Below are 115,343 nucleotides of genomic sequence, written 5' to 3' on the forward strand. Positions count from 1 at the left end.
GACTTTAATCTTTGCCTTCGTCTCCGAAGATCAAATCCACCTTCAAATAAAGCGTCATCACCGGGGCAAAGTCATCCTTGCGCCCCCAGGAAATTTCCGGCGTGGTTTTCAGATAAATCCAGTCGATGCCGGTTCTTTGCGTGTAGGTTGATGACAGCACCAGGCTGTCACCGTAAAGAGAGTACCCTTCCATTTTGGTGTTAAAACGAAAATCATACGACAGGGCCGAATCCGCCGTGAACGTCTGAATCAACGAAGGGCCGTGGTGAGTTCCAAATCGCTCATTGGTCATTGCCCAGTTGGCTTCATTGATAAACCGGAAAAGCAAATCACGATTAAAGGCATAGTCCGTGGTTAAAGACGTGGTTTCTTCCCACTCGTCTTTCTTGGACCAGCGAAATTCCTGATAGAACGAGTTTTCAAAAATTCCCATCAAGAAATTGCGACGCAGACGAAGCTTCACAAAATAGTTCACCGGAATCGTCACCACCAAGCCGGCCTCGGTATTCAGATCCCAGTAACGCTGAGCCTGTTGCTCGGTATTCAGAGCTCCCTCGGCCCCAGAGTCGCTTCGTGAAAAGTATTTATCGCGAATGCTTTTTTCCCACTTCTGAAAATTGGGCAGGTAAAGATTCAGGGACGTGGAAACATCCTCGGCTCCCAGGTCTCCGTCACGGACATAATAGGTCTGTGACACACGCAAGGTGCTGGTGTTACGGGCATCGTCGGCCCGGGTGTTTCCAAACAGGGCATCGACACTTTCAGAAAGACGGATCACTCGATTGGACAAACTGGCACGAGTGTCTTCCAGATACCCCCGGCCGGTGCTTAGGACCTCTCCGGAAAGGGGCTCTGCGGGCGGATTCTGAGGGTCTTCGGCATGAACCGGAATCGCAAGAAATAAACAAAAAAGAACCGAAAACAACCTCATGGACTCAGGTTAAGGGGCTCACTCACAAATGTCATTACTGGAATCAGCCACTTAACGTGGATCGCCATGGGTCGCTATTACGCCCCGATTATGATTATTTAAGAGGGTGAGAAAAGTATCCTTGGATGTCCGACAATTTGCCCTGCCCTGCCCTCGACGCGGAAGCATCGAGCTGCATTCCGGCTATGGCGCCCCTCCGATGAGCGGGCAGGAAATCCACGTGGCCATTCAGCGCCGCCGTCAGCGTGAATTTGATGACTATACTCCGGAAAAGAAAATGAGCTGGGTCTTTGAGGCCGGGCCTTATGAATTCCATGTTTCCGGACGTGCCGACGGCATCACTGAAAATCCGGTGCAGATCGAAGAAATCAAAACGGCTTTTGATGTCGAAGAACTTTGGCGCAAGCTGCGTTCGGATGACAACCATCCTTACATCTGGCAACTGCGCACCTATGGATACTTCCACTACAAGGAAACCGGGCGCATTCCGTTTTTGAATCTGCATCTGGTTTCATCCCGCAATTTCAAATCCATGGACCTGCGTGTAGAGCTGGACATCGCCCATTATGAATTGTGGCTGGCTTTGCGCCTGGAGGAACTGGTTGAAGAAACCAAGGTCAAAGAAAAGCTTTTCAAAGCCCGCCAGAAAATGGCGGAGGAAATGTCTTTCCCCTTTGCGACCCCGCGTCCGGGCCAGCGGGAGCTGATTGAAAGCATCGAAGCCCAAGTGGCTGATGAACATCCTTTGCTGGTCCAGGCCCCGACGGGCTTGGGAAAAACCGTGGGTGTGCTTTATCCGAATCTGAAGGACTCTTTGTCCCGCGGGCAAAAAACCGTGTACGTGACACCCAAGAACTCGCAGCATATTGTCGCAGAAGAAGCGGTTGAAAAGCTGCAGGAACAAGGCAGCAAGATCCGTTCTTTGACCCTGACAGCAAAAAGCAAAATGTGCCTTAAGGCCGAAACCCTGTGCAATCCGGGTTACTGTGAATTTGCGCGTGAATACTACACCAAACTTGCCGAGCATGATCTGGTAAACAAACTTTCCAAGAAGCGCAAACTGACTCAGGAAAAACTTGTCGAAATGGGCAAAGAATTCGAGGTCTGCCCGTTTGAACTTTCTGTCGAAGCCATCGAGCGCGCCGACGTGGTGATTGGTGATTACAACTATGCCTTTGCCCCACGAAGTCTGCTGGGCCGTCTTTCTGAGCCCTTACTTGAAGCGGGTGAAAAACCGAATCTGGTGATTGATGAAGCCCACAATCTTCCAAGCCGGGCGCAGGACTATTTCTCGCCGTCATTGAGTGTGCAGGAACTGGATATTCTGGAAGGTGACTTCACCAAGCTTCCCGCGACCTTTTCATTGCAGGCCGGATCTTTGATCCGCAAAGCCAAGTCGCTTATCCAGGAATATGGCGAAGAGGGCGGTTCCCGCAAAGTGGATATCGATATTGAACCTTTCCTGGATCATGAACGCGCGATTCGCGCCCTGACCACAGAATACCTTGAAAGCGAAACCGAAATCATCACCCGTGACCCGATGCTGCGCCTGATGAATCTGTGGAGTGACTTTATCGCGGCCCTTGAATACAGCGGTCCGGAGTTTTTCACGACTTATCAAAACAGCCGCTTCACGGAAATGTTGAAGGTCACCTGCTGTGATGCCTCGGAGCAACTGAAAATTGCCTATAAGCAGTTCAAGAATGTCGTGGCATTTTCTGCCACCCTGAAGCCTTTCACCTACTATCAGGAGCTTTTGGGGTTTGATCTGGAAAAATCCAAGACCTTGGAATTCCAGTCGCCTTTTAAACCCGAGAACCGTCAGTTGATGATCATCCCGCAGATTTCCACCAAGCTCAGCGACCGCGTGGTCAGCTCGGGCAAAGTGGCCGAGGTTATTTCCCGGGTCACCCGCGTGAAAGCAGGCAATTACATTGCCCTGTTCCCAAGTTTTGAGTTTCTGGCGCAAGTGGAAAAACAGCTTCAAGTCCCGCACCTGCGTGTGCTTCGCCAAGAGCGCGACATGAAACAACTGGATGTGCAGATTTATCTGGAAGAAATGAAAGCCGCCAACGAGCCTATCTTGTTGTTAGGTGTGCAAGGCGGTGTGTTTTCAGAAGGCGTTGATTTCCCGGGTGACATGCTGATCGGAGCCTTTGTCATTGGCCCGGCGTTACCAAGCTTTGATTTTGAGCGCGAACAGATTCGCACCTACTTTGACGGACGCTATGGCAAAGAAAACGGCTTTAACTACACTTATGTGTATCCGGCCATGGCCAAAGCCATTCAGTCGGCAGGCCGGGTGATCAGGTCTGAAACCGACAAGGGTGTGATCATTCTGATGGATTCGCGTTTCTTGAATCCGGTTTACGCCGAAGCCATGCCACAAGGATGGTTCAAGGAAAGTCCGCGCGAGCTGGTATCACAAAAGATCCTTTCTGATCTTGAAACTTTCTGGAAGAACAGTGAAGCGCCATGCTCTTAAAAGATCTTCCGGTTTTCTTTTTGGATTTACAAACCACGGGGGCTAAACCCGGCGCTGCTGATATTCTGGAAGTGGCTTGGTCATTGTCCGACAAAGACGAAGTTCACAGCGTGCTTTCGGCACAAGCCGAAGACCGCCCGGTGCCTCGTCGCATTTTGTCCCTGACCGGGATCGCTGCTGAAGAACTTGAAAGTGCGACACCACTGTCTGAAATTTTTGAGCGTCTGTACGTGGATATTCAAGATCGACCGGCGGTGATTCACTTTGCCCAGTTTGAAAGACCTTTTCTGAAGGCTGCTTTTGAAACCTTCGAGCGCAGCGAATTCCCCATCATCTGCACCCATGAAATCGCCAAACGACTTTTTCCCAACCTGCCCGCACGCGGGATCAAGGGACTGGCAGGATATTTCGGTCATGCATCCGGGGAATTTAAGCGGGGGGCAAGCCATGTGGAAGCCACGAGAATAATCTGGCAGCACTTGGTGAAAGAACTGGAAGGCAAAGGAATATTGACCTTCGTGGATATGCAGACCTGGCTATCCACGGAGGCTCCCAAAAAGCGCACCAAATATGAATACCCAATGGCCAAGGAAAAACGCCTGAACCTTCCCAAGGTGCCGGGAGTTTACCGCTATGTTTCGCAATGGGGTGAAATCCTTTACGTCGGCAAAGCCACGTCCCTGCATGACCGGGTGAACAGTTACTTCCGCGGGCAAAAGGGCCGTGACTCTTTCAAACTTGAGATGCTGACACAGGCCTATGATCTGATCGTGACAGAGTGCCGGACGCCGCTGGAATCCGCTTTGCTTGAGACCGACGAAATCAAAAAATACAACCCTCGCTACAACATCAGCCTAAAAGCTGGCGAGCGTGGTTTGGTATTCTTTAGCCGTGACTTTACATCAATGAGTCCGGAACAAGATGACGAACACAGCATCGGGCCTTTCTCGAATGCTTTGGTCTTTGATTCGATTCTGAAGCTGAACGAATCCCTGAAATCGGAAGACCAGACATTTAATCCCGAAATGTTCTTTGAACCTTTGGATGCAGAACTTCTGAAATCCGGTTTTGCTCTTTTCTGCGAACGTCTGGGAAAAAGCCCGGATGTGTTTAAGTCCTTAAGGTCTATTTTCGCACAAGGCTTGATCTTTGTGAAAAATGCTCCGGACGAAGAAGAACTCGATGAAGCCGAAATCGAGGCCGAAGCTGCGGACTGCGATGACGATACCGGCGAAGAAATCGAAATTGAACTGACTGCCGAAGACATTGCCGACAAATTTGAACGTCACTTTAAACGTGCGGCGCACGCTTACCTGCGCGCCCGTCGCATGACCAAACTTTTAAACTGCGACATTGAATATTCCCTCAGCGCCAAAGGCAAAAAATTCCAACTGCATTTGCGTGGCGGACACCCCACCCCAGAGCCCACACCCCAAACACGCAGCACCTGGAGCGGGCATTCGGTGGACACCTACGACCGCATGGCCGTTCTGCTGACCGAACTCGAACGCGTGCGCAGCAAAAATGGCCAAGTGTCAGTCCAGCGGAAATATTGAACTTCGAGTCCGATTCTGTTGCAAAATAGGACATGATTTCAAAGACGAGCTATAAACAGGTCGGAATTTCTCCTCACAAAAGGGGACTTTTGCCCCGAAATTTGCCGCCATTTCCCTCAGAACGAAATTAAGCTGTGCTCACGGTTGGAGCCGATCCTGCATTAGTCATTCAACAGAAACCAAGGGGTTGAAGAATGATGAACAAACAAATCTCAAAAGAAAATTGGAAGAGTTTGAAAGCCGAGCTGCGTGCAGCTTGGAATGAACTGACCGCTGAAGAAATCGAAAGCACACGCGGAAGCATCAAAGCCATCTATGGTTTGGTTCAGCAGAAATGCGAACTGCATGAAGTAGAAGTAAAAGAAAAACTGACTTCGCTGCTTAAAAAATACGAGCATCCACCGACTCGTTTCCACAAAGTTTCTTAACAAACGGCTTGTGTCACCTCCATGACGCATCCTAGGGGTCCCTCTGTTTCCTGCATTCTTTCAGAGGGGCCCCGACTCCTCTCCCGTAAACTCACAATCAGAAATCACAACAAGGAGAAGCACCATGAAACATCTGATGATTCTATTCACCGGTCTATTGATCGCCACAGGTATTTCCACTCTGGCGCAGGCCCAGACGGCTGAAGATATAAAAAACGGAACAAATAACGTAAAGCTCTTGATGGGCTCCACTCAAGCCGCGGTAAACTTTGGCGTTGAGTACGAGCGCCGTACTGGCACTTTCGGGTTGGGCGCTATGCTCATGCATTCCACGAAAAACTCGGATGCGAACAAACCCGAAAGCACCACGCTGGGCGCCTTTGTGGCGTCTCACCTGTACGACCAGAATGACCTGGATCTTTACATCTCTCCAGGGGTGGCGGTGACCAATATGGATCAGATCCAGAGTTCCGGAGACGATGAAACACTGTTTGGACCAACACTTAATTTAGGAGCGACCTACACTATCAACGCAAATTGGGGTGTGGGTTTCGAGTACCTGACGATCTATAACTGGTTCAGCGACAAAACCGCAGACCACTATAACTTTGCGAATGCCGTGCTTTCATACAACTTCTAGTTGATGATTCAGAACCTGACTTATTGATTGCCAAAGCTCGACTTGAAAGGGCTCTGGGGCCACGACCCAGAGCCCTTTTCGTTTATAAAGCCCCTAAACCGACTATGTCCGAAAATGGCTATAGTCAGTCTGAAAACCGCGCTATACTGACTTCATGAAAAAGGACGATGTATTTTATAATGCCATGCTGGCCCGGGATCCCCGTTTTGACGGCAAGTTTTTTGTCGGAGTCAAAACCACGGGTATCTATTGCCGTCCGATCTGTCCTGCGAAACCCAAACGTGAAAACGTCGAGTTCTTTTCGAATCACTTGGCCGCTGAAAAGGCGGGCTATCGTCCCTGCCTGCGCTGCCGTCCAGAAAGTGCGCCTCAGTCCCCGGCCTGGATCGGGAAATCAGCCTTGGTTCGCCGTGCGATCAAGATGATTGATAAAATTGAAACCCTGGAATTCAACGAAGATGAATTTGCAGAACTGTTTGGGGTCAGCGCCCGTCATTTGCGCCGGCTTTTTATCGAAGACGTCGGAAAAACCCCGAAGCAATTGTCTTTCGAAAATCGCCTGAATCTGGCAAGACAACTGATCACCGAAACCGCGCTGCCTATCACTGACGTCGCCTTTGCGGCCGGCTTTAATTCGATTCGCAGATTCAACGATGCGTTTAAAGAGCGCTTCAAAAAAAGCCCTTCAGAAATCCGTCGAAAACCTGTGAAAGATGATTCCACTTTGACCATTCGTCTTTCCTATCGCCCGCCTTTTGATTTTAACGGTTTGCTGCACTTTTATCGATCCCACGCCGTGGGACAGCTAGAGTGGTTTGAAGAAGGCGTCATGCACAGAATCGTTGAGGTGAACGGCAAAGTGGGACAGATCACCTTGAGCGATCTGCCTGATGAATCGTGCATAAAGCTGCAGATCAACTTCCCCGACACAACGGCCTTGCATGCCATCATATCCCGCGTGCGCAGCCTGATGGATCTGGATTCAGACCCGGTTGTTGTTGCCAATACGCTAGAGACCGACAAAGACATGAAGGCCTTGCTGAAAAAACATCCGGGCATCCGGCTGCCTTCGTCCTGGGATCCGTTTGAAGTGGTCGTCGCCGCCATTTTGGGTCAGGTCGTGAGTGTGGAGCGGGGCCGGGCGCTGGTGAATGATTTGATCGAACTTGCCGGCAGCGACTCAGGATTTTTGCGCGATGGAAAATCGGTGCGGCTGTTCCCGACTCCTGCGCAGGTGATTAAAGCTGATCTGAAAAATTTAAAAACCACCACCCGCCGAAAAGAGACTCTGGTGGCCCTTTCCAAGGCCCTGGTCAAAGGTGAACTTTCGCTGGAGCCTACCCAAGATGTGGATAGTTTCGTGGAAAAGATCCTGGGCATTCCCGGGATTGGTCCGTGGACAGCCAGCTACATGGCACTGAAGGCTCTTCGTCACACCGATGCCTTCCCTGCCACCGATTTGATTATTGCTCGTGCGATGGCTGAACACCCCAAGACCAAGTTTGAAAATTTCAGCCCGTGGCGCGGCTATGTCGCCGCCTTGTTGTGGCGGGAGTATTCCCACGTCTTGAAGAAAACCCGGAGGAAAAAATGAATCTGCTTCAATGGAAAATGAGTTCCCCGTTAGGGGATCTGTACATGGTCGCCTCTGAAAAAGGCCTGCAGTCCCTGTATTGGGAAAAGACCACGGGGATTCCGTTGGCCCCTTCCCTTACCGGGAAAGACGGTGCCGTTAAAATTCTTAAGCAAACTGAAACCGAACTTACCGAATATTTTAAAGGCCAGCGCCAGGATTTCGATGTCCCGCTGGATGTTGTCGGGACAGAGTTTCAAGAGTCGGTCTGGCGGCAGCTTAAAAAAATTCCTTATGGCAAGACCGTGTCTTACACCGACATCGCCCGCCGGATAAAAAAAGAAAAAGCGGTTCGCGCGGTGGGAACAGCCAATGGAAAGAATCCGATTTGCATCATTGTGCCCTGCCATCGAGTGATTGCCGCAGGCGGGGGCCTGGGCGGGTATTCTGGGGCCTGGGCGGGTATTCTGGGGGCTTGGAACGCAAAGAAGCTTTGCTAAGATTGGAATCTGAATAGTTCTAAAACAAGAGGACCCAGGAAGGTCCTCTTGTACAACAACGGGAGGGCTTACTTGGTTACAGCTCCTTCTGCCTGATCTTCAGTTTTCTTGTCTTTTTCCTTGCCGTGCTTTTTGCCTTTCTTTTCTACCTTCGCGACCGTTTTTTGGATGCCTTGATGTTCGTTGGTGGAAGAGGCCGCTGGCACACCTTCAGCGAAAGCAAAGGAACCGGACAAGATCATAGACATTGCGATAACTGCGAATCTCATTGTGAACCTCCATTTGGTTACTGAGTTCTTGAAAACAAGAATACCAAGAGGTTCTTAAGTCCCAATTAAAACAGGATTAATTCTTTTTTAGAGCGGAATTCCCCCGCAGTTCCATAGGGTTGCACTCCAAAATAAAGACCTTTTTATTTTCAAAATCGCGTTTTCGGGGGCAAATGGACACCTCAGAAACGGACCAACGGATTGTTTTGCAAGCTTGGAACAAGACTATTGGCGACAACCACCAGCCCCGCCCCCTAAAATGAAGGGACGGAGAACATCAATGAGCAAATCAGGTGCAACTTCAAAAGCGTCCCGTAAAAACCAAACCACAATCCCGGCGCGTGTTCGTCAGGCTTTAGGCATCGCCAAAGGCGACACCCTGTTGTGGACTGTGAATGGTGACGAAGTGAATATCCGTATCATCAACCGCAAACAAGTTGATTGGACAAAAACATCCGAACTGTCTTTGCTGGAGTGGACTGCTGAAGCCGAAAAACCAAAAGATCCCGAGGTCAGCGTTTAGCCGCTGACACCAAGAGCATCATGGGCCGCTCCAGCTCTTCCAAAAGTGCTGGAGTCTTTGCAATCTGCTCTGCTGAAGGAGCAAACTCTTTCACCTGAAGAATCTCAAACCCGCAGGAAATAAGCGTGTTGATCGTGGTGGCCATCGTGCGGTGATACTTGATCACGCCATCAATAAACCAATCCGTTTTGCGCTCCCCTTCGACAGAATACCCATTCACCGGCCAGGTCTTGCGCCCCTCTTCATCCATGATCCAGTGAGGGTGAGCCGCCGCCATATACACCGGATGCTCGATACTGAAAACAAACTGACCACCCTTGCTGAGCGAATGATGAATCGTTTTTACCAAACGTTCAAAATCCCGGACGTAGTGAAAGGTCAAAGAGCTAAATGCAATATCAAAAGACTCTGGGGGAAGCGTCAACTGATCCAGATCGGCAATACGATATTCAATCAGTGTGTCTTTTGTGTCTTTACGAGCACGTTCAATCATCTTTTCAGATAAATCCAAACCCAAAACGGACTTAGCACCATTATCTCGCATCCAGCGCGACACCCAGCCAAAACCGCACCCCAGATCGACAACACGTTTATCAGAAACCGGAATAAGCATCGACTGCAAAGCCGGCCATTCAGGCGCCCCTTCCAAACCGTGAATCTGTCTTGGCAACTGGGTGTAGCCTTCAAAGAATTTGGGATTGTCATAAATATTCTGAGCCATGCTATTTCACCTCAAGTGGGTACTGCTGCCAGTTGGTTTCAAACGGTGCAAACGCATACAGCCAGCGCACCGACTGAAGCTGATCCGCTGACAAAAGATTCTTGTCGCGCAAGGCCCGGGCGCGGTACTTCGCCCCCAGCGCGTGAATCTCTTCCACCAGCTCGGTGATGCTGGTTTTGGATAACTCCACTTCTGCCGAATGCATGCACACGTCTTTGTTCTTTAGAACCACATCAACGTGATCCAAAAACTGCATAATCTGCGGGCGCAAAATCGCACGGGCCAGGGGGCCTTTGTGTTGAAAGCGAATATTGCCAACAGCCTTGATGCGAACCTGATTTTCAGGAAGAACTTCCAACAATCCAAATTGTTCGATTTTACGAAGGACTTTGAACATCTTCTGACTTGAAAGCTTCCAGACTTCGGCCAGCTTATCGGGACTGACTCCGCGATGAAGTGATCTGAAGATTCCAAACATCGCCGGATTCGCGGCAAAAAACTTTTCCTGATCTTCCGAAAGAACATAGTCGACTTCTTTGTCCTGATTCGCGAGTGCCGCCAGATCAAAGAATGAAATCCCCACAAGGTCACAAATCCTAAAGACCGTTTGCAGGTTGCAGTTCTGGGTTGAGAAAAGTCTTTTCACGGTGACTTCAGACACTTCCATCCGAAGCGCCAGATCCGCATAAGTGATCTTCTTGGACTTTAAAACCTGTTGAAGGCTTTTAAGCAGCTTTTTGGCATCAGTGTGTTGGTTGATTTGATCCATAATTACTGCTTTCGTATCACTAAAAGATACTGATTTAAACATATTTGATAAAGGTATCTTACTTTGACATTTCTAATTCCAACAAGGAGTTATCAAGTGATCAAAGTACTTATTCAAACAACAATCATGATCCTTTTCAGTGTCGCCGCTTCAGCAGCCTATCTTCCTCCTGCAGAGAACGTTTCTTACTGGTGCTATCAGGGTTGCATCGACGACTATTACAGCAACCACAACGAGTGTGTGGCGAAATGCTATGGCGGCAGAACCAACCCACGTCCAAAAGCCAATCCATACCCGCAGCAGAAACAAAACTGCCAAAACAACAGCCAAGCCGAAACCATCAAAGGCTGCATGCCCGGCTGCTAAAAAAGTGGGGCCCAAAGTGAGTGGGCCCCGTAATTACCTGCATTTTCTGGTCATCGGGGCCGACTTCGTTGGCTCTGATAAAAAAGTCGTTCTTTCGCACTGTTTTATTATAGACATCACTTTGCCGCTAATTAAGCTCATGGATGAAAGTAACCTTGTCGACAGGGAGTCTTCATGAAGCTTCTTTCAGTACTGATTTTTTTGATGCCCCTCTTTTCCTTTGCCGGAGAAATTCCCGGCGGCACCTACAGACTGCAGGGAGTGACCTTTACAAACTGGACACAGTGGACTTGTGAAGGCACTCGCTGGAAGATGAAATCCACCAAACAACAAATCCAAAAGCAAACGCGGGATCTGAATGTTCGGGATTTAGGCTGGGCACTGACTGCTTCCGGCATTGATATTTTAAAACCGGCGACCACCGCCACAGGCTGCGCTTATCTGCACGGCACAGGCAAGTACGGCAATAGAAACTCTCACGTCATCATTCCTTACAATGACAGCAATCCATCCGCATGCATGAAAGACAACGGACAGATACTAACCCTGACGATGGGCCAAGAGATCAAATTGCCACTGGGGCCCTGCACACCTGCAAGCCTTATTCAGACAGGCACACTCAAATTTCGTTATGGCTATGACCTGGATTCCGAAGGAAACGTTATCTGGAACCCGCAGCCTATTGAGTTCGTAGCGCAATAAAAGTTCTGCGGGTCTTGAGTTGCTGCGACACCCTTATTGGGAGACTTTGCAATCCACAGGAGCCATCCCAGGGTGGCCATCGACGACAAGCTTAAAGTTGCTTTTGGACGTCACGTCCACCTTGCCCAGACAGATGGGTTTATTGTCGGTGGAGATGATTTCGTATCTTAGGACAAGCTCATTGGTGTCCAACACTCCGTAGTTTTTCTCGAAGGCCTCACCCGGTGCAAGGATCTTGTCATCCACAACACTCAGCGGGGCTCCGCCACTTGCACGAGTCAGAATCAAGTCCGCCATAAAACGCACATCCGTTGAATTCACAACCTTTGCCGTCATCGCCTGCGCAGCGCCGCCAAGAATCAATACAGAAAACATAGTTAGGAATTTCATCAGTACCCCCATTTACATTTTTAACACTGGCAACCCGGCAGAGATATTGGAAATTGGAGATTAGAGGATTTTTGCTTCGCAAAAATGGTAGGGGGCGAGGGACTTGAACCCCCGATCCCAGTGTTATGAGCACCGTGCTTTAACCAACTAAGCTAGCCCCCCACGATCTGGAATGAAGAGAGCCTATCAAACTAAAAAAGGCTTGGCAAAACCACAGTGCATTAGGGGTCTTAAATAACTTCATCCAGCTTCAGCTCGGGAAACGCTGATTTTAATTTTGCCAAGGTCTTCAGCTCCGGATTGGCACGCTCCGGGTCTTCAAGACGCTGATAAGCTGACAAGTGCGTAATTCCAAGCGCATCACACATCTGACGCTGGGTCAGATTTCTCTTTAGCCGGATCGAGCGGATTTTGCACGCCACAGCCACGGTCGGGGAAACCACCACGGCAACAAAATCTTTACCATTAAGGTTCTTCTGCGGCTCAGGGAAAAGCATCTGCGAATCCTCCGGCTCAGACAGATAAAGATCCAAAGCCTCCTGCAAATTGCAATAAAGCTCCTCTAGGGTATCCCCCTGCGACTGACAACCTTGAAGCTCAACCCCCTCAGCCCAGAAGCCTTTTTTTGAACTGCCGTGAATTCGGAAATGATATTTCATTACTTCGCCACCCTTTTAAGAAGCTTTTGCTCAAGACCCCGCTTGAGCTCCTTATGCATTGGAATCGTTTCCCGCTCGGAACCCTTTCCGACGACAACATGACTGCCTCGTTGGCGCAAAACAGTCCATCCGTCCTTTTCAAAAAGCTTGAGCATATCTTTTCCACTCAGAGGCATAACCGCCCCCGTGGACTCCATAATACCACTTTTAAGTGGTCAAATAAACAGCAAAGATCTTGTCTCATATAGAGCCAGGACCAATGCAAGAACAGGCCTCATTTCTGCTATAATGAAGGGAAAAGCCGGGAAATACGTCGTCCGACTCTCAAACATGGATAACTTCGGAGTAATAAAAAATAAGGTCCTAGAAAAAAAAGGGCCATCTAGGATTCTTTCGCAGCGACCTTCGGCCCCGCCTGGATGGCGGTATTCCAAGCCGATAGAGCCCGGATGGCGTGTCGCGGAGAAAGGAGCCTAGATGGCCCTTTTGTTTTCCCGCTTAAAGACCGTCAACAGCCTAGCTGTCGACGAAGGCCTTAAGTTTGTTGCTGCGAGAAGGATGACGAAGCTTTCTTAGAGCTTTCGCCTCGATCTGACGGATACGCTCACGGGTTACGTTGAAGTCCTGACCCACTTCTTCCAAAGTATGATCTGACTCTTCCCCGATACCGAAACGCATACGCAGGACTTTTTCTTCTCTTGGAGTCAAAGTCGACAGCACACGGCGGGTTTGTTCAGCAAGGTTCAGGTTCACAATCGCTTCTGCAGGATTGATAACCTTTTTGTCCTCGATAAAGTCGCCCAGGTGTGAATCTTCCTCTTCACCCACTGGAGTTTCCAAAGAGATAGGTTCTTTCGCGATTTTCAGAACTTTACGAACCTTATCAACTGGCATGTCCATTTTATCCGCGATCTCTTCCGGGGTCGGCTCACGGCCAAGTTCCTGGATCAGGTAACGGGATGTACGAACAAGTTTGTTGATGGTTTCGATCATGTGCACAGGGATACGGATCGTGCGCGCCTGATCGGCAATAGCACGAGTGATCGCCTGACGGATCCACCAAGTCGCATAAGTCGAGAATTTGTAACCACGACGGTATTCGAACTTATCAACGGCTTTCATCAAACCGATGTTACCTTCCTGGATCAGATCCAGGAATTGCAGACCACGGTTGGTGTACTTCTTCGCGATGGATACAACCAGACGAAGATTGGCTTCAACCAACTCGGATTTAGCGGCATCAGCTTCACGCTCACCTTTCCAGATGGCCGTGTAGGTTTCTTTCACCCAGTTGTGATTCATTTCAGTTTCTGAATCCAAACGGCTGATACGCTTTTCCGCTTCCTGAGCCTGCAATACGTAGGATTTGAACTTTTGATAGTTCAAACCAGTATCGCGGGTCATGCGGGTCAGTTCTTTTTCGTTCGCATCAATCAGTTTCATACGTTCAGCCATAGCTGCAACGTCTTTGGAGAATGTACGCTCCACACCGTCTTTGATACGACGACGAAGAGTTCCGATACGGTTCACCAGGTTTTTGAACTTGATCACAACGCGGTTGATGGTCTTACGGTTGAAGTTCACAGACTCGAAGTTCGCCATCAGCTTGTCATTCATGACAACAAGCTCTTTCATGGCAGCCTGACGAGCCGGAGTGTTTGTCTCTTCTTTACGAAGGGTCGCAAACAGCTTTTCCGCCGCTTTCTGATATTCAGTGACCTTGCCGATCAACTCGTGAATTTTATCGATGTATTCCTTTTCATCGTACTGAGTGTCCTCGTCCTCAAGGCCACGGAAGATCGATTTAACTTTGATACGGCCTTCATCAAGGCGCTTACCAAGCTGGATGATCTCGTAGGTACCCAGAGGGGACAAAAGGATCGCACGAACGATCTCGCGCTCCCCTTTTTCAATACGACGGGCAATTTCCACTTCCCCTTCACGGGTCAGCAGGGAAACACTTCCCATTTTGCGCAGGTAAAGGCGAACAGGGTCGTTACCCTTGACGTCTTCACTTTCGGCCAATTCTTCTTCATCAACTTCTTCGTCTTCAGAATCGACGTTTTCAAGGAAGGAGCCTTCGCCTTCCTCAGCTTTCGAACTTTCAGACAAGTCTGAAATTACTACACCACCGGCCTCAAGGCCCTGCATGAACGAGTCCAGCACGGATGGAGCGATAATTTCAGGGGGAAGGAGCTCATTGATCTCTTCGATCGTGAGTGCACCCTTCTCCTTTGCAAGCTTCAGGAATCTCTGGATTTCTTCTTTAATCAGAGCTTCCTGTTCCTGCAAAGAAAGAACCTTCACAGGCTCTTTCTCTTGTTTGTTTGGTAGGTTCGGTTTCATCAATACCCCGCCTTTTACCCTTTATTCAGAGAGATTCGGTTTCTCTGAATATTCATAATCTGTTCCAACTTATCCGAACTAGGTTCGTTTTTAAGATCACGTGCTAAGCGCTTTGCTTGTTCGCGCAGGAAATTTTCTTTTACGCGCTTAAAGCAATCGCGCAGGAGTTTCATTTCTGCCTCTTCGTCGTACCCTGGGTCGCCCTCATTCGCTGGGCTCACTTGGAATAAATATTCAGGCTGATCGACGTAAGAGACAAGCAGACTGGTCAATTTATCAAATTTACTGAGATCTTGTCTATACACATCCGTGGCTTTTTCGAGGATCTTTTTCACTCCCTCATGGGCCACGCTCTCGAGCAGATTTTCATTCACAAATTGATCGAAATTGGCACGACTTTTGAGTACCAATCCCAACAGCATCAGCTCTGCTTTAGAGGCACCCTGCAGACTGATTTTGCCTCCCTCTACACCAGAGGACACGTCTTGCGGGGGTTTCTGGTTAGCCGAGCCCATATTCGGGTTTGGCTGCACCGTCCTAGTCATTGCCGGGCGATTTTGTGAATTTACAGGGCCGCTGCCCTGTATTCCCACAGCCTGACGCAACCAAGGAAGCCCTACGTTCATTTTCTGGGCCGCCTCTGCTAAATACAGGTCTCTTAAACGCAGATCCGGGATGGACTCAAACAGAGGTTTTAACTTATCCGCCAGCTTCACCTTTTCCGAGGCGTCACCGCGATAACCTTCCATCCAACGGGCCAAAATCATCACAAACAGGTCCGGAGCGCGATCCAGCTCGATTTTCAGAGCTTCCGATCCGTATTTCTTCACATAATCATCCGGGTCCATACCGTTTGGCAGCGTCAGCCCCTTCGGATACAGATCCGCCGCCAACAGGATCGGCAAACTGCGTTCAGCAGCTTCCATCCCGGCATTGTCCCCGTCAAACAGGGCCACCACGTTTTTGGTCATGCGCTTAAGCATTTTCCCGTGGTCCGGCGTCAGCGCGGTCCCCATCGTCGCCACGACATTGCGAATGCCGGCCTGGTACAGGGACACCAGATCCATATACCCCTCTACTATAAGGGCCAGATCGTCGCTGCGGATGTAACGGGCTGTCTGGGACAATCCGTACAACACCTTCCCCTTCACAAAGACCGGGGTCTCTGGAGAGTTCAGGTACTTGGGCTCATTTTCTTTTTTCTCTAAATAACGGCCCCCGAAGGCAATGGGCTCTCCCATCGCGGAAAGAATCGGGAACATCAAACGGTCACGGAAAATATCAAAGTGTCCGGACTTGTTGTTGCGGGCCTTCACCAGACGGGCTTCTTCCGCCAGCGCCATCGGCACATTTTTGCTAAGCAGGTATCGTTCCAGACCGTCCCATTCAGGCACGGCATAACCCACTCCGAAAGCTTCAATCACTTCCTGGGACAGGCCCCGGCTGGCGATGTATTTCTTCACCGGGTGGTCGTGTGGAACACGCTTAAGTTGCTCTGAAAAATAATCAGCCGCGAGCTTGTTTACTTTTAACAACAACTTCTTTTTGTCACTGGCCTGATCGCGCTGGGCATCTTCCTTATCCGGAGCCGGCATCGGGATGCTGGCACGTCCGGCAAGATATTCCACCGCCTCAGGGAAACTCATCCCCTGATAGTCGCGCAAAAACGAAAACAGGTTGCCACTCTTGTGACAACCGAAACAGTGATAGACCTGTTTGGTTTCGGAAACGGAGAAAGACGCCGTTTTTTCAGCGTGATCAGGAAACGGACAGCGGCCCATAAGGCCGCTACCACTAGGTTTCAACTGAGTGTACTGAGAGATGATGTCAACGAGGTTGTTGGCCTCTTGCACCTTCTCGATAAAGTCTTGTGAAAATCGCATGTATCTCCAACAAATTAGGAAAGCTTGGATTTAATAACTTCGCTCACTACTTTGTTGTCTGCGGCGCCGCCGGATTTCGCGATGACTTCTTTCATCACAGGACCCATGTCCTTCACGGATTTAGCACCCAATGCTGCAATTACTTCGGTAACAAGAGCTTCGATTTGTTCACGGCTCATCTGTGCTGGCAGATAAACTTCCAGTACTTTCAGTTCCGCGGTTTCCTGATCAACAAGATCTGTACGACCTGCTGTCTGGAATTGTTCGATGGATTCTTTGCGCTGCTTAACCAGCTTTTTGATCACGTTCATCACTTCATCAGAAGTGATTGGATCCGGTCTCATGTCGATTTCACGGTTTTTGATCGCAGCCTGGAGCATGCGAAGAGCTCCCAATTTTGCGGATTCTTTTGCGATCATGGCAGCTTTAACGTCAGCGGAGATTTTGTCTCTGATTTCCATAGTGCCTCCAAAAGGACTTACGAGAGGATTCGGTCATAAAACAGAGGCGACCAGTGGTCGCCTCTTGAAAAAACAATCTTTCAAAAAGGGAACTAGTCGTTCCAACCTTTTCTGGATTTTTTCACTGCGCGTTTACGAGCAGAGATAGACTTCTTTTTAAGTCTTACAGAAGGTTTTTCAAAGTGTTCGCGTTTTTTAACTTCAGAAAGAATACCCGCTTTTTCGCAGGACTTTTTGAATTTTCTGAACGCAGATTCAAAAGACTCACCGTCTTTGATCTTTACCATTGCCACGACAATCACCTTCCTTTCGATGTGGAATAAGAATTTGAGAGAAAGAGTGTATAACAAAGCAGCACAAAAGGGGCAAGTTCTGGGGTCCTGACGCGGTATATTATTCTCAAGTCGGTGCTTTTTTATTGAACAGGCCAAAATCGGATGGGACAAATGCAACAGAGGGGACCCTATGAAAGCACTTATCTATCTGATATCACTGTTGTTCGTCGGAACCAACCAAGCCTATGCCTGGGAAGCGTTCTATGTCCTTAAGCCCGATGAACTGCGCTTTTCCAAGGCAAAGAGCTCTTGGTCACAGGAAGCAACACCCACAGACTGCCGCGCGCGCCTGAAAGAAATCGCCTGCATTGTGAATCCGATTCAGGATCCAAAAGAATCCCGTCGCTGCCAACCCGGCAGTGAAGCCATGGCTCCGGCGTTGGAACGTATCTATGATGTGATCCCCGCAAAGCTTCAACAGACCTTTTGCACTATGAAGGTGATCTTTATCGAAAACGACACCGAGGTTTTGGGCTATGCCGGCGTTCTTGCCTGGGACTCCAACAGCCAGCCGCAGGGTTCTTTCATGGGACTTCGCAGAGCTTTGCTTGAGCAAAACTACGACGCCACTTCCGTGATCGGGTGGAAGGAACAAAAGGCTTTTGGACTGACACCGCCGCCGTTTGTGCATCTGCCGGAAGGCCCACGATCCAGCATTGTACTGCCGAATTCCCTGTCGGCTTTGCACTATGTGATCGTTCATGAAATCGGACACATTCTGGATTTTTCCAACAAAGCCAATGACTTTATCTGTCCGGCCGGGGAAGCCTGCGCTCCGGTCAACAACCCGGATGATTTTTTAAAAATGATCCCCGCGCCAAATTCCTGGACCGCTCTTAGCTGGCAGTCGCCCATGAAACCCAAGGACCTCCAGACGTTTCCACTGTGGTCAAAGCTCTGCTTTTATGACTGCAAAGAACAGCTGAGTGTGGCCGACATGGAAGACTTCTATCGCCAGCTGGCGCCCACAGACTTTATCAGCACCTATGCGGCGGTCAGCCCCTGGGAAGACTTTGCCGAAAGCCTGACCTTCCATGTGATGGCCCAGCATGAGGATTTTGAATATCAGATTCAAACTCCGTTTGCGTCCTATGACCTTAAGAAGAAGTGGGACGGCCTGGGAATCAAAAAAATCTGGATGCAGGATTTCCTGAACCGCGATCTGAAATACCCAACACCTTTGAAATAGTCTAAATTGGGGGAACAACAACAGGAGTTCCCCTTTATGATGGAAATGCTAGCGAATCCGCAAATCTGGATCGCCTTCTTTACTTTGTTTGCCCTTGAACTGGTTCTGGGCATCGACAACGTTATCTTTATCTCAATCCTTGCCGGTAAACTTCCGAAGGAACAACAGGACAAAGCCCGCATCGCCGGTCTAAGCCTTGCCGTGATCACACGCGTGATTCTGCTGTTCTCTTTGTCCTGGATCATCGGTCTGACGGCACCGCTGTTTACAGTCTTCGGCCAGGAAATCTCCGGCCGTGATTTGATTCTGCTTCTGGGGGGTCTGTTCCTGATTGTGAAATCCACCATGGAGATCAATCACAAACTTGAGGGCGTGGAAGGCTCCCAGTCCAACCCGGTGGCGCATTCCTTTAATGCAGTGATCGTGCAAATCCTGCTTTTGGACATCGTTTTCTCTCTGGATTCCGTTATCACCGCAGTTGGTATGGTGAATGAGATTTCCGTGATGATCGCGGCGGTAGTACTGTCAGCGGCCGTGATGATCGTGTCGGCAAAATCCATCAGCAACTTTGTGGATTCTCATCCATCCCTGAAAATTCTGGCGTTGAGTTTCCTGCTGATGATCGGCTTCACTTTGATCGTGGAAGCTTTGGAAGTTCACATTCCAAAAGGTTATGTTTACTTCGCAATGGCGTTCTCGGTCGGCGTTGAAATGCTGAACATCCGCATGCGCAGAAAGAAACCGGCAGAGCCTGTGAAACTGCGTGAAAGAATCGCCGAGGAAACAAAATAGTGAGCCACCCTTCCCACGACGAAAAATGGATGCGCAAAGCCCTGGCGCTGGCCCGAAAAGCGGCCGAGCGTGAAGAAGTGCCTGTGGCCGCCATCGTTGTGGGACCGGAAGGGATGATCTCTTATGCGATCAACACCCGCGAACGTCAGCAGTCCCCCTTGGGACACGCCGAGCTTTTGGCTTTACACAAAGCCTCGCAAAAGCGCGGCAGTTGGCGTTTAAGTGATTGTACGTTGTATGTGACCCTGGAACCTTGTGTGATGTGTGCCGGCGCCATTCAGCAATCGCGCATCTCCCGCGTGGTTTATGGCGCCAAAGACGCCAAAGCCGGCGCGGTGGAAAGCCTTTATCATGTCCTGAAAGACCCGCGCCTGAATCATCAGGTCGAAGTCAGCTCTGGCATTCTTGAACACCAATGCAGCGAGCTTTTGCAGGATTTTTTCAAAGGCCGCCGCGACGAAAAGAAATCCGAAAAAGCCCAGAAGGTATTCCGCGATCGCGCCAGCGTCGTGGTTTTGCACGAAGGTAAAGTCCTGGGTTTCCATGCAGTGGATCCCACAGCCCAAATTCCTTATTTCTTCCTTCCCGGTGGAGCGGTTGAAGCAGGCGAAACGGCTGCTGCCACTGCGGCACGCGAGTGTCTGGAAGAAACCGGCTACAAGATCCGCATCCTGGAAGATTCCGCCTTTGAACGCGTCTATGACTTTCCTTGGGACGGCAAAGTACACGCCTGCCGGACGGTGTTTTACGTCGGAGTTTTGGATCAAGAATGGGTCCCGCCAGGCAAAATTGAAGATGCCTCTTATCACAAGGGTGTGGACTGGCTGCCAGCCAAAGACGCCGCCAAAGTGTTTGGCTACAGCAAAGACATCCTCTGGGCCGTGCAAAAACTACTCAAAACCGCCCAAAAGCAAGCAGCCAGAACTGCCAAAAAACCTTAGGAAAGATAGAGGTTTACAGACCTCTCCCTGACCTGTAGAAGTTCCGTCACATGACGACGACTAAATTTACTGACCTTCCTTTGATTGCCCCTCTTCAATTTTCACTTAAAGAAGCAGGATACGAAACTCCAACCCCAATTCAGTTGGCAGCGATCCCTGTTATTCTTGAAGGGCACGATCTGCTGGGCATCGCCCAGACCGGCACCGGAAAAACCGCAGCGTTTTCTTTGCCGATTCTGCAGAACCTTTCCAAACACACGCGCAAGATCGAACCAAAATCCCCGCGCTGTCTGATTCTGACTCCGACCCGCGAGCTGGCCATTCAGATTCACGAAAACATCGAGGCTTACAGCAAACACCTGAACATGAAACACGCCGTGATCTTCGGCGGTGTGGGACAAAACCCGCAGGTGCGCGCCCTTCAGGGTGGCGTGGACATTCTGGTGGCAACGCCGGGTCGTCTGATGGATCTGCACGGACAAAAGCATCTGAAACTGGATCGCGTGGAAATCTTCGTGCTGGACGAAGCCGACCGCATGCTGGACATGGGTTTCATGCAGGACATTAAAAAAATCCTGCCTCTGCTTCCGCAAAAACGTCACAACCTGTTCTTCTCGGCGACTATGCCGCACGAAATTCAAACTCTGGCCAACCGTATTCTGGTGAATCCGAAGAAAGTGGAAGTGACTCCGGTGTCTTCAACTGCTGAGAAAGTTGAGCAGCATGTGATGTACGTCGACAAGCCTCAGAAGCTTGATTTGCTGTTGCATGTCCTGAAAGATGAAGCGCTCTCCAAGGTGCTGGTGTTCGTGCAGATGAAGTACGGCGCCAATCGCGTCGTGGACCGCCTGACAAAAGCAGGCATCCCTGCTGCCGGAATTCACGGTGACAAATCCCAGAACCAGCGTCAGCGTGCGCTGGAGGAATTCAAGAACGGTGATGTGCGTGTGCTGGTGGCAACCGACATCGCAGCCCGTGGCATTGACATCGACGGTATCACTCACGTGATCAACCTGGAACTTCCGCACATTCCAGAATCTTATGTTCACCGCATCGGCAGAACGGCACGCGCAGGCGCTACCGGTGTTTCGATTTCTTTCTGCACGGCTGAAGAAAGATCCTTCCTTTATGCGATTGAAAAAACCACTCGCACCAAGGTTAACGTCATCGAAGATCATCCGTTCCATTCCACTGAAATTGCCAATGCTCCGGTGATGACTGTTGGTAAAGCCAAAGCCATCCTAGAAGGCCAGCGCCTGCAGAATAAGGCTAAAAACCGTGGCGGCGGCCAACGTCGTCAAGGTGGTGGTGCGCCTCAAGGCGGCCAGGGTGGCGGAAAGAAAGCCGGTGGTGGGAAACCTGCTCATGGCGGCAACAAGCCAGCTCACGGCGGCGGCAAACCGCACGCGAAGTCCGAGCACAAATCTGAAGGAGCAGCTTCTCACAAAGCTCACTCAAAACCTGCGCACGCAAAACCGGCTCACAAACCCGCTCACAAAAGTGAAGGCAAGTCTGCTGGTAAAAGCGAGCACGCACCAAAGAAGCGCAGCTTCTGGAGCCGTCTGCGCAACAAAGACTAAGTTTTAGTTTTTAAGTCAAAGACCCAGAATATTTTCCGAAGGTTTCACCAGGGGGCCCTTACAGGCCTCCAGAAACTTCTTCACCAAAGGCTCTGACGACAGGAATCTTTCTTCCTCGTCGATATGAAACTCCGGGTGCCACTGAACACCCACAAAGAAGCCGTCTTGAGTGGAACTAAACGCCTCCACCAGACCGTCTTCAGAGGTCGCTTCGACTCGCAGCCCATTCCCCAGTTTTTTCACGCCCTGATGATGGATCGAAACAATCTCTCCGCCCGCCGTGTACATCTGCTGAAGCATTCCGCCCGGAGTGATTTCCACCCGGTGCGTGAGCTTTTCATAAAGCTCAGACTTAAAGTGCGCCAGATTGCTGGGAAGCTGGGTTGGCAGATCCTGGAATAAGGTTCCGCCCTTAAAGACATTCATCAACTGAAAGCCACGACAGATGCCTAACACCGGCTTATTGCGGGTGGCGAAGGCCTTCAGCAATTTCAGTTCATAGCGATCACGAATCGGATCGGTCTTGTGATTGGCCATGACTTCAATGGGTTCTTCACCATACAGGATCGGACAGATATCAACCCCGCCCTGAAGGACCAAACCATCCAGAATTTCTGCGTACTGGTGAACATTCAGATCGTCTTTTTCCAGCAGGCCGGATGATTCTAAAGACGGAACCATAAAGACCAGGCCGCCGTGTTTGGCGATCAGGTGTGCCAGATTCTGCTCAAGGTACTGGATTGATTTGCTTTTGATCTCAAAGCCGTCCGGCGTTTTATAAAGCAGACGAGGAGAAAGACCAATCAGCAAGGGTTTTGCTGCGTCCATACATTAAGTGTGGACCCATAAAACCCCTGGTGCAAGCCTCTTTGTGAAATTTCGGGGAACTATTCCTGAGCTTCCAGGCGATAGCCCAACGAAGGAACCGCCACGATGCGGCCGTTGAATTTATGAATTTTACGTTTCAGATAGTTGATCTGTGAATCCACATTTCGGGACGTCACTTCGGTGTCGCCCCAAATTTCTGAAAGACATTTTTCACGCGTGACCAGGTTGTTTTTCCCCGCCACCAGAAGCTTCAGAATATCAAACTGCTTTGGTGTCAGATTCACTTCTTCACCATCGACAAACACCTGACGGGAAAGAAGGTTCATCTTCAAATTCGCCGCATTCAGTTCTGAAGCCGCTTCCGGCTCTTTTTCAGAAAGGCGAGCTTTGATTCGCAAAATCAGCTCTTTCACATGGAAAGGCTTGGAAATGAAATCATCCGCGCCGGTTTCAAACGCCTTGATTCTTTCATCAATCGTCGCCGCACCGGACACGAAGATGATCGGTGTATTTTTCGTGGAATCGCTTTCACGAACCATACGACACACATCCACACCCATCACACCCGGCATTTTATAATCCAAAAGGATCAGATCCGGACGCTTTTCATTGATCAGGCGAAACGCCGAGGTGCTGTCTGAAGTGTAAGAACACTCATACGTGGAGCTGAGAATCTCTGCCAGGAGCTTACAGCTTTCTTCATAGTCATCTACAATCACGATTTTTTTTGCAGCCAAGTCCGTTCCCCTTAAAGGAGTGGAAGTCGTAAACATATTCATATTTAAAAGCATGAGCCCAACAAATGTAAAGTGCAAGCTGCACAGGGTCCAGTTTTACATGCCTTTAAACTTGATCTTCTTCGCTTCCAGAATCTTCTTCAATTGGTCTCTTTTGTCACCCTGGATTTCGATCATCCCGGCTTTGTCGCCCAGGATGTGGGTTCCACCGACGCCACATTTGGCTTTGAATTCTTTGGCCAAAGTCTTTAAGTACTCTTCATTACGAGGGAATCCATCAAGAACCGTGACCGTCTTTCCACCCCGTCCCCCTTTTTCCAGGCGGAACACAACGGTGAACTGGCCCTCCTGCACCGTGTCCTCAGGACGACAGCGGCATTCGGATTTTAATTCCTTACAATTCGGACATGTTACGTTGTCACGGGGATCAGTACTAAAAACTAAGCGAGTATTTTTCACGAACCTGAGCTCTCTTGATTGGATGGATTAGGGCTGGGCTCTTCACCCAACTTGTGCTGAGTATACTCTTTTCCATCGAATCTAAAAAGCTGCGGAGTTTCATCCATCACGGTCGCGATATTCACCGGGCGTTTCCAAAGCTTGAAAACGTTTTTCAGGGTTTCGCTCATGAAATCCGGCTGCATGTCGATGCCTTCATGCAGATGGGTCAAAAGCAGCTCCCCGCGGTTTTCAAAGTTTGCGTCCTCAATGCGAATGATCGGCTGACCGAAGTTCGTCATATGGAACAGCAATTGGGCTTTGATCGCCTTGAAGTCCTTGGTGTCGACCTCGAACTTCTGGGTTTTCTTATTGAACTTGTACACAAACATTTTGTTGCGCACACAGAAGTCTTCCGTCAGGAACTGATCAATGAACGTCACGTCATTGCAGACTTTTCTGACCTCGAAGATCTTGTCGCGACCCAGGCCCAACTTCCTGTCCCAGTGCTTGCGCTCACGCACGTCATCGCATTCTTCCCATTCACGACCGAACTGACCCTTGTTCCAGCGCTCCTCAATATCGCGCATCAGTTCGATGCCGACCTTGTACGGATTATACCCGTTTGGAGCCATCGCCATCGTGCCGGCATGGTGATCGGCAAAGTCGATGATTTCAGAGTCATTCAGAATCTTGGTCGTCATCAGTTTCGAGTGCCAGTAAGACGCCCAGCCTTCATTCATGGTTTTCGTCATACCCTGAGGCGAGAAGTAATAAGCCTCATCCCGGATGATCGAAAGCACATCCTGCTGCCAGTCCGTCAGCGGCGCATAGTGAATGAAGAAATTAAGAACGTCTTTTTCAGGTTCCGCCGGGAAGCGCTGAGCTTTGGCCTGCGCCTCGGCTTCCGCTTTCTGTCGCTGCTCTTCAACAAAAGAAGGCGGATTGATATAGTCCCGCATGTAGGAACGATCCACGCGCAGCAGATAGTTTGGTTCCTGCGCCGGTGGCGGATTCTGCGGCTTTACCACAGACTTTTCCACATAAGGGCTGTAACGGTCGATCAGGTTTTCCAGAGACAAACACACGTCGATGAAGTTTTCCACCACATCCTGACCATGACGGTCCATGTAGCGGCGGATGCGCGTGGCATGATTCGCCATCTGATCCATCATTTTGCGGTTGGTCTTGGAAAACCAGATGTTGTTCTTAAAGAAATCACAGTGACCGTACACGTGCGCCATCACCAGTTTCTGGTCCATCATGGCGTTACCTTCCATCAGGTACGCATAGCACGGGTCGGTGTTGATCACCATTTCATAGATTTTGGAAAGGCCGTATTCATAGCTCTTGGAAAGGTGCTCATACTCCATCCCGAACTTCCAGTGCGGATAGCGCACCGGGAATCCACCGTAAGCGGCGAACTGGTTGATTTGATCATAGGTGATCAGCTCAAAGATCGTCTCAAAGAAATCAAGGCCTGCGTCTTTCGCGATCTGGCAGATTCTTTTTCTTTCGGCTTCAAGTTCGGGTGTCAGATTAGCCATAATCACTCCGTGCTACTTCAGTTACGCGACTGACGTCGCTGCACTCTGTCCGCCTAGCGGCCTTTACCAAGGAAGTCTTTGATTGAATCCAGGATCTTGTCGCGGTTTTCGATCTGACTCAAAGTCAGTCGTTCGTCCTCGCCAAATTCCTTTTGCAGATCCTTCAGGAACTGCCCGCTGCCGTATTTACTTTCCACCTGGCCATAACTGAACACGTTACAGTTCGGCAGGAAGAATTCCTGCAGCATCTTAACACATAGACGCGTATCCTCGCCCGACCAATTATCGCCATCAGAAAAATGGAACGGATAAATGTTCCACTCATTCGTGGGATAGTCTGTCTGGATGATTTCCTGGCACAGCTTATAGGCCGAGCTGATCAGGGTTCCGCCCGATTCACTGGTGCGGAAGAACGTGTCTTCATCCACCTCTTTGGCAGAGGCGTCGTGAATAATGAATCTGGTTTCCAGGCCCTTATAGTGTTTGCGCAGCCACGTGTTGATCCAGAAACTTTCCAGACGGACAATTTCCTTCTGCTCATCACCCATGGAACCCGACACGTCCATCATATAGATGACCACGGCCTGGGTTTGCGGCTGCTGCACTTTTTTAAAGGACTTGTACTGCATATCCCGGCGGATCGGCAGCACCAGCGGATCTTCAGAATTGTAAGTTCCCGATCCCACCATGCGCTTCAAAGCGCGTTTGTAAGAGGATTTAAAGTGGCGCAAGCCTTCCGGTCCGACCGGAGCCAGGCCCGTGAACTTCGTCTTCAGGGATTCGATGTTCTTAGCACCCTTGGGTTGAATCAGCGGCAGTTCCAGTTTTTCACCCAGAATGTCCGCCAGTTCGTCCATCGACATTTCGACTTCAACCAGATGTTCACCCGGAGCTTCTCCGGCCTGACCCTGTCCGCCTTCACCCGGATCGCCAACGTCCTGACCCGGCTGCCCTTCGCCCTGACCGACCCCGCCCTGTTGTTTGGGACCGTACCGGAAGTTGGGAATATCGATGCGCGGAAGCGGAATCTTCACGAATTCATCTTCGCGCTTCCCGATCATTTCGCCCTGAGAGACGTACTTGCGCAGATCCTCTTTGACCTTGCCTTTAACGATCTCTCTGAATCTGTTATGGTCTTCGCGTATCGACATTATTTATTCTTTACGTCCCCTCGGGCGAAGATACTTGCCACGTAATGCAACACATCCGTAGCAGAGATTTCATCGTACCCGAAGTCCTTGATGAGACGGGTTTTAACAATATCAATCTTCTCTTGAGTGTCCTTGTCAGCAACATTGCTTACCAAAGTGGTCAGCTTGATGCTGTCTTTCTGATCCTCGAAGAGCTTCAACTCGATGGCTTTGTGCAGGCGTTCGTTCATTTTGTAATTGAACTTCTTGCCTTCCAAAGCCAGGGCCCCGATGTAGTTCATGATCTCGCGGCGGAAATCATCCTTACGGGACTCCGGAATTTCGATCTTCTCTTCGATAGATCGCATCAGACGCTCATCCGGTTCCTCGTCGTTACCGGTGAACTGATTGCGAACTCGCTCTCTTTGCGTATAGGCTTTGACGTTATCTATATAGTTGGCACACAGGCGCTGCATCGCACTTTCATCAGCACTGATTGCTCTTTGCACTTCAGCTTTGATGATTTCTTCGTATTCCTGCATGACCACACCCAGAAGTTCCTTAAACTCAGTCTTCAGCTCTTCGTTGGCGATCAACGAGTGGCTTTTCAGTCCCGATTCAAGCTCTTTAAACACCATGAACGGATTCACAGATCCTTTGTTGGACTGCTGAGCCGCCACCAGGGCGTTGGAAAGTTTGTCCTGGATGTAACGAGCAGAAATCCCCTCAAGACCCTCGCGCAAAGTTTCTTTACGAAGCTCGCGCACGTTGTCTTCGGTATAGTTCGGCAGGGTTTTACCGTTGTACAGCTTCAGCTTCTGTAAACGGGTCAGGTTGGCTTTCTTCGGCTTTTCCAGACGGGTCAGAATTGCCCACATTGCGGCCATTTCAACCGTGTGCGGAGCAATACTGATTCCACGCACTTTCTGGGAATTGAAGTCGCGTTTATAGATGTTGATTTCATCTCTCCAGCGCGTGATGTACGGAATGTCGATCTTCACGGTACGGTCACGAAGAGCTTCCATGAATTCATTGTCCTGCAGACGACGGTATTCCGGCTCATTCGTGTGCCCGATGATCACTTCATCGATATGGGTCTGGGCAAATTTCTTAGGTTTCACCCGGTGCTCTTGCGAAGCCCCCAACAAATCGTACAAGAAAGCCACATCCAGCTTCAGAACCTCGACGAATTCAATCATCCCGCGATTGGCGACGTTGAACTCCCCGTCAAAGTTAAAGGCGCGCGGATCAGAATCAGATCCGTATTCGGCAATCTTACGATAGTTGATGTCCCCCGTCAGCTCGGTAGAGTCCTGATTCTTTTCATCTTTCGGCTGGAAGGTACCAATACCCACACGGTCCGCTTCAGAGATAAATAATCTTTTCACGCGCACGTGCGACAGAACCTGCATCAGGTTGCCGTCGTATCTTTCCATCAAAGCTTTAAAGATAAAGCGTGAAGGCGGGCTCAGTTCACCATCTACATGCACACGGAAGCTGCCTTCCTGGCCTTTGTTGATGGAATCATAAACCGTCGAACGAAGTTCTTCCGGAATCAGCAGCAAAGGTTCTTCATTCATTGGGGAATGGAAGACCTTCACACCTTTACCCAGCAGACCGTCAAGTTCCAACTTTTCATCGATCCACTCAAAGGTGTACACCGCACCCTGCTTGGTGTGGGAGTAGCGCTCCAATCCTTTTTTCAGCATACGACAGATCGTGGATTTCGCACTTCCGACCGGGCCGTGCAGCAGAATCACACGTTTCTCAGTTCCGTAACCCAGGGCCGCTGCTTTCAGGACATTCACCAATTTCATCAACTGCACATCAAGGCCGAAGACCGCGTCTTTGCCGTTGTTGTGAACGTCGTCGAAGAACTTGTAGCGAATGACTTCTTTTTTGAAATCGATATACGTTTCAGTGCCTTCCTCAACGATCATGTCATACATGCGCTGATAGGCGTTTCGCGTGATTTTGGGATTTTGTTTTACCAGGTCGAGATATTCCTCGAAGGTGCCACTCCAATGCTCTTTGGCATGAGTGCTTGAGTTTTGCCAGTTGGCGACCAGTGAATGCAGATCAAACTTAGAGGCCATATTCTCTCCCCAAGGTGATTGGTGACACACCTACTCTGTTAGAGTATGCCTCATTACTAGACGGTTAACGAGTTTTTTAATTTAGTTGTATTGCTTTGAACCCTTGCGGTTGTCTCAAGGTGAAAAGCTCTGGTTTAAACTGGACCTCAGTCTTGGGTGCTTCGAAGAGCCACTGCATTTCAAATTGCGGGGCCGTAATTACGACTTTCTTTTGCCCTTCTTTTCGATCCAGCCATTCGACGCGTGTTTGTTTGGCAATATTCTCACATTGATAAATCAACCCTGCGGGATCCAATCCACATTTCCAGCCGGGGCCCCGGACCGGTTCATCAAAGGCGATATTGGCCAGATTCATCGGATGCAGTGGCATGCCAATCACATTGGCGAACGCCCGTTCGGTGTTGCGCCCATAGAAAAACGTCTTCTGAGGATAAACCGCATAAGAGATCTGTGTCGGGCTCATCACAACACTCGCCACTTGAAACCCCAGCAAAGCCGTGATTTCAAAACGGGCTCTTTCATTTTTGATCGCAAAGATATCTATATTTAATGACTGGGTCTTATTTTCCTTCTGATTTTTGATCAGGGCCTTGGTTTCCCACTGCGCTTTCTGAAACGCACCCTCTTTCACTGTCTTGGTGACACAGCCGGAAAGGAAAAGGGTTAGTACGAACATGAAAAAATAATTGAACCTGTTCATCATTGCCTTAGCATAGAGAAATGAATTCCCTTAAACAAGCCTTGATTCAATTAAAAGCGGACTGGAAAAACAGCCTCTTTTTGGGCTGTACAGCCACCCTGTTCGTTCTGGCGGTGCGCTTTACTCCTTATATTAGTGCATTGCTGATTTCCTTTGGACTGCTATTTTTGCAGGAAGTGACCAATCGTTACCTGACATTGAAGTCCTGGCCGCGGGATCTGGGTTTTCTGAAGGAAAATACTTTGTCCTTTGTTATCTGTTCTTTGATTCTGCTGCCGACAAGCACGCTTCTGGGCTCCGCCATCGGAGTTCTGGAAAGCCCGCAGGATTTCCTGCACACCATTCCGATGTCCTGGGGTCTTTTGATTCTGGCGGTGTATTTCTATCTGGTGCTGACCCATGCCCTGCGCATGACCATCGAAGACGGAACCGCTCTTGCAAAAGCGGTGGATATTGCCGCCCTGGCCTCGCTGAAAAACTTCCGCGAGTATTTCATCATCGCTTTTTATATGGCGCTGGCGGTTTTGATTTCAGGAATTTTGTGGGGCGCAGGCTTCATCGTGACTTTGCCAGTGATCTTCTTTGCCGCCCACTATTCTTTCCTGGCGACGAAAGAACGCGGACTGCTGCAGGAAAAGAAAACCGAACCGGCTTCTTAACCCGGAAAAAGAAAAAGCCCGCAGTTTGCGGGCTTTTTTATTTTAATTCTAAATCCAGGATCTATTTTTCAGAAGCGTGTTCCGCCACCGGCTTTTCAACGGAAGCTGGCAGACGAGGCGTGCCGTTCAGTTCCTGCTTTTCGATCGCCGTGATCTTGCTGCGGATTTCCTGAACTTTTTTAGGCTCAGTTTCAAGGTCCGCGGCTTTCTTATACATCTTCTTGGCTTTATCCACCATCGAGTGCTTATAGTAGGCATCACCCAGGTGCTCAGCAATAATGCTCACCGTGGACTGATGTTTGTAAGCCGCTTCCAGGAACTTGATGGATTCAGCGAACTTGTTTTGTTTGTACAAAATCCAGCCCAGAGTATCCAGCACATAACCATCCGTCGGCTCAAGCTCCAGCGCACGACGCGCCAGTTTTTCCGCCTCCGGAAGTTTCACTCCCATTTCAGCCCAGGTGAAGGCCAGATAGTTCAGGCCTTGCACGTGGTTTGGATCCAGCTCCAGAACTTTTTGCATTTCCGTCACAACCACATCTTTGTTGCCCATACGGTCGTTGATCGTGCCGTAATAGAAACGAAGCTGAGCGTTTTCCGGGAACTTTTTCAAACCCTGCTCCAAAGTGGCAGAGGCATTTTTGTAATCACCTTTTTCATCCAGCAAGGAAGCATACATCGCGAAGATCTGAGGCTGATCCTGGCGTGCTTTCAAACCAGCGGCCGCCACTTCCAAACCTTCATTCAGTCGGCCCAAACCTTTCAACAGGTAAGCGGCATGAACCACGGCCTCACCATAGTAAGTGCTGGTCGCCGGGATCTTCGTGTATTCTTTCACGGCTTTTTCATGCTGACGGGTTTCTTCGTAAACCGCGGCCAGATAGAAGCGAACCTTGTCTGACTCTGGCGCATCTTTCAGAATTTCTTCCAGCTTTGCCACCGCCGTGTCGTAACGTTTCTGCTCAATCAGAATCAACGCCATTTTCATGCGAACATTCAGTGGCTCGTCGGAGTCCTGCTCCATCACTTCCAGTTGTTCATAGGCGTTTTCATAGTCACCGCGCTCTATATAGATCTGCGCCAGGACTTCAGCCACACGCGGGCTTGGGGAATTTTCTTTCTGGAAAGCGCGATACAAAGACACGGCTTTGTCTTCAGATTTCTGCTTGGAATAAAGCACACCCAAAGAAAGTACGGCATCGGCAAAATCAGGTTTCAGATCCAAAGCCTTCTTGAAGGAAGTCTCTGCCGCCTTTTGGAATTTGGTTTCAGACTGTTCCAGACGCACGCGTCCGATATAGTAGTGAGCCAGGTAAGGCGTGTTGTATTCAGGATTCTTCAGCAAAGACTCAAAGTACTTCACGGCTTTGTCGGACTGTTTCTGCTCGGAATACAAAGCACCGATGTAAAGCGGAGCCTCGGTATTGTCCGGCTGAAGCTTCATCACGGTGTTGTATTGTTCCATCGCCTTTGGATAAAGCTTCAAAGAAGAATACAAACCACCCAGCAACAGGTGACCGTCCACGTTCTTTGGATCTTTCGCCACCGCTTCTTCAGCCTGGGCCAAAGATTCAGTGATCATGCCCTGCTTCAGAAACTCTGCCGCCAGACGCATGTTCACGGCCGGGGAATTGGTATCATAAATAAGAACCATCTTGAAGGCTTCAACCGCTTTCTGGGAATTGCCTTCCAAAGCGTACGCCTCACCCATCGCGAAGTAATAATCGGCCTGAGTGCGCATATAAAGTGGATCCAAGGAGGCCGCACCGTTGTCTTCCGGAGAGACCACCGCCGGAGCAAAGGACGCAGGAGCGCGATTTCTATCGTTGAATGATGCCTCGTAGTAAGGGGCTTTGTCGTCAGACTCATTTGACGTGAAGGTCGCGCAAGCCGTGAGGGTCATCAGGAAAGGAACGATGATTGCGGTCCTAGTGTATGGAAACATGAAATCTCCTTAGTCACTAGGCTGATCGGCTTCTTATGAGAATTGCTTGATGCGGCTTGAGCACCCTTTCAGCAAACGCGACCAAGGGCGCGGCTGATAAAGTGCCTAGTTATGAGACACGCTCAGAAGGACACCCAGATCGTCTCCCTCATAAAGAGGCTGGGCTTCCAGAGGTCGGTCCTCGTCATCGAGCGAAGCTGTTTCGATTTTCTGATTTGGACCGGACGACCACACCAGGATCTTGATCTTGCCAGCGGCATCCGCTGCAGAAAGGATGCGATAACGATAAGGCTGACCCCAAGGGTCTGTGCCCATGGTCCCCGTGCTGCGCAGGTTTTCAGCACTCAAAGCGGACTTATCCTCTGAAACCGAAGCTGGCAGCCTGCCTCCGGCCTTGTCTTCCGACACTGTATTTTTTGATGCTTCGCGGTAAATTTGTACAACTTGGTACCCAACGACCTCTGCTTTTTGGCGGGCTGTCTCACTTCTAGAGTCCTGAATCTGACGATTCCAGGGGGTCGCAATGATGGCTGTAGAGAAGCCTACGAGGCCCAGCAGGGCCAACACACCAGAGGACTTAAACTCTTGTTTTTGCTCATTTTTCATTAATTATCCGCCCAAGATTGAAGGTCGTCCTTAAACATTTCGGCGGGCTTTGGAAAAAACTTTAGACAAAGGTCTGTAAAATTCGAAAAAACGAATGGCTATTTGCAGAAAAAATAACGCCTAGAGTCTTTTCTTTTGATTTTAGGACCCCTTGACAAGGGGTGGCGGCAGGGATAGGTTGCGCCCATCTGCAAGGGGACGCCGAATCATAAGGCACCGTTAACCCCTTGGGACTTTGGGGAAATTTCAAATTGGGAGGCACTTTTGATCAACCAAAACGAAACAATGACATCGAAGCCAAATTCTAAAGTTAAAATCATCAAGCGCTATCAGAACCGCAAACTCTACGACACTCAACAAAGCTGCTATGTGACTTTGGACGATATCGCTAAGATGATCCGCACTAACGAAGAAGTGATGGTTATCGACAACAAGTCTAAAAATGACATCACTGCTGCGACTCTGACTCAGATCATCTTCGAAGCTGAAAAGAAAGCATCTCAGTACGCTCCTCTTTTCACACTGCGTGAGATCATCCAGAACGGTAACGGCAGCATCTCTGGTTACTTGGCTAAACTTGGCGCGTTCCCTCAGGACTACATGACCAAGCAACAAGTGAACACAGTTGTTGAAAACGCTTCTACTGACAGCGTTAAACAAAACTTGGAAAACCGCGTTGCAACTGCAGCGACTCGCTACAACACAGACACTACTGCTAAAGTAGCTGCTGAAAAAGCGACTGTACTTCCAGGTCTTCAACAAGACGACGAAACTCCAAACCTGCCAGGCACTTCTTTGTTGAACAACTAAGAAGACCTTTCAGCAAGGGTTTCTAAAGAAGGCTCCGCAATGCGGGGCCTTTTTTTTATTCAATTTCCGCTATTTCAAGGATCTCCAGATCACGAACTTCTTTTGACCGGCTTTGATTTCCACGTCGCGAGAATCAAGACCCTCCCCGGTGGATGTATTGCTGTAGTCCACACCTTCCAAGCGGAACTTGTAGGTGCCCGCGCGCAACGGCACACGGATAATTTGAATTGTCTGAGGCAGGAATGACCACTGACGCACATCCGCGCGATCCGCCATCAACAATGCGATGTAAGCCAAATCCCCCAAAGCCTGATTCTGCTGACGAATTTGATCGGACAAAACCGCCTTGGTCGCAACCCCCGCCACCCTTTTCGCAAAAAGAATTCCATAATCCTCTTCCAGAGTTTTGATGGCGGCGGCCTGCACATCATAAACTTCACGGCTCAGGAATGGCTCTGAATCAGAAGACAAATACAACCGCGCCCGCTGAGTTTCACTGCGCACCGGCACCAGCGTCGGCAAAGTATGACCATTGTTTTTACCCGCAGACTTTCGCGGCCCCCAACCCTGCTGATAAATAATCACCAGTTCCCCGTTTGCGCGGTCATACCAGCGGTCGGATTCCACAACGTCAGGGAATTTCTTTTTCCAATCCTTGTAACTGTCCATGCGACGGGCCAGCTTCGCTGAACGAATCAGGTCCTCGCGGATCGTGGAAATGGAGGGGTCAATTTTGTAGGCCTCCGCATAGGCGATGTAAGCATCGTCGTAACTGCGGCTGGCTTCCCAGATCACGGCCGAAAGATATTTACTGAAAGAATTCAGTTCAAACGCCTGCTTTTCGTCCGCGCGGTATTTCAGATATTTTTCATTGATACGACGGGCTTCAACCAGAGCATCATCCAGTTGATCCATCTCCAGGAAGTTCATCGCCAGATAGGCATTGATAAAAATCTTTTCGAAAGTGTCGCCCTTGTACTGAACCATTTCCTCGTTCAGCGCCAGGGATCCGGCAATGCGCGACACCGACTGATAGTCGACCAGTTCGGACAGACGATCAGCCTTCATCAGAATCTGATTGCTCTCTTTCAGTTGTCCGGCGACCTGCAGAGCCACGCCGTAGTCCATCAGATACGCCAGTTGGTCGTCATTTTCCTTGTCGGCCAGGGGCTTTAAATCCGCCAGGGCCTTGGTGAAATCATGACGAGCCAATGCCTCGCGGGCCGGCTGCACCTTGCTTTGGTAAGTGGCGCAACCAATCAGGGGCAAAACTAAAAAAAGACCCACGGCATGCGTGAGTCTTTGAGCAATAAGATTCATCAATTACAGACCGATGGATTTCTTTTTGAATGTTTTACGGATCTGTTTTTGGTCAGACCAGGTGATCATGCTGGATTTCAGATTGGTCAGATTCAAAGTCAGTTTGTAGTAAACGGACTTGTCTTTGCCCACTTCCTGAACGATGGAATCCAGACGGCCGTTGATGATGAAGTCTGCGCCAATCTGGCCACCTGGGCCTTTTTTGGTGCCTTCTTCAACCATGCCGGAATTCTGATAGTTGTATTCATCAGCGATATCCTGACGGGCTTCCTTGTCGATGAAACCAACCTTGCCGGATTTCATAAGCTCCACACGAACCATGTCCATGATGCTTTGAGTGTCGATGTGTTCGCTGGTTTTATTCTGCAGGCCAGTCACCATAACCACTGGCATTTTTTTAGCGCCGTTGATGGACGGAGAAGTCATCAAACTTGCCACCAGATCCTGAACTGCTTTCTGCATGTCTGTTTCAGACCACTGATCATTCAGAAGATTTTCACGGTTCACGTCGTCGTACTGGCCTTTCACGAAAGCTTTCGGACCACAACTGGTCATTGCCAAGAAAGAAAGAGCCACGGCTGCAAAAGTCAGATTCTTTTTCATAATACCTTCCTGTCCATTTCGGACACTTCCAAAGTCTATGCTGGGGTATTTCAGGGCGCAAGTCATGCCCCTCCGTTTCAGGACGGCTGTCCTAAATCCGTCCGCTAAATAAGGCCTGTTTTCCATTAAAAACCCCGTAATTTTGCAACGAGGGACAAATATGAGAGAAGTGTCCACAAGCCTGCAAGCCTATGAAATCCTGCGCAACGATATAAACCCCTTTGCTGAAGAGCTTTGGGTTCTTGCCCTGGACTCGCAAATGAATCTGGTGCGCAAAGAAATGCTGTTTCGGGGAACGGTGGATTTCTGTCTGATTCATCCGCGCGACATCTTCCGCTGTCTGGTGCAAGCCAACGCCAGTTCCTTTATTCTGGCGCACAATCACCCCAGTCAGAACGTGATGCCTTCCGAACAAGACCTGATCCTGACCCGAAAAATCCATCAACTAGCGCAGATGTTTGAAATTCCGCTGAACGATCATCTGGTCGTCTGTGAAAACAACTATTTCAGTATGGCTGATCATGGATATTTTAAGAAATGGCGAAAGACCCGCGCGACACGCAGTCTTACTGTATAGCTTCCGAACTGTAGTCAAACACATTCATGCTGCCGCCACTTGGATTGCGGATCGGAGTCACCGACAGAACGCGGGACAGATCTTCACTTAAGATCACACGGTATCCACCACGACGGGCGTTTTCAACAAACTGCCGAGCGTACTCTTCTTTGTATGCTTGCGAATACTCGGCCTGTTGTTCAGCGTTGAACAGTTCCTTCTGAACAATGTCATGCGGGGAAAGAGTTTCCTCTTTGCGCGTGCCACGCCCCAGCTCTTCCGCCAGCTCTTGTGCGCGCGTGTCCGATGTCAGATCCAGACGGTTTTCATTGTGATAAGCGCTTTGTGCAGTGGTGGAATTAAAGTCGGTGTTCATCAGCCGCGCGTTTTCAACCTGCATGCGCTGGCGGGCCATCTCCATCTTTTCGTTGGTCAACATCAGATGGCGGTTCACGGACTTTTCAAACTTTTCGGATTTCGCTGCCGCCGGAGCCGAAGCCACTTTTTTCGGCGGATCTTCAGAGCCCAGATAGACAAAGATCATCACCGCCGCCCCTACAAAGAGCAGCAAAGCCAAAAGCATAGAGTTTTCCTTTTGTGGCTTCTGTGAAGTCATAGCCCCCTTATCGGTCAATGTGGTCCACTTCTCAAGTTTGAGACTGTCTCAAGATGAGACACTTCGGGGGTATTGATCCACGTGTTTACTGCCTCATGTTTCAAGTTAAAGGTCGTTTAAAATCAGAGGCTTCCAAACATTTCCTTGATCAAAGCCGCGGCTTTTTCAGGCTACGCCGAACGGGTGAGCTAAAATTTTGTCTCATTTGTCAAAAATCTGCGCATTAATCACGAGTCATTAACCACTTTAGGGCATTTTCGGTGTCGGCACAGAAAGTGAAGTTAAGAAGCTGTCAAATTACCCCCCGAACCCCCTTTTGAAAGGATCCCCCCATGAAAATGATTAAAACTCTTGCCGCTGTCAGTGCCCTGGCTTTCTCGGTTAACACCTTCGCCGCTTCCCAAGGCGCTTTGACGATCACAGGTGTTGTTGCCAACAACACTTATCTTTCCCTGACCAGCATGGGCGGCAATGATGCCAATGTGGATCAGACTCTGAACGTGGATCAGATCGTAAACGGAGCTGTGACTTCCAAGACTTTCGCAAGTATCTTCCACGAAGTTTCAAACTCCACCGGGGGTTACAAAATCACGGTTTCCTCTGCTCAGGCGGGTGAACTGCGCGGCCCAGGCACTGCGAAAGTAAAATACTCTTTGGATTATTCTTCCGCAAAGATCTCTATTGCCAACTGCGCTTTGACGGCAGCATGTGAAGCTTCTTCCGGTGCTTTGACCGCTAAAACAAGCTCTGCAGTTTCTGTGGTTGTTAAGGCCACTTCCACAGCGGCTGAAATTGCGGCTCTTCCATCCGGCACATACTCTGACGTTGTGACCGTGACGATCGCAGCTCAGTAATTTAAAACTGCAAAACAAAATAAAAAGCCGGTCCCTGCGACCGGCTTTTTTTATTGGCTGGATTGAATGGTCAGATTGATCGTGTCGCTGTAGGACCCTTGCGCTTTGCCGCTGGTATTCCCGATGATGATTGTCACCGGATTCACCAGCCCGCTGGCCGGCGAAGTCCCCGTCTGCGTGGCAATCTGGGTCCACCATGGGATCGCGTAAGTGGTTCCATTGATCTTAAAGGTGTAATCGATCGTATCCGTGCCGTTGACCTGCTTTAGCTTTCCACCGTTGTCAGACCAAGCATACAGATTATAGCCCGAATTGTATTTCACAATCACATCAGCGGTGCCTTGGGCCCCGGTTGTCAGGTTGTTACCAAAGTTGATCGTGTGCGTGGTTTTGGAAAGATCAAAGGCCCCACCGGAAGACACCACCGACAGATCGGCTTTCTTGGGCGATCCGAATGTCAGCAGAAAAGCCTGTGAAGCCACCAGCGTGTAGTTTGAGATGTTTCCCTGATACAGGCGCACCGTCACGGTATCAAGATAAGTTCCCGCAGAGCGCCAGTCATTCGCGGTGTCAAAGGCCACGGTATAAGACGACGTTTTGGTATTATAGAACGTACTTCCCTGAAGCTTGTCACAGATGACGTCCGAGCAGGAATTTACATCCGGGAACTTTTTCAGAATCTGCAAACCCGCATTGTCGGCCGAGATCTGGTACGGCCACACATCCGAACCTTTTTTGACAGAACGATTGGTGTAGGAATTCGAAGATCCATAATCAAAAGTCAGAAAATAATTGCAGGTACCTTGTGTGGTGTTGCCAAAGACTGTGACGTTAAAGGTGTCCTTCATCGTCCCGCCAGTCTGGAAATACGGCGCTGGCTGAGCCAGAATCAACCCCATGCTTGAACAGGCCGAGGCTCTGACTCCGGCAAACGTAAGTGCTGCAAGCAGAAGACCCACGATTAATTTCATCGCTGCTCCTTTGTTCCGGTTTTAACGGTGCCCAGATTCAACATTCTGTCAGCATTGCCGGGAATCTCAAATGTGAATGGAGCAAGACCTGATTGATCTGTCACAACCCGGTACACACCCGGTTCCAAACCTTCAATCAGGAAGCGCCCCTGCTTGTTGGTGAAGAAGGTGTTGTCCACGAGTTGTCCGTTGGCATCAAACACATCACCCGCGGCGTATTCCACCGCTTTGCCTGTGGCTGTCAGCAACTGCCCCTTGACCATGACTTTTTTGGCGATCTTCAGATCCAGCAAAATACCACTGCGATAAGTGGTCTGAGTTCCATAGAATTCTTTATCCAGCAGATAGCCCATTGGCAAAGAAGTGATATCCACATTCACTGTGTTTCGGTAATAAGACGACTGATCACGCAGCACCACCGTTCGGCGCGGCCCCAACTGAGCCTGCCCACGATCCCCCGTCGGATTGACCATGATGGTCTGCCCGTCTTCCAGATTCTTGGCGTGAATCAACACAAAGCTGTCGGTCACTGGTTGCGTGAAGGCCCCCTGACCACCCACCCACGCAAAACCAGTGTTCAACCCCAACGACGTCAGGTTGTATTCACTTCCCTGCTGGGCATGGTTCATATGATCCAGGCGCACACTGAAGGGCTGCTTCAAATATTCCCCCGAGATGCTGCGCGTGTTCCCCAGCTCGCTGTTTTGGATGTTTGCATTCCAGCGATAGTCATCATATTGATAGCGATTGTTGCGGGCCACGGTGGCATTGGTGGTTTTTTGAAGTGAGTCGTAATAAGAGCTCGCGCTGTAATAGCCCTGACTTTCATTCCAATAGAACGAAATCAAGAAGCGGTCTTCTTCTTTGTCCTGCAAAACCTTGTTATAGACAAATTCCAGGCGCATCTGGCTTTTCAGCGGAATCATCAGATTGGACCGATACGTGCGTTGGTCTTCTCCCGTCATATATTCCAAAGTATTGGCACCCACGCCCCACAGCCACGAGGAATCCAGACGGAAATTGAGCTGCGCATCGTAGCGGCGCAGGTACCTTAAAGGATCCACCACGGGGGTTTGCACCATCACCGGGCTGAAGTCGCGATCCTGATTTTCAAATTCCAAAGCCAATAACAAAGGCATCTGACGACCCAGAATTTTATCCAGACTTCGATATGTCAAACGCTCGGCAAAACCACTTTGCTGTGCGGATTCAGATCCTTGCGCCGCTTGCAAAGACAGATATCCCAAACGGGAAACACCCGACACTTCCGCGCCCAGAAGCATCTTTTCATAATAGCCCTGATAGTTCAGCCCCACCGTCAGTTGATCGGTGATCCCGCGACGGTTGTACAAACTGACAAAAGCCGCCGAATCGTCATAGGCCCGGTCGCCACCCGAAGGCTGCCACGGAAGACCGGCAGCATAAGAAAATTCTTCCACCCCGCGAGCCAGCAAGCTGTTTTCATAAAGCAGCGAGAAGTCATAAACTTCCTCTTGCCCCAGGTCATCTTTCACCTTGATGCGCACACTGCTTTGGCCTGTCGCCAAAGGGAAATCACGAATATTGAAAACCCCCGGAGCCAGGCGCACCTGACTGAACAGCAGGCCGTTGACATAGATCTCCACAATCGAAGTGCGCTTGATAATGATTTCGGTGTCACTGAGAGGTCTTAAGGTTTTATAAGGCTGAATTGCAAATTCCCGCGTCGCCGCCAGACCCGCAATGGAAGGTGTGATCTGAAAGCCCGTTGAGCGGAATGTCAGATCCCCCAGCGTGTAGCGGATCATGCGCTCTTCATCGTCATAGCGGATGCGCGTGTCCTGTCGGCGCCACTGGGAATCAGCGTCTTCTAAAAAATCCGCGCTGGATTCAAAGACAAAGCCTTTGATATTTTCCACCAGCTCCAGATTTCCGGTCAGAGGCCGACGTTCGCTTTCCACATCCGGCCCGTACTGCCAGGATTGCTGGGTTCTTAGATTCAAGTACCCACTGTGCCGATCCGGGCGCAGGTACTTCTGATTTTCAAATTCAACAAAGTTCAGATCCAGATCCTGAGGCTTTCGATACTTGGCAGGAAGACTGAGGCGCAGCTCCAGGGTGGGCGGGTCAAAGGTCACCGAAAAGCCCACCGCCTCCAAAGACTGTGTCGTCACCACTCCTTCAGGCGTCACACTGCCTTGCAGGCGCAAAAACAAATCGTCCTTCATGTAGGGCTTCACAGCCTCAAGCACAGTGCGCGCTTCAACGGAAAATTCCTCGGCGCGGTCGCGCGGGAACAACCATGCTTCCGTCAACGGCCGGCCATCCAAAACAACCGGCGCCATCAGGAAAGGCTTTCCTAACGGAGGACGACCTTGTGCCATGACCAGCACCGGAAGCAGGATAGAAAAAATGACAACGAGACAGGACCTCAATTCTCAAGATCCTTCAGCTCGATCGTGGCGCTCAACATCTGATTTGCAGGAACGTCCTTGGTTGTTTCAACCTCGGCCGTGGCCGTATCCCCGGCCAGCAGGTTGATGGACTCCACAGCCTTATTCGTGGTCAGATCCGCAATCACGGACTCACCGGCTTTGATCTTCAGATTCTTAAATAACAAAACCTTGTGGGCCTTGCCGTCATTTGCGAAAGTCACCGCCACTTTGCGGGCACCGGTGCGTTTCACGTCTTTGACGACCACTTTCGGCAACGCCCCTTCCGGCACAACGTAAGCTGAGGCCACGTACTGCAAAAGAAATTTTAAATTCACACTGGTTTTTTTCGGGTCCGAGTTCTTTTCACGAAAATCCACCGGCAGTTGTGAAGCCACCAGGCGATAGGCTTTTTCTTTTCCGTCCTTGATTTCACCAGACCACGACACACGCACGTTGCGCTTTTCCTTCGGCAGCAGCACGACCTGCTCAGGGTAAATCACAAAGTCTTCAGTCTTCGTGCGCACCTCTTCGCCTTTGGCATTGGTGCTGCGGGCGAAGGCTTCGATTTGTACGGGAAGCTTTTCATCACCCGGATTTTCAATCACCAGCACTTGGGTGGATCTTGATCCACTGGGCGCAAACTCCACAACCATCGGAGAAAATCGGAAGGCCCAGGAAACGGAGGGAATTGCCAAAGCTGCCGAAATCAGAATCAGTGACATTGAAATGATTTTTGCCATATATCCCAATGATAGGGGCTATTTTTGGGCAAAAGAAGACTTCTTAAACCAGTCCTTAACAACTAGTCTTAGGGCGCTTGAACTGTGACGAGAGAAGCCGGAGCCCGCTTGTGAACTACGACTTTAAGGTGAGGTGAATTCTTTGTGATTTGCAGTTCACCGTTCTTGGTTTTCACGTCGACTTTTTCTGCGACTCTTCCGGAAAAATGCAGCTTATGACTTTTTGCCACCGCCACACCTGAAGCCATCAAAATCGAAAGAAAGACCGCCATGATACGCATGTCTTTCTTCTCGGACTAACTGGACTAAAGCTTTAGGACATTGGTTGGGGATTCTTTTCCTGGATTGGCGGATACACCGGGATGATCACGATAAACTCTGTGCCTACGCCCACTTCCGAGCGGGCCTGAATTTCGCCCCCGTGGTTCTGAACAATTCCGTAAGAGATGCTCAAGCCCAAACCGGTCCCCTGTCCGACGCCCTTGGTGGTGAAGAACGGATCGAAGATTTTTTCCAGGACATCGGCGGACATGCCCTTGCCACTGTCTTGAATTGAGACCTGCACCCAGCCACGTTTGTCCTTGGAACCCTTGTAGTCCTTCAAAGCCGAAGTGGAAATCCAGATGTGACCGCTGCCTTCAATCGCTTGCACTGCATTGGACAGAATGTTCATAAACACCTGATTCACCTGGCTGGCATAACAGTGAATCAAAGGAGTTGGCTCGTACTGACGATGAATCTCGATGCGGTTTTTAATTTCACCCTGCAACAGATTCAAGGTGGTGTCGAGACTTTGATGAACGTCGATTTCCTGAAGTTTGGCTTCTTCCAGGCGCGAGAAATTGCGCAGCCCCAGAACGATGTCACGGGTGCGGCGGGCCCCGTCCTGACAGGACGCCACCAGCTTCGGCAGATCTTTCACGATGTAATCAAACTCGTACTCTTCCTTCAAAGCCGGAAGCTTTGGCGGATCTTTTTCGGCCACTTCAGCCAGCTCGATCAGTCTTTCCGAGTACTCTTTAAGATGAGTCATGTTGCTGTAAATGAAGCCGATCGGATTATTCAGTTCATGCGCAACACCGGCCACCAACTGACCCAGGCTAACCATTTTTGCAGAATGAACAAGCTTGGTCTGAGTGTCCTTAAGTTCTTTGTTGGCCGCTTCCAGCTCGGTGATTTTTTTGCGAAGATCCGAACGGGCCACCCAGATTTTTTTGCTCATTTCATTGAAGGATTCAGTCAGAAGGCCGATCTCAGTGTCGTTTTTCACCGGAATGGTGACGGCCTGTTCCTGGGATTCAAAGGACTGCAGGGCTTCCACCAGTTCGTAAAGCGGCTTCAGCACCCAGCTTGAAGTCACCAGAATCGTCAGAACCAACAGCACAATGACAGCACCAACGACGCTGATGAACGCATAGTTCACGTTCTTTAAAACTGCTTTGGCCTCGCTTTTTGAAGCGCCCAAGGCCACATAGAACTTCGTGATACCCCAGTTCAGCGGATAGATCAAAAAACCATAAGGGGTGCTGCGCACATTCAGATCAAAGAATGGCTCGGCCCCCGGGCGGAAATACGGACGGAAGAAGTCTTTTTTATAGAGGTAAAAATCCGGATGGCTGGCCACAACAGCCTGGCCGTTGTCCGAGAAAAAGATCAGTTCCAGCTTCAGGCGGCTTTTGATCTTGCCCACAAAAGTTTTATTCAGATCCATCACCTGTTCCATGTAACCGACAACGCGGCCCCCGGCCCCGGTGATTTTGGAGATCAAGATCAGATTTACTTTCTGTTTGTCGCCGAATTCAGCCAAAGAGATTTCACGCTGATCTTTAACCTGCGCCATATACTTCGCAGAAAGGAAGACAGCGTCCTGCACGGGAACAAAGCTGCGCACGTTCTCTTTTTCGTCTTTGAAAACCGAGGCCAGCATGCGGCCTTCGCGGTTGAAGAAAGTCAGACTGGAAATATTGTCGGTCTTGATCCACTGGGAAGAGATATTGCGGATGGTGCCGCTGTCGCCTTCAGCCATGTGATAGACAAGACTTGGATCACGCACATAACGATCCCGCTTTTGCTGAATGCTGGTCAGCAGGTCCGCCAGAATCAGCTCGACTTCGCGGGCATTGCCGCTCAGGCGCTGGGACAGCTCATGATCGATGGCTTTTTCGTATTTGATCATGGAATAGCCCGTGACGAACGCCAGGGGCACGACTGAAAACAGGACGAACCAGATAATCAAGATCGTGCGCAGGGATCGTTTGGGTTTCTTCCGGAGTGTTTTCACTTTTTGGATTCATCCAAAGTGAAGATCAGCCGGATGATCCCGTCCGGCATCACACGAGGGTGTTTTTCTTTGGAAAATTTGGTCTTCCCATAAGTGCCCAGATAGTTCATCAGATCCTGATACTTCGCTTCAGGAATTGTAAGGTGATAATACATGGATGTCGGAGTTTTCTTCCAACCCAGCTCCACCGAACCGGCCTTACGACCACCCAGTTCAAGGATCTTGTCATTGATCTTAGGGCCAATGCTTTCAATGTTAGTCGCAGAGATTTCACCACGATAAAGAAACCCACCGGAGGCCGCCGCAGGTGCGGTTTCTGCAGGTTTATCCGGCTTTACTGCCACCGCAGCCGGTGCCGCTGGTGTCGGTGTCGCCGATGCCACCGGAACCGGAGTGGCTGCCGCAGGTGCATCCGGAGTCTTCGCTGTCACGGCTGGAGCCGCCTCTTTAGCCCCTTCATCCACAAATTCCGGAGTCTCCTGCACCACCGTGGTGGTTTCAGTTTTGGAAACCTCCGCCAGAATCACTTCTTTGGAGCCCGTCAAGGTCCCCAACTGCATGACTTTCTGCCATGGCGTCACGGACAGTAATGTCACAATCACACCGACAACGACCAATGCTTCCAATCCCCACTTAAGACCTTGAGGCCATTTGTCGAAGTTGGATTTTTGCATCAAGACTGTGAGATAGCTGGAAGGGGCATTGATTTGCGAAACAATGGGTTCAGACACACGCGTGTCCGCCAGCAACTCAGCGTACTTCTGGCCATTTTCGATTTTACCCAGATCCAACTGGGCATCGCGCGAAAATTTAACATGATCTTCAACCGCAGAACGGCGTTCGGGATCCAGAGTCCCCGTCAAATAATCATAAAGCAGCTCATGCCCGATGAACGGAGAAATCTCTCTTTTGTTCTTTTTGGAGAGGGGAATTTTATTTTCCTGCTGAGCCATGCTTTAGTTTACTCACACCTTGGGTCATGCTTCCCAGCTTGCGCAATGCCCGGCCTAATCTGTATCGAATAGTGCCCTGGGTAATGCCCAAACCAGCCGAAATATCATCATCACTTATCTTCAGGATTTTAGACCAAATAACAGTCAATAGCTCGTCTTCTGAAGCGGATTTCTGAAATTCACGCCATGGGCCCAGATCGACCGCATCGGGAATCAGCCAACCGGATTCCACAGTGGTGTTGGGACGTCCGCGGGACACGCGCACTTTGAATTTGTCCCAGACCGTTTTGGTCGCGGCAACAATAGCTACAGAATTTTGCAAATCAGGATTTCGCGCCTTGCGAGCCCGACAAAGGGCCAGCGCCTGGGATGAAGCCTCTATCGCTTTTTGATCATCAAGCAGGGCAAAATAGAAAAACAAAGCGATAGATTGTACGTCAGCTTCGGTCATAGCACCTTTAAGTCCATTCGTGCGTTCGGGGGCACCCTTTCGTGGATGCCCTTACTATACTAATCGACTGTAAGCTGTCTGAGAAGGTCAAGCTGGTCGAGAACTTTACCGGAACCCATCACCACACAGGAAAGTGGGTCTTCAGCGATAGAAACCGGCAGTCCAGTTCTTTCTCTCAGAAGCACGTCCAGGTTCGCCAGCAAAGCGCCCCCGCCCGTCAGAACGATCCCGTTGTCCACGATATCCGAAGCCAGTTCCGGTGGAGTTTTTTCCAGCGCGGTACGAACAGCATCCACAACTTCAGACAAAGGATCCATCAAAGCATCGTTCACCTGGGAAGAGGTGATTTCGATGGTTTTTGGAGCACCGGCCACAAGGTCACGGCCCTTGATCTCCATGGATTTTTCTTCTTCAAACGGATAAGCGTTACCGATTTGGATTTTGATGTTTTCTGCGGTTCTTTCACCGATCAGAAGGTTGAACTGACGACGAACATAGTTCACGATCGCCTCGTCAAACTTGTCACCGGCAACTTTGATGGATTTGCAGTAAACAATACCACCCAAAGAAATCACCGCCACGCCCGTAGTACCACCGCCCATGTCGACAACCATGTTGCCGGATGGTTCAGTGATCGGAAGACCGGCACCGATCGCCGCGGCCATTGGTTCCTCGATCAGATAAACCTCACGGGCACCTGCGGACTGAGCTGCTTCTTTCACCGCACGTTTTTCCACCTGAGTGATCCCGTAAGGAACGCAGATGATGATACGAGGACGGATGAAGGATTTTTTCTCTCCAAGGGATTTGCCGATGAAGTACTTCAGCATGGACTGGGTGACTTCGAAGTCAGCGATAACACCGTCTTTGATCGGGCGGATCGCCACGATGCTGCCAGGTGTACGTCCCAACATGTCTTTGGCTTCTTTACCTACGGCAAGAACGCGGTTTTGCATGCCACGGTAATTCTTTTGGACCGCAACCACGGAAGGTTCATCAAGGATGATTCCGCGGCCTTTTACGTAAACAAGTGTGTTGGCGGTGCCAAGGTCAATGGCAATGTCATTGGAAAAATAGTCTTGAACTTTGTCAAAAAAACTCATGCTGAATCTCACTTCAGTGTAATATTCATCGGGCTTTAAACAGTTCAAGTCTAGGTTCTATAAAAACCGGAGTCAATACTGATATTTAGGCCTTCTCTGAGTTTATTTTGACGCAGGTGCACACTGAATCGTAAGGTCGGTCCCCGTCAACTGACCACGGAAGCGAACTTCCAGGCCTTCATTCAGGGTTGTCTCAGCGACCATGGTTTTGTCGATATCCAGATCCACCGCTTCAATGGCAATGCGCTCGTCTTGCGCTGCTGCAGCGGGTTTCAGGCGCAAAGTGATTCTTTCTGTCGAGCGGCCGCGGAAGATTTCACGCTCCACTTTATTGGCAACATCCCACACGATCTCTTCGTCACGACGGGTTTCTTTGCGACCGGATTCAGAGTGAGTCAGCGAACACTTCACACGGCGCAGATCGGCTTTGGGACGCTTGAAGGACTTGTCAGACAGACAAACCGCTTCCACTTCCTTTTGAATTTCAAGGTTAGTGACCTTCAGACTGATCTGCGAACCCAGGCCCGAGCGTACCGAGAACTTGCTGTCACCGCGTTGCTGGTGCAACTGGATTTCACCCAAAGCGGCGCGACCGGTCTGAGCCGGCGTCAGCAACAAACGGCCTTTGCCATAGGAATCAACCAGGCTGCCCAGAATGTCGTAACCCTGATCGTTCTTCCCGCTCCAGAACATGTCGCGATAGATCTGACGTCTTTGCGGATTGAACGGATTCATATTCTGCAGGAATGTGCGATCTTTCAAATCCATTCCGTTCACCACACAACGAGCGGTGCTCATCGCCGGCAAAGTTCCAGGACTGCTGACTTGAGTGTTGGTGGTGCACATGCGGTTGTAAGTTTCCACGCGCATTTCGCGGGCGCAGTTGTTGTTCAAGGCATCGTTCAGCAAAGCATCGCAGTACGCATTTTTGGAGGTCAGCTTCTGGCGGCCGGTGGTGCAGCCATTGAATTTATATTCGTAGGTGAATTCACCCTGCACATCCACAGGAGTTGGCGTGGGTGTCGACGTTGTCGGAACCGGAGCCGCACCTCCGCCGCCACCGCCTCCGCCATTAGAGCAGGCCGCCACGGACAAAGCCAAAACAGACAAAGCAAGTTGTAGATGAATGCGCATGCTATACCTCCACACACGGTCAACACCGCCCTTACTTCAAAGACCCTGCCAACGTCATAATGCAATTGTTAGAGAACCAGAGGCCCCTTCTGTTACTCCTCTGACAGGTGTGACAATTTGAGACACTTTTCCGCCAGATTTCGCGAAAAACCAGTGATCCTCGTTTAAATCCGACGAAACATCAGCCGATAAGTGTAGTAGATGAACGTAACGGCACTATTGATACTCCTTATCACCGGTCTGGTCTCGGGTTGCACCCTCGTGGGCAATCTCACGGACTATAATTCCCTGACGCCGCCGGTTCTGACCGACAGTAACGGAACCAAAATTGAATCCCTGATCATCAATTCTGCCGACAGTCTTTCCAACTACAACCTGCGCGGTGAATGCTACTATCCAAATCAAAAAATTGACGTGATCATTCAGCCCAGCCTGAACAGTCTGTCGACGATGGAACCAAAAACCTTCACCACCGTCTGCCAGGATGGAAGCTTCAGCCTGGATGTAAATACACAAGGCTGGCCGGATGCGGAATACACTGTCAAGCTGGAAGTGACCTCATTAGCGGGAGTAAAATCTTCGAACGAAACTGCTGTCACCAAAGACATCATCGCCCCGAATGTCAGTTTCTCCACAGCCCTGCCCGCGGAAGTGGGTAATGCGCTGATCGTGGCCCTGCCGGTGGATGGTACTTGCGAAAATGATGACGGACCTGTGTCGATTGTTTCTCAAGGCACGACGCTGGCGACTTTCACGTGCACCAACGGGACTTTCAGTGGTCCGGTGGTTGTCGGGGCGCTCAATGACGGCGCGACTGTTTTACAGGTTTCACAAACCGACAGCGCCGGAAACACCGGCACCGCCAACAGCTCTTCTTTCAATAAAGATTCCATCGCCCCTCTTCTGCCGGTGACCTTCGGTACGTTGGGAAGCGCTCTATCCAACAATGACACGGATCGCACGGTCACAGTGACGGTACCAGCGGACGCCACTCAGTATCGCTATGTCGTTGTGAAAGACACTGATTGCAGCAATCAGTGGGCGGCGTTGATGGCTGCCACGCCAGTGCCTGCCGGGACCCCGGCGACTTTAAGTTTTGCAGGCGATGGCCAATACCGCCTTTGTTTCATTGCCGGAGACCAGGCCGACAACTGGCAACCGGACACGGCAGTCATTGAATCCGGCGCTGTCACTATCGACACCGTGGGACCGGCTTTGAATATCACAAGTCCTCTCGCTGGCAGCAAACATAAATCCACTGTCACTGTTTCAGGTACTTGTGAAGCCGGGGCCTCTTTAAATTTTGCCGGCGACTATACGACTTCGCCATCCACCGGCACCTGCAGTGTGGGTGGAACTTTCAGCTTTAACATCACGCTGACGGCCGGGGATGGGTTGAAAAACTTCACGCTGTCCTCGACTGACGGCGCAGGCAACACGACAAATCACACCGCCTATTCTTTGATTCGTGACAATGTGATTGTGGCTCCGTCCGTGACGTTAAACACAGCAAGCACCACAAACAACCCTGCCGCGAAGTTCACAGTCAACGACTGCAGTGATGCGACTTTCATTCTGATGAAAGAAATCAATGCGCCTCCGGCCCTGGGGGATTCCGGCTGGATCGCCTGCTCGACTGCGGCACAAAACTATACCTTTGATCTGAGTGCCAATGGCGATCAGCAGGGGCTTCGCAACGTGCGCTTCTATGCCCGTGATGAAGCTGGGAACATTTCCACCGCAACAGTCTTTACTATCACCTATGACAGCAAGGCTCCCATTTTGACTTTGGATCCGGTGCCGACCCTGGCCATCAATGTCAGCTATCCCTTTGTGGTTTATGTCACCGAAGCCACCGTGACTGCGGCGGACACTTTGTATTTGGACTATTCCACTGACGGCGGCACCACCTGGAATGTGGCCACCAGCCGTGCGTTGGGACTTGCAGGTCCCATGAACAACAAATCCTTCACCGTGAATTGGACGCCGAATGCCTACAACACCAATGTGCTGGTGCGCGCGCGTTTGACCGACAGCCACGGATTGACTGGCACCGGCACCAGCAACGCTTTCGATGTGATCCTGGACACCATCAAGCCCGTTATCACGGCGAGTGAAATGAAAATCAATGGACAGCTTGATCCGGATGATACCGTACGGTCTTACGTCACCGTCAGCCTGAAAGCGTCAGACGCGGAAACTGCTGTCACCAAGTTCTGCTTAAAGACCACCAACAGCGCTCCGAATGCCTCTGACAGTTGCTGGGTCAGCGTGAAAGCACCAAAACCAGGCCTTGCTGAACTGCCGACCTTAACCCTGGTGGATTTTGATTTCTTCCTGGGAATCAATTTTGGCAGCTATAGCATCTATGCCTGGGTGATGGACGTCGGTGGCAATATCAGCACCAATTCCGCAACCCTTGAAAAAGACTATAACACCATCAACTACATCAACGATCCGCCTCCCCTGGTGGCAAACTTCCTGACGGTGAATTCGACCACCCCGAATAATCCGCCAAATACTTTTGACATGAACTTTGCCAATGGCGCTGCCGCCCACATCAGTTGGCAAGCCAGTGACAATGGCACGATCGCCAAGGTCGAACTGTTTTATGCCATCGACGGTCAGCCGTTCACTCTGATTTCAGGTGCACTGGCGAACAATTCCAGCAATGCGACAGCGTGTGCGTATTCGGCTCCGCGCACGGGTTGTTATCTTTGGAACTCGACTGTTCCCAACGACACTTTCTTCAAGCTGCAGATTCGCGTGACTGACAACAACGGACAGACCTCTCAGGTCACCAGTCCCCCGCTGAACAGTGGTGCTTACAATCTGATTGCCGGAAACCAGGATCCAGGACATGACGGAAATGCCAAAAGCACCGTCTTTAATACCAATGTGAACACAGACACCGCGCCCGGCACAGTGCTCGTCACTACCGATGGAAAAATCTTCTTCAACGATTCCTCTTACGGCATCATTTACATTGATCCGACCACCAACAACTCGAAGGTCCTTTTGCGTCTGGCAAAAGAAAATGAAAATGCCTTTGGCGATGGCATTCCGGTGGAACAGGCTCGCGCCAAGGCGATCTTGCGTACAGCGCTGGACTATCAGAACCGCATTCTGGTTTATGACCGCGATATGATCCGTCGAATCGACACCAACGTCACACCGATGACAATTGAAACCCTGATTGGTGCGGACCCGGCTGGAAATCTTGGAACGGACACCGCCGACACTGTGGCCGATCCACGGGACTTGAGAATCAATCTGATCAAGACTTCGTCTGTTGATGAAACCTGGCCGATCCGCCGACGTTCTCCGTTCATCCCTATGCCTAACGGGGATCTTTATTTCATTTCAGAAAAACCCCAGACAGCCAAAGACAACGGGGGTCGCATCCGCCTGTATAAAGGTTCTTTGGCGGTTCCGCGTGTGGAAAGCGTGCGATTCTCAGGAGCTGGGGTCTTTGGTCAACCGGCCTGGGATCTGAACACGATGCCTTATTCATTCTTCAGCTTAAAATTTGACCCTGCGACCAGTGCCATTCAGAAAGCCTACGTTCAGGCAATCTATAGTGTCCCGGGAAATTCTTACGGCCCGATGACAGAACTTGATCCGGTGACCCTCGTGGGAAATGGTGTTTTCCCGAATCATCCGTTTGGAAACTCTTCTCTGACTTATTACGACGTCCAGGGCATGGACGGCCGCGTTTACCGCGCCAATCGATCCACCGAAAACGGCGTCAGTCAGTTGCAGGATGACGGCACCTGGGTGCGGGTTCTGGGAACCGGTTCTCAAGGGGAATGTGCCGATGGAGTCGATGCGACTTCCTGCCCGGTCGCACTGGATGACGTCTTTGTGGACCGTTATGGCCGAATCTTCTTTTCTGCGCGAGGAGTTATCCGCACTGTCGTGAACGGCAAAGTCTATACCCTGTTCGGTCAGCGCAAAGACGCTGGGGATGGCGGCTCCGGATTTGATATGCGTCTGGCTTCCGTTACCTACATTGATCACAGTGTGGGCGATGGTGTGATGTTGTTGGATCACCAGCAAAACAAACTGCGCGAGGTATTCCCGGGGGCATCTCCGGAAGTCCGCCTGGTGGCCGGTGACGGCGCCAATGCGGGAGTCAATTTCGGTATTGCCGCCAATCTGCAGTCCATTCTTTTGGGGAACTGGTGGGACCCGAATCAGTTTGCCACCAATCCGGCCAATGGTGATGTTTACATGAACTGCGCCAACAACAAAGTACTGGTCACTCCTCCAAGCACTTATACGGTCTATCACAGTGTCTGCCGTCTGAATCGCGCCACCGGCCTGTGGGAACAGATGATGAACGGCGAAGGTGCCACACCAAGCCACTCTCAGACTTCCATCAATTACGGTGATCTGCAGTTGGTGGGTTATTCTCCAGAGATCGTGGGCTTCAAGGCCGGAAATCTTTTGATGAACAATCTTTACTGGAACGGAACCGCTCACCACAATGCCACCTTCCGTCTGATCACGCCAACCACCACCCATCACGTCGGTGGTCGCATTAGCGTGGACTCAGATGCTGATGACTGTCCGGACGGGCTTTCCACAGACTGCTCATTGGGTGTGAGCGGGGTTCACCGAGTGGCTGCGCCTGTGTATTTTGATCAACTGAGCGGCTGGATGTACACCCCGCCAGTAAATGCCTCAATCCTGACGGCGAAAATGCACGTGCTGTATTCTGGCAACGTCAAGACCTTGCTGACACTGCCGCAGATTCCAAGCGCCTATGCTTATGATTCTGCGGGAGCCGCAATTTACTACTGTGGAAATGTCGACAAGAAACTTTATAAGGTCGCGATTCATAATGCGGGAGATCTGGGAAATACCGCCGTATGGCCATTGGCTTCCGGGACTCACTTTACCATCACCGAGCTTCCGATGCCGACGGACTCGATTACATGTCAGGGGCGCCGCATTCTGATCAAGGCCGCTTCGGGACCAAAACCAAAACGCCTGGTCTTTATGGCCATGCAAAATGGTCTGCCGGCCGTTTCGGAATACTTTATTCCTTAATTAGAAGTGTTTTTTCCATTCCACTTCGCGGGCCATGTATTCGGTCAGCATGTGCAGTTCTTCTTTCAGGCGGGCTTCGTTCCAGCCCAGCTTTTCCTGGAAGACTGTACCGATTTCTTCCATGTGCTTCACCCCGTGATTTCGATCCGCCAGGAACAAAGGCACCCGGCGGGCAAAGAAGTCACGCATATGCAGACACATCGTGGAATCAATGGCCTGAGCCGCTTCCAACTGCCAGTAAGTCATGTCAGAGGAGTACTTGTTCAGAATCTCTTCACCTTCCATACCATAACGTTCTGCCAGCAGACGCATGTCTTCGACAGAATGCCCGGTTTCATGGGCCCATACGTCCGCCTGAACCTTGGCTTGCTGGAAAGCATCCACGCTCGTGTATGGATTAAGTGGCGTGACCGTGTTTGATTTGGACCAGGTCACACGCTCTTCAAAGGTAAAGAACTTCAACGCCGCTTTGACGGTCTGTTCACACATCAGGCGGTAGGTGGTGTATTTTCCACCTGCCACGAAGGTGATTCCACGGTCATCAGACAAGATCGTGTGCTCGCGGCTGGTTTTGCCTTCGGTACTGGAACCGTCAGCCACCAGCGGACGAACACCGGCATAGCTGGCGATAATATCGTGAGCCGTCAGGTTGGCGCCCGGGAAGTAATGATCCGTGATCGAAAGCAGATACTTCACATCTTCCGGTGTGGTGGTTACGTTTTCCGGCGACTCCTTAAAGTCGGTGTCAGTGGTCCCAATAATGATCATCTCGTGACGGGGAATCCCGAAAACAATACGATCACTTTTTTCTGCTCCCATCACCACGGCACTGGTCAACGGCAGGCGGTGCTTCGGCAGTGTTAAGTGAATGCCTTTGGTGGGGCGAAGAATCTTTTTCCAGTCTTTGAAAATGCTTTCACCCAGCTCGTCCGTCCACGGGCCCACGCTGCTGATCACATGGCGGGCTTTGACCGTGAAATTTTCCTTGGAATGCTGGTCTTCGCATTTTACAGATTGAATCTTTCCGTCCGGACCAAAATTCACGCCCGTGGCTTTTACATAGTTCACACAAAGCGCGCCGTTTTCATTCGCCGATCTCATCGTTTCATGAACCAGGCGGTCATCATCCATGTACGCGTCAGAGTAAATGTAAGATCCAAGCAGGTTGTTCGGACGAATCGCCGGCATGTGCTCGATAGACGCTTTGGCATTCAGACGTTCATGCATCTCCGGGGCCTGGAACAATGACAGGGCATCATACAACCACATGCCCAGACCCATCTTGCCCATGCCCACACGGCTTTCCTGATAAAGAGGAATCATGAAACGCAACGGATGCACCAAATGCGGCGCCATTTCAAACAAACGGCCCCTTTCATTCAGTGCCTCGAAAACCAGTTTAAATTCCATGTTTTCCAGATAACGAATGCCACCGTGAATAAGTTTTGAGGACTTTGAAGACGTGCCAGAAGCAAAGTCGCGGGCTTCAATCAAAGCCACACGCATACCGCGCGCCGACGCATCACGCGCCACCCCTGCTCCGTTGATTCCTCCCCCGATTATCACCAGATCAAAATCCTGGGATTTCATCTTGTTGATATTTTGAATTCTGTTTGCGAAGGAGAAATTCTTCATGGCTTATCCTTTTGTCGTCTTGACGGAAAGAGTTCCCGGTTGCCAGCTTTCGGCCTTGAAAGCTTTTACAGAGTTTGGCACTCCGTTATCGTTCGGGAAGTACACCCGTTGCAGATGCTTTTCGCGGCCCAGTTTGTAGGCCAGCTCACAAAGTTCATCGCGGGCCTGCAACGAACTGTACTGCACGTGCTCCACCCACAAGGTCTGCGTCTGTCCATCCAGGAACAACAGCGGCTGGGCAATGAAATAGCCCATCAGCTTGTTGGTGTCCTGCTCCACAGCCAGAAAACTCCAGCCCAGGGCGATGTAATGATTCAGGGCCTCAACGCGGAACTTGGAGTTCCAGGTGGCAATCATCCGCTCCATTTCATCCGGATAGGTTTCTGCGAGTTTTTTATTTTCCAGATCCAAAATCTGTTGCAAATCTTCCGGCTGAATCACGCGGCAATACAGGCTCATGCCCTCAGGTCTCCTTGTCTTCCGGCTGAATCACGCGGCAATACAGGCTCATGCCCTCAGGTCTCCTTGTCATTTTACTTTTCATATTTCATACTAAGACACTATGAAATACAAAGACTATTCCACCGACATTTGGAACCGCATAAATACGACACTGGACCAAGTTTTAAAACAGGATTCTGCACCTGTGGCCGCCTTTGATGCAGATGGTACTTTGTGGGATACCGATCTTGGCGAAACTTTTTTCCATCACCAGATCGACAACAAACTTGTGACTCTTCCACCACAGCCCTGGGAACACTACGAAAACATGAAAGCCGCAGATCCGCGCAAAGCCTACCTTTGGCTAGCTCAAATCTGTCAGGGACAAAAACTGGAGCAGGTGCACCAGTGGGCTGTCGATGCGGTCAAAGGCCACTTCCCGGTTCCTGTATTTTTGGAACAAAAGAAATTGATCGATCTGTTTCTTTCCAAAGGTGTGAAAATTTACGTTATCACCGCCTCGGTCAAATGGGCGGTGGAGCCCGGCGCGGAAATGCTGGGCCTGACCAAAAACGATGTGCTGGGCGTGGAAACAATCGTGGATAACGGCGTGATCAGCGATCGCCAAAAAGGCACCATCACTTATCGTGAAGGAAAAGTGGAGGCTCTTCTTGAGGCCACCGGCGGCAAAAAGCCGTTCTTTGCCTCCGGTAACACCATGGGTGACTACAATCTGCTGCAATCGGCGACGCATCTAAGCCTGGCCGTCAGCGCCGCTTCCCGTGATGACAAGCTCTTCAAAACCGAAAAAGAACTGCAGGAGAACGCTGAAAAGTTCTCCTGGCTGTCCCATCGTTTTGTCTAGCGAACAAGCTTGTTCATGTTAAAGCGATAGCTCAGCGTCAGATTGAACTGATTCGCCTTGTTTGGATATTTCAGATTTTCCTTGGCACCTTTGCGATCCAGCTGGGTGCTGCCGTACTCGAAACCGATATCCAGATTCTTCAGGCCCAAAAGATTGCGGCAAGTGGTGCCGGCAGCCCAGCCGCGCACCCCGCGCACTTTTTCAAAAGTAAATTCGCCATCAGCAAATGCCGCGTCGGTATTGAACACATGCTGGTTATAGTAGAAATCCCAGGCGCAGGGTCCCGCTTCCACTCCACGCATCGCCACTTCCACACCGTGGGCTTTTGAATTCACATGCTGGGCATGAGGACGACGACCGTTGCCATCACCTTGTTTGTTGCGAGTGAAGTCCGCGCGGAAGACGCGCACTTCGGCTTCACCGTACTTGGACGTGAACATGTATCCCAGATAGGTGGTCATATCATCCTGGGCTCTTTTTTCGCCGGGGAAGCTTCCCACATCTCCGTGCGCTCCGGTCACGCCAATGTACAAGTCATGATTCTTCAAATACGGAGATGACTTGTCGAAGACCTTGCGAAGGGCATTGGCCACGCGCAATTCCACCGTGCCACCATAGGCCGGATACGAGTTCGCACGAGAATCCGCCGGATCCAGACTGGATTCACCTTTGATCGTGTCCCCGTCCACCACACTGAAGGACGCCAGCAACACGCGGTCCAGCTCTTCTTTCAGTTGATAGTTCATCTGAATCCCTTTGTCATAGCGAACCATCAGACCATAGGGAGCTGTCACATAGTAGCGGCTGGGTTTTCCCTGCAAAGGATTTAAGCCGCTGACCGGGAAAGCTCCGGCCAGAACCGTCACGTCCTGAGAATCAGTCATCTGGATATTGGCACCGATGTTGGCCAGGAACCACGGACGATCCACATATCCATCCGCACGCAAGCGATCCGAGTTGTGGAAGTTCTGTTCATTTGTTTCGTTATAGTCGAGCACCTGATTTTTCGGGATGGCGCTGATCGAAATAAATATCTGCTTGAAGTGACGATTGGCAAAGGTCTTGGAAATCTTTCCTTCCACTTCCGTCACCATGTCGCCCATCGAAGTTTCATTTCCTCCCTCACGGCGAAGATCATTGTTGATCACCGCTGCGACTTGCGCGGAAGCAGAGCCTTCCAAACAGATTCCCTCGTGGTAAATTCCACCCCGGTCGTAACACTCATAGGATTGATCGGCACCTCTCCAATAGGCGTTGGTGTCCCAATGGACAGTTTTATCTGCAGCTCCCGCAGGGCCCGCAGCAATCAAAAGACTCACTAAGCCCAGCTTGTTCCAGTTCACTGAATTCTTTTTCATGAATATCTCCTGTTTAAGTTTTCAGAAGTTTAGAGATCAATGATCGTGCCATGCGGGTGTTCCGCACCAGTTCCGCAGAGGGTCGGTCCGGCCGGCGCTTATTACAGAGCCTCCATGGTAACAGCCGCAAATCCGCTCCCACAGCAACAACCAGCGCTCGGAAACTCACCGAACGTTTCACCCCAGTGACACAGGGAACACCTCCACCGAGGCGGTGGAATATTCCATCGAATATCTCATATTTGTTGATGCGATTTTTCTGTCGAGTATAAAGCGGGCCTTGCACGAGGTGATTCGATGGCTCTGGAAGCCGACTTTGCATTGGACGAATTGTTTTTCTCTAAAACTGATTTTAAAGGGCGGATCGAATCAGGCAATCAAGTCTTCGTCAGAGTCAGCGAATACTCTAAGGACGAGATCCTGGGACGCCCCCATAACATCATTCGCCATCAGGATATGCCCCGCAGTGTCTTTAAACTGTTCTGGAGCTACCTGCAAAGCAACAGACCCATTGCGGCTTTTGTAAAAAACAGATCAAAAACCGGCAAGTACTACTGGGTCTTTGCTATGGCCTTCCCCATGAACGATGGCTATCTTTCCATTCGTTTAAAGCCCACGTCTGTCTTTCTGGGTGAAGTGCAGAAGATCTATGCCGAGCTGGTGCCCCGAGAAAGCACCGGTCTTGGCATTGAGCAAAGCGAAGGTCTGTTGCTTTCAGAACTTCATAAACGCGGTTTTCACAGCTATGACGCTTTTATGACCCGTGCCCTGCTGGAGGAAATGAAATCCCGGGATCAGTTGCTGCTGCACTATGAAAAGAAAGTCTTGCAGACAAATAAGCGCTCGGACCGAGTGGGGGAAATGCAGGAAGCTTCAGGCAAATGCACCGACGCCGCCCGGACCGCTTTTGACCTTGCTGATTCCCTGAACCAGCGCTTTAGCCGCAACAACCAGGCACAGAATATCAGCGACATCTGCCGCGAAGTGCAGATGGTCACCACCAATCTGACCATCTCGGCCGCCAAACTGGGCGAAGCAGGAAAAACCTTAAGTGTGGTTTCCAAGAATCTGGAAAGACTGGCAATGGAAATTGCCGAAAGTTCCCGGGAGTTTGATGAAATCTTCGCCAGCTTCAGTGTCGCGGCTTCGCGCATGTACTTTTCCATGGCCACATCACGCCTGCAAATTGAAATGATGAACCATCTGATTGGTGAAACCCAAAGCTCCGAACAAGAGGACTTCCTTGTTCAGAACTGTCATCTTTTGAAGGATCTCATTTCAGCAAACTTTGCCGATGTGGAGGAAACTGCCAAGAAGCTGATCAAAGAAAACAAGTCCCTGAACCGCTCTATCAACATGCTGTCCAAAGTCACCGCAGGGATGGATGTCATCTGTGTCGTGGGAAAGATCGAAATGGCCCGGGTAAAGGACTTCTCAAGCTCTTTGGAGTCCTTGCTGGGTGATATGGAAAATCTGACCGCGAGCTTTAAAAAGACACTAAGGTCGATTGAAAATGAAAGCCAATGGGGGCTTGTTCGGTCCAGCGAGCTAAAAAACCATCTTTACGTGATTTCTCAAAGTCTTCGCCATGTTGACAACAGCATGATGGCATAAAAAAGGCCCACCTTCCGGTGAGCCTTTTGGGCTTTTAAATTTTAAGCCTTGCCGACGACTTTTTCGATATCCGCAATTTCTTTGGGAACTGATGAAGTCATGTTTTCAGAGCCAGACGAAGTCACACGCAGATTGTCCTCGATACGAATACCGATACCACGGTATTTCTGAGGAGCTGATGCATCGTCAGCCGGGATGTAAAGACCCGGTTCGATCGTGAAGCACATATTGGCTTCGATCGGACGTGGCTCGTTCTTTTTAAAGTACAAACCAGCATCATGCACATCCATGCCCAGCCAGTGGCCGATACCGTGAGGATAATACTTTTTCTGAGCCAAGGCCTGAATCAAATCATCCTTGCGCCCGGACAACAAACCCAAGTCCAACATCAGATCCGTCAACAAAGACGTTCCCATGTCGTGCAGGTCTTTAAAGAAAATTCCCGGCTTCACATAGTCGCAGATCTGCTTTTGAACTTTCAAAACACCTTCGTACACACGCGCCTGCTCGTCTGTGAACTTGCCGTTCACCGGATAGGTGCGCGTGATGTCGCCGGTGTAGTAGTTGAACTCGGCGCCCGCATCAATCAGCAACAGATCCCCGTCCTTGCAGACCTGATCGTTGAAGTTGTAATGCAAAGTCGTCGCGGCATTTCCGGAAGCCACGATATAGTTGTAACCTTCACGGGCAGAACCTCTCATATAGAAGTTGTGTGCCAGCACCCCTTGCACCTGGCGTTCCGTCACCCCTGGGCGGGTGAAGCGCATAGCCGCCAAATGGGCCTGAGCGGAAATTTCACACGCTTCACGCAACTGAGTCAGTTCGTATTCAGATTTCACCAGACGAAGTTCACCCAGCAGGATATCCGCATCGTGAATTGCCAAAAGGCCATTCCCCATGCGCCCTTGAAGAGCTTTCACCGTTTGCAGAATTTCCTGCATCTTGTGATCCATCTCGGTGTTTTTGTACTGACTGTAATAAACGCGGTCGACCTCTTTCAAAAGCTGAGGCGCCACTTTGGTCAGTTCATCAAATGGATAGGCCTTGTCGATTTTGAACTCGCGCTCGCAGCCTTCCGGACCATAGCGGAAACCATCCCAGGTTTCTCTTTCCACGTCACGACGGCGCACGAACATCACTGTTTCCGGAGTCAAACCCGGACGGTGAATCAAAACAGACTCAGGCTCTTCCCAGCCGGTCAGGTAAAACAGATTGGAATCCTGACGATACGGGAAATGACAGTCATGATTGCGGATGTATTCCGGATGAGAAGCCACGACCAGAGCGCCACCTGGGATTTGCTCCCCGGCTTTTTTTCTTCTTTCGGAAAAGATGTTCATGTCATAGATGGGTTTTCTGCTCATAAATTCTCCTAAAGTCCCCATTTGCGGGTAAGACCCTTCAACTGACGGGCGGCAGAGTCTGCCCCCTTGTTCATGATCTCACGACGCTTGTCGAAATCCATAATACCATAGCTGGACGTATCAAGCGAGATGACAGTGTCAACTCCTGGCAAAGGCTTATTATACAGTCCCGCGATTTCACTCCATAAGACGTTGTCGGTGGCACTGGACTCCAGGGTGAAGGGTTTTGAACCCCCCGGGGCCTGCAGCACATTGACCATCACGATATAGTTAGCCCCTTTTTGGCGCAGGTAATTGGCCAGGGCCGTGATGTCGCGAACGCCCGCCACGCTGTTTTGGTAGGGCTTAAAGAACGGCGGATAGGCCATGCACAGATACATCAACTGATCGATGCCCCCACGGTTCATCAGGTAGACCTGATTCTTCTTTAAGTTGTAAGACGGACAGGCAAACGGCACTTTGAAGTCTTCCACTTTGGCGCGATTGAAAGCCACCCCGACAAAGTCCTTCAACACCGTCACTTCGTTGTTCTTGTTCACACCGCCCAGAAGGGATTTTTTCAAAACCTCTTCATCCTTCAGCTTAAACATCTGCCACTCTACATCGTTGGCAAGTTCCTTGTTGGCGTAAAGCGCCGCCATCGGAGCGGCAAATTCAACTCCACCAATAGCGTAAACCGGAACCTTGGCTCTTTGCAGCTCATGCAGGAATCCGATGTGCGCATAGGTCTTTGCCCCGCCACCGCCCAGAATCACACCGATCTTGGGCATGGTCGGAATCACCGGCGCCGGAGGCGGTGGTGGCGTTTCAGCCACGTCTTCTTCATCTGATTCCATCGGCGGCGGAGTGCCGACATTTTCCGGCGGACGCGGCTGAGTCACCCCCGGACGGCTGGGAGTCGGCTGCGGAGTTTTGCGAATGTCTTCGCGGGTTCTTAAGTTCTGACAGCTTGCCAGAAACAGGAACAAGACAATCCAGCTAGATTTTTTTGGCAAAAACGAAGAACTCATTATTTCCGTCCTTTCCCTGAATCGGAGATGGGAAGTAGTCGAGAACCTTAAATCCATTTTGCGAACAAAGTTCCTTTATCCGCGTCTCGACTTCTTTATACAGTGAAACATCTTTGACTATACCCCCCTTGGCAAGGCCGTCAACGCCGACCTCGAATTGGGGCTTCACCAGACTTAAAAGACAGCCTTCAGTCTTAAGAAAAGGTGCCAGTTCCGGAACTATCAAAGAGATGGAAATAAAAGAGACGTCCATGACGACCAGGTCAAACTTGTCTGGCGGGGTCGCCTGATTGACGGCTTCTTCACGGGAAAGATTGCGGGCATTGATGCCCTCGATAACTGTCAGTCGTGGATTGGAACGAAGGCTGCTGTGAACCTGACCGTGGCCCACGTCCACACCCAGCACCAAGCTTGCGCCCTTTTGCAGAAGACAATCGGTAAAGCCCCCTGTGGAAATACCCACATCCAGAACTTTCAGCCCCTGCACGGAAATCCCGGCTTGCGCCAAAGCGCCTTCCAGTTTCAAGCCTCCGCGGGACACAAAACGATTCGCCGGACCTGCTTCCACTTCAATCTTTCCCTGATGGGATTCCAAAACGGCGAAGCTTGCCTTTTTCAAAATGCGCTTTTGCGAATTTTCAATAAGAAAAACCTGACCCGCCTCGATCAGCTCCTGAGCATGAGTGCGCGACTGCGCCAGACCCTTTTCAACAAGATAAAGATCCAAACGCAGTTTATCGCCCATATTACACCTGACGGTTTTGATTAAAGCTGATCAGATACTCCAGCAGTGGAGCATCGGCAGACACTTTGTGCAGTTCCGCCAGTGTCGAAGCACTGACATCTTTCAGATAGGTCTTGGTGCCTTCAAGCCCCAGGATACCGGTGAAGCTGCGAAGATCCTGACCTTTTTCGCCGTGATCCAAAACATCGTCGGCCACCTGGAAAGCAAGCCCCAGGCCTTCGCCGAACTTTTTAAGACTTTCAATTTCTGTGGGTTTAGCCCCGGCAATCACAGCCGCCCCCTCAACCGCCACACGAATCAAAGCACCGGTTTTAAGACGGTGCAGATGAGTCAGCTCTTCCAGCGACATCTGTTTGTCCCCGGCACGCAGGTCAATCGCCTGACCGCCGACCATGCCACGAATGCCTGCGGCGGAAGACAACAAGCGCGTCAGTTGCCCGACCAGGAAGCTGCTATCCCCATAGTTTTCAGCAATCAGCATGAAAGCTTCGGTCAAAAGAGCATCTCCAGCCAACAACGCAAAATCCTCACCGAACACTTTGTGATTGGTGGGTTTCCCGCGGCGCATGTCATCGTTATCCATGCACGGCAGATCATCATGAATCAAAGAATACGTATGAATCATTTCCACGGCAGCAGCGAAAGGCAAGATGCGCTCTTTGCCGGCCCCGAACAATTCACCGACCAGCAAAGACAGAACCGGACGGAAACGTTTCCCGCCGTTGGTGGCAGAATAAAGCATGGACTTTCGCAATTCAGAAATGGCGCTGCCGGCTGGCAGTTCCATATCAGACAGATATTTTTCCACAAACTGGTTCACAGCCTGGGTGCGCGCGGCGATTTCCTGATCAATCTGAATTGCGAGATCCAAGACTTAGTTCTCCTCTGGAGTGAAATCAGTGGTCACCGGCTGACCATCAGCCCCCACAGACATCAAAAGCTTCACTTTGGATTCAGCTTCGTTCAAACGCTGATGGCATTCGCGGGAAAGTTTCACACCTTCCTCGAACAGCTTCAAAGACTCTTCCAGAGCCAGATCGCCTTTTTCCATCTTTTGCACGATCTCTTCCAGACGGCCAAGTTTCTTTTCAAAATCCATTCTATTCCTCCTTCACGCCATCCACGACAGCGGTCACTGAGCCCTGAGCCAGACGGATATCCAAAAGGTCTCCTTTTTTCACCTGGCTCGCAGATTTAATTACTTGCGAATTTTTGGTCACGATTGAATAGCCACGCTCAACCACCTTCAGTGGACTGAGACTATCCAGCATAGCCATGACCTTGCCCATGCGGGCCTTTTTTCTTTCAATCGAAAAATGCAGCGCCTTTTCAGAACGTGCTTTCAGATATTCCAGATCCTTTTTCTTTTCATCGATCAGATCCTGAGGGCTTCCCAGTTTCTGACTCATCAGCTCCACCCGGTGACGGCGCTCCGCCAGACGGCGGTTGATCGCAAACTCCAGACGATTTAAAAGATCATCATTGCGAAGCTCCAGATCCTGCAAGCGGCGCTTCGGATCGACCAGACGCTTGGAAAGACCCCGCATCTTTTCACGCAGGAACTTCATCTTCTTTTCAAAAGTCAGATGCAGCATACGCTCTAGCGAAACAACCTTATTGGCCAGTTCACCCGAACTTTTCGCCACAAGCTCTGCTGCAGCCGACGGGGTCGGCGCACGCAAGTCCGCCACGAAGTCGGCAATAGTAAAATCAATTTCATGTCCCACGGCAGAGATCACCGGAACCGGACTGGCCGCAATCAAACGCGCAAGACGTTCGTCATTAAAGCACCACATGTCCTCAATCGACCCGCCACCACGTCCGACAATCACCACATCCACACCCGGAAGGGCCGTGGCTTTCTTAAAGGCCTCGCAGATTTGCGGAGCCGCCGCTTCCCCCTGAACGATGGTTGGAACCACCGTCACCTGGATGGCTTTGGCACGACGGGAAAGAACATTCAAAATATCACGAATGGCCGCCCCGGTCGGGGACGTCACAATCGCAATATGCCTTGGGAAAGTCGGAATCGGTTTTTTACGGGCAGATTCAAACAAACCCTCGGCTTTCAATTTCATCTTTAGCTGTTCGAAAGCTTTTTGCAAAGCCCCGGCGCCGACCGGCTCCATCATCTCGCACATCAGTTGATAGTTGCCGCGCGGTTCATACACCGTGATACGGCCGCGCACGATCACTTCCATCCCATCGGTGGGTTTGAATTTTAAGCGGGCGTTGTTGCCACGGAACATCACGGCCGTGATCTGGGAGCGGGAATCTTTCAGGCTGAAATAAAAATGGCCCGAGGTGTGCGCTTTGAAGTTTGAAATTTCACCCTTCACCCACACCTGCCCGATCTGTCCTTCCAACAACTGTTTCACATAGATATTCAGCTGTTCAACGGAAAGCACGGAAGGTTCATTGGTCTTCGTCAACAAGTCGGCAGCCCCAAGACTGGCTTGAGCTGAGACATCCGTTTTTCGAAGTGGCTGATTAGGAGAGTCCGACATGGGAGCAGAGGCTAATGCCCCCACCCGGTGGAGTCAATACATTGAGAGTCAATGTGCTAGAGGGAAGTATACCAGACGTTCTGAACGGACCACAGGCCGCCCACAAAGAAGCACACCCACCCCAGGGATTTGTGCTTGGCCAAATTGGCATAGGCCTCACCCATGCGTTCCTGCCCGATGCGCGCCAGAACCGGGTTCTCCAACACAACAACCATCAGGAGTCCATAGAAAAAAACCACGAAGGGAAAAATAAAATCGAGCTTTTCAGGTGTCATATTCAATTTATCGGAGCTTTACCGGAAAGTAAGAGTCCGGTTCGATTGACGATACGAAAAGACATGATAGAATGGTTTACAGAAGGGTTCGACGGCGTAAAGCTCTATCGAAAATAAACCTTACAAGCATATTTTTGGGGACTGTCCCTGACAATGGTGAGCAAGCTCAGCTCGTACTGAGAAGCCTAAAGTTGTTATCATGGTTACCCACCTTAGCTAAAACAGGTTTACTTTTTCAGAGTGGTCTTCGAGCCTTTTTTTATTTGTCTCAAGCCGAGACAGTCCTGCAAAAAACTTCGTCATTTCCTCAATAATTTCGATTAAGAAATAGGGCTTTCGCGCGTTCAGCCCACCCCCCGTAAATCCGATAAGATCTACATGACTTTGAACCGGATGATGGCTGGTTTTATCAGCGCGTGGACTCTTATTCTGACAGCTTGTGGTGGTGGCGGCCTTGAAGGCGGCGACTATTCATCCAATGCCCCAGCCTCCCCCGAACCGACCTATTACGGCAAACCCACCGATATGGATGCCGCCCAGTCCGTGACCGTCACACTGCCGGCAAAGTTCCTGTATCGGGGCCTGAGCTTCAGTCCGGGCAGCTCTACCAACGGGCTGACTTCCGTGGTTTCTGCCGCCAATGCCATTCCCATCGCTTTTGCTGAATTCCATATCTACGATTCCTCCGGCACGCGCATCCAGCAGGGTGAAACAAACACCAATGGGATTGCTTCTTTCATGATCCCGAAGACCACCGGAACCTACACCTTCAAAGTATTCTCGCGCGCCTACAACGACTATTTGAAAGTGAGTGTGCTGGCGGATATCTATTCCAACACACCTCACTATGCTGAAAAGTCTTTCACGATCACCGCTGGTGACATTACAGCAGGAACGAAGGATCTGACATCGACCCCGGTTTATGCCGAAGCCAATGAAAGCATCTCTTCACGCGTTGAGGGTGGTGCCTTCAACATCATGTATGACATCCTGCTGGCGAATGAATACATCCGCCGCAATATCGGCAAGAACAACGGAGGCACCCCGTCCACGGACACCAACGTGTGGTGGGTGGCCGACAAAGTCACTGTATTCTGGAAAGCCGGCTTTAATCCTTACTCCTATTTTGGTTCCAACTCCCCGCTGTCTTTTTATTCGCCGGGGGATCGCAAATTATACATTCTGGGCGGCGTGAATGGGGATGTGAAGTCCTCGGACACGGATCACTTTGACGATTCGGTGATCTTGCACGAATACGGCCACTTCCTGGAAGACGTTTACGGGAACTCTGGATCTCCGGGTGGGTCCCACACGGGGAACTTTGTGATTGATGCCAGACTTGCGTGGAGTGAGGGCTGGGCCAATTACTTCCAAGCTGCTGTTCTAAGCGGTGCAGATGCAGCCTTTAACAACGCTGATGAAAATCGCGCACCGACAGACCCTCGCTATCATTATTACGTGGACACTTATGGCTATCGTGCCTCAGGCAACACCGCAGGTGTCAGCATTTCCTTCAACCTTTGGCAGGATGGAACCGCGGCCAGCTATGACAACACCGCCTCGGACCTTGCCGGGACCGGTACTTTCCGCGAAGTTTCAGTGTCCCGGGCTCTGTACAAAGCCACTCGCAAAGACGATGCTCAGTACGAAGCCACCAAATACGGTGGTGGCATAACCTTCACCAATATCTGGAAGACCTTTGCCGGTGAAGACACTTCCGGCCACAAGAAATCCAACCCGATTACCACCAGTCTGGTGAACACAACGACCTATCCGGTACCAAGTGTGGGACTGTTCAACAATCTGCTTTCCCGTAACGTTGTCGGTGCCACCGCAAAATGGGATGCGATCTTGACGGAAGAAAAGCAGACCAAGACCACCAAAGACTATGCGTACTATCTGGGAACAACCGGGGGCGCCTGCTCGGGCACAACTGAGTTTACTGTCGGCAAAGAAGAACAGCTGATGACCGCCAGAGACAACGTTAAACGTTCAGACCAGCAGGTGAACAATGACTTCTATCTGTACTATCACGATGGAACTTCCACAACCCTGGCGATGAACTACACAAGCACCAAACTGGATTTGGACCTTATCTTGTACAAGAAAGACTACGTCTACTTTGAAGACACTTACAGAAATGCCGGATACACTTCGGACTATATCGTGAAGCAAAGCCGCAACGTGGCCACCACCTCCGAGAGTATTTCTCTAAGCGGCGTTCCGGCGGGATATTACATTCTGAACGTCAAGATCAACGCTTACGGCAAAACAGCATCGCAGATGAACACCAATGCGACCTACAGCTTAACCAAAGGGGGGACCGCGATATGTGGAACCGAAAGATAACCATCACCGCAATTCTCTCCCTGGCAGTTGGCGTTTCCGTTTTCTCATTCGCGGGGAAATCGGAAAACCGTACACCCGCCTCCACTGGCAAGTCCACGTGGCGACCGGCTCCTGTTGGCAAGCATCTGGCTCTTTTCCATGTTGAACTAAAATCCGAGGACGAAATCCCTGAGTCCGGCAGCGACGAAGTGATCCTTGTCGGCCGCGTTCTGGTGAATCAGACCCTGCAAGGGGATCTGGCATACACCTGGTCCCTGCCGGAAGGCGTGAGCGTCGTTGACGGCATCACCTCTGACACTTTGTCCGGTGTTAAAATCGGCCAGGTGGTTGAACTAAAAATCACAGTGACGGGATTCTCGAAAGAAAAACAGAAAGCCATCTCTTTGGCGGTAAAAGCCCTGGCTCAGGAAGAAGTTCTGGGTAATTCAGCGGTGATTGTCAGCCGCAACGAAGACACCATGGAAGCCACAGCGCCTGACATGAAAAGATCCGCGGAAGAACAACTGGGATCAGAGACAGTCCACCGTCGTCGTAAATAAGAATCCCTTAATCTCTCCGTTGCGACGGAGAGAACTGGCATAGCGAGGCTCCACCTCAAAGCGCCGCAGGCCCTCCGAACACAGCTCCCACAATTGATGCTTTCCCACCTGAAACCTCATGGTCCCGGGGACTTTTCCACTGAGCAGATCCAGAGCCGCAGCAAAGAGGTCGCGAGTCACCGCCTCTTCACGCCCGTAAAGTTTCCACCACTCAAGGGTATAGAGTTCTTCCAAGGTGTAGGTTGAAACCTCAAAGAAACGCAAATTGCGGAAGATCTGCAGGTTGTCGCTGGTATAGATCTCAACGATATTCGCCATTTCAAGCTTGTCGAAGAAGTCCGAAGAAGGCACAAGGCCCCAACGGCGCAGCGCCTTCCAACAAAAGCGCGGAGAGTCTTTCAGGGAGTAGCTTTCAGCCTGAACTTCCTGGCAGATCTCCACATAATCTTTTAAAGTCTGCAGAGCCAGGTCTTTTTGGTCATTGGCGAGCCGGCAGAAGTGCGGCAGAGCGGGGTCATGATAGGGTTTGACTGACAAACCCTCTTTTTCCAGAACCAGGGCGAGGCGCTCACACAACAGACGAAATCTTTCAACCCGGTCTGGAGTTTGCTTCTGAGCACCTTGCGCTGACTGCATTCATCCTCACATCGGGATAACTTCAATTGTTGGATTGAATTGATCCCGCAAAATTCCCTCGATGGCCATCAGTGTTCCTGAAGTGGCACTTGGGCAGGTTCCACAAGCTCCCTGGTAAAAGACATAAAGCTTGTTATCTTCATATTTCACCACATCCAGATCCCCGCCGTCACCTTGCAAACCGGGACGGACCGTTTGGTCCAGAATCTCTTCGATCTGCTGGACCTCAGGAGGAAGGCTGGCGCGGCGAAGCTTCTTTTCATCCATCTGGGTCACAGCCGGATTATGCGCTGGCATACGGGTCTGAATCACCGAACAAACATTGCGCTGAATCTCTTCCGGATCCGCATCAAAATTATGAGTGATCGTGATCACGTTCTGGAAGAAGTGAACCTGACGAACGCCCTCCACCTGGAACAAGGAAGACGCCAGAATGCTCTGCTCAGCTTCCTTGGCATCCGCATAGGTCGCTTTTCCTTCATTCAAGACGGCGCGATCCAACACGAATTTCCACGCATTAGGGTTTGGAGTTGCCTGAATACGAATCAGTACATCTTGGGTGCTCATAACAACATCTCCCGGGCCTTCACCACGGCTTTAACCATAGAATCAATATCTTCACGATTATTATACACTGAAAGGGACGCTCTGACGGTGCCTGGAACTCCCAGACGCGCCATCAGGGGCTGCGTACAATGATGACCAGCTCGGACTGCCACACCTTCCTGGTCCAGAATCTGACCAATGTCAGAGTGGTGAGCCCCTTTCAGATTAAAGGACAAAATCGCCCCTTTATTCAGAGAGGTTCCATAGATTTTCAAATCCGGAATCTCCAGAAGCTTGCCCGTCGCATAGTTCAAAAGATCCATTTCATACTTATGGATTTTATCCAGACCGATCTTTTCAACAAACGTCAGCGCCGCATGCAAACCCACCGCACCTTCCACGTGCGGAGTTCCAGCCTCAAAACGAGTCGGCACATCATTGAACGTGGTTTTTTCGATCGTCACTTTGGAAATCATGCTGCCGCCCCCTTGATAAGGTGGCATCTGATCCAGAATCTCTTTTTTCCCGTACACAGCCCCAAACCCAAAAGGGCCGAAAAGCTTGTGAGCAGAAAACACAAAGAAGTCGCAATCAATCTCTGAAACATTCACCGGCAACTGAGACACGATCTGGGCCCCATCCACCAGAACCTTCGCACCGACTTCGTGAGCCAGCTTCGTCAAAAGCTTCATGTCCGTATTGGTGCCCAGAACATTCGAAGAAGCGGTGAACGCCACCATCTTCGTGCGAGAGTTCAATTTCTTTTTGAAATCTTCAAGATCCAGTTCACCGTTATCCAGAATATCCGCCGCCACAACTTTGGCGCCGACTTTTTCCGCGACCATCTGCCACGGCACGATGTTTCCGTGATGCTCCATCACGGTGATCAGGATCTCATCCCCGGCTTTCAAGTTCGAAAGACCCCAGGAATTTGCCACCAGATTCACGCCCTCGGTAGTGCCGCGAACAAAGATGATTTCCTCGGACTGACGGGCCCCCAGGAATTCGGCCACCTTCTGGCGGGCCGCTTCGAAATGCCCCGTCGCCACATCACCCAGATAGTGAGCGCCACGATGAACATTGGAAGTTTCATAAGAATAAAAATGCGCAATACGGTCGACCACCGACTGCGGCTTCAAAGTTGTCGCCCCACTGTCCAGATAAACCAGGTTCTTGCCATGAACTTTTTGAGTCAAAGCCGGGAACTGGGATCTTACAGAGGCAAATATATCGTCTAGATTGCTCATAACACTTACCGATTCAGGGCAAGGCTGCTGAACGCCTCGTCCAGATGGCGAGACAGCCATTTCTGGATGCTCTCGTCGGAAATTTTATAAATCACTTCAGAAAGGAACCCGTAGCTCAGCATCGGGATGGCTTTCTCTTTAGGGATTGCGCGGGATTGCAGATAGAACAGCTCTTCGCGGTTCAACTGACCCACTGTGGAGCCGTGCGCCGCTTTCACGTCGTCTGCATAGATCTGCAAACAAGGCTTGCTGTCGGCTTCCGCCTTGCCACTTAAAAGCAGATTATTGTTCAACTGGGCCGAGTTGGCTTTCTGCGCACCTTTTTCGATGCGAACGGTTCCGCAGAACACGGCACGGGATTCCCCGTCCAGGATGCCTTTGTAAAGCTGATTGGTATTGCACTCGCCCACTTTATGGTTGATCAAAGACGTGTTGTCCACGTGCTGGGTGCCACGAACAGCGTACACGCCCAGGATTTCTGTGTTGGAGCCAGGACCGTTCAAGATCACATCCAACGAATGGCGAGACAGACTTGCACCCGTCGCAAATGCCAGACTTTCCACGTTAGCGTCTTTTTCCACCACCATGCGGGTGCGACCGATATTCACGGCACTTTCGCTTTCGGCCTGAACACGCACGTACACAAGCTTGGCACTTTCACCAACGTGCACGTCGCTGACCGAGTTCGCAAAGTAACTGGTGCCCGTCTTGCCGTAATGGCTTTCCAGCACACGCACGGAAGAACGTGCGCCCACTTCAAGGCTGAGGCGAGGAGAAACCATCAATGACGGGCCCCCTTCCGCTGACGTGAAGAAGACGAAATTCACAGGTTTTTCCACAGACGTTTCTTTGGCAACACTCACCACGAACGGCTTTGCCATGTAAGCGCCGTTCAAAGCATCAAAGGTGTCATCAAACTGAGCCGGATACTGGGAAAGTTCTTTTAGACTCACGCCCGCTGGCAATTCAGCCGACAGGGTCTTGTTCAAAACACCATTGAAGAAAACGATGTTGGCAAATTCTGGGTTCAGATATTTTTTGATTTCAACCAGAGTGTCATGACTTGGCTCAAACGGGCTCACTGCGCTTGGCAGGAACGTGCCTTCATTCAAAGCTTTCACGCTGGTATAGTGCCAGGCTTCATCTTTGCGGGTCGGAAGACCTTTATTCAGAGCATAGTCATACCCCGCCTTGCGGAAAGCGGACAATGCGCCTTCGGCAGGATTGGATTGACTGAATTTTTCATAGCTCGTTAACAGGTTCATAGTCACTTCCTATACCGTCAGCCAGTCGTAGCCTTTTTCTTCCAGCTTCAGCGCCAGTGAGCTGTCGCCAGTCTCAATGATCTTGCCGTTCGCCAAAACGTGAACGTAATCCGGCTTGATATAATCCAACAGACGCTGATAGTGAGTAACCAGAATGATCGCGTTGTCTTTACGGCGAAGTTTATTCACCCCTTCAGAAACAACACGCAAAGCATCGATATCCAGACCGGAATCTGTTTCATCCAAAAGCGCCAGGCGCGGGGACAAAACCGCCATCTGCAGAATTTCATTTTTCTTTTTCTCACCACCAGAGAAACCTGTGTTCACCGGGCGATCCAGATATTCAGGTTTCATGCTGACCAGTTTCATTTTCTGATAAAGGAATTCGCGGAACTCACCTTCAGGCATTGGTTCAGAGCCCTGGTGCTGCAATACAGAGTTGAAAGCCGTGTGCAGGAACGTGAAGTTGGAAACCCCCGGGACTTCAATCGGATACTGGAATGCCAGGAAGATGCCTTCTTTGGCTCTTTCATCCGGTTCAAGATCCAACAAGTTGGTCATGTTGAAGTTCACTTCGTATTTCACTTCACCTGCAGTGACTTCATAAGCCGGGTGACCGGCCAGAACTTTGGAAAGAGTGGATTTGCCAGAGCCGTTCGGGCCCATGATGGCATGAACTTCACCCGGTTTCACTGTCAGGTTCAGACCTTTCAGGATTTCTTTTTCTTCAACTCTTGCATGTAGGTTTTTGATCTCTAGTAAATTCATATTTCACCTTTATTGAGCTGCTTCAGCTACGCTCTGCACTTACTTCAGTTACGCCGCCCAAGGCGGCTCCACTCTGTGCGCCCAGCGCACCTAGCCGACACTATTTTCTAATTTCATTTCGATCAGTTTTACGGCTTCGACAGAGAATTCCAGAGGAAGCTCTTTAAAGACCTCTTTACAGAAGCCGTTGACCAGCATCGAGATTGTTTTTTCCATATCCAGACCGCGGGACTGCAAATAGAAGATCTGATCTTCACTGATACGTGAAGTCGTTGCTTCGTGTTCAATCGTCGCGGTTTTGTTTTTCACTTCAATGTACGGATAAGTGTGCGCACTGCTTTGATCACCCACCAGCATGGAATCACACTGGGAATAGTTGCGCGCATTTTCCGCCGAAGGCAGGATTTTCACCTGACCACGGTAGGCATTGGAGGACTTGTCCGTCGAGATCCCTTTGGAGATGATCGTGCTTTTGGTGTTTTTACCAATGTGGATCATCTTCGTGCCGGTATCCGCCTGCATCAGATCGTGAGTCAAAGCCACAGAGTAGAACGCCCCTTCAGAGCCTTCACCCTGCAGGATGCAGGATGGATACTTCCACGTGATTGCAGAACCGGATTCCACCTGGGTCCAGGAGATCTTGGAATACTTCCCAAGAGCTTTTCCACGTTTGGTCACAAAGTTATAGATACCACCACGGCCTTCTTTATCGCCCGTGTACCAGTTCTGAACAGTCGAGTACTTGATCTCGGCATTGTCCAAAGCCACCAGCTCAACAACTGCGGCATGCAGCTGGTTTTCATCACGCTGAGGAGCTGTACAGCCCTCAAGGTAATTCACATAACCGCCCTCATCACACACCAACAAAGTTCTTTCAAACTGACCGGTGTCTTTGGCGTTGATACGGAAGTAAGTGGAAAGATCAATCGGGCAACGAACGCCTTTCGGGATGTAACAGAAAGAACCATCCGTGAAAACCGCCGCATTCAAAGCGGCATAATAGTTGTCCGTGTGAGGCACAACAGAACCCAGATACTTCTTCACCAGATCCGGATGTTTATGAATCGCCTCGGAAATAGAACAGAAGATCACACCGGCTTTATCCAAAACCTCGGTGTGAGTCGTACCTACAGACACAGAATCAAACACCACATCCACGGCAATACCGGAGATGCGTTTTTGTTCGGTCAGCGGGATACCCAGTTTTTCAAAAGTCTTGATCAGTTCCGGATCCAGATCGTCCAAAGATTTTGGTTTCGCAGCTTCATCCGTCGCTTTTTTCGGCGCGGAATAATAGCGAATCGCCTGGAAGTCGATCTTTGGATAGGACACGTGCGCCCACTCGGGTTCCACCATTGTCAGCCAATGACGGAACGCCTTCAGACGGTATTCAAGCATCCATTCCGGTTCATTCTTTTTCGCAGAGATCAGACGAATGATGTCTTCGTTCAGACCCAACTGCACCTGGTCTGTTTCAATGTCGGTGGTGAAACCGTATTTGTATTCGTAACTTTCCAGCGGATTGCTGGAGGATTTGTTGTTATCCATGGGCCACCGCCTCAGAGGATTTTTTCGCTGGCATTGCCACTCTTTCCACCAATAGTTCTTTCAGGCTCAGGCTTTTGTAGAAGTCTGTAAGTCTGTGATTCAAAGCTGTGATCGGAGACACGATGTTGCAGGTGCCTTGAATTTCACAAGGCGCTTCCTTATGCAGGCATTTCACCAACGCAGTTGGTCCTTCAATCACCTCAACAAGGTCGTGTATGGAAACCTTCGCCAGGTCTTTCGTGATTTGATATCCGCCATTGGCTCCGTATTCGGCGCGCAAAATCCCGCCCTTTTGGGCCATTTGCTGCATCACACGAGCCGTCGCATCAAAAGGTGTATGGAAAGAATCCGACACTTCTTTGGCAGTTGTGAGCTCACCGGGGATCTTTTGGCTCATGTATTTCAGAGCCATCAGAGCGTATTCAAGCTTGCGATTGATTTTATTCATGTAAGGTTCCCTTCACCAGCGCCCCTCAGAGAGTCCTCTGCGGACACGGCGTCGCTTTCTATCTAATAGAAAGCCAATTGAAAAACAAGGCGAAATACGCCTAATTTTAACGTATTTAAGATTGTGACAGGAATCTTTCCTTTAGTTTTGAAAAAATGTGCTGATTTCACAGTCTTAGGGTGCTATACGAAAGGCCTATGAGAATCCTTTTCATTACCGCTGTCAGCTTCCTTATCCTTGGTATTCTACTGCTTATGGCCCGTATATGGGGCTTGGGGCAATCCTTCCCAGTTTACGAGCACGCCTTCTTTTCTGGCCCCGCTCCGATCGTGATCGTTAAGGCGGACACTCTGGAGAAGGTTCAGGAAACCCTGAAACTCAAGCCTGATGCCGTGATCTGGGCCGACGTGCGCATTTCTTCTGATAAAGTGCCGTTCATTTTGCCTGCCAGCCGGGACCGCGAATTCATCGATATGAAGCTGGCTGAACAGAAAGCCAATCCGACGGCCAAAATCATGGCCGGTGGCAAGTTGTCGGAATACCCATGGGAACAGATCAACGAATTCTATAAAACCACTCCGGCTTTGAAGGAATACTACGAACAGTTTCCCGAGACTCGTTTTGTTCTGAATATTATAGATAACGTCCATGACGTGCATTCCACGGTGGTCAGTGCGATTGATGACCTGAAGCCAAACCCGCGCACCCTGATTCAAAGCGATGCCCTGATCATCATGACCTCTATCAAAGAACTGAAGCCCGAGTGGGTGTACGGCACCAGTCAGCCGGATATTATGAGATTACTCAGTTTTGATTCGCTGTGGATTTTGCCTTCGACTCAATTCAAAGGCGACGTCTTCATCGCTCCCTTCAAATTGATGAAACGCCCCGCTTTCAACGATGAGATCATCACGGAGATGCGTCGTCGCAATAAAAGAATCTTCCTGGGACCTATCGAGAATGAAGCTCAGCTTGCTGAGGCGAGTCGCTATAAGGCCGAGGGCCTGATCACGACGAATTTGCCAGAATTGCTCCGTCTTCTAAACCAAGGTCCTGCTCAATAGGTTGATCCAAAATGCATTTGGGCATATCGTTTTAAGACGTACCTTAACGGAGGTCTAGATATGTCCCCTATTTTTGTCAACGCGGCCCAGGCTGCACCCTCTGTATCAGTGAACACCAGCTCCATTGATGCTATCGCTCAAGCAAGTCCCATTGTTCAGCTGACTTTGTTGATGCTGATTGTGATGTCCGTTTTCTGCTGGGCCATCGGTTACTCCAAATATGTCACTTTCAAAAACATGAAACAGTCCGATGAACTGTTCTTGTCCAAATTCTGGAAAGTGAATTCCCTGGATACGTTGTTTGAAGACATCGACCAATATAAGGACTCTTCTGTCGCCCGCGTCTTTAAAGCTGTGTACCTGGAGATGAAAAAGATCTCTGAGTCCCCGCTGCTTTCCAAAACCGAAGGCGATAAACCGATCCTTTCCGGCATCGACAACCTGGAACGTGTCCTGAACAAAGCCACTGAAAGCGAGATCTCCAAACTGGAATCGCGTCTGACCGTTCTGGCAACAACCGGTTCCACCGGTCCCTTCATCGGTCTTTTCGGTACGGTTTGGGGGATCATGGGATCCTTCCACAAAATCGGTCAGACTGGAACAGCCAGCCTGGCGGTAGTGGCCCCGGGTATTTCTGAAGCCCTGATTGCCACGGCGATCGGTCTAGCAACAGCGATTCCAGCGGTTGTTTTGTACAACAACTTTATCTCTAAAATCCGCAAGCAGGAAATCGCCCTGAACAATTTCGGCGCGGACTTCCTGAACATCGTTAAACGTAACTTCTTCCAAGGAAATTAATCATGGGAATGAGTGGCGGCGGCGGAAAAAGCCGGGCGACATTAAGCGAAATCAACATCACGCCTTTGGTGGACGTGATGCTGGTGTTGCTGATCATGTTCATGGTGACGACTCCTTTGATGCAACAGGGGATTGAAGTGGATCTGCCAAAGACCTCTTCTTCCGGTGTTGAAGTCAACGAAGAGCCTTTTGTACTGGTGATCAATTCAGATCAGAAGATGACCATCGCCAAACAAAAGATCGCCATGACAGAACTGCGCCCGAAACTGAAAGCGATCTTCGAAAATAAAAAGAACAAACAGGTGTACATTCAGGCAGACCGCAAAGTGGACTATGGCTTCGTCGCGGAAGCTATGGCCGAAGTGCGTGCCGCCGGCATCTTTAACATCGGTCTGATCACTCAGCCGAAAGATCAATGACCTGAGCTGTGAACTATTTAGAGGAAAAAGATCAGCAGAATGATGAGCAAGTAACCCGCGGCATAGGGATCTCCTTTGCCCTGCACGCGCTTATTATTTCGATCTTTACTTTGAAGACCGTCTTCTTTGATCCGGAACCGATTGATTTCTCGCAAGCTGTGCGTGTGGACATGGTAGGCTTGCCGGACAAGGTGGAACCCAAAGACCTTGCAGCTCCGGCCAAAGAAAATCCCAAACCGGCTCTTCCTGAAAAAGAAGTCGCCAAAGAACCCGTAAAAGAAAAGCCGCCTGAAAAGGCTCCGGAAAAAGTGGTGGAAAAGAAAACTCCGCCAAAGCCAGAGCCCGTGAAACTTCCTCCGGCAAAAGCCAAGGAAGAAGGCATTAATCTGGAAAAAGTAAAATCCCAGCAGCAGAATGCTTTGGATAAACTCAAAGCCATGGCTGCCTTGGAGAAAATCAAAGAAGACGTGGCGGAAGACAAGAAAAAAGCCGCAGCAGCTGCCGGAACCGGCAAAGCCGCCACCGGAAGTGCCCCTGTGAAAGGCAATGTCCTGTCGCCCGGCACATCTTTGACTGGAATCGCCAAGCTTCAGAACGACAACTACATTTCTGATCTGGATCGTCACATCAAACAAAATTGGACAATCCCAGAATGGCTGGCGAAGCGTGATTACAAAGCACAAGTGCGTGTGTTCGTGGATTCGCGCGGCAATATTCTAGGCAGAAAAATTGTTAAATCCAGTGGCAATCCCAGCTACGATGAAGAAGTATTAGCAACCATTGACCGTTCAGCCCCTTTCCCGGCTCCGCCAGAAAAGCTGATCGCTGTATTCTCTGTGGACGGAATCCTGATCGGATTCCCGGAATAACTAGGAGGACATCATGATGAAACAGATACTGGCCCTTGTTCTGATTATCGGCCTATTCCCTCTTTTCTCCCATGCCCAAAATAACAACGGCATCTATATTAAACTGGGTGAAGCTCGCACCAAAAAAAGTCTGATGGCTTTCCCGCCGCTGCAATACACGGGCTCCCCTTCAACGGCACCCCGCAATCAAAGTGTCGGGGTTGAGATCTTTAATACGATCACCAATGACCTGACCGTTTCTTCCTACTTCCAGTTCATCAACCAGAGTGCGTTCCTGGAAGACACCTCCAAAACGGGTTTGATGCCGGCACCAGGCCTGCCAAATGGATTCAAATTCCAAAGCTGGTCTTCGATCGGCGCGGACTTCCTGATCCGTGCAGGTTACTCGGTCGTAGGCAACGAAGTGACTTTGGAAACTTACACTTATCATGTTCCCCGTGCCGCCTTGGTTCTGGGGAAAAAGTATAAAGGCCCAACCAGCAGCGCCCGTCGTATTGCGCACACTTTCGCCAACGACGTGATGAAAGCTCTGACCGGTGTTGAAGGTCCGTTCCTGTCCCGCGTGGTTGTTTCCAGCGACAAGGGCAGCGGCCAAAGCAAAGAGATCTTCACCATGGACTGGGATGGCGCGAACATGGAACAGGTTTCCAATCACCGCAGTATCTCGATTTCCCCGGCATGGTCCCCGGACGGTAAAAAAATCGCTTACACTTCCTATGTGAAACGTGTGGGCGCAAAATTCCGCAACGCAGACATGCTGCTTTTGGATCTGACGACCGGGAAAAGATCTTTGGTCTCTTACCGTCAGGGTATCAACTCAGGGGCGTCGTTCTCTCCGGATGGTCGTCATATCTATCTGACAATTTCTCAAGGCAACAGCCCGGACATCTATAAAATGTCTTTGGATGGAACCCTGGTGGGCAAAATCACCAATGGCCCGGCCGGAGCCCTGAACGTTGAGCCGACCGTTTCTCCGCAGGGATTGTTGAGCTTCTCTTCTGACCGTGCGGGTCGTCCGATGATTTACACTGCGGACGCTGCCGGGAACAATGTGAAACGCATCACTTTTGCGGGTGTGTTTAACTCGTCCCCGTCCTGGTCCCCGGATGGCAAAAAAATCGCCTTTGCCGGTCAGAGCGACAACAACTTTGATATCTTTGTGATGAACGCCGACGGCACCGGAATGATCCGTCTGACTTCTGCGAAAAAACCAAACGGTCGCATGGCCAGCAACGAAGACCCTTCGTTCTCTCCGGATGGAAGATTCGTGATGTACACGTCCAACCGCACGGGGAAAAATCAGATCTATATTTCCACCGTGGACGGGACTGAAGAGCGTCGTGTGACCAACGACAACAACAACTACTACAAGCCAAAATGGTCCAACAACATTGACTAACTTATCCATCGAGGATCAGTTACGGCAGGAGCGCAGCGAGATCTGGTCTCGCTTTGCTGACGCCGCCAAGACCGACTCTATGGCCCCCGATCAAATCTGCCAGCAATGGAGTGGGGCCGCGGACCTTCTTTTACGCCACGCTTTTGATCACTGCTTTTCCAATCAAAAAATTGCGCTTTTCGCCCTTGGAAAATTGGGGTCGTCAGAACTGAATTTAAGTTCCGATGTCGATGTTCTGCTGGTCAGCCAGGAAGACTCCCCCCAAAGCCTTTCGGCCTTGCGCAAGTTTCAAAAAATTCTGACCGAACGAACTGCTGCCGGTTTTGTTTTTCGGGTGGACTTTGACCTGCGCCCCGGCGGCAAACAGGGGCCGTTGATTCCGACCCTGGATCAATTCAAAGACTATTATGGCAACTATGGCGAAACCTGGGAACGCCTGGCCTTTGTTCGTCTGCGCCCGATTGCGGGTGATGAAGGCGTGCAAAAGGAAGTATTGGCGTTTGCGCAGAAGTTTTCTTTCCGCAAGCATCTGGATTTCACCCTGCTGGAAGATTTAAAAACCCTGCGCTCTAAAATTCAGGGGCACTATTGGGAGCGGTCGCAGGATCAGGTGGTGGATTTAAAGCTGGGCATCGGGGGTATCCGCGATGTCGAGCTTTTCACCCACGCCCTTCAGGTCATTCACGGCGGCCGCGATCTGACTTTGCAGGTGCGCGGAACCACCGAGGCGTTGTTGCTGCTGGAAATGAAAGAACTTCTGCCTTCTGAAGAAGCCAAATTCCTGCGCCAGCACTATTGGAATCTGCGCCGTCTGGAAAACTACGTTCAGGCCCTGAACGACGAACAAACCCACTTGCTGGTTTTGACGGAATCCCATCCTGAATTTGTGATGCAGGCCTTGCCGAATCTGAAGTTCGACATGCTTCGCTGTGATTCCATCGTGAAAAGTCTTTTAGGAGAAGCCCCGAAAGAAATTTCACTGGAAGAAGAACTGAAACGCACCGGCTTGCCGGATCAGGATCTGCAGGAACTTTGGCAGGAAATCCTGGGGCAGGAAGTGCTTTCCCGCAACAAGGGCCGCGATGAGCTTTCCCGCAAAGCTTTCCTAGGGGCTTTCCTTGAGACCTTGCAGGAACAACAGGGCGACATCCGCCGGGGCTTATTGCTGTTAAAAGACTTCATCGGCAGCACGCGGGCCAAAGCCAGTTTCTTTGCGCTGCTGTTGCGCGAAAAAGAACTGCTGCAGGAACTGGCGTGGCTGTTTGGCCATTCACCATATCTTTCCCGCATTCTGTGCAATCGCCCTGAGCTGCTGGATAGTTTCGTTTACCGGGCACAAGACAAACACTCGGAAGACCTGGGAACCCTGCTGGAAGAGCTGGCTGAAAAGAAGCTTCTTTCTGAAGTCATCAACGGAAGCGAGTACCTCGAGGATAAAAACCTGCAGCAACTGACGGCGAATCTGACTTCCACCGCGGATTCGGTGGCGACCACGTTGCTGGATGCTCTGAAAAAAGAATATCCCTCGAAGCTGCGCATTCTGGCATTGGGTAAATGGGGCGGCCGCGAGATGGGCTTCCGCTCGGATCTGGATTTCATTTTCGTCGTTCCGGACGAACCGGGTGAAATGGATTATAAGCTCGCCAAACGTTTCATCACCCGTCTGACGGAAAGCCATCGCGGGGGAAACATCTATTCTATCGACATGCGCCTGCGCCCTTCCGGCAAAGCCGGCCCGCTGGTGATCGTGCAAAAGGATTTGGAAGACTATCTGCAAACTCAGGCGGCGGCCTGGGAGCGACAAGCTTACCTGAAGGCCCGCTGGATTGGCGAAAGCACTCACAACAATCTGGGTTTTTTGGATCGGGGGCTTTCATCTGCGGAGCTGGATGAGCTTGAGCGCATTCGGACTCAGTTGATGGTTGAAGGAGTTCATCCGAATCTGAAGTACAGCGAGGGCGGTCTTGTGGATGTGGAACTGGCCGCACAAACCGCCGTTTTGAAAAAGAAGCTCAAGCCCGCCTCGTCGGGAACGACGGATTTGATCAGCGCTTTAGAGGAGAAATCCGGGGTTTTACTCAAGAACTATGACCGACTGCGCCAGATTGAGCAGATGCTTCAGCTTGTTGCGTCAGAGTCGCTGGCTGAACTGAGCCCAAATCATGAGTCGTTTCATGCTCTTGCCTTGGCGCTTCATCTGCATCCCTCAGAGCTTCTGAATGAAGTCTTAAGCCTGCTTCAGGCCAACGTTGCACTTTTGAAGGAACTTGACCCTCGCCGGCTGCCTCACTAATAGTGAAGGGGTTGGACAAAAGTCAGGAGACCGCAATGTCGAAGAATATCGATGTTAAGAAGGTATTTTGGATCTACCTTTTTGCATTCCTATTGGCAGCTTTCAGCTTCCGCGCAGATGCAAAGACAGAATCCAAGGCAAAGGCTACGAAGAAGGGAAAAGACATGATCGCAGTATTTGAAACATCCAAAGGCACTTTCAAAGTAAAGCTTTTCGCAGATAAAGCGCCGAAAACAGTGGAAAACATCGTGGGCCTGATCGAAGGCACCAAAGAGTGGACTGATCCTAAAACTGGCGAAAAAGTAAAGAAGCCATTCTATGATGGTCTGACTTTCCACCGCGTGATCAAAGATTTCATGATCCAGGGTGGTTGCCCGCTTGGAACTGGAACTGGCGGCCCAGGCTTCCGTTTCGAAGATGAGTTCCCAGCCGGCGCTCCGAAACACGACAAACCAGGCATCCTTTCCATGGCGAACGCGGGTCCTAACACAAATGGTTCCCAGTTCTTCGTAACAACTGTTCCAACTCCTTGGTTGGATGGCCGTCACACTGTGTTCGGTGAAGTTGTTGAAGGTATGGACGTGGTTAAATCCATCGAGAACTCCAAAACAGGAGCTATGGATCGCCCAGTTGAACCAATCGTGATCAAACACGTAACGATCCAGAAGTAATTTCGAATTCAAATTTGAATACTAAAAAAGCCCGGTGGAAACACCGGGCTTTTTTTATTTGCAGAACTGATCGGCCGCGATCCAGTAGGCCGGGGAACAATAGTCCGTCCACTCATTATTCTTATTGGTGGAGTACGCATAGAACCAGGTCAGTTTATCGTCCTGGGATTTGAAATGAATCTTGTCCGGCATTTCTGTCGGCTGCTTGCCGTTGATAGTGTAACACCAGCCATAGGCACGCAGTTCAGTGTCAGAGACAACCTCAATGCTATCCAGACCGATCGGGCTGTTGATGATGGAATTGATGCCTTCGGCAGAACCCACATACGGGATCTTGTTCGCATCAAAGATTTCAAGGCTCAAGGCACCTACGGACTTTGTCAGATCCGCTTGATAAGTGCCTTCGTGTACAGGAGTGTTTTTGCAGGCGCCAAAGATTCGCCAGGACACCGCTTGGGCCTGAGATGCTGTCAGCACCACTAGCAGTGGCAGCAACGGCTTAAGAGTTTTCACGACGAACCTCTTCCATATCGATTTCTTTGGCCTTCACCACGATCTGCTCAAAGATTTCTTCCGGTAAAGCGCCTGGCTGGCTGAAGATGATGTCGCTTTCTTTGATGATCATCAAAGTCGGAATGGATTTGATCTGAAACTTGTCCGCCAGCTCCACTTCGGCTTCCGTGTCGATCTTTCCGAAAATCACGTCCGGGTGTTTTGCGGCCACAGACTCAAAGATCGGGGCAAAACGACGGCAAGGTGCACACCACGTCGCCCAGAAATCCAGAATGATCATGTTGTTGCTTTCAACGATCTCTTGAATGTTGTTCTTGGTGATTTCTACGACAGCCATGGGGCCTCCTGTTTTGTGGCGCTAGGCTTATCCCAAATCCCAGAATGAGACAATCACAAGATTTAGACACCCCGGTGCCCGTTTGCGGCCTCGTCGCGGTATGAGACAAGTCCCGTGCCATTTAATCGCTTTTGAGGGGCCCAAAGCTTGCTTCTATACATTCAGAGACTGAGGTGAAGCTATGAAATGGTTCTCTAAGATTCTGACTGCCATTGCCGCTGTTAACATGATCCTGGCCCCTGTGGCCCAGGCTGCAGCCAATTGGACTGAAAAAGAGAAAGCTCAACTTGCCCAGTACCGCGATTTCCTGGAGCCAATGGGTTACACCCTCTATGTCGACAAGGAATCCAAGAAAGCTCAAGTCTTTGATAAAACAACCAAAAAACTGGCGATGGAAATCCCGTTCGGGGAAGAGAAACAACTTCGCAAGTTCTCTCCAAAATCCATCAATAAAATGATGCTGGATGAAATGGTTCGCATTAAGAATGCTTCCAAAGCGTCTTTGTCCCACACCGTAAGAAACCTGCCGACGGAATCTGCGATGTTCTTTGTGGCGATGGGTGCGGTAGTGGCCGGTCAATTGATCACAAACTATTCGCAAAATCCTGTGGCAATGCAACAGCATATCCAGCACCAGCTTTCACCGATGGGTGTGTTTGGTTTCTTCACTTTCATGTATTCCCAAGGGCTGACTTCCAACCTGCTTTCCACTTACATCAAGAATCCAAAGTTCCACCACATGATCCCGTACCTGGGCATGACCGTGGGTGCTTTCCTGCAAACTTATCTTTCTTCTATCGCTTCAGATCCTAACGTGAAAGCCTGTGCGAAGGTTATGATGGGCGGAAAAGTTTCCCAGAAAGACACCGCGGCTGGCGTTGAAGAAGATCCATGCGGTAAAGCCTACGAATACCTTGTTATCCACAAGAAAATCTGGGAGTACGCTCCGGGCATCGCGTCCATGCTGATTTCATCCGGTGCGGCGGCTTTGGGTCAGGCTCTTCTGACGAAAGTGGTTTTGCGTGTGACGGGTGTTGATATCGCTGTCTGGCTGACTCCGGGCACGATGCAGGTTAAAGGTCTGCGCCTTTTGATTGTTAAAGGTCTTCAGATCTCGGCGTTCGTGGCTTTGGACATGTGGTTCAACCGTCATGTGACCTTTGCCTGGAAGAACTTGTTTGATGGTGCTGACTTCCACGACATGAACCGCGACATGGTGAACCACGTGAACACCCTGAAAACCGCGAAGTGGAGCGGGTCTACTGACAACTTGAAACATGAAATGAAGCACTTCCATCAAAAGATGATGGACTGGCGCATGATCAACATGGCTGAGGTCTATGAAGCTCACCACAACTGGTCTGAAGCTTTGAAAAGCCTGACGAGCATGTTTAACAGCAGCTATTCCTTCTATAACGATTTCGTGAACGAAATCCGCAACGCCAGATTCAACGAATCCCAGGTGCAGCCCCTGCTGCGCACGGCTCCGCTGAATGGCGTGACTCCGCTGGATATGGCAGAAGGCCGTGAGGATCTTTATCTGACTCACCCACAGTTTATCGAAGGCATGCAGTTGGATACCGTGGCTGAAGCAGCGATCAAAGCCGATGCTTTGATGAAGTCCAATAAAGCCAAATATCTCTACCCTGTTGAAAAGAAAACTATCAACGGCATCATCGCAAAACTTTCCACGGGCGATCGCGACCAGATCGGTAAAGGTTTGCTGGAGCTGAACAACAACATACGCATTGCCGCTCAGAATGTTTCAAGCTCTCAGAACTATTTCCACGTGATGAACGAGATCCGCAGCTATATGGGTTCTCCGGATCCATCCCTGGAAGTGGGTCGTGGCTTCGGTCAGGCTTACGAAAAAGCTCCGAGCACAGCAGAAACTTTGGCTGGCACAAGCTACTACCGTCAGGTGGGTCTGTTTAAAACTCCGAAGATCACGGACTTCCTGGTCATGCAGATGATCTGCGGTCCGGACGTGGAAGCCAATGGCAAAGTTGTGAAAACTCCAAAAATTGCCGGTGCTCACACGGGCTTCCCGTCTGTGTTCCTGCCACCGACTTTGGCAAATCAAAATGATGAATTTGATCCGTGCTTTGGTATCAAGGCCGATGCTCCGGTTGAAAGAATCTACAACTGGCCGGTGCGCGCAGCCAGCGGCAAAAGCTATAAGGGCTTTGTTGAATACCTCGTACACGAAGCCCGTGACAATGCGGTTGGCTCTAAAGAAGAGTCCGCATTCCCGGCTTGGTGGACAGCTAAAACAGAATCCCAGATGCAAAAGGCCTTTGGTGAATTCTCCAAGAGCTATGACGAAATCGTCGTGAAGATGGTTCGCAAAATGTACAACAACGAACGAAGCAGCTTCAACCGTGGCCCGATGGCCAACGGGATCATCAACGCTGTCTTCCAGGAAGAGCGCGTGTACCTGGCTTTGTTGCAGGAAATGCTTCAGCCATCCGCGAAGTTTGATCTGAAGTTTGAAAATCTGCTGAAGAATGCTCCGACCCATGCAGCGCTGAAGGCTGTTGAAGGTGAGTTCTTTGCTCTGAACAATTTGCTGAAGAAAATCGAAGTTAAAACGATCGAAGGCCGCGAAGTGATTCAGTCGCCTTTGGAAAACTATCAGCTCGAAGAGCAAGTGACCAAAATCCAGACCGCCTTGGCGGGCGTATCCACCCTGCTGGGCGTGGGTGACGCGACGGACGGCGCGGTCGTGACTTTGAATCAGCAACAACGTGATATCGCGGTTCAGGCACTGGAGCAGCTTCAGTCTCTGGCGCAGGAAGTGATGATGTACGGCTCTATGGCGAACGCAGTGAGCTGGGACAAGATCCGCAATATCAAACGTCTCAATGCGGAACAGGGTCAGTTCCAAAATGAGATTCAAGCCAAGATCTCTCAAATGAGAGGCATGGCGATGCCGGGCAAGAACTAGTTGGTACGCCCTTTGATATATAGAGTGTTGAAACGATTAAACTAAGCAAGGCGCTTCTGGGATTGGAGAGTCCCAAAAATTGGAGTGCCCTGTTTAAAAAATTAACAAGTACTAAGGAGAGAGAGTATGAAAAAAGCATTTGTGTTCGGTATGGCAGCCCTGGTGACAACTATGTCCCTGTCTTTGACGGTCCACGCAGCCCCTGGTGCAAAGCCAGCGCGTGAAGCTTTGGTGGAATACACCAAGCAGGTTAAGGCCGCCGCTTTCGGTAAACGCATGACCTCCAAAGGTTTGGATGCCCAGCAACTGAAAGTCGCTCAAGACAACATCATCAACGAGCTGGCCCTTCCTTCAGGCAAGAACAATGCTCTTTCCATGGCTCTGAAAGCAGATCCAACCAAGTCCGCACAACGTCTGGACAGCCTGGCAACTATCGTTGCAGCTAAAAAGATGGCGGCAGAGATTAGCAAAAACGACGCTAACGAAGGTCAATCCATCGATGCAGCAGCGACCGCTTCTGCGAAACTGATGGCAAACTCCTCTTTGACGGGCGCTCGTAAAACAGCGAAAGACCTGAGCGCGGCTGAGTTGACTGAAACTACCGCGGCATTGTCCAAACTGGAAACTCTGCCAGAGGCTATCTTGACCAGATTCTCTAAAGCAGAGCGTGACTCTTACACTCAAATCATCGAGCGCCACGACCAGATCGTTGAATCCGGCAAACGCGGCACTTCTGAAGAAGCATTTGTAGACGCGATCATGGAAGTCAAAGGCGTGGATAAAGCCAAAGCAATGGAAGTTGTGAAAAAGCTTAAAGAGTGCGTGTAAGAATAAAGAAAATCTCTACTCCGAAAAGCCGGGTCAGCAATGACGCCGGCTTTTTTATTTTTACTGGCAGTTATTGAATTCTTTGAAGTAGCGCTGGCAGATGGAGTACTGCGAATTGCAGTCATTCACATCGGTAGACTGGTAAGTTGCCATGGGGCATTCACGCATGGCTGTTTTTGTAACGACAGCCTGGAAAGATCCCTCCGCATAGACAGTGTTTCCGCTGACCAGACGATAGTTCACGTTGTTGGTGCCGACTTCCAGCAAAGGCTTTTGGAAAAGGGTGGAAATCCACAGATTGAAAGCATCAGTACTGATGCCGCGAGCCCCTTGATAGTCTTCTGTTTTGGAGCGATTGGAACCATCCTGATGAAATGCCGTCAGCTCCACTTTCGTCACTCGCGCATCACGAGGTCCCACGAAATGATCATAAGCCCCCGGTTTCATCACGATATCACGACAAGAATACAATGCCGTTCCGTTGCCGTTAAAACCGCCGCAGATAACACGAACCTGACCTTGAATTGGAGTGACAGTGAGGGAGTTCCCTTTTTCGAAGCCGACGTTCTGGGCCTGAGCCAAAGAACACAGCGCTGTGATGAAGATAACAAGTCTTAACATGAAAGGCCCCCTCTGCCTTGGATGTGCGGCTAGAGTAGGGCCTCTAAAATTCTTAATCAATAACTAGCGCGTCAAAGCCTTCAAAGTATCCCATGCTTTGAGGTAGCTAAATGCTTGATATGCTTGATAATCAGCCTTGAACAGCTTATCGCGCGGCGACAGCTTTTCATCTTTTTTCGATCCCACGTCTTTCCACCAAGCCAAAGCTCCTTCTTCTGCGCCCTCTTTGACATCCAGCTTCTCTGCGGCTTTCTCACGATCACCTTTCAAGTGACCGGCAATATCACCTTCACGAGTTGTGACAGATTTCACAATCGCTTTAGAGAATGCATCTGGATCCACGTCTTCAATTTCAATGTCAGGATGAATACCTTCCGCCTGGATTGAAACACCGTTCGGCGTGTAGTAACGAGCCACAGTCAATTTCAGACCACTGCCATCACCCAGCTTGATCACCGACTGCACAGAACCCTTACCGAATGTTCTTTGACCTACGATCAAAGCGCGTTTGTTGTCTTGCAAAGCACCGGACACAATCTCGCTCGCACTTGCTGTATATTCATTGACCAAGATCACGATTGGGAAGTTTGTGTACTGACCTTTTTTAGAAGCCGTCGCCACTTCTTTTTCGTTTTTATTTCGACCGATCGTGGACACGATAGTGCCTTCTTTCAGGAACATATCGCTGACCTTGATCGCCTGATCCAGCAAACCACCCGGATTTCTGCGCATATCAATCAACAGACCGGACATGTTTTTGTTGTTCTTGATATGAGTTTCAACAACCTTTTGCAGATCTTTGGAGGTGTTTTCGATGAAGCTTGTGATGCGCACATAAGCAAAGCCATCGCCCAGATCCGTATACTTCACCGATTTGATTTTCACGCTGCCGCGAACCACGGTGATGTCACGAGGCTTTTCCTCGTTATCACGAACCACACGCAAAACAATCTTGCTGCCCTTTTTCCCACGCATCATCACAGAGGCTTCGGCCAGACTCATACCCTTGGTGGTTGTTCCGTCGATAGCCACAACTTTATCCCCAGCCTTGATACCCGCTTCCCAGGCTGGCGCATCTTCGATCGGAGAAATGATCGTCAGAATGCCGTTCTGAATGGAAATCTCAATACCCAAACCGCCGAACTCACCGCTGGTCTCTGTTTCAAAGTCCTTGAACATTTCAGGCGGCATGAAGTTCGTGTGCGGATCCAGTTCGCGCAGCATACCTTTGATCGCACCATAAACCAGCTTTTTGGTGTTCACTTCTTCAACGTAATACTGCTGAATCAGATTTAGAACCTTACTGAAGTTCTGAAGGTCCGCATACCTTTCCTGGGCAAAGGCTCTTACTTGAAAACCTGTTTCTGCCATGATGAACAAAACCAGCAGAAGGGCGCCGCCCAAAATATAGGTTTTCCAGTAGCGTTTGAGTGATTGCATAGTGTTAGAGTCCTTTCATCCACTGTTGCGGGTCGTAGGGTTCGGAAAAATGTCTAATTTCAAAATACAGTCCGGAACTGCCGTCTTGCGGGGCTTCACCCACCTGAGCCAGCACCTGAGAACCCGTGACCTCGTCACCAGTGTTCACCTTCACTTCTTGTGCATGGGAATAGACGCTGTAGTAGTGATCGCCATGATCCACAATCAGAGTTGTTCCAAAGCCCGGAAGCGTTCCGACATAGGAAACCTTTCCTTCAAACACGGCTTTGATATTGCTACCCTTGGCCGCGGAGATGAAAATTCCCTTGTGAGTTAAAGTATAGGGGTGATCCTGACCTTTCATAAGTCCAAATTTGCGGGTGATCACACCTTCAAGAGGTGCAGAAAGCTCACCTTTTTGGTCGGCAAAGGACGGCTTAAAGAGCAAGTCAAACAGTCCGGCATCGTCAATATTGTACTGCAGGGATTTTTCCCGAAGACCGTTGATTTTATTGATGGCAAAGAGCTTGTTCTTGCGGATTCCATCCAGAAGCTTGCCCTTCAGGTCCTGCTCTTTGCGCAAGGCTTTTTCCTGGGCAGCGATCTTTTGCTCAACGGTTTTCATGCTGTCCAGTCGCTGCGCCAGGGTCTTGCGTTTGCTTTCCAGATCCTTAAGGTCCCGGGAATAGTTTTTGATCAATTCAAGATCGCGAGCAGCCACAACACCCAGAATTTTCAGGTTTCTTTCCAAAAACGCTGAGCTGCTGGACGAAAACAGGAACCGGGCAATCGAAGGCCCGCCCAGCTTGTACATGGCCCGCAGACGTTCCGCCAAAAGAGTTCTTTGCTGACGGGACTTTAGGTCCAGATCCTCCACTTTTTGGGTGAGATTTCGGATATTCACCTCGAGGAAAGCCCGCTGCTGCGACATCTCCCCTTTTTCGGTCACGATCTTTTTGATTTTCTTATTCAACTGATAAAGAGCCGACAGGACCTGACGTTGCTTCAGCTCGGCATCTTCAAGCTTTTTCTTGGTCGCTTCAAAGTCTTTGGCAAGGTTGTCCACGTCGGTGGGATTTGCGGCTTTCGCCCCCAACGACAATGAAAACACCAATGCCAACAGAATCTGTGCAAGCTTCAACGATCACCCCTGACTTCCGGCAAAGCCGTCATTCATGCGACGAACACACAGATAAGATCCCAAGGCCCCAAGCCCAGTGCCCGCGATAACAAACACCACCAAAAGCACCGGACCCATAAACTGAATGTGCTCGCCCAGTTGCAGGAAGCTCAGCTTCGTGATCAGCAGATTTTTGATCCCGATGTAAACGGCAAAACAAAGACCCAAAGACAAGACCGAGGAAACAACCCCCAACACCGCTCCTTCCACCAGGAATGGCTTTCGGATCATGGAAGGCGTGGCACCAATCATTTCCAGCACCACAATCTCGTCCTTGCGCGCCTGAACCGAGGCACGAATGGCGTTGGACATAACAAACAGGGACGCTGCCAGAATCACCAGACATAACGCGCGCAAGGTCAGCTCGATCGCATTAACCAGTGCAGCGTACTTTTCAACCCAGTCCTGGCCATAGCTGACTTCATCCACACCCTCCAGTTGACGAAGCTTTCCGGCCATGGACTGCAACACGGTTGTTTGCTCGGCCGCGGCCACATCGGATTTCAGTTGAACCAAAAGACTTGCGGGAATCAGACGAAGCAGTTCTTCATCCTGAGAGATATCCGGAGCATAACTTGCCATCTGGGAACGGAAGTCACCCAAAGCCTGCTCTTGTGTGACAAACTTCACGCCTGCCACATTTTCATTTTCTTTGATTTTACTTTCAATGTCCTGACGGCCTTTTTCAGAAAGATCCTGAGAAAGGTAAACCGTCATCTGCACATCCTCACCCCACAGAGTCAGAATGTTTCTGAAATTCTGAGATACCAAAAGGGCGGCACCCATCACCACAAAACACGCGGTCACGACAACCAGGGTGGAAACCTTCAACGCCCAGTTCTTTTGATGTGGTCTCACTTGGTGTCCCCCACAATCATTCCATCCTGCAGTTGCAGTGTGCGCTTCTTGCGACGACGAACCATCTCGTGATCATGCGTTGCCACAAAGACGGTGGTCCCTTGAGAGCAAACACGTTCCAGAAGATCCATGATCTCTTCACTTAAGCGCGGATCCAGATTTCCTGTCGGCTCATCGGCAATCAGCACTCCTGGCTGATGAATGATCGCCCGGGCAATGGCGGTTCTTTGCTGCTCCCCCCCGGAAACGAAGTCCGGGTACTGATCATGCTTGTGCGCAAGGCCCACCTGCTCCAGCACCTCGTACACACGGCGCTGAATGGCTGGTGCTTTATCGCCGCGAACCTGCAATGGCAACGCGACATTTTCAAAGATCGTTCGATCCTTCAAAAGTTTGAAATCCTGGAAAATCACACCGATTTTTCGGCGAAAGAACGGAATTTGGGAATCTCGCATCGTCAATAGATCATGGCCCGCCACCTTCACATCCCCTGATGTGGCGATATCGTAGGCTGAGATCATCTTGAACAGAGTTGTTTTACCTGCCCCACTGGGACCGGTCAGAAAAACGAACTCACCCTTGTCGATGCGCAAATCAATATTCTTAAGCGCATGAACCGGGCCTGGATAGGTCTTATAGACGTGAGAGAATTCAATCATCCCTTCATCTTATGAAAGATGACTGCTGATGAATACTCGCCACAAGTCGAGGTTTTGGTGTTTTTGAAGGATTTAAGGAAGGCTTCCCGCCATCAGGGTATCAATTATCGTGGTGTGTTGACGGCGCAGGGCCAACTTGATGGCTTCCTCCGACTGAACAGACCCCAGCTTCAAAACAGTGTCATAGGGTGTTTTGATGGTCTTCATCACAGCTCCGTTGCAGAAGATTCTGCTGACCAGATAAGGATTTTGCGTTCCCCAATCCTCTGTCTGAATGTGGAACTTCTGACCGCGCACTGTAATATCTGAGTTAAAACCTTTTTGCACCTGCACAAACCTCCCGGAAAAATTAGCAGATTTTACTGTGTTTCTCATCAATTTTTTCTTGGACGATGAGCGAATTAAAACTAGAGTCAAATCCTGGATAAATAAAAGGAGATTTGTGTATGAAGATGTTCTCGATTGCCGCAAGTGTGTTCGCCTTGCTTTGTTCGTTCTCTGCCGCTGCGGCTCCGGTTACCGGTGAAGCAGAAGCTGGTGCCGTAATTGTCAGCGGTAACAGTGATTCTGAGAGTTATGCTGCGAAAGCAAAAACCACTTACACGCAGGACAAAAATGTTTATTCCGCATTCGGGCGCTACTTAAAAACGGACTCCAACGGTGTTGAATCTGCCCGCAACTGGGAAATCGGTGCTCGTTACGAACGTGAACTGACCGACTATCTGGGCGTGTTTGCCGGCCAAAAGGCAGAAAGCGATATCTTCAACGGCTACATCCAAAGGGACTCTTCCGACTTGGGTTTGAAGTACAGCGTGATCAAATCTGACGAAATGAACTGGTTCTTCGAGGTCGGTTATCGTTATCAGAAGACACTTCCAACCACTGGCGGAACGACTCATGACAACATGGGCCGTCTGTTCACCGAATTTAACAAAGCTCTGGATAAAACCTTGTCATTCAAATACTGGGCGGAGTATCTGCCGAACTTCACAACCACCGATGCTTATTTGTTCAACACGGAAGCTTCCTTGAATGTGATGTTGAACTCTGTGTTCTCTTTGAAGTTGGCTTATCTATTACAATATCAAAATTCCATTCCTGCTGATGGCAAGTACACCACAACCACGAGTACAATGAATCTCGTGGCAAAATTCTAAGAAAGGATTGAAACCATGTTTAAGGAGTTCAAAACGTTTATCATGCGCGGCAATGTTCTGGACATGGCCGTGGGTATCATCATCGGTGCGGCGTTCGGCAAGATTGTTTCTTCATTTGTTGCTGACGTTTTAACGCCGATTCTTTCACTGGGCCTGGGCAAGGTGGACTTCTCAAATCTTTTTGTCGCCCTGAATGGAGAATCTTATCCAACGCTGGACGCTGCCAAAGCGGCTGGTGTGGCAACTGTGAACTACGGTATCTTTATCAACATGGTTCTGGATTTTGTTATCGTGGCCTTTGCCATCTTCCTGATTGTGAAAGCTGCCAACAAGATGAAAAAGGCTGAGGAACCAGCTCCGGTGACCACGAAAGAGTGTCCGGAATGCTGCTCTTCCATCCCGGTGAAGGCCCGCAAATGCGCTCACTGCGGAAGTGCGGTTGCTTCCTAGACCTTTTCAGTTTCAAAACACCTCGAAGCCCGGTCCCAAGCCGGGCTTTTTTATTTTCTTTTCCCGCCTGTACTGGCTCTGGCCGAAATCTCATTGTGAGACGTAAACCTTTTAGGCAGGTCTGCCGATAATTGGTACTGGTATTGCACCACTCATTATCATCGGGGAGGAAATCAAATGAATAAGATTTCAAGCTCTAAAAAAAATGCATCTGTCAAAACAGTTATCAACATCCTGAGCGTCCTTTCTTTGGTAGCCCCTTCCGTATCTTTGGCTGAAGGCCTTAGCTTTACCAAGTCCTCTGAAGAAGTCGCTGAAAGCAAAGCGGCTCGACTGCAATCGCAATGTTCCCAAGCTCGCAGTGAAATCACGACTGCTAAGAATAAAATCGCCGAAGCCTGCCGCAAAGCCGGCATGGGTTCAGGATGCGCGGAAAAAGCCGCTGCCTGCTCCGAAACTTTGGGCACTGATAGCTTTGACACCACTGACGCCATCGGCACTTTGATGGGTCTTCCGGCCGGCTCCAATATTGGTGGCTCTTGCCCACAGATGAATGGTCGCGACTATTACGACGAAAAAAAGCGCCTTGAAACCGAGATCAAAGACACTCAAAAAGACATCGCCGAACTGGCTGATGATGAAGCTGAGATCAAAGAGACGTTCAATACGACCATTCAGGAACTGCAACAGGCTCTGACCGATGCCCAACAGGAACTGGAAGAAACTAAGACGTCATTGGATGAGCAAGAGCGTGAAAAGATCTCTGAGTTCCAGGCCAGCCAAAATGCTGCCAAAGAAAAGCTGCGCGAATACAACTCCAAAATCATCGCTTTGCGTTCTGAGATGACCAATGCCGTTCGTGAAAAAGCGACCAAAATGCTGGAATTAACGGCAGAAACATCCAAGTATGCTTGTAATCAGGAATACACCAAGGCCGCTGAATCCTATGGCAAAGTGAACGCGACCTCCAACAAAAGCCATATTTCCAAAGCCAAAGCACAAAAAGCTGCGGCTTTGGATGCGTTCAACAAATGTATGAACCGCTTCCAGCAGGCTCGAATTTCTTTGAACGAACAAAGTGCCGCAAAAATGGAATCCATCAACGACCAGATCCGCAATGCTGAAGCCAGCACCGACGAACTGAATGATTCTTTGAATCTGGCTTCCACGCAGTTGGATCAGATGAAAGCGGACACTGCCAAAAGAAAAACTCAGGCCGAAAAGAAGGTCACTGACCTGATGACCCTGACTCAGAACAAGATGCAGGCGGCTCAGGAAAACATGCAGACCAAACTAAAAGCCCTGGCTACTAAACAGCAGAGCTACACCGAGGCCTTGAACCGGGCGAACAACTCTTTGATGACTTTGGGTCCTGCGCCAAAACGTGGTGCGGAATACACATCTGAGGAAGCCTCCAGTGAAATCTCCGCGCAAACTGAGATTATTGAAGATGTAAAGGCGACTGTAGCTTCGAATTCCGAACTGGCCGCTCAATGCCACCTGGGTGATGCAGCAAAAGGATCCTCAAAACGTTCCCGCAGCTCGGGCTCCAAATCAGGCAGAAAGTAAGACCCAGCCTTCGGGCCAGTGTCCCTAGACCCTACCCATTTGCACTGTTAGAATGGGGGCTTATTAAAGGAGCCCCCCACAGTGTTAAAAAAGATCCTGCTATTTTGCGTCGCCCTCGGTCTTGTCGGCATCCTCGGTGTCTACCTCATCATTCAGTCTGTCAGATCCGGCCTGCCACAATTGATCACTGTGAAAGACTACCAGCCCCTGCTGGTCAGTCAGGTCTATGATCGCAACAACAAGAAAATCGGTGAGTTCTTCCGCGAACGCCGCACCTTGGTTCCTTACGAAAAGATTCCAAAGAATCTTGTTAATGCGTTCCTGGCGGCCGAAGATGATCAGTTCTTCTCGCACAAAGGGATCAATCCCCAAGCGATCTTCCGTGCGGCATTAGCCAACCTGCGCGCCGGTCGTTCCGTTCAAGGGGGATCGACGATCACGCAACAGGTGGCAAAAACACTGCTTCTGTCCTCTGAAAAAACTCTGACCCGAAAATTGCGTGATATTCTTCTGGCAATTGAGATGGAAAAGAATCTGAGCAAGGAAGACATCCTTTTCCTTTACCTGAATCAGATCTATTTCGGTCAGGGAGCTTACGGTGTTGAACAGGCCGCCCAGACTTATTATCGCAAACCGGTTTCCAAACTGACTTTGTCCGAAATGGCAATCCTGGCGGGTCTTCCTCAGGCTCCTTCCCGTTACAGCCCGGTTTCAAATCCTTTGCGCGCCAAAGAACGTCAGATCTATGTTCTGCGCCGCATGGCTGATGTGGGTTACGTTAGCAAAGAAGAGTCCGAAGCGGCCATCAAAGAGCCGGTGAAGGTTTACGTTCGCGAAAACTACGAAGAGTATGCTCCGTTCTATCTGGAAACTGTTCGTCAGTTGCTGGTGAATCAACTGGGTGAAGACATGGTTCTGGACAAGGGCCTGAAAATTTACACCAGCCTTGATCTGACCAAGCAAATGGCAGCGCAAGAATCTGTAAAGGAGGGCTTGAAATCCCTGGATAAGCGTCAGGGTTATCGTGGTCCTTCCAAAAACCTATCTGATGAAGACGCTATTGAAGAGTTCCTGAAAGAAAATCAAAAGAAGCTGATCTCGGACTTCACTCCGGAAAGAACCATTCTGCCGGACGGAAAGTTCGCCGATATCGTGCCGGTGAAATCAGCGCAGGATGAAAAGCTGCATCCGTTGCTGCCTCCGTATATCAAACTGAAAGACACCGTGAATGGTGTCGTTGAAAAAGTCGACGATGCGCTGGGTTTGGTTTACGTGAAACTGCCAGAGACTCGCGGCGTGATTGACATTGAAACCATGACTTGGGCCCGCAAACCGGATTCCGAGGCTCGCTATGACCTGGCCGCGATCAAAAAACCTTCTGAAGCGCTGAAGAAAGGCGATGTGATTCTGGTGAAAGTGGTCGCAGATCAATTCAACTCCACTCGACTGGCCAGCAAGAAAAAAGGCCAGCCGACTGCTGCCGCACCCGACTTAAGCAAATTCATCGGTCTTGAACTGGATCAGGAACCACTTGTTGAAGGGGCCTTGATTTCATTTGATCAGGAAAATCAGGATGTCCTGGCGATGGTGGGTGGATCCAACTTCGCAAAAAGTGAATTCAATCGTGCAATTCAAGCTCCCCGCCAGACAGGCTCTGCATTCAAAGCAATCGTCTACGCTTCGGCCCTGGAAAAGGGCTATACTCCGGCAACTCCGATCATGGATGCCCCGATTGTATACGAAGAAGGCGGCGCCGCTGACGATGCTGAAGGTCAGGGTGACATGAAGGTTTGGAAGCCATCCAATCACTCCAAAAGCTTCGGTGGCGACATTCTGTTCCGCAACGCTTTGGTCAAATCTTTGAATATCCCGACAGTAAAAATCATCGAGGATGTTGGTGTTCCATGGTCTATGGAATACGCTCGTCGCCTGGGAATCTACAGTCCGTTGAATCCGGACTTTACACTGGCCCTGGGCTCCAGCAGTGTGACTTTGTATGAAATGACCAAAGCCTTTGCTGAATTTGGTCGCCTTGGAAAAAGACTTTCCCCGCTGCTGATTCACAAGGTGGATGATGCCAATGGCAAGAATCTGCTAAAAACCGTGTCTTTGGATGCTCGTTTTGACAAAGAGATCAAAGCCATCAATGACGGTTTCGAAGAGCGTCGCAAAGCCTTCCTGGAAGCCATGAACGATCCAGCCAAGATCGAAGAAATGAAAAAGAAGGAAGGCAAGAATGCCAAACTTGATCCAAGCATCTTCTTCCAGGATGCTGATCAGCTGATTCGCCCTTCCACTGCTTATGTCATGACAACCTTGTTGAAAGGTGTTGTTGAAGACGCTGGCGGTACTGGTGGTCGCGCAAGAGCGGTGGGTCGCGAAGTGGCTGGCAAAACAGGTTCCACGAACAACTACTTTGACGCGTGGTTTATCGGCTACAGCCCGCAGATCTCCACTGGTGTATGGGTGGGCTTTGACAAAGAAAAAAGCTTGGGTAAAGGCGAGGTCGGTGGACGCTCTGCTTTGCCGATTTGGGTGGACTACATGAAAGCGGCTCACGAAGGTCTTCCGCAGATGACTTTCCCCGTGCCGGACGGTATTGTGTTTGCTAATATCGACAGCGAAACAGGTAAACTGGCTTCGGCTTCAACCAAGAAGATCATTCGTCAGGCTTTCGTTGAAGGGACTGAACCTACAGCCGCTTCGAACAAAGCAGAAGAAGCGACTGACTTCTACAAACAGGATTTATCGGAATGAAGGATATTCACCTCTGGGGGGTGAAACAAAACAATCTTAAGAACATTGAGGTCAAGATCCCGGTTGGTTCCATGACTGTGATCTGCGGCCCCAGTGGTTCCGGGAAATCTTCCCTGGCCTTCGAAACTCTGTTTGCCGAAGGTCAGCGCCGTTTTATCGAAAGCATGTCCAACTATGCCCGTCAGTTTCTGAACAAAGCTCCGAAACCGGACATCGAAGGCATCAATAATATTCCCCCGGCGATTTCGATTGAACAAAAGAATACGGTTAAAAGCTCCCGATCGACCGTGGGAACCACGACCGAAATCATCGACTATCTTCGACTGCTTTACGAAAAAATCGGGAAATCCTACTGCCCGACTCACCACTGCCCCACTGAAAAAGAAAGTGTGACCGAAGCCACCGACAAGGTTCTAAAGAACTTTGCCGGAAAGCGCGGTTATCTTCTGGTAGAAATCAATTCTGAAGGCCGGGTGGCTGAAGGCAAAAAGCTTCATTCACTTCTTTTGCAGGACGGCTACCTTCGTATCTACATCCCAAAAGTGACCGAGGTTAAAAAGCCTGCAGCAAAAGCTGCTGGTAAAAAAACCAAAGCTTCCGGCAAGAAGGCCTCCAAAAAAGTGGAGGCTCCAGAAGTCGTTCCCACAAATCCTGGCGGCCTGACCAATGAAGAAATGGGTACGGTCGTCGAAATTGGCGAAGCCGCCGCAATCAAAAAAGGTCTGCCTAAAGAAACGTTCTATCTGGTGATCGACCGTATGTCTTTCAACGAGGATGAACGCGGCCGACTGGCAGATTCACTGACTCAAGCCTATGAAGCCAGCATCAAATACAACACTCATCTGATCACCCGCCGAGCGACCATTCTTTCCACTGATGGAGAGCGCCTGCAAGTCAGCGAAGAAGCGTCCTGTCCGGTGTGTGGCTACACTCCGCCACCACTGAGCTCGAAACTTTTCAGCTTTAATTCTCCGATCGGGGCCTGCCCAACCTGCAAAGGCTTCGGTAATATCCTGGACATCGACGAAGAAAAAGTGATTCCAAATCCGAATTTGAGCCTGGCTCAAGGGGCCTTAAGCCCGCTCTGGATGCCCAGTGCGGCTCATGAAAAAAAGCAGCTGCTTGCGTACTGCAAAAAAACCAAGATCGACACACACACACCTTGGAAAGACCTTCCAAAAGCGGAACGTGATGTGATCTGGAATGGAAATAAAGATTTCTTCGGCGTGCGGGGCCTGTTTGAATACTTGGATCAGATCAAATACAAAATGCACGTGCGTGTGTTTATTTCCCGCTTCCGCAGTCCGTTCCAGTGCCCGACTTGCAAAGGCGCACGCCTGCGCACGGAAGCCAATCACGTTCTAATTGCCAACTCGAATATCAATGATCTTTCCAATTTGACGATTGAGGACCTGAATACCTTCTTCCAAAAACTGGAAGTCACGCCATTCCAGCAGGAAGTAGCGGGTGAAGTGTTAAAACAAATCCGCTCACGCCTGGAATTCCTGATGCGTGTCGGGGTTCATTATCTGTCCCTAGGACGAGAAACCCGCACACTGTCCGGCGGAGAATATCAGCGTTTGATCTTGGCCAACCAACTGGGCATGGGTCTTTCTCAAGCCTTGTATGTGTTAGATGAACCGACTGTGGGTCTGCACCCGCGCGACAACGACCGCCTGATTTCGATCCTGAAGGATCTTAAAGACCTTGGAAACACCTTGGTCATCGTTGAACACGATCACGATGTGATCAAAGCCAGCGAGCACATCATCGAAATGGGTCCTGGCTCTGGATACCTAGGTGGTGAGGTTGTTTACTCTGGCACCACTGAAAAATTCTATGACTATGAAAAGTCCAACACCGTTCCGTTCCTGAAGCCTTCCAAAAACTGGCAGGCTTTACGCACGATTCGCCCGGTGGATGTCGATAACTACAAGGTTAAGATTGAACTCAAAGGCGCCAAAGGCCACAACCTGAAGAATCTGGATGTGGTCTTCCCGCTGAATCGTCTGGTGACCGTAACGGGCGTCAGTGGCTCAGGCAAATCGACTTTGATCTCAAAAACTCTTTATCCGGCCTTGGCTCGCGCTTTGGATATTGAATACATGCCAGCGCAGGACTATTCCGGCTTGGATGGCGTGGAGCATATCAAGAACGTACTGCTAATCGACCAGTCCCCGATTGGTAAATCCGCGCGAAGCTCACCGATCACTTACCTGAAGGCGTTTGATGCCATTCGTATGATCATGTCGACAACCCCTGAATCCCAGTCCCGTGGTTACACGGCCGGAACCTTCAGTTTGAATGTGGATGGCGGACGCTGCCCGGCCTGCAAAGGCACAGGCTATGAGGAAATCGACATGATGTTCATGGATAACGTGGTTATCCCATGTGACGTTTGTGACGGTAAAAAGTACCGTCCCGAGATCCTGGAAATTCAGTACAAAAACAAAAATATTCACGAAATTCTTTCAATGACCGTGAATGAAGCCATGAATTTCTTCGTGGCTCACCCGAATATCCGTAAGCCTTTGAGCGTACTAAAAGAAGTGGGTCTGGATTACCTGCAACTGGGGCAACCGGCCAATTCTTTAAGCGGTGGGGAATCCCAGCGTCTGAAAATCGCCAAAGAACTGTCTCAAGTCCAACAGAAGTCCACCCTGTACATCCTGGATGAGCCGACCACCGGTCTGCACTTCCGCGAGGTCGAGCTTTTGATGAAGGTTTTGAACAAGCTGATCGAGACTGGCGGCAGCGTCGTCGTCGTGGAGCACAATTTGGATGTGATCCGCGGTTCAGATTATGTGATTGACCTCGGTCCCGAAGCAGGTAAAAAAGGCGGAAACATTGTGGCTACGGGCACTCCGGACGACATCATGAAAGTGAAGAAAAGTCTGACGGGGCAATATCTCAAGCGTTATATCGAGAGCCACCAAACCTCGTAATCTGGAAACAAATGATGTCACCTGAAATCAAGAAACTCCTGGGCGAACTTAAACAGTACAAAAGCACCCTTTACATCGTCGCCGCAACAGGGATTCTGAACGCACTGGCAACCACTCAACTGGCCTATATGATCAAGGGTCTGTTTGACGGGCTGTCTGCAAACCAGCAGCAAGCCATGGCCACCCTTGTGCCGATAGCATTGGGTTTGGCTCTGGTTCAGGCGACGTCCCGCTACTTCCACATTTATCTGATGAACTACACGGCTGAACGTGTGGTTCAGGGATTGCGCCAGAAGCTTCAGCAGAAGTTCATGCGCCTGAATCTGTCCTTCCATAACAACTATGCCGCGGGTTCCGGCGGTTTGATCAGCCGTATTCTGAATGATATTCGCATCATCCAGGATGGCCTGCGCGTCGTGGCTGACATCTTTCTGTATCCACTGATGCTTGTGGGTTTGTTAATCAATCTGATCCGCATCGACTGGAAGCTGACCCTGGCAACCTTCCTGATTGCTCCGTTGATTGCCGTCATTCTAAAAAATATCGCGCGCAGCATGCGCAAGTACATCCCCCAGGAACGCGATGTGATGGAGTACATGACCTCCACCATCAAGGAAAGTCTGGACGGCGTTCGCATCATTCAATCCTTCAATCTTGAAAAAGACATGGGCGAGCGCCTGATCAAGGAATCCGACAAGTACCTTGGTATTCGCAAGACCATCTACAAACGCCAGGAAGCCAGTGGTCCGGTGACTGAATTCCTGGCCACAGCGATTGTACTTTGTGTGTTCATGTACGTGAGTTATGAAATCGCCGCTGGTCGCAGCACACCAGGCACATTCGTGGGCTTTGTGGCTTCTCTGCTGATGATCAATCAGCCCATAAAGCGTGTTCAGGAAGCTTATGTGCGCATTCAGGAAGTGACCATTTCCCTGCGCCGTATCTTTGAAATCATTGAAAACGAATCAGAGGTTCCTCAAGTTGCCAATCCGGTTCCTTTCCCGAAAGACTGGAAGAAGATCACATATAAAAACGTAAGCTTCAGCTATGGCAAAGAAATGATCCTGAAGAACCTGAATCTTGAAATCAACCGCGGCGAAGTGGTTGCCCTGGTCGGCGCCAGCGGCAGCGGCAAATCCACCATCGTGAATTTGCTGGAAAGATTCTTTGACCCCACCTCTGGTGAAATCCTGATTGATGACGTGAACATCCACCACATCGGTTTGCAGGATCTGCGCCGTAATGTCGCACTGGTGACTCAGGATGTGTTCCTGTTCAGCGATACCATTGAAAAGAACATCTGGGCTGGTGATTACAACCGCACCCGCGAAGACATCCCTGCCATGGCAAAGCTGGCCAATGCCCATGACTTCATCATGAAGACACCACAAGGTTATCAGAGCCGCGTGGGTGACCGCGGAAATCTTCTTTCCGGTGGTGAAAAACAACGCATCAGTATTGCGCGAGCGATGTTTAAAGATGCCCCGGTACTGATCCTGGATGAAGCGACCAGTGCCTTGGATACTGCCAGTGAAATTGAAGTCCAAAAAGGTATTGATCACCTGATGGAAGGCCGCACAGCTCTGGTGATTGCACACCGCCTGTCGACAATTCAAAAAGCTGACAAGATCGTCGTCATGAAATCAGGTGAAATCGCCGAGATCGGAACTCACAAAGACCTCATGTCAAATGAGGGCGAATACTTCCGTTTCCACAGTTTGCAACACACTTAGTTCTATGATCTAAATAAAGTATGTCTACTTTATTTGGATCTGAGCTAAGCAGCGCTGTTATCAACACCGGTATCGCCACCATCATCCTGATTGTGGCCTTGTCCCTGATGAGCTGGCTTTTTCCGTGGCTGCAGAAAAAAATCAAGTCCCTGCCCCACAGCCAGCTACCCGCTTTAAAAATCCACAACTTTGAAATCATCACCGCTCAGGCCCTGACATCTGGCATCTGCAGCCTGCTAAAGGGGCTCCGACTGATTGTTACGCTGCTGGGTCTTTATTTCTATTTCTCCCTGGTGCTGGGATTTTTCCCCGACACGCAGCACATCTCGGAAAACATGCTTCACTACATTCTGGATCCTCTGAAGGAAGTACTGAAGACCATCATCGACTACATACCCAAAGCCATTTACGTCGTCGTCATCTGCCTGGTGATGCGTTACATTCTGAAAGTCATCCGCTTGTTCTTCCTGCGCGTGGAAGGCGGATACTTGAAAATTGAAGGATTCCATCCCGAATGGGCTCACCCAACCTACAATCTGGTGCGAATTCTGGTTCTGGCGTTCACACTGATCATCATCTTCCCTCACCTGCCGGGCTCAAGCTCTCCAGCGTTTCAGGGAGTTTCTGTATTCCTGGGGCTTCTGATCTCTCTGGGGTCAAGCTCTGCCATTTCCAATATGGTGGCAGGACTGGTCATCACGTACATGCGCCCGTTTCAGGTGGGTGACCGCGTAAAACTCGGCACGACGGTCGGTGATGTCGTTGAAAAAAACCTTCTGGTTACCCGCATTCGTACGATTAAAAATGTGGATGTGACGATCCCGAATTCAAATGTCCTGAACAGCCACATCATCAACTTCAGCGCCGTTGCTGACACCAAAGGACTGATCCTGAATCCACGAATCACAATTGGTTATGATGTGAACTGGAGAAAGGTGCACGAGCTTCTGCTGGGAGCCGCAGCCCGCACCGAAGGCGTATTAAAAGATCCGAAGCCGTTTGTTTTCCAGACAGCTCTGGACAACTCCTACGTGCAGTATGAACTGAACGGCTACACCCGTCTTGCAAACAATTTTGACGATGTGTATTCCGATCTATACAGAAATATTCAGGATTTGTTTAACGAAGCTCAGATTGAAATCATGTCTCCGACCTACCATGCGCTTCGTGATGGCGAAGGAAAGCACATCCCGCCTGAATATAAGTCTTAGAATGAGACATGCGTACCAGTCCTTGGTCCAGCTTTGCACGCTCTTTAGACAGTCCCGCTAAAGTTCGTCTACTTTCTTGACGATAAAAGTATCGATACTTTTGACAGTCACTGAAAGGACGATACTTATGATTAATTGGGATGAGTTTGAACATATACATGTCATCAACAAGCTCAAACAGATTCTCAGCGCGTGGTGGAACATTGACGTTGTTTTCACAGACGAGCGCGGAATGCTTAAAGGTTATGACTCTGATAAAGTCACTTTCAGCAACCCGGCAATCACAGCTCTGGTAAGAAAAGAAGCTGGCCAGCAAAGCATCGCAGAACTTGTGACCAAGTCTCTGGATGATCTTCGCACTTCCCAAAACAGATTCTCCCTGCGCAAGTGGGACATGGTTGGTTTCGATGTGGGTGTATTCCCGATCATGATCGAAAATGACTGTGTGGGTACGGTTGTGGCTATGGGCTTCTTCCGTGACTCCAACTTCACTTCACGTCTGACAGAAATCCGCGAGCGCCTTGCAGCGTTTGGCATGTCCGGCGAAGTGATTGAAAAATGTCTGGGCAAGCTGAAATTCCTGGATGATCAGGAGCGCGCTCACTTCAATGAGCTTTGCGAACTGGTGGCTCAGGAAATCGTGACTCTTCACCTGGAAATCTCTTCCCGTGAAGACCGCATCAAAGAACTGAACAAGGAACTGGGCAACCGTTTCAAGTATGACAACATGATCGGTAAATCCAAACCAATGCAGTCTCTGTACGCTTTGCTTGATAAGATCAAAGGTGCGGATTCCACAGTGTTGGTACAGGGTGAAAACGGTACAGGTAAGGAATTGATTGCAAAATCAATTCACTACAACTCTCACCGCAAAGACAAGCCGTTCGTTATTCAGAACTGCTCCGCGTTCAATGACAACCTTTTGGAATCCGAGTTGTTCGGTCACGTAAAAGGCTCTTTCACCGGCGCTTTGAAAGACAAGAAAGGTCTTTTTGAAATGGCTGACAAAGGGACCTTCTTCCTGGATGAAATCGGGGATACCTCCCCGCAGATGCAGGTAAAACTGCTGCGTGTCCTTCAAGAAGGCACGTTCATGCCAGTGGGTGCGACGGAATCCAGAAAAGTGGATGTGCGCATCGTAGCGGCAACAAACAGAAACCTTAAAGAGATGGTAGAGCAAGGCACCTTCCGTGAAGACTTGTACTATCGTCTGAATGTGATCAACATCCGCGTTCCACCTCTGCGTGAAAGAAAAGAAGACATCCCTTTCCTGGTGGATTTCTTCCTTAACAAAATTCACGATCAGCAAGGCGGACCAAAACGCCAGATCACCAAACGCGCCCTGGAAAAGTTGTATGACTATCCATGGCCGGGTAACGTGCGTGAGCTGCAGAATGAAATCGAAAGACTTTGTGTTCTTTCCGGCGAAGAAACAAAACTGATGGCAGAGCTGCTTTCCCCGAAAGTTCTGGAAGCTGGCGAAAAGAACAAAGTTCAGGGTTCCCGTTTGCAGGGTAAGCTGAAGGATGCATTGGAAGATCTGGAACGCGAGATGATCCGCGAGGGTCTGCGCCGCACAGGTTGGAACAAGTCCAAGCTTGCAAAAGAACTGGGTATCAGCCGCGCAGGTCTTATCATGAAGGTCGAAAAATACGGCCTGGATAAACGTAAACTGGCGCGCTAAAAAAGGGCACCGACCCTAAAAGAATTACCTAAATGATCGAAACTTAGTGGGCTTTAAGAGCAAATCTTAAAGCCCACTTTTTTTGCCTAAAACCTCCTAAAATACTGATTCTACAAGGAAATTACAGCACCCCTTAGACTTGGCATTGCTCTTGTAATAGGGAGTCTTTGTGTAAGGGGTACGTGGTTTTATGCAGACAACATTGGATAGCTCTTTTGTAGAAAGACTAAAGCAGATTCTGGCCAACCGCTATGGGAAGGGTTTACAGATCCGTCAATTGATGGACCTGTCTGAAGTTTCAGGCGCGGAAGAAATGTTCACGCGGGGGCGTGACCTTCATATTCCTATTCGAGTGAATGGGAACTTTCTGGGAACAGCTGTGGTGCCATCCGCAGATGATCTGAATAGTGAGAAGCGCACTGGAGTGGCTCAGTTGGTAAGAATGGTGCTGGAACCGGCCATGTACAAATGGTATCTGGATCAGAAGGAAGCCAACCTGGAAGAACTTAGTAAAGTTCAGCCTAATCTGGACAACGTCCGTCTGTTTGGTGAAGAACCAATGCCTTCCATCGATGAGCTTCTGGCCGATAATTCCATCGTGCCCAACGAAGGTCCAGCTGCAGAGCTGATTTCTCACCTGATCCACCTTGAGGGGCGATCAGAAAACAACAACAAGAAGGTCGCTTTGCAACTGCATGAGCTGACCGGGCGCTGGGCATTTGTTCCCTTCAACGACATCAAGGGCCAACTGCATTCCTCTATGGACATTGCCCGTATGGGTGGAATGACAATCTTTGTGGAAAACGTGGAAAACCTGAATGCCGCTGAACAAGAGCTGTTGATGGATTATATCAGCGAAGAGCATCTGGAAGACGAGCCTCTGATCATTACAAGCTCCCTGAAAAGCCTGGAAGAGCTGGGTGAAAGCACGCTGGATTCAAAATTCGTGGATGAAATTTCGGTGAACTGCTTTGAAGTGGACCGCGCACCGATGACGCCACAGGGGCTGAAGGAAGTTCTGGAGCTGTTCTTCATGAAAGACGGCCCGATCGACGCCTAAGTTTCCCGTCTGATTTATCCTTGATAATGCCGTGAGTGTCTGTGAGAATTTTTCTTATGGTCACTCACGATGAATTCCTAGTTCCATTTTTGACAAAAGCTTTGAACTCCGACAACTACAAGGTCTTTTCCTTGGCCGGAGACGCCTCCAACCGTCGCTATTATCGCGTGGTGCAGGACAACCAGTCCTGGGTGCTGATGCGCTGGGAGCCTTATGATCCCAACAACTATCCCTTCCTGAGCGTGCTGAATCACTTCGCCAAAAACGGCGTGCATGTTCCGACCGTTGTGGCGCAGTCCCCGCAAGAAGGTCTGATGCTGCTGGAGGACCTGGGTGATCTGACTCTGGAAAGAAAGTTCTGGGAAAGCCAAAGCCAGGAAGCGTCTTTGGAGTTCTACCAGATGGCCGTCGATGAGATCGTGAAAATCCATCACCCGGCCACTTTGGATAAATCTGACTGCACCGCTTTCAAGATCGAATTCAACACCGAAAAGTTCCTGTGGGAAATGAACTACGGCAAAGACAATCTTCTTTCCGGTGTCCTGAAATTCCCATTCGGCGAATCCCTGAACAAAGAAATCACGGATATCTTTGTGGATATCTCAAGCCGCCTGGACAGGGAGCCAAAACGCATCGCTCACCGCGACTATCATTCCCGCAATCTGATGATCAAGCTGGATCAGATGAGCGTGATTGATTTCCAGGACGCCCGCCTGGGGCCGATTCAGTATGATCTGGTCAGCTTGATGCGTGACTCTTACGTGGACATGAATGATTCCATGGCGCGCACCCTGATTGACTACTATCTGGAAAGATCCAAGGCTTACTTGCCGAAAGATTTCTCGCGCGAACAATTCGATCGTATTTACGAACTGCAATCCATCCAGCGCTGCTTTAAAGCCTGTGGAAGCTTTGCAAGCTTCTATCACCTGCGACAGGATCGTCGTTATCTGAAATACCTTTCCGGAACTCTTCGCCGTGTGATGAAAGCCATCAACGAATTCCCGGAATACAAAGTATTTGCCGATGTCCTGATTGATTCCGGCGCACTGGAAAGAAAGTACGAAACTCTATGAATGTGATGCTGCTGGCGGCAGGTGAAGGCACTAGACTTCGCCCCTATACGCTGACACTTCCAAAACCGGCCATTCCGTTTGTGACGGTGCCTTTGGCCGGACACTCCCTGAGCTTTCTGGGAAACCTAGCCATCAATAAACTGGTGGTGAACACCTATCACTTACCCGGTGAAATCCACCATCTTTTCCACAGTCTGCGCCACCATGCCAAGTCTTTGCATTTTTCAGATGAAGTTGGGCAGATTCTGGGAAGCGGTGGCGGTTTGGGGAAGGCGCGGGATCACTTTATGGGTGATGACTCTTTCGTCATGATGAATGCCGATGAAATCATTCTTCCCAAAGAAGCTGACATCATGAAAAAAGCCATTACTCATCACCGTCATCAGCGCAGCCTTGCGACTCTGATGGTGATGGATCACCCTGATGTGGGAACAAAGTTTGGCGGGGTCTGGACAGATGCGCACAACCGCGTGCTTGGCTTTGGAAAAACCCCGATCGCAGGAGCCGTGAAAGCTTGGCATTTTGTTGGAGTGCAGATTCTATCCGACAAGGTCTTTGACTTTATCCCGGCTCAAGGGGAATCCAACATCCTGTATGATGCTTTGACCACGGCCATAAAAAAGGGTCTGAGTGTCGAAGCCTATCCTTTCGAATGCACATGGTTTGAAACCGGAAATCCCACAGACTTCCTGGAGGCCTCTGAAAAGTGCCTGCATTATCTGGCTGGCCCGGCGACTTACCAAAAGGCCATTTTAGAGGGAACCCTGAAAAGATACTCTAAAGAGGAAACCGTTCTGGCCTCCACAGACGGCGGTTACAGTCTGGTTTCCAAATCCGCATTTTTGGGACATTCTCGAATTCACAAAACATTCTGCGCAGGACCTGGAGCCATTGTTGAAAATGGTTGCGAGCTGACGAATGTGATCGTGGGCGCCAATGCCCGAGTGCCCGCCGGCACGAATGCCAAAGACACTCTCTTTCTGTAATAAGGATATTTATGAAACTTGGTCTTGAAGTACTTCTGTCTAATCCAAAGATGCTAAAAAGTCTTAAAGGCAAACGCGTGGGCCTGGTCTGTCACCCTGCCAGTGTGGATGAAAATCTTCAGCACAGCATGGATTTGCTTTCAAAGAAAATCAAACTTTCCTGTGCCTTCGGCCCCCAACACGGGGTTCGCGGCGACAAACAAGACAACATGATTGAAAGCCCGGACTTTGTCGATCCGGTTCACAAAATTCCTGTGTTCAGCCTCTATGGCGAAGTTCGCCGCCCGACTGCTGAAATGATGTCCCACTTCGATGTTGTCCTGTTTGATCTTCAGGATCTGGGCTGCCGTATTTACACGTTCATCACGACATTGCTTTACATCATGGAAGAATCGGCAAAGCTTGGAAAGACCGTCATCGTCTTGGACCGCCCGAATCCGGCAGGCCGCCCGGTGGAAGGCTTTAAAATGCTTCCAGGCTGGGAATCCTTCGTGGGTGCGGCACCGATCCCTATGCGCCATGGCCTGACTGTGGGTGAGCTGGCTTTGTATTTTGCTGACTACTACAAAATGGATCTGGATCTGCAGATCGTGAAAATGAAGGGCTACAGTCCTGACAAAGGCCCGGGCTTTGGCTGGGACCTGAAACGTCCTTGGGTGAATCCTTCTCCGAATGCAGCCTCTTTGAATATGGCGCGCGCTTATTCTGGTACCGTGCTGATTGAGGGTACAACTCTTTCAGAAGCTCGCGGCACGACTCGTGCGCTGGAAATCATCGGCGCTTCGGATATTGATTATGCCGAAGTTTTAGTACGCATGAAAAAGAAAGCACCTCAGTGGTTTAAGGGTGTGACTTTGCGTGAGTGCTTCTTTGAGCCGACCTTCCACAAGCATGTGGGCAAGCTTTGCCATGGCTTCCAGTTCCACACGGACGGCATCAGCTACAAGCACGATCAGTTCAAGCCTTTCCGTCTGACAGCACTGATGCTGAAGGTGATCCGCGAAATGCATCCGAAATACCCGATCTATCGAGATTTCGCGTATGAATACGTGAAAGACCGCCTGGCTTTTGATGTGATCAACGGCGGACCGGCGCTGAAGAACTGGATTGAAAATCCAAAGGCGACCCCGAAAGACCTGGATGCAGCTTTGGCGAAGGATGAAAAATCCTGGATCAAGGAAAGAAAGAAATACTTGCTTTATTAAAAACAAAAAGGGTGCTGGAGACAGCACCCTTTCTTTTTTCTAATATCTTGATTTTTATTTCTGCAAAGCCAGTTCAGCGTCTGTATAGAAAGACTCTTGGCTTTCTTTGACTTTGTATCTGCGGGTCATCATCAGGAAGATACTGTCAGCGGCTACGCCGATAGGTTCACCATTGTAGTTCTTCTGCATGCCTGCAAGGCTCGATGGATCGCGCTCAAGACTGACACTGCCAGAGCCAGAGCCGCCTGCTCCTGCATAACCGCCACCCGAACCATCATCAGTGGGGGAAGCTGGGCCCCAGCCACCACCACCGCCGCCACCGCCTTCACTGAAGCCGTTGGAAGCAGTCATCGCACCGATTTTCAGTTTTTCCACTTTATCTGCAGACTTTTTGGAAACCTGCGCATAAGCATCTTGCGCCGCCAAGATCGCGCCTTGCGGAATACCGGCAGCAGCCATAGAAGCTGCAGAAGAGAAGTCTGAAGCTTTATAAGTTTTGCCATCCGGAGTTTTGATGACTCCAGTTTTTGGATCAAGCAAGCCCCCGGTAGTGAGTTTACCTGTGTTGCTTCCCAAGGCAGCAATATTTGGATCCTTCGCCAGCGGGTTGTTTGGATCCGTCAAATCGATATCTCCATAGTCATAAGGATTGTTACCCAAACCGTCTGACTGGAAGGAGGAAAGGTTGGAAGACTTGCCGGCACTGCCATGTTCTTTCCCTTGAGCCATGGATAAAACTCCAAAACCAGTAAAGATTGCCGCCATGGCACAGGCACCATAGTTTTGCGAGGAGCATTCACCCCACTTCTCGGCCGCCATAGTAAACATCAAAGCCCCAGTCAAAAACTGTGTTGCCTGAGCACCTTTGTTGGCGCTTCCGGACTTGTCCGCTGAGTCTTTCACCGATGGCTGGGCGGTTTTACCCGTGGTGGTCTCAACCCCTTTGTCGGCCGTGGTTTGATTATTAGTCGTCGTCGAAGTGCTGCTGCCATTGACGGTCACAGCACCCGCCATAACCGGAGACCAGACCAACGACAATATACAAACGAACCTGATTGTTAAATTTGTCATAGCTTCCCCTAGTTATTCAAAAGAGTGTTCTTGTTGTCGCGGTAGCGTTCTTTAATTTTTTCCCAGTTGGATTTGCCACCCTGACCGGTCACTTCATTTTTCCAAGCCTGCTGACCCGCCATACCTTGGGAAGGATCCTTTGCGCCACCCGGAAGGTACTGACGCAGCTTCGGATCAGAACTTTTAAAGCCGCCGAATCCACCACCGCCTCCGCCGCCACCGGAGCCGGACAGAATATCCGTGTTCAGACCTTTTTTCGCAGCCTCGCCTTGAGCACCGGCGCCACCGCCTCCGCCCCCACCAAAGCCACTCAGACCACTGCCACCACCGGTCGGAGCACCGATACCGGAGGAATCACTGCCACCGGCGTTGGTGGAAGCAAGGTCTCGCAAAGCCGCAAATGGATCGCTTTCAATGCCTGGAAGAGTGCTTGCATCCCCTTTGCCATTCGCGGTGCCCAACTCGGCGCCTTGGGATGTCAAACGAGACGTGGACCCATCGTTGGCTTTTTGATAAGAGTTCGAACAACCTGGAGTTCTTGGATTTGCTTTACAGATACACTCGGGATCATTCGCTGCCACGGTCGCATCGGCACACTTGTCAACGGCAGCGGTTGTCGTAGTGTCAGTGCCTGTACCGTTCGATTCCTCGTCACACTGCTGACCTTGTTTAAAGGAGGAGATCATAGACGCGATACCCGCACCAGCGGAGACTATCATATTGGCGTATTCATATGTACAAGCCTTGTCCTTCATGACGATTGACTTATTTTGGTCAGCCTTTGTGTCTCCGTCAGCCATATCCAGTTTAGAGATGGAGGCAATTTTTGATACCATGCCAGACACTGTTGCATTGTAGTCGCCACAAGAGCCAGGAACCTGAGGATTATCCGTACAGGTTGAGATCTCCCCCGCAGACTTAGTTACAATTTCATTAATCCGCTCCAGATTATTCTTTACTGTCGAACAAGATGCTTCACAAGCCGCACGAGCTGAAGAACAGGCCGCAGTATAAGCAGTTAAACCGGCCTGCGCCAAACGAGCTATCTTTGCAAGACCACTACAAGCATCCTGCACCGCCACACCAGTAATCATACTAGCTACGGTATTAACGTTGTTCAGAGTTTTTTGCAGTTCGGGACTTGTCTTCTCTCTGCAAAGCCAAGAGGCTGTTGACTGAGACTTCACGCATGTTCCGTGAAGATTACTATAATAGCTGGCTGCGCTATCCAGCGCTTCAATGGTTGCCGCACCCGTGATTTTTGAACCTGCTGCCAGTGCAGCTTTTGCTTTCTGTGCAATATTAGAGGTAAGCCCCTTTAGCTCTTTCGCTTCCTTCGTATAGCCTTCATCACTCACATTCTTTCGCGCGCCTGCCGCATCTTTCTGCGTATTGGCGGGAGTAGTCTCACCCTCGGCACGGGCAAGCGAAGCCGTGAACGACAATGCAATTAACATCGAAAGAAGACTTGTCTTCAAACTACGCATAAAATTTCCCCTACCATATCCTTTTCGGACAAAGGTCAGAGTTTCTTAAGTTTTTAGGTCTTGTCTTAGAATGAGACACTCAGATGAAATCTGTTTAGAACTCGCTGTCTTCAGGAGGAGGATTCAACAATGCACCACGCACACCCACGCCGCCCAACTCAAGGTCTGTCCGACGAAGATAATCTGAAGAAACCATTTTTACAGAATAACCCGTGGTGCCTCCGGAAACGCAGTTTCCTGGATTCGGTACTTCAGGTTCACCAGTGTCCGCACCCCGAGGGGTGATCGTGCACTTGCCAAATTTCGCAGGATCAAGGCTGTAGTCCACAAGACTCACGGGCGCCCAAGAAGTCAACACATCCTGCCATTTGGTGGATATGTATGTCAGCTTACCGGCGATATCCACATACTTCTTCATGAATGAATTGCTCTCCACAGCTTTATACTGATCTTTGACGCTGAACTTATCCCAGTTAATTCCCTCTTTGGTGGAGCCCTTGTGCGTGCCAATGTCCCCCAATAACTCTTTGTTTTCGGCGTAGTATCCGGAGCCCACTCCTTTTAAGAAGCCGTTCTCAAGACGCTTGTAGTAGTTGTGATAGAAGTCAGGTTCAATTGAGTAATACGTAAGATCAAATGGATCCGGCAAAATCGCGGACAGCTCCAGATATCTCATTCGCGATGGTTGATCACCACTATGATCCCAAGCCAGCAAATCCTGATTTGCCCCACGGCGATAAAATGCGAACGGTAAATGTTTCCAGTGCTCAAAATTCGGCGCTGAATCACCAAAATTCACCGGTTCATTCTGTGTATCTACGTTACCTTGCGCATTGACCGTCCAATTGGGATCAAGTCTGTAAATGGCCTGTCCGTATTGATACAGGACCCGACGACTTTTCATGCCCACTTTGTCTCCGACATAACGGCTAAAATTAGCTGCTCGAGTGGGATCACCTGGCAAACCCATGTTGGCAGTATCTGCCAGTCTTGGAGGAAGATTCTGGTCCGTCTTGTCATTCGGGCCACCCTGCGAACCACCGTACGATGCAGAACCCGAAGGATACTTATTGTAATACCAAGGACCGATTCGACCACCAAATGGCTTATAGAAAGCTCGCGCTTTGATTTCTAAAGAACCAAATGGAGAGAACGGAATTTTCGGACGAGCAGATGCAGATACTCCGACATAGGCCATGCACCACGGGTTCTTCTCAACCCCAACCGAATAATTGTAAATGTCGCTGATTGGCTCCCGGATACCGATATAGGTTTTCAGCTCTTCGATTTCATTTCTGAAGCGTCCCTCTGCGATTGTGTAGTTCGGTAGATCCACGTGAGACAGCATCTTTCCAATAGGAGAAATCGCTCCGGTACTGCACTCGGTATCAATATAATTAAAGGCGGGATAGGTTTTGATTTGCTTCAACCAGCGTGCGGGTTCGCCCTTCGCCCCTTGAGACCCATTACATGCTTTAGAGTGTATAAGAGACAGCCCTTCGCCCCTTGAGACCCATTACATGCTGAATGCCCCAACGAGTTGTATATGCTCATTTTCAAATCTGAAGTGTTGTTTGCCGCAGTCAGATTGTTTTTGAGAGTGTTTTCCATGCCAAGCTTCACACTTTTGCCATCGATATCGTAAAAGTCTGCATCAGGAGAACTTGGGCTCATGGCCTTGGATAAGTAAGACATCAGCAACATTCGGTTGCCCTGGTCGATATTGAAAGCAACAACGAAGCCACCCAACATCATATAGTTAAATGCACCAAAGTCTTTACAACGTTCAATCAAGCTGGCTCGAAGGTTCAACGCCAGACTTCGGGTTCTTCCGGAAACACTCGGTAAGTCGATCAACACTGGAGGAATCTTAAAGATTTGTACGCCACTTTTGGAAACCAGGGATTTACAGGTATTTTCCCCCGGTGGCATTGGTTTAAACGGAATATAAGTAATGCAAAACGACGGGGCGTCGTAAAAATTCTGCGCTCCCGGATTGATGACATCATCATCATTTCCCCTCAAACGTCCCCCACCCACTTTATCAAATGGATGTTCCTCGAAATCCCCCGCACTCCCCAGCATGCGATAGCGCCATGCCAGAAGCTTCCAGCTTTGTCTGATTTGATAGTTCGTATGGGCAATGACGTTCATGCCCTCGGCTTGTTTCATCGCGCCGTAATAGGCGGCCAGATCGACAGAGTTTTGCAGATTGATTTTATGGTGAACCAAAAGACCAACGTTGATGACCATCGCGAAGAAAAGGAAAAGAATCTGAAAGATCAACGCCACGAACAGGGCAATCTGCCCCCGCCTGTTGTTAAGATTCTGAATAAAAGTGCTTCGTGAGTTCAACATCTGTATCCCAGCATTGTCTCGTAGGTTGTCTCATGAAGCAACAACTCGACCTCTAAAACTTTGACTTGTTCTATAGTGAGATGACAGACTTTTATCCATAGTTCTGAAGGGAGAACTCGACGATGGTCCAACGACTTTGCCTGACGATTTTGCTGACGCTGATGTTTGCGGGCCACGCACATGCTGATGTTCTATTTGAGGGCTACGCGAAAGTGCTTTCCGGCGAAGAGCACATCGGATATGTGATCAGCCGCTACGAATTTGAGCCAAAGAAAAAACAATTCGTCTCCACCTACTTTCTGAAAACCGGTAAAGGTCCCAGCGAAACCACAGAAAGCCTGAAAGCTTACGCGGATGCCGAGCTGACACCGATTTCTTATGAATACACTTCTTTGGCTGGCAAAGAATCAAAGATCATCGACGCCAAATTCAAGGCCGGGACCTTGAGTGCCGTGATCAAAAACGGCAACAAAGTTTCCCGCATCGAAAAAAAGATCCCCAAGGGCACTTTTCTTTCCACATTCCTGGTGTACCTGATGCTGAAATCCAAAGAGGGCCTGAAGTCTGAAACCAACTATGAGTATCAGGCCATCGCCGAAGAAGACGGCGCCATCTATAAGGGGCAGGCGTTAGTTGGAAAAGAAGAAATCTACAACGGCTTTAAGTCCTTTAAGATTCTTAACACCTTCAAAGACATTAAATTCTTAAGCTACGTCAACGAACGTGGCGAAGTCCTTGGCACAAATGCCATGGGCCAGGGCATCGTCACTGAGCTGGTGGCAAATCCCTCTGAAGCCATTGGAAATATTCCCTATAGCGCCTCTCTGCTAAAAACTTTATTCGGCAAGGTGCCGGCCGGTGACGCCAACGTCGTCTTCCGCAATGCCAAGCTGAAAGCAGCAGAAGCCAACGCCCCAGCTCCGAGCAAGCAATTCGGCGTACCGCAAGGACAGGGAATCATCATCAAAGCTCAACCGGAAACAGAGAAAAAAGGGAACTAGTTCATGAGTATCAGTCACATCATTGGTCAGCACATGTTCATCGGCGTATCAGGTCACGCCCTCACCGCTGACGAAAAGAAGTTCATTGTAGAAAATAATATCGGTGGTGTGTGCCTTTTTGGCCGAAACGTTGCCGAACCCAAACAGGTTCGCGAGTTGTGCGCCGAAATCCAGTCTTTGCGCCACAAACAGGTCGACAAAGCTCCGCTGTTTATCGGTATTGATATGGAAGGCGGCCGCGTTCACCGTCTGAAGGCTCCATTCACAGTATGGCCACCACTAAGAAAGCTCGGCGATCTGGATGCGCCGACGGTATCCTTCCACTTTGCCAACCGCATGGGTCTTGAGATGAAAGCCGTCGGCATTAACCTTGATTTTGCCCCGTGTGTGGATATCTTCACAAATCCCGGCAACACCGTTATTGGAGACCGTTCCATCAGCTCCGATCCAGAGATGGTGGCAAAACACGCCTCGGCTCTGGTTCGTGGATACATCAAAGCCGATATCATCACCTGCGCAAAACATTTCCCGGGCCATGGCAACACCATCGTCGACAGCCACGAAGACCTGCCGGTTGAAAACACCGATCTGGAACGTCTGGAATCCTGCGAACTGATTCCGTTTAAAAAGACCTTCAAATCCCGCGTCGACATGGTGATGACCTCGCACATCAAGTTCCCGAAAATTGACCCTGAATGGCCAGTAACTTTGTCTGAGACATTCGTAAGAAAAATGATTCGTGAAGAAATGCGCTATCGCGGTCTTATAATCACTGACGACCTTGGCATGAAAGCCATGACCAAGCACTATGGTATTGACGAGGTGCCTGTGCGCGCCCTGAAGGCGGGCGTGGATCTGCTTCTTTACTGCAACGACCCGGAAGTTCCACCTCAAGCCTACGATGCAATCCTGGGGGCAGTGGCCCAAGGATCTTTGAAGAAAGAGGACCTTGAAACCAGCTATCGCCGCATC

107 protein-coding genes, 1 tRNA gene and 1 other RNA gene (2 of these 109 only partly in view) are annotated in these 115,343 nt (G+C 50.1%); 47 read left to right on the top strand and 62 right to left on the bottom strand.

Features of this window, described 5'->3' with window-relative positions:
• Positions 1 to 8, top strand: the 3' portion of a protein-coding gene (locus tag B9G79_RS17025) for a substrate-binding periplasmic protein (RefSeq protein WP_088566552.1). 748 nt of this gene lie to the left of the window's left edge; 8 of the gene's 756 nt are visible here — the last part of the coding sequence; its start codon lies off the left edge, out of view; the stop codon is at positions 6 to 8.
• On the opposite strand, the gene B9G79_RS17030 is transcribed toward B9G79_RS17025, so the two are convergent.
• On the bottom strand, positions 5 to 931 hold the full coding sequence (locus tag B9G79_RS17030; protein WP_088566553.1) for a hypothetical protein: 927 nt from the start codon (positions 929 to 931) through the stop codon (positions 5 to 7). The genes B9G79_RS17025 and B9G79_RS17030 overlap by 4 nt on opposite strands.
• A gap of 106 nt (positions 932 to 1,037) precedes the next feature.
• Between B9G79_RS17030 and B9G79_RS17035 the strand changes: the two genes are divergently transcribed.
• The 6 genes from B9G79_RS17035 to B9G79_RS17060 all read left to right on the top strand — a co-directional run bounded on the left by B9G79_RS17035 (position 1,038) and on the right by B9G79_RS17060 (position 8,113).
• Positions 1,038 to 3,416 (top strand): ATP-dependent DNA helicase, encoded by a 2,379-nt coding sequence (locus tag B9G79_RS17035; RefSeq protein ID WP_088566554.1) that lies wholly within the window; start codon positions 1,038 to 1,040, stop codon positions 3,414 to 3,416.
• Positions 3,407 to 4,972 carry an exonuclease domain-containing protein gene (locus tag B9G79_RS17040; RefSeq protein WP_088566555.1) on the top strand — a complete coding sequence of 522 codons (1,566 nt, stop codon included), beginning with the start codon at positions 3,407 to 3,409 and terminating at the stop codon, positions 4,970 to 4,972. Before B9G79_RS17035 ends, B9G79_RS17040 begins: the two co-directional genes overlap by 10 nt.
• A gap of 194 nt (positions 4,973 to 5,166) precedes the next feature.
• Positions 5,167 to 5,400, top strand: a complete 234-nt coding sequence (locus B9G79_RS17045; RefSeq protein WP_088566556.1) for a CsbD family protein — start codon at positions 5,167 to 5,169, stop codon at positions 5,398 to 5,400.
• Between the two features lie 124 nt (positions 5,401 to 5,524).
• On the top strand, positions 5,525 to 6,040 hold the full coding sequence (locus B9G79_RS17050) for an outer membrane protein (RefSeq protein WP_088566557.1): 516 nt from the start codon (positions 5,525 to 5,527) through the stop codon (positions 6,038 to 6,040).
• 154 nt (positions 6,041 to 6,194) lie between these two features.
• Positions 6,195 to 7,634: an AlkA N-terminal domain-containing protein gene (locus B9G79_RS17055; protein ID WP_088566558.1), complete on the top strand. Its 1,440-nt coding sequence runs from the start codon at positions 6,195 to 6,197 to the stop codon at positions 7,632 to 7,634.
• The gene (locus tag B9G79_RS17060; protein ID WP_232468855.1) at positions 7,631 to 8,113 is read left to right on the top strand and encodes a methylated-DNA--[protein]-cysteine S-methyltransferase; all 483 of its coding nucleotides are present in this window, start codon (positions 7,631 to 7,633) and stop codon (positions 8,111 to 8,113) included. The genes B9G79_RS17055 and B9G79_RS17060 overlap by 4 nt, the downstream gene beginning before the upstream one ends.
• A gap of 68 nt (positions 8,114 to 8,181) precedes the next feature.
• On the opposite strand, the gene B9G79_RS17065 is transcribed toward B9G79_RS17060, so the two are convergent.
• Positions 8,182 to 8,382, bottom strand: coding sequence for a hypothetical protein (locus tag B9G79_RS17065; protein WP_088566559.1), 201 nt, complete (start codon positions 8,380 to 8,382; stop codon positions 8,182 to 8,184).
• Positions 8,383 to 8,662: 280 nt separating this feature from the next.
• Between B9G79_RS17065 and B9G79_RS17070 the strand changes: the two genes are divergently transcribed.
• Positions 8,663 to 8,905 carry an AbrB/MazE/SpoVT family DNA-binding domain-containing protein gene (locus B9G79_RS17070; RefSeq protein ID WP_157678804.1) on the top strand — a complete coding sequence of 81 codons (243 nt, stop codon included), beginning with the start codon at positions 8,663 to 8,665 and terminating at the stop codon, positions 8,903 to 8,905.
• On the opposite strand, the gene B9G79_RS17075 is transcribed toward B9G79_RS17070, so the two are convergent.
• On the bottom strand, positions 8,895 to 9,626 hold the full coding sequence (locus B9G79_RS17075) for a class I SAM-dependent methyltransferase (RefSeq protein WP_088566561.1): 732 nt from the start codon (positions 9,624 to 9,626) through the stop codon (positions 8,895 to 8,897). The genes B9G79_RS17070 and B9G79_RS17075 overlap by 11 nt on opposite strands.
• Before the next feature lies 1 nt (position 9,627).
• Positions 9,628 to 10,395, bottom strand: coding sequence for a helix-turn-helix domain-containing protein (locus B9G79_RS17080; RefSeq protein ID WP_232468857.1), 768 nt, complete (start codon positions 10,393 to 10,395; stop codon positions 9,628 to 9,630).
• A 96-nt stretch (positions 10,396 to 10,491) separates the two neighbouring features.
• Between B9G79_RS17080 and B9G79_RS17085 the strand changes: the two genes are divergently transcribed.
• Positions 10,492 to 10,761 (top strand): hypothetical protein, encoded by a 270-nt coding sequence (locus tag B9G79_RS17085; RefSeq protein WP_232468859.1) that lies wholly within the window; start codon positions 10,492 to 10,494, stop codon positions 10,759 to 10,761.
• A 174-nt stretch (positions 10,762 to 10,935) separates the two neighbouring features.
• Positions 10,936 to 11,463 carry a hypothetical protein gene (locus B9G79_RS17090; protein ID WP_088566564.1) on the top strand — a complete coding sequence of 176 codons (528 nt, stop codon included), beginning with the start codon at positions 10,936 to 10,938 and terminating at the stop codon, positions 11,461 to 11,463.
• Positions 11,464 to 11,496: 33 nt separating this feature from the next.
• Here the strand turns inward: B9G79_RS17090 and B9G79_RS17095 are convergent, their stop codons facing one another.
• The 8 genes from B9G79_RS17095 to rpsU all read right to left on the bottom strand — a co-directional run bounded on the left by B9G79_RS17095 (position 11,497) and on the right by rpsU (position 17,489).
• Positions 11,497 to 11,853: a hypothetical protein gene (locus B9G79_RS17095; RefSeq protein ID WP_088566565.1), complete on the bottom strand. Its 357-nt coding sequence runs from the start codon at positions 11,851 to 11,853 to the stop codon at positions 11,497 to 11,499.
• An 85-nt stretch (positions 11,854 to 11,938) separates the two neighbouring features.
• Positions 11,939 to 12,015, bottom strand: a tRNA-Met gene (locus B9G79_RS17100).
• 68 nt (positions 12,016 to 12,083) lie between these two features.
• Positions 12,084 to 12,512, bottom strand: coding sequence for a type II toxin-antitoxin system HicB family antitoxin (locus B9G79_RS17105; RefSeq protein WP_088566566.1), 429 nt, complete (start codon positions 12,510 to 12,512; stop codon positions 12,084 to 12,086).
• Positions 12,512 to 12,709: a type II toxin-antitoxin system HicA family toxin gene (locus B9G79_RS17110; protein WP_332454875.1), complete on the bottom strand. Its 198-nt coding sequence runs from the start codon at positions 12,707 to 12,709 to the stop codon at positions 12,512 to 12,514. The genes B9G79_RS17105 and B9G79_RS17110 overlap by 1 nt, the downstream gene beginning before the upstream one ends.
• Positions 12,710 to 13,028: 319 nt before the next feature.
• Positions 13,029 to 14,858 carry an RNA polymerase sigma factor RpoD gene (rpoD, locus tag B9G79_RS17115; protein WP_088566567.1) on the bottom strand — a complete coding sequence of 610 codons (1,830 nt, stop codon included), beginning with the start codon at positions 14,856 to 14,858 and terminating at the stop codon, positions 13,029 to 13,031.
• 14 nt (positions 14,859 to 14,872) lie between these two features.
• A complete protein-coding gene (gene dnaG, locus B9G79_RS17120; protein ID WP_088566568.1) occupies positions 14,873 to 16,741 on the bottom strand; it encodes a DNA primase in 1,869 nt (622 codons plus the stop codon).
• 14 nt (positions 16,742 to 16,755) lie between these two features.
• Positions 16,756 to 17,202 carry a GatB/YqeY domain-containing protein gene (locus B9G79_RS17125; protein WP_088566569.1) on the bottom strand — a complete coding sequence of 149 codons (447 nt, stop codon included), beginning with the start codon at positions 17,200 to 17,202 and terminating at the stop codon, positions 16,756 to 16,758.
• A 92-nt stretch (positions 17,203 to 17,294) separates the two neighbouring features.
• Positions 17,295 to 17,489: a 30S ribosomal protein S21 gene (gene rpsU / locus B9G79_RS17130; protein ID WP_374032987.1), complete on the bottom strand. Its 195-nt coding sequence runs from the start codon at positions 17,487 to 17,489 to the stop codon at positions 17,295 to 17,297.
• Between the two features lie 178 nt (positions 17,490 to 17,667).
• Here rpsU and B9G79_RS17135 point away from each other — a divergent pair, with 178 nt between their 5' ends.
• The 4 genes from B9G79_RS17135 to B9G79_RS17150 are packed head-to-tail and all read left to right on the top strand — an operon-like array spanning position 17,668 to position 22,039.
• On the top strand, positions 17,668 to 18,726 hold the full coding sequence (locus B9G79_RS17135; protein WP_088566570.1) for a hypothetical protein: 1,059 nt from the start codon (positions 17,668 to 17,670) through the stop codon (positions 18,724 to 18,726).
• 39 nt (positions 18,727 to 18,765) lie between these two features.
• Positions 18,766 to 19,518 (top strand): TerC family protein, encoded by a 753-nt coding sequence (locus tag B9G79_RS17140; RefSeq protein ID WP_374035851.1) that lies wholly within the window; start codon positions 18,766 to 18,768, stop codon positions 19,516 to 19,518.
• Complete coding sequence (tadA, locus tag B9G79_RS17145; RefSeq protein WP_088566572.1) at positions 19,518 to 20,459, top strand: tRNA adenosine(34) deaminase TadA; 942 nt, start codon at positions 19,518 to 19,520, stop codon at positions 20,457 to 20,459. Before B9G79_RS17140 ends, tadA begins: the two co-directional genes overlap by 1 nt.
• Positions 20,460 to 20,509: 50 nt before the next feature.
• Positions 20,510 to 22,039 carry a DEAD/DEAH box helicase gene (locus B9G79_RS17150; protein WP_088566573.1) on the top strand — a complete coding sequence of 510 codons (1,530 nt, stop codon included), beginning with the start codon at positions 20,510 to 20,512 and terminating at the stop codon, positions 22,037 to 22,039.
• A 15-nt stretch (positions 22,040 to 22,054) separates the two neighbouring features.
• Here the strand turns inward: B9G79_RS17150 and B9G79_RS17155 are convergent, their stop codons facing one another.
• The 7 genes from B9G79_RS17155 to B9G79_RS17185 form a co-directional block, all read right to left on the bottom strand.
• A complete protein-coding gene (locus B9G79_RS17155; RefSeq protein ID WP_088566574.1) occupies positions 22,055 to 22,867 on the bottom strand; it encodes a gamma-glutamyl-gamma-aminobutyrate hydrolase family protein in 813 nt (270 codons plus the stop codon).
• A gap of 59 nt (positions 22,868 to 22,926) precedes the next feature.
• The gene (locus B9G79_RS17160; RefSeq protein WP_232468861.1) at positions 22,927 to 23,604 is read right to left on the bottom strand and encodes a response regulator transcription factor; all 678 of its coding nucleotides are present in this window, start codon (positions 23,602 to 23,604) and stop codon (positions 22,927 to 22,929) included.
• 96 nt (positions 23,605 to 23,700) lie between these two features.
• Positions 23,701 to 23,934 carry a translation initiation factor gene (locus B9G79_RS18215; protein ID WP_015089412.1) on the bottom strand — a complete coding sequence of 78 codons (234 nt, stop codon included), beginning with the start codon at positions 23,932 to 23,934 and terminating at the stop codon, positions 23,701 to 23,703.
• A gap of 125 nt (positions 23,935 to 24,059) precedes the next feature.
• A complete protein-coding gene (locus B9G79_RS17170) occupies positions 24,060 to 25,589 on the bottom strand; it encodes a SpoVR family protein (RefSeq protein WP_088566575.1) in 1,530 nt (509 codons plus the stop codon).
• A 53-nt stretch (positions 25,590 to 25,642) separates the two neighbouring features.
• Entirely contained in the window at positions 25,643 to 26,740 is a 1,098-nt protein-coding gene (locus B9G79_RS17175; protein ID WP_088566576.1) for a DUF444 family protein, read from the bottom strand.
• Positions 26,740 to 28,815, bottom strand: coding sequence for a PrkA family serine protein kinase (locus B9G79_RS17180; RefSeq protein WP_088566577.1), 2,076 nt, complete (start codon positions 28,813 to 28,815; stop codon positions 26,740 to 26,742). The genes B9G79_RS17175 and B9G79_RS17180 overlap by 1 nt, the downstream gene beginning before the upstream one ends.
• A 76-nt stretch (positions 28,816 to 28,891) precedes the next feature.
• Positions 28,892 to 29,491, bottom strand: coding sequence for a hypothetical protein (locus B9G79_RS17185; protein ID WP_232468863.1), 600 nt, complete (start codon positions 29,489 to 29,491; stop codon positions 28,892 to 28,894).
• 44 nt (positions 29,492 to 29,535) lie between these two features.
• Between B9G79_RS17185 and B9G79_RS17190 the strand changes: the two genes are divergently transcribed.
• Positions 29,536 to 30,174: a hypothetical protein gene (locus B9G79_RS17190; protein ID WP_088566579.1), complete on the top strand. Its 639-nt coding sequence runs from the start codon at positions 29,536 to 29,538 to the stop codon at positions 30,172 to 30,174.
• A gap of 61 nt (positions 30,175 to 30,235) precedes the next feature.
• Here B9G79_RS17190 and B9G79_RS17195 read toward each other — a convergent pair whose 3' ends face one another.
• Positions 30,236 to 32,119 carry a tetratricopeptide repeat protein gene (locus tag B9G79_RS17195; RefSeq protein WP_088566580.1) on the bottom strand — a complete coding sequence of 628 codons (1,884 nt, stop codon included), beginning with the start codon at positions 32,117 to 32,119 and terminating at the stop codon, positions 30,236 to 30,238.
• A gap of 105 nt (positions 32,120 to 32,224) precedes the next feature.
• On the bottom strand, positions 32,225 to 32,725 hold the full coding sequence (locus B9G79_RS17200; protein WP_088566581.1) for a hypothetical protein: 501 nt from the start codon (positions 32,723 to 32,725) through the stop codon (positions 32,225 to 32,227).
• A 264-nt stretch (positions 32,726 to 32,989) separates the two neighbouring features.
• Here B9G79_RS17200 and B9G79_RS17205 point away from each other — a divergent pair, with 264 nt between their 5' ends.
• On the top strand, positions 32,990 to 33,535 hold the full coding sequence (locus B9G79_RS17205) for a polyhydroxyalkanoate synthesis regulator DNA-binding domain-containing protein (protein WP_011162824.1): 546 nt from the start codon (positions 32,990 to 32,992) through the stop codon (positions 33,533 to 33,535).
• 69 nt (positions 33,536 to 33,604) lie between these two features.
• Here the strand turns inward: B9G79_RS17205 and B9G79_RS17210 are convergent, their stop codons facing one another.
• Both B9G79_RS17210 and lpoB read right to left on the bottom strand, forming a co-directional pair.
• Positions 33,605 to 34,855 (bottom strand): COG3014 family protein, encoded by a 1,251-nt coding sequence (locus B9G79_RS17210; protein ID WP_088566582.1) that lies wholly within the window; start codon positions 34,853 to 34,855, stop codon positions 33,605 to 33,607.
• 3 nt (positions 34,856 to 34,858) lie between these two features.
• On the bottom strand, positions 34,859 to 35,458 hold the full coding sequence (lpoB, locus tag B9G79_RS17215; protein WP_038450554.1) for a penicillin-binding protein activator LpoB: 600 nt from the start codon (positions 35,456 to 35,458) through the stop codon (positions 34,859 to 34,861).
• Positions 35,459 to 35,618: 160 nt separating this feature from the next.
• Between lpoB and B9G79_RS17220 the strand changes: the two genes are divergently transcribed.
• Complete coding sequence (locus B9G79_RS17220; RefSeq protein ID WP_232468865.1) at positions 35,619 to 36,035, top strand: JAB domain-containing protein; 417 nt, start codon at positions 35,619 to 35,621, stop codon at positions 36,033 to 36,035.
• Here B9G79_RS17220 and B9G79_RS17225 read toward each other — a convergent pair.
• The gene (locus B9G79_RS17225; protein WP_232468867.1) at positions 36,025 to 36,630 is read right to left on the bottom strand and encodes a hypothetical protein; all 606 of its coding nucleotides are present in this window, start codon (positions 36,628 to 36,630) and stop codon (positions 36,025 to 36,027) included. The genes B9G79_RS17220 and B9G79_RS17225 overlap by 11 nt on opposite strands.
• Before the next feature lie 332 nt (positions 36,631 to 36,962).
• On the opposite strand from B9G79_RS17225, the gene B9G79_RS17230 reads away from it, so the two are divergent.
• Positions 36,963 to 37,484, top strand: a complete 522-nt coding sequence (locus tag B9G79_RS17230) for a hypothetical protein (RefSeq protein WP_088566583.1) — start codon at positions 36,963 to 36,965, stop codon at positions 37,482 to 37,484.
• Between the two features lie 50 nt (positions 37,485 to 37,534).
• Here B9G79_RS17230 and B9G79_RS17235 read toward each other — a convergent pair whose 3' ends face one another.
• From B9G79_RS17235 to B9G79_RS17275, 9 genes are all read right to left on the bottom strand, one after another.
• Positions 37,535 to 38,455 carry a hypothetical protein gene (locus tag B9G79_RS17235; protein ID WP_088566584.1) on the bottom strand — a complete coding sequence of 307 codons (921 nt, stop codon included), beginning with the start codon at positions 38,453 to 38,455 and terminating at the stop codon, positions 37,535 to 37,537.
• Positions 38,452 to 40,818 (bottom strand): fimbria/pilus outer membrane usher protein, encoded by a 2,367-nt coding sequence (locus tag B9G79_RS17240; protein ID WP_157678806.1) that lies wholly within the window; start codon positions 40,816 to 40,818, stop codon positions 38,452 to 38,454. The genes B9G79_RS17235 and B9G79_RS17240 overlap by 4 nt, the downstream gene beginning before the upstream one ends.
• A 47-nt stretch (positions 40,819 to 40,865) precedes the next feature.
• Positions 40,866 to 41,609, bottom strand: coding sequence for a fimbrial biogenesis chaperone (locus B9G79_RS17245; protein WP_088566586.1), 744 nt, complete (start codon positions 41,607 to 41,609; stop codon positions 40,866 to 40,868).
• A 68-nt stretch (positions 41,610 to 41,677) separates the two neighbouring features.
• Positions 41,678 to 41,890 (bottom strand): hypothetical protein, encoded by a 213-nt coding sequence (locus B9G79_RS17250; RefSeq protein ID WP_088566587.1) that lies wholly within the window; start codon positions 41,888 to 41,890, stop codon positions 41,678 to 41,680.
• Positions 41,891 to 41,922: 32 nt separating this feature from the next.
• Complete coding sequence (locus B9G79_RS17255) at positions 41,923 to 43,890, bottom strand: sensor histidine kinase (protein ID WP_088566588.1); 1,968 nt, start codon at positions 43,888 to 43,890, stop codon at positions 41,923 to 41,925.
• The gene (locus B9G79_RS17260) at positions 43,887 to 44,843 is read right to left on the bottom strand and encodes a zf-HC2 domain-containing protein (RefSeq protein WP_232468869.1); all 957 of its coding nucleotides are present in this window, start codon (positions 44,841 to 44,843) and stop codon (positions 43,887 to 43,889) included. The genes B9G79_RS17255 and B9G79_RS17260 overlap by 4 nt, the downstream gene beginning before the upstream one ends.
• Positions 44,824 to 45,294, bottom strand: a complete 471-nt coding sequence (locus B9G79_RS17265) for a hypothetical protein (protein WP_088566589.1) — start codon at positions 45,292 to 45,294, stop codon at positions 44,824 to 44,826. Before B9G79_RS17265 ends, B9G79_RS17260 begins: the two co-directional genes overlap by 20 nt.
• A 59-nt stretch (positions 45,295 to 45,353) precedes the next feature.
• On the bottom strand, positions 45,354 to 46,397 hold the full coding sequence (locus B9G79_RS17270; protein ID WP_015089392.1) for a rod shape-determining protein: 1,044 nt from the start codon (positions 46,395 to 46,397) through the stop codon (positions 45,354 to 45,356).
• Positions 46,398 to 46,499: 102 nt separating this feature from the next.
• Entirely contained in the window at positions 46,500 to 47,531 is a 1,032-nt protein-coding gene (locus tag B9G79_RS17275; RefSeq protein WP_088566590.1) for a hypothetical protein, read from the bottom strand.
• A gap of 201 nt (positions 47,532 to 47,732) precedes the next feature.
• On the opposite strand from B9G79_RS17275, the gene B9G79_RS17280 reads away from it, so the two are divergent.
• On the top strand, positions 47,733 to 52,586 hold the full coding sequence (locus tag B9G79_RS17280) for a hemagglutinin (RefSeq protein ID WP_088566591.1): 4,854 nt from the start codon (positions 47,733 to 47,735) through the stop codon (positions 52,584 to 52,586).
• On the opposite strand, the gene B9G79_RS17285 is transcribed toward B9G79_RS17280, so the two are convergent.
• Together B9G79_RS17285 and B9G79_RS17290 are read right to left on the bottom strand one after the other, a co-directional pair.
• The gene (locus tag B9G79_RS17285) at positions 52,587 to 54,221 is read right to left on the bottom strand and encodes a glycerol-3-phosphate dehydrogenase/oxidase (protein ID WP_088566592.1); all 1,635 of its coding nucleotides are present in this window, start codon (positions 54,219 to 54,221) and stop codon (positions 52,587 to 52,589) included.
• Positions 54,222 to 54,224: 3 nt separating this feature from the next.
• On the bottom strand, positions 54,225 to 54,680 hold the full coding sequence (locus B9G79_RS17290) for a hypothetical protein (protein ID WP_088566593.1): 456 nt from the start codon (positions 54,678 to 54,680) through the stop codon (positions 54,225 to 54,227).
• Between the two features lie 103 nt (positions 54,681 to 54,783).
• Between B9G79_RS17290 and B9G79_RS17295 the strand changes: the two genes are divergently transcribed.
• Positions 54,784 to 55,527 carry an HAD family hydrolase gene (locus B9G79_RS17295; protein WP_088566594.1) on the top strand — a complete coding sequence of 248 codons (744 nt, stop codon included), beginning with the start codon at positions 54,784 to 54,786 and terminating at the stop codon, positions 55,525 to 55,527.
• Here B9G79_RS17295 and B9G79_RS17300 read toward each other — a convergent pair.
• Positions 55,524 to 56,885 (bottom strand): hypothetical protein, encoded by a 1,362-nt coding sequence (locus B9G79_RS17300; RefSeq protein WP_088566595.1) that lies wholly within the window; start codon positions 56,883 to 56,885, stop codon positions 55,524 to 55,526. The two genes, B9G79_RS17295 and B9G79_RS17300, sit on opposite strands and share 4 nt — an antisense overlap.
• A 297-nt stretch (positions 56,886 to 57,182) precedes the next feature.
• Between B9G79_RS17300 and B9G79_RS17305 the strand changes: the two genes are divergently transcribed.
• Positions 57,183 to 58,499: a PAS domain-containing protein gene (locus tag B9G79_RS17305; protein ID WP_088566596.1), complete on the top strand. Its 1,317-nt coding sequence runs from the start codon at positions 57,183 to 57,185 to the stop codon at positions 58,497 to 58,499.
• Positions 58,500 to 58,540: 41 nt separating this feature from the next.
• Here the strand turns inward: B9G79_RS17305 and B9G79_RS17310 are convergent, their stop codons facing one another.
• From B9G79_RS17310 to B9G79_RS17340, 7 genes are all read right to left on the bottom strand, one after another.
• Complete coding sequence (locus B9G79_RS17310; RefSeq protein WP_088566597.1) at positions 58,541 to 59,863, bottom strand: aminopeptidase P family protein; 1,323 nt, start codon at positions 59,861 to 59,863, stop codon at positions 58,541 to 58,543.
• Positions 59,864 to 59,871: 8 nt separating this feature from the next.
• Positions 59,872 to 60,873 (bottom strand): patatin-like phospholipase family protein, encoded by a 1,002-nt coding sequence (locus B9G79_RS17315; RefSeq protein ID WP_232468871.1) that lies wholly within the window; start codon positions 60,871 to 60,873, stop codon positions 59,872 to 59,874.
• Positions 60,842 to 61,618, bottom strand: coding sequence for a TlyA family RNA methyltransferase (locus B9G79_RS17320; protein ID WP_088566598.1), 777 nt, complete (start codon positions 61,616 to 61,618; stop codon positions 60,842 to 60,844). The genes B9G79_RS17315 and B9G79_RS17320 overlap by 32 nt, the downstream gene beginning before the upstream one ends.
• Before the next feature lies 1 nt (position 61,619).
• Positions 61,620 to 62,489, bottom strand: coding sequence for a polyprenyl synthetase family protein (locus tag B9G79_RS17325; RefSeq protein ID WP_088566599.1), 870 nt, complete (start codon positions 62,487 to 62,489; stop codon positions 61,620 to 61,622).
• Between the two features lie 3 nt (positions 62,490 to 62,492).
• Positions 62,493 to 62,717 carry an exodeoxyribonuclease VII small subunit gene (locus B9G79_RS17330; RefSeq protein ID WP_088566600.1) on the bottom strand — a complete coding sequence of 75 codons (225 nt, stop codon included), beginning with the start codon at positions 62,715 to 62,717 and terminating at the stop codon, positions 62,493 to 62,495.
• Position 62,718: 1 nt separating this feature from the next.
• On the bottom strand, positions 62,719 to 64,053 hold the full coding sequence (xseA, locus tag B9G79_RS17335) for an exodeoxyribonuclease VII large subunit (protein ID WP_232468873.1): 1,335 nt from the start codon (positions 64,051 to 64,053) through the stop codon (positions 62,719 to 62,721).
• Between the two features lie 128 nt (positions 64,054 to 64,181).
• Complete coding sequence (locus B9G79_RS17340) at positions 64,182 to 64,340, bottom strand: hypothetical protein (RefSeq protein WP_157678807.1); 159 nt, start codon at positions 64,338 to 64,340, stop codon at positions 64,182 to 64,184.
• 140 nt (positions 64,341 to 64,480) lie between these two features.
• On the opposite strand from B9G79_RS17340, the gene ssrS reads away from it, so the two are divergent.
• From ssrS to B9G79_RS17355, 3 genes are all read left to right on the top strand, one after another.
• Positions 64,481 to 64,660, top strand: a non-coding RNA gene (gene ssrS / locus B9G79_RS17345) — 6S RNA.
• Positions 64,661 to 64,778: 118 nt separating this feature from the next.
• The gene (locus B9G79_RS17350; RefSeq protein ID WP_088566603.1) at positions 64,779 to 66,749 is read left to right on the top strand and encodes a hypothetical protein; all 1,971 of its coding nucleotides are present in this window, start codon (positions 64,779 to 64,781) and stop codon (positions 66,747 to 66,749) included.
• Positions 66,731 to 67,288 carry a hypothetical protein gene (locus B9G79_RS17355; protein ID WP_088566604.1) on the top strand — a complete coding sequence of 186 codons (558 nt, stop codon included), beginning with the start codon at positions 66,731 to 66,733 and terminating at the stop codon, positions 67,286 to 67,288. Before B9G79_RS17350 ends, B9G79_RS17355 begins: the two co-directional genes overlap by 19 nt.
• On the opposite strand, the gene B9G79_RS17360 is transcribed toward B9G79_RS17355, so the two are convergent.
• The 7 genes from B9G79_RS17360 to B9G79_RS17390 form a co-directional block, all read right to left on the bottom strand.
• Positions 67,259 to 67,924: a hypothetical protein gene (locus B9G79_RS17360; RefSeq protein ID WP_088566605.1), complete on the bottom strand. Its 666-nt coding sequence runs from the start codon at positions 67,922 to 67,924 to the stop codon at positions 67,259 to 67,261. The two genes, B9G79_RS17355 and B9G79_RS17360, sit on opposite strands and share 30 nt — an antisense overlap.
• A gap of 6 nt (positions 67,925 to 67,930) precedes the next feature.
• On the bottom strand, positions 67,931 to 68,491 hold the full coding sequence (locus tag B9G79_RS17365; RefSeq protein WP_088566606.1) for a NifU family protein: 561 nt from the start codon (positions 68,489 to 68,491) through the stop codon (positions 67,931 to 67,933).
• Positions 68,488 to 69,717: an aminotransferase class V-fold PLP-dependent enzyme gene (locus B9G79_RS17370; protein ID WP_088566607.1), complete on the bottom strand. Its 1,230-nt coding sequence runs from the start codon at positions 69,715 to 69,717 to the stop codon at positions 68,488 to 68,490. Before B9G79_RS17370 ends, B9G79_RS17365 begins: the two co-directional genes overlap by 4 nt.
• A 5-nt stretch (positions 69,718 to 69,722) precedes the next feature.
• Entirely contained in the window at positions 69,723 to 70,982 is a 1,260-nt protein-coding gene (gene sufD / locus B9G79_RS17375; RefSeq protein ID WP_088566608.1) for a Fe-S cluster assembly protein SufD, read from the bottom strand.
• Positions 70,983 to 70,991: 9 nt separating this feature from the next.
• On the bottom strand, positions 70,992 to 71,750 hold the full coding sequence (sufC, locus tag B9G79_RS17380; protein WP_088566609.1) for a Fe-S cluster assembly ATPase SufC: 759 nt from the start codon (positions 71,748 to 71,750) through the stop codon (positions 70,992 to 70,994).
• A 90-nt stretch (positions 71,751 to 71,840) separates the two neighbouring features.
• Positions 71,841 to 73,298, bottom strand: a complete 1,458-nt coding sequence (sufB, locus tag B9G79_RS17385; RefSeq protein WP_088566610.1) for a Fe-S cluster assembly protein SufB — start codon at positions 73,296 to 73,298, stop codon at positions 71,841 to 71,843.
• Positions 73,291 to 73,746 carry an RrF2 family transcriptional regulator gene (locus B9G79_RS17390; protein WP_088566611.1) on the bottom strand — a complete coding sequence of 152 codons (456 nt, stop codon included), beginning with the start codon at positions 73,744 to 73,746 and terminating at the stop codon, positions 73,291 to 73,293. Before B9G79_RS17390 ends, sufB begins: the two co-directional genes overlap by 8 nt.
• 197 nt (positions 73,747 to 73,943) lie before the next feature.
• Here B9G79_RS17390 and B9G79_RS17395 point away from each other — a divergent pair, with 197 nt between their 5' ends.
• From B9G79_RS17395 to B9G79_RS17425, 7 genes are read left to right on the top strand one after another with little or no spacing between them, the layout of a single operon-like run.
• Positions 73,944 to 74,810 (top strand): hypothetical protein, encoded by an 867-nt coding sequence (locus B9G79_RS17395; protein WP_232468875.1) that lies wholly within the window; start codon positions 73,944 to 73,946, stop codon positions 74,808 to 74,810.
• A 60-nt stretch (positions 74,811 to 74,870) separates the two neighbouring features.
• Positions 74,871 to 75,608 (top strand): protein TolQ, encoded by a 738-nt coding sequence (tolQ, locus tag B9G79_RS17400; RefSeq protein WP_038450529.1) that lies wholly within the window; start codon positions 74,871 to 74,873, stop codon positions 75,606 to 75,608.
• Positions 75,609 to 75,610: 2 nt separating this feature from the next.
• Positions 75,611 to 76,027, top strand: coding sequence for an ExbD/TolR family protein (locus B9G79_RS17405; RefSeq protein ID WP_088566613.1), 417 nt, complete (start codon positions 75,611 to 75,613; stop codon positions 76,025 to 76,027).
• Positions 76,028 to 76,035: 8 nt separating this feature from the next.
• The gene (locus B9G79_RS17410) at positions 76,036 to 76,896 is read left to right on the top strand and encodes a TonB family protein (protein ID WP_088566614.1); all 861 of its coding nucleotides are present in this window, start codon (positions 76,036 to 76,038) and stop codon (positions 76,894 to 76,896) included.
• A 13-nt stretch (positions 76,897 to 76,909) separates the two neighbouring features.
• The gene (locus B9G79_RS17415) at positions 76,910 to 78,295 is read left to right on the top strand and encodes a PD40 domain-containing protein (protein ID WP_088566615.1); all 1,386 of its coding nucleotides are present in this window, start codon (positions 76,910 to 76,912) and stop codon (positions 78,293 to 78,295) included.
• Positions 78,288 to 80,588 (top strand): glutamine-synthetase adenylyltransferase, encoded by a 2,301-nt coding sequence (locus B9G79_RS17420; RefSeq protein WP_088566616.1) that lies wholly within the window; start codon positions 78,288 to 78,290, stop codon positions 80,586 to 80,588. The genes B9G79_RS17415 and B9G79_RS17420 overlap by 8 nt, the downstream gene beginning before the upstream one ends.
• A 35-nt stretch (positions 80,589 to 80,623) precedes the next feature.
• Positions 80,624 to 81,259, top strand: coding sequence for a peptidylprolyl isomerase (locus B9G79_RS17425; RefSeq protein WP_011162785.1), 636 nt, complete (start codon positions 80,624 to 80,626; stop codon positions 81,257 to 81,259).
• Between the two features lie 54 nt (positions 81,260 to 81,313).
• Here B9G79_RS17425 and B9G79_RS17430 read toward each other — a convergent pair whose 3' ends face one another.
• Both B9G79_RS17430 and B9G79_RS17435 read right to left on the bottom strand, forming a co-directional pair.
• Positions 81,314 to 81,772, bottom strand: coding sequence for a DUF4430 domain-containing protein (locus B9G79_RS17430; protein ID WP_088566617.1), 459 nt, complete (start codon positions 81,770 to 81,772; stop codon positions 81,314 to 81,316).
• Complete coding sequence (locus B9G79_RS17435; protein ID WP_011162783.1) at positions 81,759 to 82,109, bottom strand: thioredoxin family protein; 351 nt, start codon at positions 82,107 to 82,109, stop codon at positions 81,759 to 81,761. The genes B9G79_RS17430 and B9G79_RS17435 overlap by 14 nt, the downstream gene beginning before the upstream one ends.
• A gap of 181 nt (positions 82,110 to 82,290) precedes the next feature.
• On the opposite strand from B9G79_RS17435, the gene B9G79_RS18220 reads away from it, so the two are divergent.
• Both B9G79_RS18220 and B9G79_RS17445 read left to right on the top strand, forming a co-directional pair.
• Positions 82,291 to 85,056 (top strand): hypothetical protein, encoded by a 2,766-nt coding sequence (locus tag B9G79_RS18220; RefSeq protein ID WP_088566618.1) that lies wholly within the window; start codon positions 82,291 to 82,293, stop codon positions 85,054 to 85,056.
• Between the two features lie 126 nt (positions 85,057 to 85,182).
• Positions 85,183 to 85,884, top strand: coding sequence for a hypothetical protein (locus B9G79_RS17445; protein WP_088566619.1), 702 nt, complete (start codon positions 85,183 to 85,185; stop codon positions 85,882 to 85,884).
• A 60-nt stretch (positions 85,885 to 85,944) separates the two neighbouring features.
• Here B9G79_RS17445 and B9G79_RS17450 read toward each other — a convergent pair whose 3' ends face one another.
• The 6 genes from B9G79_RS17450 to B9G79_RS17475 all read right to left on the bottom strand — a co-directional run bounded on the left by B9G79_RS17450 (position 85,945) and on the right by B9G79_RS17475 (position 90,996).
• A complete protein-coding gene (locus B9G79_RS17450) occupies positions 85,945 to 86,505 on the bottom strand; it encodes a hypothetical protein (RefSeq protein WP_088566620.1) in 561 nt (186 codons plus the stop codon).
• 63 nt (positions 86,506 to 86,568) lie between these two features.
• Positions 86,569 to 87,945: a S41 family peptidase gene (locus B9G79_RS17455; protein WP_088566621.1), complete on the bottom strand. Its 1,377-nt coding sequence runs from the start codon at positions 87,943 to 87,945 to the stop codon at positions 86,569 to 86,571.
• Between the two features lie 4 nt (positions 87,946 to 87,949).
• Positions 87,950 to 89,065 (bottom strand): murein hydrolase activator EnvC family protein, encoded by a 1,116-nt coding sequence (locus tag B9G79_RS17460; RefSeq protein ID WP_088566622.1) that lies wholly within the window; start codon positions 89,063 to 89,065, stop codon positions 87,950 to 87,952.
• 3 nt (positions 89,066 to 89,068) lie between these two features.
• On the bottom strand, positions 89,069 to 89,962 hold the full coding sequence (locus B9G79_RS17465; protein ID WP_088566623.1) for a cell division protein FtsX: 894 nt from the start codon (positions 89,960 to 89,962) through the stop codon (positions 89,069 to 89,071).
• Positions 89,959 to 90,621, bottom strand: a complete 663-nt coding sequence (gene ftsE / locus B9G79_RS17470; protein WP_088566624.1) for a cell division ATP-binding protein FtsE — start codon at positions 90,619 to 90,621, stop codon at positions 89,959 to 89,961. Before ftsE ends, B9G79_RS17465 begins: the two co-directional genes overlap by 4 nt.
• 72 nt (positions 90,622 to 90,693) lie before the next feature.
• Positions 90,694 to 90,996, bottom strand: coding sequence for a hypothetical protein (locus B9G79_RS17475; protein ID WP_232468877.1), 303 nt, complete (start codon positions 90,994 to 90,996; stop codon positions 90,694 to 90,696).
• A gap of 71 nt (positions 90,997 to 91,067) precedes the next feature.
• Here B9G79_RS17475 and B9G79_RS17480 point away from each other — a divergent pair, with 71 nt between their 5' ends.
• From B9G79_RS17480 to B9G79_RS17535, 12 genes are all read left to right on the top strand, one after another.
• A complete protein-coding gene (locus tag B9G79_RS17480) occupies positions 91,068 to 91,778 on the top strand; it encodes a DUF481 domain-containing protein (protein ID WP_088566625.1) in 711 nt (236 codons plus the stop codon).
• Positions 91,779 to 91,793: 15 nt separating this feature from the next.
• Positions 91,794 to 92,228, top strand: coding sequence for a large conductance mechanosensitive channel protein MscL (gene mscL / locus B9G79_RS17485; protein ID WP_088566626.1), 435 nt, complete (start codon positions 91,794 to 91,796; stop codon positions 92,226 to 92,228).
• A 177-nt stretch (positions 92,229 to 92,405) separates the two neighbouring features.
• Entirely contained in the window at positions 92,406 to 93,797 is a 1,392-nt protein-coding gene (locus B9G79_RS17490) for a hypothetical protein (RefSeq protein ID WP_088566627.1), read from the top strand.
• 81 nt (positions 93,798 to 93,878) lie between these two features.
• Positions 93,879 to 96,554, top strand: coding sequence for a penicillin-binding protein 1A (locus tag B9G79_RS17495; protein ID WP_088566628.1), 2,676 nt, complete (start codon positions 93,879 to 93,881; stop codon positions 96,552 to 96,554).
• Positions 96,551 to 99,499: an excinuclease ABC subunit UvrA gene (gene uvrA / locus B9G79_RS17500; protein WP_088566629.1), complete on the top strand. Its 2,949-nt coding sequence runs from the start codon at positions 96,551 to 96,553 to the stop codon at positions 99,497 to 99,499. Before B9G79_RS17495 ends, uvrA begins: the two co-directional genes overlap by 4 nt.
• 11 nt (positions 99,500 to 99,510) lie before the next feature.
• Positions 99,511 to 101,232, top strand: coding sequence for an ABC transporter ATP-binding protein (locus B9G79_RS17505; RefSeq protein ID WP_088566630.1), 1,722 nt, complete (start codon positions 99,511 to 99,513; stop codon positions 101,230 to 101,232).
• Between the two features lie 20 nt (positions 101,233 to 101,252).
• Positions 101,253 to 102,443, top strand: coding sequence for a mechanosensitive ion channel family protein (locus B9G79_RS17510; RefSeq protein WP_088566631.1), 1,191 nt, complete (start codon positions 101,253 to 101,255; stop codon positions 102,441 to 102,443).
• A 127-nt stretch (positions 102,444 to 102,570) separates the two neighbouring features.
• Positions 102,571 to 104,127, top strand: coding sequence for a sigma 54-interacting transcriptional regulator (locus B9G79_RS17515; RefSeq protein ID WP_088566632.1), 1,557 nt, complete (start codon positions 102,571 to 102,573; stop codon positions 104,125 to 104,127).
• A 190-nt stretch (positions 104,128 to 104,317) separates the two neighbouring features.
• Entirely contained in the window at positions 104,318 to 105,187 is an 870-nt protein-coding gene (locus tag B9G79_RS17520; protein ID WP_088566633.1) for a hypothetical protein, read from the top strand.
• A gap of 41 nt (positions 105,188 to 105,228) precedes the next feature.
• Positions 105,229 to 106,263 (top strand): aminoglycoside phosphotransferase family protein, encoded by a 1,035-nt coding sequence (locus B9G79_RS17525; RefSeq protein WP_232468879.1) that lies wholly within the window; start codon positions 105,229 to 105,231, stop codon positions 106,261 to 106,263.
• Positions 106,260 to 107,249, top strand: a complete 990-nt coding sequence (locus tag B9G79_RS17530) for a sugar phosphate nucleotidyltransferase (RefSeq protein WP_088566635.1) — start codon at positions 106,260 to 106,262, stop codon at positions 107,247 to 107,249. The genes B9G79_RS17525 and B9G79_RS17530 overlap by 4 nt, the downstream gene beginning before the upstream one ends.
• 11 nt (positions 107,250 to 107,260) lie before the next feature.
• A complete protein-coding gene (locus B9G79_RS17535) occupies positions 107,261 to 108,454 on the top strand; it encodes an exo-beta-N-acetylmuramidase NamZ family protein (protein WP_088566636.1) in 1,194 nt (397 codons plus the stop codon).
• 54 nt (positions 108,455 to 108,508) lie between these two features.
• On the opposite strand, the gene B9G79_RS17540 is transcribed toward B9G79_RS17535, so the two are convergent.
• The 4 genes from B9G79_RS17540 to B9G79_RS18440 all read right to left on the bottom strand — a co-directional run bounded on the left by B9G79_RS17540 (position 108,509) and on the right by B9G79_RS18440 (position 113,370).
• Positions 108,509 to 109,525 (bottom strand): hypothetical protein, encoded by a 1,017-nt coding sequence (locus B9G79_RS17540; RefSeq protein ID WP_088566637.1) that lies wholly within the window; start codon positions 109,523 to 109,525, stop codon positions 108,509 to 108,511.
• A gap of 8 nt (positions 109,526 to 109,533) precedes the next feature.
• Positions 109,534 to 111,012, bottom strand: coding sequence for a hypothetical protein (locus B9G79_RS17545; RefSeq protein ID WP_088566638.1), 1,479 nt, complete (start codon positions 111,010 to 111,012; stop codon positions 109,534 to 109,536).
• A gap of 94 nt (positions 111,013 to 111,106) precedes the next feature.
• Entirely contained in the window at positions 111,107 to 112,441 is a 1,335-nt protein-coding gene (locus tag B9G79_RS18435; protein ID WP_232468881.1) for a hypothetical protein, read from the bottom strand.
• Positions 112,438 to 113,370, bottom strand: coding sequence for a Tad domain-containing protein (locus B9G79_RS18440; RefSeq protein ID WP_232468883.1), 933 nt, complete (start codon positions 113,368 to 113,370; stop codon positions 112,438 to 112,440). The genes B9G79_RS18435 and B9G79_RS18440 overlap by 4 nt, the downstream gene beginning before the upstream one ends.
• 122 nt (positions 113,371 to 113,492) lie before the next feature.
• On the opposite strand from B9G79_RS18440, the gene B9G79_RS17555 reads away from it, so the two are divergent.
• On the top strand, positions 113,493 to 114,371 hold the full coding sequence (locus B9G79_RS17555; RefSeq protein ID WP_088566639.1) for a hypothetical protein: 879 nt from the start codon (positions 113,493 to 113,495) through the stop codon (positions 114,369 to 114,371).
• A gap of 3 nt (positions 114,372 to 114,374) precedes the next feature.
• On the top strand, positions 114,375 to 115,343 hold the 5' portion of the coding sequence (gene nagZ, locus B9G79_RS17560; protein ID WP_088566640.1) for a beta-N-acetylhexosaminidase. Its footprint extends 144 nt past the window's final position; only the first 969 of its 1,113 coding nucleotides appear in the window; it begins with the start codon at positions 114,375 to 114,377; its stop codon lies beyond the right edge, outside the window.

The organism is Bdellovibrio bacteriovorus (genome assembly GCF_002208115.1).
GTDB lineage: Bacteria > Bdellovibrionota > Bdellovibrionia > Bdellovibrionales > Bdellovibrionaceae > Bdellovibrio > Bdellovibrio bacteriovorus_C.

Bases quoted from the DNA above. Each gene is read 5' to 3' on its own strand.
- B9G79_RS17405 (WP_088566613.1), top strand. From the start codon at position 75,611: ATGGGAATGAGTGGCGGCGGCGGAAAAAGCCGGGCGACATTAAGCGAA.
- B9G79_RS17095 (WP_088566565.1), bottom strand. From the start codon at position 11,853: ATGAAATTCCTAACTATGTTTTCTGTATTGATTCTTGGCGGCGCTGCG.
- B9G79_RS17425 (WP_011162785.1), top strand. From the start codon at position 80,624: ATGTCGAAGAATATCGATGTTAAGAAGGTATTTTGGATCTACCTTTTT.
- B9G79_RS17435 (WP_011162783.1), bottom strand. From the start codon at position 82,109: ATGGCTGTCGTAGAAATCACCAAGAACAACATTCAAGAGATCGTTGAA.
- B9G79_RS17535 (WP_088566636.1), top strand. From the start codon at position 107,261: ATGAAACTTGGTCTTGAAGTACTTCTGTCTAATCCAAAGATGCTAAAA.
- B9G79_RS17510 (WP_088566631.1), top strand. From the start codon at position 101,253: ATGTCTACTTTATTTGGATCTGAGCTAAGCAGCGCTGTTATCAACACC.
- sufC (WP_088566609.1), bottom strand. From the start codon at position 71,750: ATGAATTTACTAGAGATCAAAAACCTACATGCAAGAGTTGAAGAAAAA.
- uvrA (WP_088566629.1), top strand. From the start codon at position 96,551: ATGAAGGATATTCACCTCTGGGGGGTGAAACAAAACAATCTTAAGAAC.
- B9G79_RS17310 (WP_088566597.1), bottom strand. From the start codon at position 59,863: ATGAGCAGAAAACCCATCTATGACATGAACATCTTTTCCGAAAGAAGA.
- B9G79_RS17480 (WP_088566625.1), top strand. From the start codon at position 91,068: ATGAAGATGTTCTCGATTGCCGCAAGTGTGTTCGCCTTGCTTTGTTCG.
- B9G79_RS17235 (WP_088566584.1), bottom strand. From the start codon at position 38,455: ATGAAATTAATCGTGGGTCTTCTGCTTGCAGCACTTACGTTTGCCGGA.
- B9G79_RS17290 (WP_088566593.1), bottom strand. From the start codon at position 54,680: ATGAGCCTGTATTGCCGCGTGATTCAGCCGGAAGATTTGCAACAGATT.
- B9G79_RS17555 (WP_088566639.1), top strand. From the start codon at position 113,493: ATGGTCCAACGACTTTGCCTGACGATTTTGCTGACGCTGATGTTTGCG.
- B9G79_RS17285 (WP_088566592.1), bottom strand. From the start codon at position 54,221: ATGAAGAATTTCTCCTTCGCAAACAGAATTCAAAATATCAACAAGATG.
- B9G79_RS17320 (WP_088566598.1), bottom strand. From the start codon at position 61,618: ATGGGCGATAAACTGCGTTTGGATCTTTATCTTGTTGAAAAGGGTCTG.
- B9G79_RS17530 (WP_088566635.1), top strand. From the start codon at position 106,260: ATGAATGTGATGCTGCTGGCGGCAGGTGAAGGCACTAGACTTCGCCCC.
- mscL (WP_088566626.1), top strand. From the start codon at position 91,794: ATGTTTAAGGAGTTCAAAACGTTTATCATGCGCGGCAATGTTCTGGAC.
- B9G79_RS17450 (WP_088566620.1), bottom strand. From the start codon at position 86,505: ATGTTAAGACTTGTTATCTTCATCACAGCGCTGTGTTCTTTGGCTCAG.
- B9G79_RS17250 (WP_088566587.1), bottom strand. From the start codon at position 41,890: ATGCGTATCATGGCGGTCTTTCTTTCGATTTTGATGGCTTCAGGTGTG.
- B9G79_RS17105 (WP_088566566.1), bottom strand. From the start codon at position 12,512: ATGAAATATCATTTCCGAATTCACGGCAGTTCAAAAAAAGGCTTCTGG.
- B9G79_RS17225 (WP_232468867.1), bottom strand. From the start codon at position 36,630: ATGACTTCACAGAAGCCACAAAAGGAAAACTCTATGCTTTTGGCTTTG.
- B9G79_RS17190 (WP_088566579.1), top strand. From the start codon at position 29,536: ATGAATTCCCTTAAACAAGCCTTGATTCAATTAAAAGCGGACTGGAAA.
- B9G79_RS17155 (WP_088566574.1), bottom strand. From the start codon at position 22,867: ATGGACGCAGCAAAACCCTTGCTGATTGGTCTTTCTCCTCGTCTGCTT.
- B9G79_RS17340 (WP_157678807.1), bottom strand. From the start codon at position 64,340: ATGGTTGTTGTGTTGGAGAACCCGGTTCTGGCGCGCATCGGGCAGGAA.
- B9G79_RS17075 (WP_088566561.1), bottom strand. From the start codon at position 9,626: ATGGCTCAGAATATTTATGACAATCCCAAATTCTTTGAAGGCTACACC.
- B9G79_RS17065 (WP_088566559.1), bottom strand. From the start codon at position 8,382: ATGAGATTCGCAGTTATCGCAATGTCTATGATCTTGTCCGGTTCCTTT.
- B9G79_RS17040 (WP_088566555.1), top strand. From the start codon at position 3,407: ATGCTCTTAAAAGATCTTCCGGTTTTCTTTTTGGATTTACAAACCACG.
- B9G79_RS17180 (WP_088566577.1), bottom strand. From the start codon at position 28,815: ATGGCCTCTAAGTTTGATCTGCATTCACTGGTCGCCAACTGGCAAAAC.
- B9G79_RS17240 (WP_157678806.1), bottom strand. From the start codon at position 40,818: ATGGCACAAGGTCGTCCTCCGTTAGGAAAGCCTTTCCTGATGGCGCCG.
- B9G79_RS17220 (WP_232468865.1), top strand. From the start codon at position 35,619: ATGAGAGAAGTGTCCACAAGCCTGCAAGCCTATGAAATCCTGCGCAAC.
- B9G79_RS17365 (WP_088566606.1), bottom strand. From the start codon at position 68,491: ATGAGCACCCAAGATGTACTGATTCGTATTCAGGCAACTCCAAACCCT.
- B9G79_RS17545 (WP_088566638.1), bottom strand. From the start codon at position 111,012: ATGCGTAGTTTGAAGACAAGTCTTCTTTCGATGTTAATTGCATTGTCG.
- B9G79_RS17350 (WP_088566603.1), top strand. From the start codon at position 64,779: ATGACTTTGAACCGGATGATGGCTGGTTTTATCAGCGCGTGGACTCTT.
- B9G79_RS17230 (WP_088566583.1), top strand. From the start codon at position 36,963: ATGAAAATGATTAAAACTCTTGCCGCTGTCAGTGCCCTGGCTTTCTCG.
- B9G79_RS17455 (WP_088566621.1), bottom strand. From the start codon at position 87,945: ATGCAATCACTCAAACGCTACTGGAAAACCTATATTTTGGGCGGCGCC.
- B9G79_RS17265 (WP_088566589.1), bottom strand. From the start codon at position 45,294: ATGACCGAAGCTGACGTACAATCTATCGCTTTGTTTTTCTATTTTGCC.
- B9G79_RS17330 (WP_088566600.1), bottom strand. From the start codon at position 62,717: ATGGATTTTGAAAAGAAACTTGGCCGTCTGGAAGAGATCGTGCAAAAG.
- B9G79_RS17200 (WP_088566581.1), bottom strand. From the start codon at position 32,725: ATGAAAAATGAGCAAAAACAAGAGTTTAAGTCCTCTGGTGTGTTGGCC.
- sufB (WP_088566610.1), bottom strand. From the start codon at position 73,298: ATGGATAACAACAAATCCTCCAGCAATCCGCTGGAAAGTTACGAATAC.
- B9G79_RS17275 (WP_088566590.1), bottom strand. From the start codon at position 47,531: ATGCGCATTCATCTACAACTTGCTTTGTCTGTTTTGGCTTTGTCCGTG.
- B9G79_RS17415 (WP_088566615.1), top strand. From the start codon at position 76,910: ATGATGAAACAGATACTGGCCCTTGTTCTGATTATCGGCCTATTCCCT.
- B9G79_RS17490 (WP_088566627.1), top strand. From the start codon at position 92,406: ATGAATAAGATTTCAAGCTCTAAAAAAAATGCATCTGTCAAAACAGTT.
- B9G79_RS17300 (WP_088566595.1), bottom strand. From the start codon at position 56,885: ATGAAAAAGAATTCAGTGAACTGGAACAAGCTGGGCTTAGTGAGTCTT.
- B9G79_RS17315 (WP_232468871.1), bottom strand. From the start codon at position 60,873: ATGAGTTCTTCGTTTTTGCCAAAAAAATCTAGCTGGATTGTCTTGTTC.
- B9G79_RS17140 (WP_374035851.1), top strand. From the start codon at position 18,766: ATGGAAATGCTAGCGAATCCGCAAATCTGGATCGCCTTCTTTACTTTG.
- B9G79_RS17295 (WP_088566594.1), top strand. From the start codon at position 54,784: ATGAAATACAAAGACTATTCCACCGACATTTGGAACCGCATAAATACG.
- B9G79_RS17210 (WP_088566582.1), bottom strand. From the start codon at position 34,855: ATGAATCTTATTGCTCAAAGACTCACGCATGCCGTGGGTCTTTTTTTA.
- lpoB (WP_038450554.1), bottom strand. From the start codon at position 35,458: ATGAAAAAGAATCTGACTTTTGCAGCCGTGGCTCTTTCTTTCTTGGCA.
- B9G79_RS17540 (WP_088566637.1), bottom strand. From the start codon at position 109,525: ATGACAAATTTAACAATCAGGTTCGTTTGTATATTGTCGTTGGTCTGG.
- B9G79_RS17185 (WP_232468863.1), bottom strand. From the start codon at position 29,491: ATGTTCGTACTAACCCTTTTCCTTTCCGGCTGTGTCACCAAGACAGTG.
- B9G79_RS17135 (WP_088566570.1), top strand. From the start codon at position 17,668: ATGAAAGCACTTATCTATCTGATATCACTGTTGTTCGTCGGAACCAAC.
- B9G79_RS17390 (WP_088566611.1), bottom strand. From the start codon at position 73,746: ATGAATAAAATCAATCGCAAGCTTGAATACGCTCTGATGGCTCTGAAA.
- B9G79_RS18440 (WP_232468883.1), bottom strand. From the start codon at position 113,370: ATGTTGAACTCACGAAGCACTTTTATTCAGAATCTTAACAACAGGCGG.
- ftsE (WP_088566624.1), bottom strand. From the start codon at position 90,621: ATGATTGAATTCTCTCACGTCTATAAGACCTATCCAGGCCCGGTTCAT.
- B9G79_RS17270 (WP_015089392.1), bottom strand. From the start codon at position 46,397: ATGAGTTTTTTTGACAAAGTTCAAGACTATTTTTCCAATGACATTGCC.
- rpoD (WP_088566567.1), bottom strand. From the start codon at position 14,858: ATGAAACCGAACCTACCAAACAAACAAGAGAAAGAGCCTGTGAAGGTT.
- B9G79_RS17060 (WP_232468855.1), top strand. From the start codon at position 7,631: ATGAATCTGCTTCAATGGAAAATGAGTTCCCCGTTAGGGGATCTGTAC.
- B9G79_RS17055 (WP_088566558.1), top strand. From the start codon at position 6,195: ATGAAAAAGGACGATGTATTTTATAATGCCATGCTGGCCCGGGATCCC.
- B9G79_RS17520 (WP_088566633.1), top strand. From the start codon at position 104,318: ATGCAGACAACATTGGATAGCTCTTTTGTAGAAAGACTAAAGCAGATT.
- B9G79_RS17170 (WP_088566575.1), bottom strand. From the start codon at position 25,589: ATGGCTAATCTGACACCCGAACTTGAAGCCGAAAGAAAAAGAATCTGC.
- B9G79_RS17195 (WP_088566580.1), bottom strand. From the start codon at position 32,119: ATGTTTCCATACACTAGGACCGCAATCATCGTTCCTTTCCTGATGACC.
- B9G79_RS17030 (WP_088566553.1), bottom strand. From the start codon at position 931: ATGAGGTTGTTTTCGGTTCTTTTTTGTTTATTTCTTGCGATTCCGGTT.
- sufD (WP_088566608.1), bottom strand. From the start codon at position 70,982: ATGAACCTGTTAACGAGCTATGAAAAATTCAGTCAATCCAATCCTGCC.
- B9G79_RS17475 (WP_232468877.1), bottom strand. From the start codon at position 90,996: ATGAGAAACACAGTAAAATCTGCTAATTTTTCCGGGAGGTTTGTGCAG.
- B9G79_RS17050 (WP_088566557.1), top strand. From the start codon at position 5,525: ATGAAACATCTGATGATTCTATTCACCGGTCTATTGATCGCCACAGGT.
- B9G79_RS17395 (WP_232468875.1), top strand. From the start codon at position 73,944: ATGAGAATCCTTTTCATTACCGCTGTCAGCTTCCTTATCCTTGGTATT.
- B9G79_RS17260 (WP_232468869.1), bottom strand. From the start codon at position 44,843: ATGGCTCAGCAGGAAAATAAAATTCCCCTCTCCAAAAAGAACAAAAGA.
- B9G79_RS17505 (WP_088566630.1), top strand. From the start codon at position 99,511: ATGATGTCACCTGAAATCAAGAAACTCCTGGGCGAACTTAAACAGTAC.
- B9G79_RS17305 (WP_088566596.1), top strand. From the start codon at position 57,183: ATGGCTCTGGAAGCCGACTTTGCATTGGACGAATTGTTTTTCTCTAAA.
- B9G79_RS17080 (WP_232468857.1), bottom strand. From the start codon at position 10,395: ATGGATCAAATCAACCAACACACTGATGCCAAAAAGCTGCTTAAAAGC.
- B9G79_RS17045 (WP_088566556.1), top strand. From the start codon at position 5,167: ATGATGAACAAACAAATCTCAAAAGAAAATTGGAAGAGTTTGAAAGCC.
- B9G79_RS17280 (WP_088566591.1), top strand. From the start codon at position 47,733: ATGAACGTAACGGCACTATTGATACTCCTTATCACCGGTCTGGTCTCG.
- B9G79_RS17370 (WP_088566607.1), bottom strand. From the start codon at position 69,717: ATGAGCAATCTAGACGATATATTTGCCTCTGTAAGATCCCAGTTCCCG.
- rpsU (WP_374032987.1), bottom strand. From the start codon at position 17,489: ATGGTAAAGATCAAAGACGGTGAGTCTTTTGAATCTGCGTTCAGAAAA.
- B9G79_RS17515 (WP_088566632.1), top strand. From the start codon at position 102,571: ATGATTAATTGGGATGAGTTTGAACATATACATGTCATCAACAAGCTC.
- dnaG (WP_088566568.1), bottom strand. From the start codon at position 16,741: ATGCGATTTTCACAAGACTTTATCGAGAAGGTGCAAGAGGCCAACAAC.
- B9G79_RS17090 (WP_088566564.1), top strand. From the start codon at position 10,936: ATGAAGCTTCTTTCAGTACTGATTTTTTTGATGCCCCTCTTTTCCTTT.
- B9G79_RS17110 (WP_332454875.1), bottom strand. From the start codon at position 12,709: ATGGAGTCCACGGGGGCGGTTATGCCTCTGAGTGGAAAAGATATGCTC.
- B9G79_RS17125 (WP_088566569.1), bottom strand. From the start codon at position 17,202: ATGGAAATCAGAGACAAAATCTCCGCTGACGTTAAAGCTGCCATGATC.
- tolQ (WP_038450529.1), top strand. From the start codon at position 74,871: ATGTCCCCTATTTTTGTCAACGCGGCCCAGGCTGCACCCTCTGTATCA.
- B9G79_RS17175 (WP_088566576.1), bottom strand. From the start codon at position 26,740: ATGTCGATACGCGAAGACCATAACAGATTCAGAGAGATCGTTAAAGGC.
- B9G79_RS17355 (WP_088566604.1), top strand. From the start codon at position 66,731: ATGTGGAACCGAAAGATAACCATCACCGCAATTCTCTCCCTGGCAGTT.
- B9G79_RS17070 (WP_157678804.1), top strand. From the start codon at position 8,663: ATGAGCAAATCAGGTGCAACTTCAAAAGCGTCCCGTAAAAACCAAACC.
- B9G79_RS17445 (WP_088566619.1), top strand. From the start codon at position 85,183: ATGAAAAAAGCATTTGTGTTCGGTATGGCAGCCCTGGTGACAACTATG.
- B9G79_RS17360 (WP_088566605.1), bottom strand. From the start codon at position 67,924: ATGCAGTCAGCGCAAGGTGCTCAGAAGCAAACTCCAGACCGGGTTGAA.
- B9G79_RS17245 (WP_088566586.1), bottom strand. From the start codon at position 41,609: ATGGCAAAAATCATTTCAATGTCACTGATTCTGATTTCGGCAGCTTTG.
- B9G79_RS18220 (WP_088566618.1), top strand. From the start codon at position 82,291: ATGAAATGGTTCTCTAAGATTCTGACTGCCATTGCCGCTGTTAACATG.
- B9G79_RS17150 (WP_088566573.1), top strand. From the start codon at position 20,510: ATGACGACGACTAAATTTACTGACCTTCCTTTGATTGCCCCTCTTCAA.